At 36.8% G+C, this 115,343-nt stretch carries 81 protein-coding genes and 1 tRNA gene (2 of these 82 cut by a window edge); 40 read left to right on the top strand and 42 right to left on the bottom strand.

From position 1 onward, the window contains the following. Window positions 1-930, bottom strand: partial view of a DUF2207 domain-containing protein gene (locus tag L2586_RS00595; protein ID WP_235290813.1) — the 5' portion only. It extends 777 nt beyond the left edge of the window; only the first 930 of its 1,707 coding nucleotides appear in the window; its start codon is at window positions 928-930; the stop codon falls past the left edge of the window. A gap of 144 nt (window positions 931-1,074) precedes the next feature. Next, entirely contained in the window at window positions 1,075-1,983 is a 909-nt protein-coding gene (locus L2586_RS00590; protein WP_235290812.1) for a YihY/virulence factor BrkB family protein, read from the bottom strand. Window positions 1,984-2,051: 68 nt separating this feature from the next. Here L2586_RS00590 and L2586_RS00585 point away from each other — a divergent pair, with 68 nt between their 5' ends. From L2586_RS00585 to L2586_RS00570, 4 genes are all read left to right on the top strand, one after another. After that, window positions 2,052-2,780: an NIPSNAP family protein gene (locus L2586_RS00585; protein WP_235290811.1), complete on the top strand. Its 729-nt coding sequence runs from the start codon at window positions 2,052-2,054 to the stop codon at window positions 2,778-2,780. A 230-nt stretch (window positions 2,781-3,010) separates the two neighbouring features. Continuing rightward, a complete protein-coding gene (locus L2586_RS00580) occupies window positions 3,011-4,807 on the top strand; it encodes an eCIS core domain-containing protein (RefSeq protein ID WP_235290810.1) in 1,797 nt (598 codons plus the stop codon). A 48-nt stretch (window positions 4,808-4,855) separates the two neighbouring features. Continuing rightward, on the top strand, window positions 4,856-6,076 hold the full coding sequence (locus tag L2586_RS00575) for an acyl-CoA dehydrogenase family protein (RefSeq protein WP_235290809.1): 1,221 nt from the start codon (window positions 4,856-4,858) through the stop codon (window positions 6,074-6,076). 333 nt (window positions 6,077-6,409) lie between these two features. Next, window positions 6,410-7,609, top strand: coding sequence for an OmpA family protein (locus L2586_RS00570; protein ID WP_235290808.1), 1,200 nt, complete (start codon window positions 6,410-6,412; stop codon window positions 7,607-7,609). A 297-nt stretch (window positions 7,610-7,906) separates the two neighbouring features. Here the strand turns inward: L2586_RS00570 and L2586_RS00565 are convergent, their stop codons facing one another. Together L2586_RS00565 and L2586_RS00560 are read right to left on the bottom strand one after the other, a co-directional pair. Next, window positions 7,907-9,166, bottom strand: a complete 1,260-nt coding sequence (locus L2586_RS00565; RefSeq protein WP_235290807.1) for a 3-phosphoshikimate 1-carboxyvinyltransferase — start codon at window positions 9,164-9,166, stop codon at window positions 7,907-7,909. Between the two features lie 38 nt (window positions 9,167-9,204). Further along, entirely contained in the window at window positions 9,205-10,179 is a 975-nt protein-coding gene (locus tag L2586_RS00560) for a PhoH family protein (protein ID WP_235290806.1), read from the bottom strand. A gap of 219 nt (window positions 10,180-10,398) precedes the next feature. On the opposite strand from L2586_RS00560, the gene L2586_RS00555 reads away from it, so the two are divergent. The 8 genes from L2586_RS00555 (at window position 10,399) to L2586_RS00520 (ending at window position 19,786) form a co-directional block, all read left to right on the top strand. Beyond that, complete coding sequence (locus L2586_RS00555; protein WP_235290805.1) at window positions 10,399-11,172, top strand: SAM hydrolase/SAM-dependent halogenase family protein; 774 nt, start codon at window positions 10,399-10,401, stop codon at window positions 11,170-11,172. After that, a complete protein-coding gene (locus L2586_RS00550) occupies window positions 11,165-11,458 on the top strand; it encodes a putative quinol monooxygenase (protein ID WP_235290804.1) in 294 nt (97 codons plus the stop codon). The genes L2586_RS00555 and L2586_RS00550 overlap by 8 nt, the downstream gene beginning before the upstream one ends. A gap of 250 nt (window positions 11,459-11,708) precedes the next feature. Then, window positions 11,709-12,767 carry a 3-dehydroquinate synthase gene (aroB, locus tag L2586_RS00545; RefSeq protein ID WP_235290803.1) on the top strand — a complete coding sequence of 353 codons (1,059 nt, stop codon included), beginning with the start codon at window positions 11,709-11,711 and terminating at the stop codon, window positions 12,765-12,767. Window positions 12,768-12,827: 60 nt separating this feature from the next. Continuing rightward, on the top strand, window positions 12,828-15,320 hold the full coding sequence (locus L2586_RS00540; protein ID WP_235290802.1) for a transglycosylase domain-containing protein: 2,493 nt from the start codon (window positions 12,828-12,830) through the stop codon (window positions 15,318-15,320). Window positions 15,321-15,485: 165 nt separating this feature from the next. Continuing rightward, entirely contained in the window at window positions 15,486-17,015 is a 1,530-nt protein-coding gene (locus L2586_RS00535; RefSeq protein WP_235290801.1) for a GH3 family domain-containing protein, read from the top strand. 13 nt (window positions 17,016-17,028) lie between these two features. Continuing rightward, complete coding sequence (locus L2586_RS00530) at window positions 17,029-17,646, top strand: LysE family translocator (protein WP_235290800.1); 618 nt, start codon at window positions 17,029-17,031, stop codon at window positions 17,644-17,646. Between the two features lie 96 nt (window positions 17,647-17,742). Further along, on the top strand, window positions 17,743-18,363 hold the full coding sequence (locus L2586_RS00525; RefSeq protein WP_235290799.1) for a CatB-related O-acetyltransferase: 621 nt from the start codon (window positions 17,743-17,745) through the stop codon (window positions 18,361-18,363). A gap of 211 nt (window positions 18,364-18,574) precedes the next feature. Then, on the top strand, window positions 18,575-19,786 hold the full coding sequence (locus L2586_RS00520) for a cytochrome-c peroxidase (protein ID WP_235290798.1): 1,212 nt from the start codon (window positions 18,575-18,577) through the stop codon (window positions 19,784-19,786). A 981-nt stretch (window positions 19,787-20,767) separates the two neighbouring features. On the opposite strand, the gene L2586_RS00515 is transcribed toward L2586_RS00520, so the two are convergent. Continuing rightward, window positions 20,768-20,854 (bottom strand) — tRNA-Leu (locus L2586_RS00515). Window positions 20,855-20,898: 44 nt separating this feature from the next. Next, window positions 20,899-21,828 carry a ribose-phosphate pyrophosphokinase gene (locus L2586_RS00510; protein WP_235290797.1) on the bottom strand — a complete coding sequence of 310 codons (930 nt, stop codon included), beginning with the start codon at window positions 21,826-21,828 and terminating at the stop codon, window positions 20,899-20,901. A gap of 99 nt (window positions 21,829-21,927) precedes the next feature. On the opposite strand from L2586_RS00510, the gene L2586_RS00505 reads away from it, so the two are divergent. The 9 genes from L2586_RS00505 (at window position 21,928) to L2586_RS00465 (ending at window position 31,356) form a co-directional block, all read left to right on the top strand. After that, a complete protein-coding gene (locus tag L2586_RS00505; RefSeq protein WP_235290796.1) occupies window positions 21,928-23,190 on the top strand; it encodes a dipeptidase in 1,263 nt (420 codons plus the stop codon). A 149-nt stretch (window positions 23,191-23,339) separates the two neighbouring features. Then, window positions 23,340-24,335 (top strand): AAA family ATPase, encoded by a 996-nt coding sequence (locus L2586_RS00500; RefSeq protein ID WP_235290795.1) that lies wholly within the window; start codon window positions 23,340-23,342, stop codon window positions 24,333-24,335. A 3-nt stretch (window positions 24,336-24,338) separates the two neighbouring features. After that, on the top strand, window positions 24,339-25,205 hold the full coding sequence (locus L2586_RS00495) for a DUF58 domain-containing protein (RefSeq protein ID WP_348535547.1): 867 nt from the start codon (window positions 24,339-24,341) through the stop codon (window positions 25,203-25,205). 5 nt (window positions 25,206-25,210) lie between these two features. Next, window positions 25,211-26,251, top strand: a complete 1,041-nt coding sequence (locus L2586_RS00490; RefSeq protein WP_235290793.1) for a hypothetical protein — start codon at window positions 25,211-25,213, stop codon at window positions 26,249-26,251. Next, window positions 26,248-27,249: a vWA domain-containing protein gene (locus tag L2586_RS00485; RefSeq protein ID WP_235290792.1), complete on the top strand. Its 1,002-nt coding sequence runs from the start codon at window positions 26,248-26,250 to the stop codon at window positions 27,247-27,249. The genes L2586_RS00490 and L2586_RS00485 overlap by 4 nt, the downstream gene beginning before the upstream one ends. Before the next feature lie 193 nt (window positions 27,250-27,442). Beyond that, window positions 27,443-28,267, top strand: coding sequence for a VWA domain-containing protein (locus L2586_RS00480; RefSeq protein WP_235290791.1), 825 nt, complete (start codon window positions 27,443-27,445; stop codon window positions 28,265-28,267). A gap of 1 nt (window position 28,268) precedes the next feature. Beyond that, entirely contained in the window at window positions 28,269-29,036 is a 768-nt protein-coding gene (locus tag L2586_RS00475) for a tetratricopeptide repeat protein (RefSeq protein WP_235290790.1), read from the top strand. A gap of 77 nt (window positions 29,037-29,113) precedes the next feature. Further along, window positions 29,114-29,629 carry a BatD family protein gene (locus L2586_RS00470; RefSeq protein ID WP_235290789.1) on the top strand — a complete coding sequence of 172 codons (516 nt, stop codon included), beginning with the start codon at window positions 29,114-29,116 and terminating at the stop codon, window positions 29,627-29,629. Further along, complete coding sequence (locus L2586_RS00465) at window positions 29,626-31,356, top strand: BatD family protein (protein ID WP_235290788.1); 1,731 nt, start codon at window positions 29,626-29,628, stop codon at window positions 31,354-31,356. The genes L2586_RS00470 and L2586_RS00465 overlap by 4 nt, the downstream gene beginning before the upstream one ends. On the opposite strand, the gene L2586_RS00460 is transcribed toward L2586_RS00465, so the two are convergent. The 5 genes from L2586_RS00460 to L2586_RS00440 all read right to left on the bottom strand — a co-directional run bounded on the left by L2586_RS00460 (window position 31,353) and on the right by L2586_RS00440 (window position 37,642). After that, entirely contained in the window at window positions 31,353-32,585 is a 1,233-nt protein-coding gene (locus L2586_RS00460) for an MFS transporter (protein ID WP_235290787.1), read from the bottom strand. The genes L2586_RS00465 and L2586_RS00460 overlap by 4 nt on opposite strands. Further along, a complete protein-coding gene (locus L2586_RS00455; RefSeq protein WP_235290786.1) occupies window positions 32,566-33,684 on the bottom strand; it encodes an alkaline phosphatase in 1,119 nt (372 codons plus the stop codon). The genes L2586_RS00460 and L2586_RS00455 overlap by 20 nt, the downstream gene beginning before the upstream one ends. Before the next feature lie 79 nt (window positions 33,685-33,763). Next, entirely contained in the window at window positions 33,764-34,510 is a 747-nt protein-coding gene (locus L2586_RS00450; protein WP_235290785.1) for a DUF3575 domain-containing protein, read from the bottom strand. A 127-nt stretch (window positions 34,511-34,637) separates the two neighbouring features. Further along, entirely contained in the window at window positions 34,638-35,738 is a 1,101-nt protein-coding gene (dprA, locus tag L2586_RS00445) for a DNA-processing protein DprA (RefSeq protein ID WP_235290784.1), read from the bottom strand. Then, window positions 35,738-37,642, bottom strand: coding sequence for a hypothetical protein (locus L2586_RS00440; protein WP_235290783.1), 1,905 nt, complete (start codon window positions 37,640-37,642; stop codon window positions 35,738-35,740). Before L2586_RS00440 ends, dprA begins: the two co-directional genes overlap by 1 nt. Window positions 37,643-37,884: 242 nt before the next feature. On the opposite strand from L2586_RS00440, the gene L2586_RS00435 reads away from it, so the two are divergent. Further along, window positions 37,885-38,532, top strand: coding sequence for a hypothetical protein (locus L2586_RS00435; RefSeq protein ID WP_235290782.1), 648 nt, complete (start codon window positions 37,885-37,887; stop codon window positions 38,530-38,532). Window positions 38,533-38,623: 91 nt separating this feature from the next. Here L2586_RS00435 and L2586_RS00430 read toward each other — a convergent pair whose 3' ends face one another. Beyond that, entirely contained in the window at window positions 38,624-39,367 is a 744-nt protein-coding gene (locus tag L2586_RS00430) for a 3-keto-disaccharide hydrolase (protein WP_235290781.1), read from the bottom strand. 588 nt (window positions 39,368-39,955) lie between these two features. Between L2586_RS00430 and purL the strand changes: the two genes are divergently transcribed. Further along, the gene (gene purL / locus L2586_RS00425) at window positions 39,956-43,606 is read left to right on the top strand and encodes a phosphoribosylformylglycinamidine synthase (RefSeq protein WP_235290780.1); all 3,651 of its coding nucleotides are present in this window, start codon (window positions 39,956-39,958) and stop codon (window positions 43,604-43,606) included. A 105-nt stretch (window positions 43,607-43,711) separates the two neighbouring features. Next, window positions 43,712-44,566 carry a carboxylating nicotinate-nucleotide diphosphorylase gene (nadC, locus tag L2586_RS00420; RefSeq protein ID WP_235290779.1) on the top strand — a complete coding sequence of 285 codons (855 nt, stop codon included), beginning with the start codon at window positions 43,712-43,714 and terminating at the stop codon, window positions 44,564-44,566. A gap of 655 nt (window positions 44,567-45,221) precedes the next feature. On the opposite strand, the gene L2586_RS00415 is transcribed toward nadC, so the two are convergent. The 3 genes from L2586_RS00415 to dnaX all read right to left on the bottom strand — a co-directional run bounded on the left by L2586_RS00415 (window position 45,222) and on the right by dnaX (window position 49,010). Beyond that, entirely contained in the window at window positions 45,222-46,262 is a 1,041-nt protein-coding gene (locus L2586_RS00415) for a quinone-dependent dihydroorotate dehydrogenase (RefSeq protein ID WP_235290778.1), read from the bottom strand. Window positions 46,263-46,300: 38 nt separating this feature from the next. Then, the gene (locus L2586_RS00410; protein ID WP_235290777.1) at window positions 46,301-47,038 is read right to left on the bottom strand and encodes a Crp/Fnr family transcriptional regulator; all 738 of its coding nucleotides are present in this window, start codon (window positions 47,036-47,038) and stop codon (window positions 46,301-46,303) included. A gap of 271 nt (window positions 47,039-47,309) precedes the next feature. Then, on the bottom strand, window positions 47,310-49,010 hold the full coding sequence (dnaX, locus tag L2586_RS00405; protein WP_235290776.1) for a DNA polymerase III subunit gamma/tau: 1,701 nt from the start codon (window positions 49,008-49,010) through the stop codon (window positions 47,310-47,312). A gap of 144 nt (window positions 49,011-49,154) precedes the next feature. Here dnaX and L2586_RS00400 point away from each other — a divergent pair, with 144 nt between their 5' ends. Next, window positions 49,155-50,792, top strand: coding sequence for an NAD+ synthase (locus tag L2586_RS00400; RefSeq protein ID WP_235290775.1), 1,638 nt, complete (start codon window positions 49,155-49,157; stop codon window positions 50,790-50,792). Window positions 50,793-50,899: 107 nt separating this feature from the next. Here L2586_RS00400 and L2586_RS00395 read toward each other — a convergent pair whose 3' ends face one another. The 4 genes from L2586_RS00395 to L2586_RS00380 form a co-directional block, all read right to left on the bottom strand. Further along, on the bottom strand, window positions 50,900-52,165 hold the full coding sequence (locus L2586_RS00395) for a tetratricopeptide repeat protein (protein WP_235290774.1): 1,266 nt from the start codon (window positions 52,163-52,165) through the stop codon (window positions 50,900-50,902). Continuing rightward, window positions 52,162-53,454 (bottom strand): ATP-binding protein, encoded by a 1,293-nt coding sequence (locus L2586_RS00390; protein WP_235290773.1) that lies wholly within the window; start codon window positions 53,452-53,454, stop codon window positions 52,162-52,164. The genes L2586_RS00395 and L2586_RS00390 overlap by 4 nt, the downstream gene beginning before the upstream one ends. Before the next feature lie 141 nt (window positions 53,455-53,595). Then, window positions 53,596-54,942: an MATE family efflux transporter gene (locus L2586_RS00385; RefSeq protein WP_235290772.1), complete on the bottom strand. Its 1,347-nt coding sequence runs from the start codon at window positions 54,940-54,942 to the stop codon at window positions 53,596-53,598. A gap of 62 nt (window positions 54,943-55,004) precedes the next feature. Continuing rightward, entirely contained in the window at window positions 55,005-55,766 is a 762-nt protein-coding gene (locus L2586_RS00380) for a patatin-like phospholipase family protein (protein ID WP_235290771.1), read from the bottom strand. A 91-nt stretch (window positions 55,767-55,857) separates the two neighbouring features. Between L2586_RS00380 and L2586_RS00375 the strand changes: the two genes are divergently transcribed. Continuing rightward, window positions 55,858-59,031 carry a S41 family peptidase gene (locus tag L2586_RS00375; RefSeq protein WP_235290770.1) on the top strand — a complete coding sequence of 1,058 codons (3,174 nt, stop codon included), beginning with the start codon at window positions 55,858-55,860 and terminating at the stop codon, window positions 59,029-59,031. Here the strand turns inward: L2586_RS00375 and corA are convergent. The 6 genes from corA to L2586_RS00345 form a co-directional block, all read right to left on the bottom strand. Next, entirely contained in the window at window positions 59,028-60,080 is a 1,053-nt protein-coding gene (gene corA / locus L2586_RS00370; protein WP_235290769.1) for a magnesium/cobalt transporter CorA, read from the bottom strand. The two genes, L2586_RS00375 and corA, sit on opposite strands and share 4 nt — an antisense overlap. 3 nt (window positions 60,081-60,083) lie before the next feature. Continuing rightward, on the bottom strand, window positions 60,084-61,106 hold the full coding sequence (locus L2586_RS00365) for a helix-turn-helix domain-containing protein (protein ID WP_235290768.1): 1,023 nt from the start codon (window positions 61,104-61,106) through the stop codon (window positions 60,084-60,086). Window positions 61,107-61,238: 132 nt separating this feature from the next. Then, on the bottom strand, window positions 61,239-61,691 hold the full coding sequence (locus tag L2586_RS00360; protein ID WP_235290767.1) for a hypothetical protein: 453 nt from the start codon (window positions 61,689-61,691) through the stop codon (window positions 61,239-61,241). Window positions 61,692-61,693: 2 nt separating this feature from the next. Continuing rightward, a complete protein-coding gene (locus L2586_RS00355) occupies window positions 61,694-62,644 on the bottom strand; it encodes a mechanosensitive ion channel family protein (protein ID WP_235290766.1) in 951 nt (316 codons plus the stop codon). 136 nt (window positions 62,645-62,780) lie between these two features. Further along, a complete protein-coding gene (locus tag L2586_RS00350) occupies window positions 62,781-62,933 on the bottom strand; it encodes a lmo0937 family membrane protein (protein WP_235290765.1) in 153 nt (50 codons plus the stop codon). A 97-nt stretch (window positions 62,934-63,030) separates the two neighbouring features. Beyond that, window positions 63,031-63,195 carry a DUF1328 family protein gene (locus L2586_RS00345; protein WP_235290764.1) on the bottom strand — a complete coding sequence of 55 codons (165 nt, stop codon included), beginning with the start codon at window positions 63,193-63,195 and terminating at the stop codon, window positions 63,031-63,033. Window positions 63,196-64,342: 1,147 nt separating this feature from the next. Between L2586_RS00345 and L2586_RS00340 the strand changes: the two genes are divergently transcribed. After that, window positions 64,343-64,528 carry a hypothetical protein gene (locus tag L2586_RS00340; RefSeq protein WP_235290763.1) on the top strand — a complete coding sequence of 62 codons (186 nt, stop codon included), beginning with the start codon at window positions 64,343-64,345 and terminating at the stop codon, window positions 64,526-64,528. Here L2586_RS00340 and L2586_RS00335 read toward each other — a convergent pair. The 3 genes from L2586_RS00335 to L2586_RS00325 form a co-directional block, all read right to left on the bottom strand. Continuing rightward, window positions 64,525-65,031 (bottom strand): DUF3124 domain-containing protein, encoded by a 507-nt coding sequence (locus tag L2586_RS00335; RefSeq protein WP_235290762.1) that lies wholly within the window; start codon window positions 65,029-65,031, stop codon window positions 64,525-64,527. The two genes, L2586_RS00340 and L2586_RS00335, sit on opposite strands and share 4 nt — an antisense overlap. A gap of 257 nt (window positions 65,032-65,288) precedes the next feature. Further along, window positions 65,289-66,314, bottom strand: coding sequence for an SMP-30/gluconolactonase/LRE family protein (locus L2586_RS00330; RefSeq protein WP_235290761.1), 1,026 nt, complete (start codon window positions 66,312-66,314; stop codon window positions 65,289-65,291). A 63-nt stretch (window positions 66,315-66,377) separates the two neighbouring features. Next, window positions 66,378-68,111: a UvrD-helicase domain-containing protein gene (locus L2586_RS00325; protein ID WP_235290760.1), complete on the bottom strand. Its 1,734-nt coding sequence runs from the start codon at window positions 68,109-68,111 to the stop codon at window positions 66,378-66,380. 53 nt (window positions 68,112-68,164) lie between these two features. On the opposite strand from L2586_RS00325, the gene L2586_RS00320 reads away from it, so the two are divergent. Further along, complete coding sequence (locus tag L2586_RS00320) at window positions 68,165-68,461, top strand: heavy metal-binding domain-containing protein (protein ID WP_235290759.1); 297 nt, start codon at window positions 68,165-68,167, stop codon at window positions 68,459-68,461. Here L2586_RS00320 and L2586_RS00315 read toward each other — a convergent pair. From L2586_RS00315 to L2586_RS00305, 3 genes are all read right to left on the bottom strand, one after another. Further along, on the bottom strand, window positions 68,458-71,544 hold the full coding sequence (locus L2586_RS00315) for a M12 family metallo-peptidase (RefSeq protein ID WP_235290758.1): 3,087 nt from the start codon (window positions 71,542-71,544) through the stop codon (window positions 68,458-68,460). The genes L2586_RS00320 and L2586_RS00315 overlap by 4 nt on opposite strands. Before the next feature lie 229 nt (window positions 71,545-71,773). Further along, the gene (locus L2586_RS00310) at window positions 71,774-78,499 is read right to left on the bottom strand and encodes a T9SS type A sorting domain-containing protein (protein WP_235290757.1); all 6,726 of its coding nucleotides are present in this window, start codon (window positions 78,497-78,499) and stop codon (window positions 71,774-71,776) included. A gap of 117 nt (window positions 78,500-78,616) precedes the next feature. Then, window positions 78,617-84,073, bottom strand: coding sequence for a leucine-rich repeat domain-containing protein (locus L2586_RS00305; protein WP_235290756.1), 5,457 nt, complete (start codon window positions 84,071-84,073; stop codon window positions 78,617-78,619). A 374-nt stretch (window positions 84,074-84,447) separates the two neighbouring features. Between L2586_RS00305 and L2586_RS00300 the strand changes: the two genes are divergently transcribed. After that, window positions 84,448-86,445: a heavy metal translocating P-type ATPase gene (locus L2586_RS00300; protein ID WP_235290755.1), complete on the top strand. Its 1,998-nt coding sequence runs from the start codon at window positions 84,448-84,450 to the stop codon at window positions 86,443-86,445. A 16-nt stretch (window positions 86,446-86,461) separates the two neighbouring features. Here the strand turns inward: L2586_RS00300 and L2586_RS00295 are convergent, their stop codons facing one another. Continuing rightward, window positions 86,462-87,892: an amidohydrolase gene (locus tag L2586_RS00295; protein ID WP_235290754.1), complete on the bottom strand. Its 1,431-nt coding sequence runs from the start codon at window positions 87,890-87,892 to the stop codon at window positions 86,462-86,464. 446 nt (window positions 87,893-88,338) lie between these two features. On the opposite strand from L2586_RS00295, the gene L2586_RS00290 reads away from it, so the two are divergent. The 6 genes from L2586_RS00290 to L2586_RS00265 all read left to right on the top strand — a co-directional run bounded on the left by L2586_RS00290 (window position 88,339) and on the right by L2586_RS00265 (window position 92,980). After that, window positions 88,339-88,887, top strand: coding sequence for an RNA polymerase sigma factor (locus tag L2586_RS00290; protein WP_235290753.1), 549 nt, complete (start codon window positions 88,339-88,341; stop codon window positions 88,885-88,887). Beyond that, window positions 88,880-89,521, top strand: a complete 642-nt coding sequence (locus L2586_RS00285; RefSeq protein WP_235290752.1) for a hypothetical protein — start codon at window positions 88,880-88,882, stop codon at window positions 89,519-89,521. Before L2586_RS00290 ends, L2586_RS00285 begins: the two co-directional genes overlap by 8 nt. A gap of 4 nt (window positions 89,522-89,525) precedes the next feature. Further along, window positions 89,526-90,362, top strand: a complete 837-nt coding sequence (locus L2586_RS00280; protein ID WP_235290751.1) for a DUF4097 family beta strand repeat-containing protein — start codon at window positions 89,526-89,528, stop codon at window positions 90,360-90,362. A gap of 7 nt (window positions 90,363-90,369) precedes the next feature. Beyond that, window positions 90,370-91,182: a DUF4097 family beta strand repeat-containing protein gene (locus tag L2586_RS00275; protein ID WP_235290750.1), complete on the top strand. Its 813-nt coding sequence runs from the start codon at window positions 90,370-90,372 to the stop codon at window positions 91,180-91,182. Window positions 91,183-91,279: 97 nt separating this feature from the next. Continuing rightward, window positions 91,280-92,080: a phosphatase PAP2 family protein gene (locus tag L2586_RS00270; RefSeq protein ID WP_235290749.1), complete on the top strand. Its 801-nt coding sequence runs from the start codon at window positions 91,280-91,282 to the stop codon at window positions 92,078-92,080. Further along, the gene (locus L2586_RS00265; protein ID WP_235290748.1) at window positions 92,081-92,980 is read left to right on the top strand and encodes a helix-turn-helix domain-containing protein; all 900 of its coding nucleotides are present in this window, start codon (window positions 92,081-92,083) and stop codon (window positions 92,978-92,980) included. 338 nt (window positions 92,981-93,318) lie between these two features. On the opposite strand, the gene L2586_RS00260 is transcribed toward L2586_RS00265, so the two are convergent. After that, entirely contained in the window at window positions 93,319-93,522 is a 204-nt protein-coding gene (locus tag L2586_RS00260; protein ID WP_235290747.1) for a hypothetical protein, read from the bottom strand. 153 nt (window positions 93,523-93,675) lie between these two features. On the opposite strand from L2586_RS00260, the gene L2586_RS00255 reads away from it, so the two are divergent. Continuing rightward, window positions 93,676-94,113, top strand: a complete 438-nt coding sequence (locus L2586_RS00255; RefSeq protein ID WP_235290746.1) for an SRPBCC family protein — start codon at window positions 93,676-93,678, stop codon at window positions 94,111-94,113. Window positions 94,114-94,269: 156 nt separating this feature from the next. Next, window positions 94,270-95,700, top strand: a complete 1,431-nt coding sequence (locus tag L2586_RS00250; protein ID WP_235290745.1) for a clostripain-related cysteine peptidase — start codon at window positions 94,270-94,272, stop codon at window positions 95,698-95,700. A gap of 121 nt (window positions 95,701-95,821) precedes the next feature. Here L2586_RS00250 and L2586_RS00245 read toward each other — a convergent pair whose 3' ends face one another. The 3 genes from L2586_RS00245 to L2586_RS00235 all read right to left on the bottom strand — a co-directional run bounded on the left by L2586_RS00245 (window position 95,822) and on the right by L2586_RS00235 (window position 101,171). Next, a complete protein-coding gene (locus L2586_RS00245; protein WP_235290744.1) occupies window positions 95,822-97,918 on the bottom strand; it encodes a sulfatase-like hydrolase/transferase in 2,097 nt (698 codons plus the stop codon). 42 nt (window positions 97,919-97,960) lie between these two features. Continuing rightward, complete coding sequence (locus L2586_RS00240) at window positions 97,961-100,582, bottom strand: alkaline phosphatase D family protein (RefSeq protein WP_235290743.1); 2,622 nt, start codon at window positions 100,580-100,582, stop codon at window positions 97,961-97,963. A gap of 232 nt (window positions 100,583-100,814) precedes the next feature. Continuing rightward, complete coding sequence (locus L2586_RS00235; protein ID WP_235290742.1) at window positions 100,815-101,171, bottom strand: transposase; 357 nt, start codon at window positions 101,169-101,171, stop codon at window positions 100,815-100,817. Between the two features lie 502 nt (window positions 101,172-101,673). On the opposite strand from L2586_RS00235, the gene L2586_RS00230 reads away from it, so the two are divergent. After that, on the top strand, window positions 101,674-102,330 hold the full coding sequence (locus tag L2586_RS00230) for an SGNH/GDSL hydrolase family protein (protein ID WP_235290741.1): 657 nt from the start codon (window positions 101,674-101,676) through the stop codon (window positions 102,328-102,330). A 16-nt stretch (window positions 102,331-102,346) separates the two neighbouring features. Here L2586_RS00230 and L2586_RS00225 read toward each other — a convergent pair whose 3' ends face one another. From L2586_RS00225 to L2586_RS00215, 3 genes are read right to left on the bottom strand one after another with little or no spacing between them, the layout of a single operon-like run. Continuing rightward, window positions 102,347-104,137 (bottom strand): family 20 glycosylhydrolase, encoded by a 1,791-nt coding sequence (locus L2586_RS00225; protein WP_235290740.1) that lies wholly within the window; start codon window positions 104,135-104,137, stop codon window positions 102,347-102,349. A gap of 57 nt (window positions 104,138-104,194) precedes the next feature. Further along, window positions 104,195-106,507 carry a glycoside hydrolase family 95 protein gene (locus L2586_RS00220; RefSeq protein ID WP_235290739.1) on the bottom strand — a complete coding sequence of 771 codons (2,313 nt, stop codon included), beginning with the start codon at window positions 106,505-106,507 and terminating at the stop codon, window positions 104,195-104,197. Between the two features lie 31 nt (window positions 106,508-106,538). Further along, on the bottom strand, window positions 106,539-108,116 hold the full coding sequence (locus L2586_RS00215; RefSeq protein WP_235290738.1) for a sulfatase family protein: 1,578 nt from the start codon (window positions 108,114-108,116) through the stop codon (window positions 106,539-106,541). Between the two features lie 349 nt (window positions 108,117-108,465). On the opposite strand from L2586_RS00215, the gene L2586_RS00210 reads away from it, so the two are divergent. Then, a complete protein-coding gene (locus tag L2586_RS00210) occupies window positions 108,466-109,521 on the top strand; it encodes a bestrophin family protein (protein ID WP_235290737.1) in 1,056 nt (351 codons plus the stop codon). Between the two features lie 20 nt (window positions 109,522-109,541). Continuing rightward, window positions 109,542-110,516 (top strand): DUF4861 family protein, encoded by a 975-nt coding sequence (locus L2586_RS00205; protein ID WP_235290736.1) that lies wholly within the window; start codon window positions 109,542-109,544, stop codon window positions 110,514-110,516. Window positions 110,517-110,560: 44 nt separating this feature from the next. Here L2586_RS00205 and L2586_RS00200 read toward each other — a convergent pair whose 3' ends face one another. The 3 genes from L2586_RS00200 to L2586_RS00190 all read right to left on the bottom strand — a co-directional run. Beyond that, a complete protein-coding gene (locus tag L2586_RS00200; RefSeq protein WP_235290735.1) occupies window positions 110,561-112,009 on the bottom strand; it encodes a Gfo/Idh/MocA family oxidoreductase in 1,449 nt (482 codons plus the stop codon). 276 nt (window positions 112,010-112,285) lie between these two features. Then, complete coding sequence (locus tag L2586_RS00195; protein ID WP_235290734.1) at window positions 112,286-113,860, bottom strand: protein adenylyltransferase SelO; 1,575 nt, start codon at window positions 113,858-113,860, stop codon at window positions 112,286-112,288. 1,348 nt (window positions 113,861-115,208) lie between these two features. Beyond that, on the bottom strand, window positions 115,209-115,343 hold the final stretch of the coding sequence (locus tag L2586_RS00190; protein ID WP_235290733.1) for a PepSY-like domain-containing protein. Its footprint extends 327 nt past the window's final position; the window shows 135 of its 462 coding nt (coding positions 328-462); its start codon lies off the right edge, out of view — the gene reads right to left on this strand; the stop codon is at window positions 115,209-115,211.

Genomic DNA, 115,343 nt, shown 5'->3' with positions numbered 1-115,343 from the left:
GTCTTCGAGACCTCTCACTTTTATAAAACCTTCTGTCGCCCAATATGGAATTAGAGAAATCACATCTCTATCCTGAACTTTGTGGTCTATAAAGGCTCCTACATGTGCAGATGTCAGTCCTTTAGGCGGATAAAATTTCTGCTCTACAGGTCCTTCTTTGATATGAACCTTTCTGCGGTTACGCCACCATTGCCATATAAATCCGAACAACACCAAGGGAATTGCCAGATACCAAGGCTTATTCTTTGTCTTATCAATGCCGTAACTCTGAAAACTTTCTACATTTGGTAAATCGTTAAAATAGCCGAGAGGCAACCTTATTGCAATTGTTAACCCTTCATTTGCATTTAGCTTTCTAGGTAAAAATCCTGAGATTTCCCTTCCTCTGATATTGAAAACAGCACCAGCATCTGTTGAACCCGTTTCTCCAGTGAAAAGCTTGACATCATCTGATGAAAGACTCACATCTTTTGGTAACTCCACTCTAAAACTGACATTGTTTAACTCGGTGTCCCAAGAATTCCCGGTAAGATTCCAGTATATTTCTTGATGTTCAGCATATTCCACAATGGCATCTTCCACCGTATAACCAATATCATATTTCTGTGCACCACTTATGTAAACATCAGGATCACCTATTCTAATCCTCAAATTTCCACTCTCTTTAGTGATTCGCTTCTGATGCCCAGTCACTGATATTCTTGAAATGGGTGTCGTGTATTTCTTTTTATCATGCTTATAGATATACGGAATCGTCCTTATAATTCCTCGGCTTTGCTTTACAAAATTAGCATCAATGACCTCATTTACGCTCATCGCTCCATCTTCCGTCGCTTGAATATCTATCCGAAAACTATCGATAAAGTAGGTCTGGGCACTGACTCCTGTTGTAAAGAATAAGAAAAGTATTAGTTGTAAAAGCTGTTTCATTTTATTTTTATTTGTCGATATTACTAATGAACTTCTGTTCAATAAGATTCCATTAAGATAACTTTATCGATAAAGTTATCTCTTACTTCGATAACAATAAAATAAATGAGACTGTATTCGCCTAGGTAAAAATGATTTCAGAAATTATATTATGGAGTCAACTTCCTTAGTTTCTATAAATGTTGCGTGTTTGCTAGGCTGAATCAGATCTTCCCCGCGCTTAGAATAAACATAAGTGAAGTTCGCACCGAACAGAAGAATAATACTCGAATAATAAACCCATGTTAAAAACAACACCAAAGATCCTGCTGCACCATAGGCCGATCCCACATCAGAAAAACTTAAGTATATACCAAGTAAGTATTTCCCTAAGATAAATAACATGGCAGTGAAAAGACCACCGATTCTTACCTGTTTCCACTTTATTTCCGCATCCGGCAAAAATTTAAAAATAAGCGCAAACAAGAACGTCGTTATGAGCAGACTGATGGTAAAGTTGATCGTCTGAACAAAAACCATCCCCACATCTGAAAGAAGGTTAGAGAAGAAATTTTCAATTATCAGGACCAGGCTATCTACGACCAGTGTCACTAGCATTAAAAATCCTAAACTCACCACCATTGCAAAACTTAGGACTCTATTAACGATATACTTTATAATGGAAGATTCCGGCTTCGGTTTCAAGTTCCAGATATTGTTAAGCGCATTTTGAAGAGAAATAAAGACAGTTGTCGCACTAAAAATCAAGGTACTAATCCCGATCGTTTTCGCCCACCAAGTCTTTCCTAGATCACCTGCATTTTCCAGAATCATGTCGACCGTTTCCACGCTCGAAGGACCCATAAATCGGTTGAGTTGCTCTAGCAATTTTGCTTGTGCATTATCTGCTTGATAAGCCGTACCAAGCACTAATGATAATAGAAGCGTAATCGCTGGCAAGGAAACAAGAGTATAAAAAGCGATCGATGCACCATAAGTCATTGGGTCTTTTGTGAAGAAGCTTTGCCCAGTTTCTCGTAATAACATAAATGTTCTCTTAATTCTTGTTGCCATATCTTTTTATTACTTTACTTCTTTTATAATCCATTTGTTCTATTTTTCACTTATCAAAATGATCAATAATGAAGAATTTCTTAATCATCCTACTTTACTTTTCCTTTCAGTTGATATCATCTGCTCAGACGCAAGAATATTATCAGCTTAAGATTTTTCAATTTCAGGATGCGACTGAAATGGAAATGACGGACCAATTTTTAAGTGAAGTCTATATGCCCATGCTCAAAAAGAAAGGTTTTAAGAATATTGGTGTTTTCAAAAACAGTATAACGGAGAAAGATTCTATTCTGAAAACATACGTTTTAGTCCCGTCAAATGACATAATGTCCATCTATAACTCAGAACAAGAAATCTTAGATGCCTACCCAGATGAAAAGCACTATAATAGAGTTAATACCATTTTCTTAAAAGCTTTCAGCCATATGCCAATGTTAAAGCCAAGTCCATTGGATGGGCCTAGAAATGAACGAATCTATGAGTTACGAAGTTATGAGTCCGTCACGGAGAAATCCTATAAAAATAAGGTGGAAATGTTCAATGAAGGGGGCGAAGTAAAACTCTTCGTTGAGTTGGGTTTTAATGCGGTCTTCTACGCCGAAGTTATTGCTGGAGATGCGATGCCGAATCTAATGTACATGACTACACATCAAAATCAGGAAAGTAGAGATCAAAACTGGAAAGCTTTTGTGGATTCTCCAGTCTGGAATACATTAAAAGCAATGCCGAAATATCAGAAAAACGTATCTCACATTGATATCCACTTTCTTCATCCGACGGAATATTCAGATTATTAATCGGATTTTTTTCTTTTAGGTCAATGTTATTTAAGTCATTCAAGGAAAAGTATTTCGGATATAATTTTCTCAGCTTGGGATTTGCATTTTATGCGGATAAGCATTAAATTTAGAATATTAATTAACCTTTAAAAAAAAGCCAAAACCAAGTATTCTGTAAACACCCACTTATAGGATTCCGAAAAGACAACTTAAGTACAATTTACTCGTTTTTGTCCTGACCCCAAGAAATGGATAAAATACACGACTTTGTTGCTCAACCCAAAGCCTTTGGGAAAGCAAATGCTAATGAGAACATTAGTGCAGAAAATGCTGATGACAGAGTTAGCATGTCTCCTCCTACTTTCCAGTTAAGAGCCACCCCGGAAAATCCAGAAACGGAGGAAAAAGAGGAAAAAGTTTCCCCAGAACCAGCTTATCAATTAGCTGCTGAAGGAAGTGAACCACCTGCTGATGCTTCATCATCACCTCCTAACGAAGATAGTTCTCCATCCAAACCCAACAATACAGGACTACCAAATCAACTCAAATCAGGAATCGAAAATCTATCAGGTTTTTCATTAGATGATGTCAATGTTCATTACAACTCTTCGAAACCAGCCCAATTACAAGCACATGCCTATACACAAGGAACAGACATCCATGTTGCTGCAGGTCAAGAAAAACACTTACCTCATGAAGCATGGCATGTGGTACAACAGAAACAAGGCAGGGTTCAAGCGACTACTCAGATGAAGGGCATCGGTGTGAATGATGACGCTGGATTAGAGAAAGAGGCGGATGTGATGGGAGCGAAAGCGATGGAGATGAAGAATATTTCATCAAATCCCCTTAAAAATAAAAATTCTTTTTCATCCGATTCCTTTCAACCAATTCAGAGACGGATAGGGTTTGAAATTGAAACTGGGATTCCTGTATCATTACAAGACCCAAACCCACCAAATAACTATATGAACATTGGTAATAATTGGCTTGAAGCTCCATTTCCAGGCGGTAAATTAATGGTAGATCATTTACCTGGTCATGCAAATATTCCAAATGAACCATACAACGACTGGAGTATTATCGAGTTTGTTACAGATCCAATTGCGGACAATTTGTCAAATAATAATTTCAGAAACGTTGCAACAGGATGGGTTACAGACTTACAGAATTTAAGTGTTTATGCTCAAGCTAATCATGGCCCTATTCAAAATGCCCCAAATGTTGGACCTCCTGGTAGTGGCTTGAATATAAACATAGGGCAAATTCCTGGAGGTGTACCAATTCCTGCAAATTATTGGGATAGAGTTGGCCCTCAATCAACAATGGGAGTTAAATTGAAAAACATAGGAAACATTTTTCAAAATGAAACAGTTGCTACTGGTTATCTCGGTCATGTTAGGCATGATAGAGTAAGCCATGGCACACATCAAGCTCAACCAACTGCAAATTTGATTATGACAGATATACATGCTGCATACCCAAAAAGAGTACATACAATAAGGCAGGGTTACCAGGACTTAAAGGGATTGATTGTACTAATTTGTAATTATATTTTAGCTGGTAGTGTAAATCAAGGACGCGGAGGTTATAGGAAAAATCATACTTCCGTAATGTATAAATCGAAACTTTCATCTGTAAGAAATAATATCATTAATAAATCTTACCCAGCTTTTATACTAGACGATTCAAATGCAAAAAGAACTGCTGTTAGAAATATAATATTAAATCGATGTAATAGAACTGCTGCTGATGAAGTATTTCAAGGAATTACCTATAATAACAATAATATTCTCTCAGGTCATTGGATTGATTCTATATTAAATGGTGCTACAGATTGGGTGTTTGAAGCAATGAAAAACCCGTGGAGCGCAGAAATAGCTCCTGAAGACGTAAAAGGGTCAAGTGGTTTTGTAATGGAAATGCGTGATTCTGGTGATTTCAATATGTCCAATTTGGGTTTAAATGGATTAAATGACACAAACACCCTTGTAGATTACTTGGCTAGAATTTATATGAAAAACAAAGAATGGCGAAACAGATAAATTAAAAACTTTCTCCTTATCATTGCATAGACAAATAAAAAGAGAATCATGAGCCACAATGATACTAACAATTCAGATGTGAAAATATCCAGCCGAACCGACCACTACGAAGGTCACGACTACTATAACATTGACGAATTACTAACTGAAGATCACCTGCTAGCCAGAGATGCTGTTCGCGCATGGGTCAAACAAGAAGTTTCTCCCATCATCGAGCATTATTCTAATAAAGCAGCATGCCCTACACATCTTTTCAAGGGCCTTGCTGAAATAGGAGCTTTCGGCCCATCTATTCCTGCTAAATATGGCGGAGGAGGAATGGACGAAATCGCTTATGGCATCATCATGCAAGAACTAGAAAGAGGTGATTCGGGTGTAAGATCCATGGCATCTGTTCAAGGATCATTAGTGATGTTTCCGATCTACCGTTTCGGATCTGAAGAGCAACGCATGAAATATCTTCCGAAATTAGGAAGTGGAGAATTCATCGGCTGTTTCGGATTAACTGAACCTGATCATGGTTCTGATCCAAGTTCTATGGTTACTAATATCAAAGATGACGGAGATGCCTACATTCTTAATGGTGCCAAAATGTGGATCACAAATTCACCACTTGCGGATATCGCTGTGGTTTGGGCAAAAGACGAAGAAGGTATTATTAGAGGCTTAATCGTTGAAAAAGATATGCCCGGATTCTCTGCTCCAGAAATTCATGGAAAATGGTCATTGCGAGCATCTATCACTGGAGAATTGGTTTTCGATAATGTACGAGTACCGAAAGCTAATGTCCTTCCGAATGTAAAAGGTCTAAAAGGGCCACTTTCTTGCCTATCCAAAGCAAGGTATGGAATTGCATGGGGTGCTATCGGTGCAGCATTAGATTGTTATGATTCCGCTTTGAGGTATTCGAAAGAAAGAGTTCAATTCGGAAAACCAATTGGCGGATTCCAATTGACACAAAAGAAATTGGCTGAAATGATTACCGAAATCACTAAGGCTCAATTGCTAGCTTGGCGTTTAGGCAATTTAGCCAATAATGAAAAAGCAACACCTGCACAGATTTCAATGGCGAAGCGAAACAACGTCCATATGGCATTAGAAATCGCTAGAGAAGCCAGACAAATTCATGGTGGAATGGGAATTACTAATGAATATCCTGTTATGCGTCATATGATGAACTTGGAAACGGTACTCACTTATGAAGGTACACACGATATTCACTTACTGATAACGGGAATGGATGTTACTGGATTAAATGCATTTAGCTAATAAGATAAGTGAGTCCCTTACTTAATGATGGATCGATGAACCCGAAATACAATATTTTTAATTAAGATTAAACCATCAAGGTCTAGCTATATATTATTATTCAAATTTTGTATGGATCACCGGGCCATATGGAAACTTGATTCCAAATCACTTGGTCAAAGGGAAATTAATTTCAGATCGCTGGATAATAAGACAGAAGCAAAAAATCGATTATTTTGAAACAAATATTATCGTTAATGAATTCTTAAAGACATGTCAGAAGCAACTTTTTGAAGTTTCTAACGCTTTTATTATATGGAATCCTTAAATTGTCGATCTATAGAAACTTTTTTTATGAAAATTTTGACGGGAATTAGTTTTATATTTTGCCTTTTAGTCGGTTTTTCGGCTCAAGCACAAGAAGAAGTTATATATCTTAAGAATCCTTCTTTCGAGGGTTTACCAAGAGCAGGTGGTGCCGCATATTCTGGTATTTCAGCTGCAGGTTGGATCGATTGCGGACCATTTATGTTCCCTTCCGAAACGCCTCCTGATATTCACCCTGGAAATTTCTTTAGAGTTCAGAAACCAGCACAAGATGGTAAAACATACATTGGACTTGTTGCAAGAGAAAATGAAACTTGGGAATCTGTAAGTCAGTTGCTTTCTGCACCTTTAAAAGAAGGTCAATGTTATTCTATAAATCTTTTCCTTTCAAGGTCCGACAATTATGTTAATAAGCAAACGAATGATTCTTCAGATGAAGTAAAAAGTCAAGGAAATCCTTTAGTTCTTAGAATATATGGTGGGCTTAGACCGTGCGAGAAGAAACAGATTCTTGCTGAATCTCAATTAATTTCGCATACCGATTGGAGAAACTATGAATTCGAATTCGAAGCGAGCGATAACATTTACTATTTAACGTTAGAAGCATTCTATAAGACGCCAGTTCTCCTTCCATATAATGGTAACTTACTTATCGATAATATATCTGAAATTAAGCGAATTCCATGTCCGAATGAAGAACCTTTCGAAGTTGCAGAAACTCCTGTCAAACCGAAACCAAAGGTAGTTACTCCTAAGCCGAATCCAAAAGATGTCGTAGAACCGGAAGTAGCTAAGAATGACGTTCCAGAAGAAATTGTACCACGACCTAAGAAGCAAAAAATCATCACGCAAGAATTAAACAGTGAAACCATCGCCAAAGGGCAAACGATACAAATTAATAAGCTCTATTTCGCCGCCGACAGTTCGTCTATAAACAAGGATTCTTACAGCGCATTGAATGAAGTTTATGATTTCTTAGAAGAAAACCCCAATATTAGAATTGAAATTGGTGGCCATACAAATGGTATACCGCCATCTGCCTACTGCGATAAATTGTCAACCGAGAGAGCGAAGGAAATTGCTGAGTATATTATTAGAAAAGGGATAAGGCCAAGTCGACTTGAATATAAAGGTTATGGAAAACGCAAACCGATCGCCTCGAACGATACCAAAGAAGGACGTAAAAGAAATCAAAGAGTAGAGATTACTATTCTTAATGTGAATTGAGTCTTTTGTTCTAAGTCTTGAGTCCTAAGTCCTAAGTCCTAAGTCTTGAGTCTTGAGTCTGTTGTATCGACAATATAGGTTAAAACAGGACCTTGGATTTTAGTCCGAGAAAGAAAAAGAGTTTTCTGTTTCTAGTTTCTTGTTTTTTACTTCCTAAACAACAATCAAAATCGACTACTAAACTCCCACAGGACCTTGGATTTTAGTCCGAGAAAAAAAGAGTGAGATCGTAGATCGAGTGAATTAGAATTTGCTTCCTTAGCCATTAGTCTTGAGACATAAAACTCTTGACTTTTTTCAAATAATCTCTTCCACTTCAAATCCTAATTTTTTCAAATCTTCCCAATACGCTGGATAGGATTTCGAAACGACATCTGGTTCATTAACGATAATAGGAAACAACATCGCTAAAGGCCCGAATGCCATCGCCATCCTGTGATCTTTATAAGTATCAAAATCAGGCATCTGATCAGGAGAAGCTGCTTTTCCTTCTACCATATAAAACTCTTTCTTACTTACCTTGGCAAATTTAGGAGGCATCAAAGTAAAATAAACACCTACTTTCCCCAACTCTTTCTGTAAGGCAGCAATTCTATCCGTTTCTTTAATTTTCAATGTTTTTAAGCCAGAGAAGACTCCAGGTTTTCCAGTTCCAGCACAAGCTACTGCAACACTTTGCGCGATATCTGGTGCAAGTAAAAAATCATGATCAACCAGTTGCTTTTCTGCACCATCTTTTTTCAAATGAACTTGATTTCCTGAAAATTCAGAAGAAATCCCAAAAGCTTCCATAATTTCAGCAATGGATGAATCTCCTTGCAAGCTTTCTTCATTCAATCCTTCAAGTACGAGATCCACTTTGTCAGAAAATGCAGCCATAATATAATAGTAAGAAGCTGCTGACCAATCCGCCTCTATGGTAATATCCTTTGCCTTATATGGTTGAGGTTCTACCGTAATAACTTGACCTTCCCATGTATGCTTTACTCCGAAATATTCCATCATTTTCAAGGTCATTTCTAGATAAGGTCTAGAAACTAAGTCACCTACTAGTGTTATCTCTAACCCTTTAGGCAATGAAGGAGCGATCAATAAAAGCGAAGAAATAAATTGGCTAGAGATTCCGGCAGATACTTCTACCTTATGATTATAATCGTCCGGGTTTATCTCTCCGATTTTCAAAGGTGGGTAACCATCATTCTTAAGATACTCAATTTCTGCACCTACTTTTCGAAGTGCATCCACTAAAGGTCCGATAGGCCGCTCTTGCATTCTAATGCTTCCGGTCAAGGTCTGTTTTCCACTCTGCAGGCACAAGTAAGAACACAAGAATCTAAAAGTGGTACCGGCATGATGTGCATCTAATACGTCATCACTAGAATCTAATAACGTCTGCATTCCTACTACATCATCTGCAGTGGCACAATGATTTATCTGAAAGTCATCCGTACACAACGCTCTAATAATCAGCGCCCTATTACTTAAACTCTTCGATCCATCTAAAGAAATCGTTCCTTCGATGCTTCTGTTTGCCTTTGCTACCTTGAATTGCTTCATCATCAACCGTGTTATATGAATCGGCGAAAATAAGAAAGTTATTGGGCTTCGTCTGCATTTAGGCGCTCTGATTCTTTATCGTAGGCAATGATAATTTGCTTAACCAACCGGTGTCGAACCACATCATCTGCTGTCATGAATATCTTTCCGATACCATCTATAGGCGATAATATATCCAATGCTGTAATCAATCCTGATTTCATTCTCCTTGGTAAATCCACCTGTGACAAATCACCAGTTATAATACACTTAGCAGATGGCCCTAGTCGTGTCAGAAACATTTTCAACTGCATCGTTGTCGTATTCTGCGCTTCATCTAAAATAATAAATGCATTATCTAGTGTTCGCCCTCTCATGTATGCTAATGGAGCAATTTCAATAGTCCCATTCTGCATGAAAAAAGCAAGTTTTTCAGGCGGCAACATATCTTCTAGTGCATCATATAATGGACGTAAATACGGATCGATTTTTTCTTTCAGATCACCTGGCAAGAATCCTAAGCTTTCCCCTGCTTCTACAGCTGGACGAGTAAGGATGATCTTCTTTACCAATTTGTTCTTCAAGGCTTTTACAGCAAGTGCAACAGCGGTATAAGTCTTCCCAGTACCAGCTGGACCTATCGCAAAAATGATGTCATTCGTTTCCGAAAGATTCACCATTTTTTTCTGATTCTTGGTCTTCGCTTTTATCGGCTTGCCATTTCTACCATGGACAATGGTTGTATTTCCATTCCCATTCCCTAACTTATATTCCAGTGGATTATCACCTCCTAATAAATCTTGTAAAGTATGTGTCGTTAATTCCTTGTCTTCCTTAATCAACTTCACCATCATTTCCACCTTAGATTTAGCTTGATTAGCCTTGTGTGTATCACCGCTAATTTTGAGATTGCTACCCCTAGACGTGATGGTTAACTCTGGAAATGCGTTTTTTAATAAATTTAACTTGGAATTTCTATGCCCGTAAAGGTCTAAGGGATCTACTCCCTCGATGGTTAGAATAATTTCGCTCAAATTTTTATCTCCTAATTTTAATGTGTGAGTATTAAAGCGAGTTCGATTATTTTTTAAGTCTTCAGACCAATTACAAATAGTCGATCTCAGGTTATTATAACAACAAAAAACGAAAAAGATTTCAATAAGATAAATTTATCTAGAAAATTAACCTGCATTTCATTTTTAACATATTATGATTTATTTTAATATTATAATATCTTTGTCTAAATTGTTAACATGGCTATTGTTAGTATCATATCAGATTTCGGAACGAAAGATCACTACGTTGCGGTGCTTAAGGCTTGTTTGCTTAGGCGCAATGAGGCTGTTAATATTATCGATATCACTCATGAAATATTACCATTCGATATTGTTCAAGGTGCCTTCATCTTAAAAAATGCTTGGAATCAATTTCCAAAAGGTACCGTTCACATCGCTGCTATCAATCTTTTTTTCGCGGAAAGGAATGAATTTATCGCATTTGAAAGAGATGGGCATTACTTTGTCGGTCCTAATAATGGAATTTTTACTTTAATCTTCGATGATCTTTACGCAAGTGAAATCGTCCAAGTTCCTTACGACCCAGAAGAAAATTATCCTTTGCAAAACGCTCTAGCTAATGCAGCTTGCAAGTTGGTCAGCGATCCAGACTTAGATATGGTAGGAACTTCTCTATTGACATTAGAAAAGAAAATTTCAGTTGCTCCAGTTGTCAATGAATCTCAGATTAGAGCCACAGTTGTTCATATCGATGATTACGGAAACGTTATTGTCAATGTTCAAAAAGAGTTTTTCGAGAAAGTAATGCGAGATCGAGCATTCGGAATTTATTTTAAACCGAATGATCCTATTCGAGAAATTAGCATAGAATACAGTGATGTCCCAGTAGGTGATGTTCTTTGCTTCTTTAATTCAGCAAGTTATCTAGAAATTGCAATCAATAAAGGAAGTGCTGCCTCTTTGCTCGGCCTAAAAAAGGATGAAGCTATTCAAATCGATTTTTATGATTAATCGAATTGTTAGGTTAAGTTTTCACCCTGATAAAAAAGCAGATTTTATACAAGTTTTCGAAAAACATCAACAAGCAATGCCCCTATTGTTTCCTAGCTGTAAAAGTCTAAGGCTTCTTGAAGATCTTCATCACAATGATGTGTTCTTCACTTACAGTACATGGGATTCTGAAGATGTTTTAGAGGACTATCGCGCTTCAGCGTATTTTAAAGAAATCTGGGGAACAGTAAAGCCGTGGTTTAATGAGAGGGCGCAGGCGTGGAGCCTTGGAGAAATTCCAGTTTAGTTTTTTGCTTTTAGTTTTTAGTTTTTAGGAAAAAATGCTTCCCCATTTAGATTCCCGTAAAATCGATCTTATTTATTATTGGAAGTAAGTCAATCATTCTCAAATCAGGAATCAATTATCCAATCCACCTAGAAACTATATTTTTATAATTTATTCACACAAATCGTAATTCTAAAATCGCAAATCGTAAACCTCCCATCGTAAATCTTATTTTCCTACCTTTGCGACTCATTAGAAACGAGTAAGAATTATGCCCACCATCAAATGCGATAATTATAATGTTCATATCAATGACGACTGGAACAATTTTGGGGAATTCATAGGTTCCAGAGAATATTCTAAAATAGGAGTTCTCGTTGATGAAAACACCAAGTTGCATTGCTTACCGAAGTTCTTAGCAGGTGTTAAAGAATTAGAATATGTCCTCATCGAAATCACATCGGGGGAACAACAAAAAAACCTTGAAACTTGTCAGCATATCTGGAATACCATGCTGGACAATGGATTCGACAGGCACTCCTTATTGATCAATCTTGGTGGAGGAGTTATTGGTGATATGGGCGGATTCTGTGCCTGTACTTTTATGCGTGGCATGGATTTCATCCAAGTGCCTACTACCCTACTTTCACAAGTGGACGCCTCTGTCGGAGGTAAACTCGGGATCGATTTCCAAGACTATAAAAATTTGATCGGTGTCATCCAGAATCCGATTATGGTGTGGATAGATGACCATTTTCTAGAAACACTCGAATCTCGCCAAATCAGAAGTGGATATGCTGAAATAATAAAACATGCATTGATTCAAGATGCTGAGATGTGGGAAGAAATAAAGGAAATAACTAATCTTGAAAACATCGAATGGGGACCTATCATCGAGCGATCCGTGAAAATCAAACGAGATGTTGTTGTTCAAGATCAGCGTGAAGGTGGCTTAAGAAAAATTCTAAATTTTGGTCATACACTTGGCCACGCAATTGAATCAGAGAACTTGCATCAGCCAGATTTCTTACTCCATGGAGAGGCTATAGGAATCGGTATGATAACTGAAGCTTATATCTCTAAAGAACTGCTCGATCTTTGCGAAGAAGAATACATTGACATAAAAAATTATATACTTTCCATCTATCCGCACTATCCGAATCACTTAGTGAATGAAAAAAATATTCTAGAAAAATTGTTAAAAGATAAAAAGAACAGACGAGGATTGGTAAACTTTTCGTTATTGAAGAAGTTAGGAGAATGCACTTTTGATGTTAAACCTAACGAATCTACTATCATCAAATCTCTGGAGGATTACAAAACACTATAATATTATAGATATTTGTAATATATTTGCAATTAATTTTCTTGAAGTTAACTTATTTTTTCTATGTCAGAGAAAGGACCTAAAAAACAATTTCGTGCCTACGTCTTTTGGATGTGGTTATTAGCAATATCTGGCTTACTCGCTGTTGTAGCCCTGTTTGCACTTGTTTCTTATTCTGATTTACCAGAAATAGACGAACTCGAAAATCCGAAATTTGAATACGCAACTTTAGTTTACACCAGTGATAAAAAGGAACTTGGTCGATATTTCAAATACAATAGAGACTGGGTAACCTATGATGAATTAAATCCTAACATCATTAATGCATTAGTGGCTACAGAAGATATTCGCTTCTTCAGCCACAACGGGATCGATCCGCGAAGCTTTGCCAGAGCTGTGTTATATCTCGGTAAAAATGGAGGTGGAAGTACCATCACTCAACAATTAGCAAAACTATTTTTTACTAATTATTCAAGAAATTTCATAAAACGGGTTTACCAGAAATTACAAGAATGGATTATTTCTTTAGAACTTGAAAAGAGATATACTAAAGAGGAAATACTTGCCATGTATCTTAATAAATTCGAATTCATTTATGATTCTTACGGAATCAGTGCCGCTGCGAATACCTACTTCGGAAAAGATCAGAGCGAGTTAGAACCAGATGAAGCGGCGGTGTTAGTTGGTATGCTTAACAATCCAGTTTACTACAACCCAAAAATGCATCCTGACCGAGCTCAGCGAAAGAAAGTATTTGTCCTGAGCAGAATGAAGAAAGCGGGTTTTCTAAGTGCCGAAAACTACGATATAGAAAAAGCGAAGCCGATAGACCTTTCTAATTTTAAAAGACAAGAAGATTCTAAAGGCCTTGCCCCCCATTTTAGAGGTGAACTTACTAAATGGCTTAAAACAACATTAAGTCAACCAAGATATCAGAAACCAGGAGGAGGAAGTTATAACATCTACTTAGATGGACTTAAAGTATATACCACGATTGATTCGAAAATGCAAACTTACGCCGAGGCTGCCGCAAAGGATCACATGAAATCGTTACAGGAGAAATATTTCAAAGTTTGGGCAGGCAAAGATCCATGGACTTATGATGCCGACAGCAATCAGAAAAGAATCAGAAGAGAGTCACTGAATAGTTTGGTTCGAAATTCTGAGCGATTCAGATTGCTTAAAGAAAAGTACATGAATCAGATCTATGCTGAGATTGTAGAGGATTTTTCTGATGCTCGATTAAGAGATGCTGATGTGCTAAGAATGTTAAAGGCAGGTAGTGAAAAAGGATATTTAGCGACGTTAATGGATCGAGAAATTATAACGAAGAACCAGGCGGCTACTTATAATAAAATTATGAAATCTAAACATTGGCCTACTTTGAAAAGCCAATGGAGCAAGTTACAAGCACAAGCCAAAACTGACTTTAATAAAAAGTCAAACATGAAGGTCTTCGCTTATAACGCTGTCGGCGAAACGGATACCATTATGACTCCGATGGATTCGATAAAATACCATCAGATGCACATGCAAATTGGTATGCTCGCAGTAGATCCTGAATCAGGAGAAGTTAAAGCATGGGTCGGAGGTTCAGATCATAATTACTTCCAGTTTGACCACATTAATTCTAATCGTCAAGTTGGATCTACTTTTAAGCCATTTATCTATGGAACAGCTATTTTCCAGCAAGGAATGTCTCCTTGTTGGAAAGTGAAAGATGTCCAGTATAGTATTGCGCCAGGTGATAGTAAGTTTGGGCTATTGAAAAAATGGGAACCTAGCAATGCCAATGGAAAATTTTCAGGTGAAAATCTCACTTTATACGAAGGATTAAAGCAATCGAAAAACTCAGTTTCCGTATGGTTAATGAAGGAATTAGGCAATGTCGATGTAGTTAGAAACTTAGCATCTAATATGGGTGTACCGATAGATAAAATTCCAAGATCTCCTTCCATATGTCTAGGTGCTGCTGAATTATCCTTAATGGATATGACCGGCGCCTACACTACATTTGCGAATAATGGCGTATATAACAAACCGATCTTTGTAACTAAGATCGAAGATAAAAACGGACGTCTCATCTACAATGCTGTACCTGAACAACAGACTGCATTGCCTGAATCTTATAATTATGTGATGGTTGATATGCTCCGCTATGCTGCTTCCTTTATCCAAGGAAAATACAATTTCGAATCAGAAGTTGGTGGAAAGACAGGAACTACTAATAACTACGTTGATGGATGGTTTATGGGAATCACACCTGATCTTGTGGTAGGTACTTGGGTCGGTGGCGAAAACCCATGGATTCGATTTAGGAGCCTAGCTAATGGGCAAGGTGGAGTCATGGCTCGACCTGTATTCGTTGACTTTCTTCAGAAACTCGAAGCAGATCCAACAGTCGACTACGACAAGACGAAAAAATTCAAGAAGCCTGAAGGCGGCTTAAGCATAGAAATCGATTGCAAGGTTTATGACGAAATCGTACGTCAAAGCCAGAATGATGAAAAATTGAATCAATTCGAAGAAGGAGAATTCGAGGAAGAAGAATTCTAATGTTAATAATTTCTAGATTTTAAACACAAACAAGGAAATAGTTTGCTCCAATTGTCTGAATGAACTTCTGGTGACAACTTAAACTTGTCGACTCAGGGGTATCAATTATCCATTTTTATATTTATTTTCAATGAGTAGACTTAAGTTTAAATTAAAATAACTGCTATGAGCATTCCAGGCAAAATTGTCAACAGGAAGATTGGCCTTGTTAATTCGAAAAATGTTAACGAACAAAATCCTGTCCAATTTCAAAAAGCTACCCTTTTGAAATTGCTCAATACAGCGAAGAAAACGGAAATTGGTAAATATTATCACTTCGATAAAATTACTTCTTTTGATGAATTTCAAAATGCAGTTCCCATTCACGATTACAATAAAATGTACGATGAATGGTGGCATAAATCTTTAGCAGGAGAACAGAATATTGCATGGCCAGGAACGGTCCCATTCTTCGCACTCAGTTCTGGAACTTCAGGAGCACCAAGCAAGTACATACCCGTAACTAAAGATATGCAGAAGGCGATGCGCCAGTCCTCTTTGGGAATTCTTGCATCCGTGAATAAATTCAAAATGCCCATCTCTAAGCTGGTGAAACAGTGGCTTATGATCGGTGGAAGTGCTTCGTTAACGAAGTACAACAACAGTCTCGTCGGAGACCTCAGCGGTATCAATGGAAGAAAGCCTCCATTATGGATCAGAAGATTCAAGAAACCAGAACTAGCGACAACCATGCTTCCTACCTGGGAAGAAAGAGCAGAAATGATTGTTAAGAATGCAGAAAAATGGAACATTAGCGTTGTTTCTGGAATTCCATCTTGGGTCCAATTAATACTGGAAAAAATAGTAGACCACTATCAGATCGAAAACATAAGAGAATTATGGCCTGACCTTTCCCTATTTGTAACAGGTGGAATCAACCTCGAACCCTACAAAGAAAATTTAGAAAATATCATTGGTGGTTCGATGATGTATATCGACACGTACTTGGCATCAGAAGGTTTTTTCGCATTTCAGAATTGTCCAGAAAGGGATGATATGAGCCTACTATTTAATGCTGGGATATTTTATGAATTCATACCATTTAACGACGATAATTTTGACGAAGTCGGCATGGTGAAAGAAGGCACCAAAGCTTACACTATAGATGAAGTAGAAGAAGATATAGATTATGCAATGGTTATTTCTACATGCGCTGGTGCATGGCGATACCTAATAGGTGACAATGTGAAGTTTACGGATAAAACCTTAGGTAAAATTAAGATTACCGGAAGGACGCAACATTTCTTAAGCGTCTGTGGAGAGCATTTATCTGTAGAAAACATGAATGATGCGGTCTGCAATGTCAAGGAAAAATTAGATTTAGACTTGCGAGAATTCTCAGTGGGTGTTATTCCGAAAAATAATCATTTTGCCCACGAATGGTTTATTGGCTCCGATGCGACGATCGATAATGAAATGGTCGCACGGAATTTAGATAAGGAGTTGAAGCGATTAAATGATGATTACCAAGCAGAACGAGGCGCGATGTTACAACCACCTATCGTTCATATCATCCCGAATGATTGGTTCTATGAATGGACTAAGCTCAGAGGTAAAATGAACGGACAAAGTAAAGTATCCCGAGTTGTAAAAGGCAGCAATCAAGCTGAATGGCAGAAATTCGTGGAATCTAAACGGACCGCTCTTTTAATATAAATCACAAGACTGAATGAATATAATCCTCCAAGGACTATTACTAGGATTAAGTCTTAGCATCTTACTCGGGCCTGTCATTTTCCTATTTATCGATTCAACTATGGAAAATGGTTTCAAGGCTGGCCTTTCGGTTGCTTTCGGTGTATGGTGTAGTGATTTCTTATATATACTTTGCGCTATTTTCGGGTTTTCTTTATTGGTCAATGTTTTAAAGACGCCTTTGTTTCAGATGAGCGTAGGGATTATAGGCGGTCTAATCTTAGTTGGGATTGGAATTCATACTTTTATAAAAACTACTGCCTTACAACGTACAACTGAGAAATTGTTAATTAGGTCTCCTTGGAAACTATGGCTAAAAGGTTTTATGGTCAATTTATTTAATCCATTCTGCGCGTTGATTTGGTTCGGTTCTATTTCGACAATGATGGCACAAGAAATTTCTAGGCTTGATCTCACTTATTTTGTATCAGCTGTTCTGGGAATGCTTATCATTACAGATATCTTCAAAATATTACTAGCTGACAAGTTGGTCAATTTCATCTCCTCTGGAAAACAATTAATTCTTAAGAAGGCTTCTGGTCTAATCATCGCATTCCTTGGTATCTTGCTTGTGATTAGAGTATTGGTTTAATAAAATGTATATAGATGCTAAGCTTTATGCTGCCAACCGGGAGATCTTTTGGAATATCCGGAGTGATGACTTAAATTGGAACTGAAAAAGTTAACAATGGATATCCCTGATAAAAATTTAAAATTTCCTTTACCACATTATGACCGACTTTGCTTCTTGAAAAACGTCGTCAAAAATCCGAATATTATTATTGGCGATTATACCTATTATGACGATTTTGAGCATGTAGAAAATTTTGAAAAAAACGTAAAGTATCACTTCGATTTCACTGGCGACCAACTAATCATTGGAAAGTTTTGCATGATTGCATCAGATGTTACCTTCATTATGAATGGAGCCAATCATCTAAGTGATGCGATAACCTCCTACCCTTTTGCCATATTCGGAAAAGACTGGAGCAATGCAATGGAAGGAAAGACATATCCTACGAAGGGAAACACAACGGTAGGCAATGACGTGTGGATCGGATATGCTGCTACCATTATGCCTGGAGTTACGATAGGCGACGGTGCTATTATAGGGTCTAAATCAGTAGTAACGAAGGATGTAGCTCCTTATGAAATAGTAGGAGGTAATCCAGCTAAGCTAATACGGAAGCGATTTTCAGATGAAGAGATCCATAGACTTTTGAATTTAAAATGGTGGGACTGGCCAATTGAAAAAATAACTAAAAATGTTCAAAAGCTAACTGGGAAAAATCTAGAAGACATATCTTAAGAACTAGCATTCTCCTAGATAGAACTTCTTAAGAAGATGAATTTACTAGCCCTTTGCAGAGATCAAAATATGTAAAATCTAAATCCTAAAAATTTATCAAATAAATAAAGATAATTTTGTCTTTAATTTGATATAATTAAAACTTTTTCTATTACCTTGTGAAGGTAGATGGGTACTACCTTTTAATTAAAATAGAAATTTTTCATCCCTATTGAATTACCGGAATATCTTTCGTGCGCTATTTTTTCTTTGCATTGCTTGTATCACTACCCAATGTAATCATCAAGATATTCAGCCTACTGAAAAGAAGTCAGAGAAAGCTGCAAAGAAACGAAAGTTGCGTGCCTTAAATGTCCATTACCCGTTACCACAGACTGCAGCGGCACCTCGCGACAATCCACAGAGCATCGAAAAAGTAGAATTGGGCAGATTGTTATTTTATGATCCGATATTATCGGGAGACCTAGACGTTGCTTGTGCGACTTGCCATCATCCTAATAATGGATATGCAGAATACCGAGATTTATCTATCGGTGTAAATGGATCAGGCTTTGGAATTAATAGAACTTTTAATTCTCCTAACACGATTCCGTTTGTGAAACGAAATGCGCATACGATATTGAATACCGCATTCAATGGTTTGAATATAACAAACAATTACGATCCTGAAAATGCACCTATGTTTTGGGATAATCGAGTAAAAAGTTTAGAAGCTCAAGCCATAGAACCTATCCTTGCATTTGAAGAAATGAGAGGAACGAAATATGATGAGGAAGAGATCATTATTGAAGTGATTTCTAGACTGAAAAAGAATAAAACTTATGCTACGATATTCAAGCAAGTTTTCAGAGATGAAGAATCCATCACTAGGGAAAATATAGGTAAAGCACTTGCAGCTTTTGAAAGAACTTTGGTTACAACGAATTCTAGGTTTGATCAATTTATGCGCGGTGACAAGGATGCCATTTCGCTTTCTGAAAAAGAAGGTTTCGAGATTTTCAAAGAAGTTGGTTGTGGTAATTGCCATAACGGCGCTATGTTTTCAGATTTCAAATCTCATGTTCTTGGTGTTCCAGAAAATTTAAAATTGAGTGAATTTGATAAGGGAATAGAAGAGCGATATGCATTTAGAACTCCAAGTCTTAGGAACTTAAGATTTACTGCCCCTTATATGCATAACGGAATTTTCAATACGCTTGAAGAGGTGCTTGAATTTTATGAAGATATTGCAGATGGGAAAGAACGGCATGAAGAAATCAAAGCTAGCCATTATGATGAGTTCGTGAATGAATTACAGTTGACCAGCCGTGAAATCAATCCCATCATTTCATTTCTAAATTGTCTCAACGATGATGATTTTGATAAAAAAATACCTGAGTCAGTACCGAGTGGGTTACCAGTGGGTGGAGATATAGGACGCTAAGTAATTGAGTCTATATGTTTCCTATCTACGTCCTTGCGAAATCTGCGGAATACTTTTTGCCCTTCTCAGCAAACTAATGATCTGATGGTCTGACCTCCAGTTCAGGCTATCAAGATCATCGATTTCGTGATAACTTTTCATAGAAATCAAAAAACATTCATAGCCTCACTTTATGTGAGACCATGAGTTTTTCTTACTAACCACTATCCACTAACACCGAAACATTCAGCTTCGCAGTCCTAGACATCCCTTCAAGTTCTCCCCGCTGGCTACTCGCTAAAGCAAGACAGGTCCGAGTCTAAATATTTCCTATCTGCGTACTTTGCGAAATCTGCGGGATACTTTTGCCCTTTTCAGCAAACTAATGATCTGATGGTCTGACCTCCAGTTCAGGCTATCAAGATCATCGATTTCGTGATAACTTTTCATAGAAATCAAAAAACATTCATAGCCTCACTTTATGTGAGACCATGAGTTTTTTCACTATCAACTATCCACTAACACCGAAACATTCAGCTTCGCAGTCCTAGACATCCCTTCAAGTTCTCCCCGCTGGCTACTCGCTAAAGCAAGACAGGTCCAAGTCTAAATATTTCCTATCTGCGTCATTTGCGAAATCTACGGCAAACTTTTTTGCCCTTCTCAGCAAACCAATGATCTGATGGTCTGACCTCCAGATCAGGCTATCAAGATCATGGATTTAGTGATAACTTTTCATAGAAATCAAAAAACATTCATAGCCTCACTTTATGTGAGACCATGAGTTTTTCTCACTAACCACTATCCACTAACACCGAAACATTCAGCTTCGCAGTCCTAGACATCCCTTCAAGTTCTCCCCGCTGGCTACTCGCTAAAGCAAGACAGGTCCAAGTCTAAATATTTCCTATCTGCGTCCTTTGCGAAATCTGCGGGATACTCCTGTTTTTAGCTTTAATCCAAAAAAAGCTCTTCGAAATTAATCGAAAAGCTTCTTAGTATTGGTGCCCGGAAAGGGAGTCGAACCCTCACGCCCATACGGACACATGGCCCTCAACCATGCCTGTCTACCAATTCCAGCACCCGGGCCTAAATCGTCTGCAAATATATTCTATTTCCCTTAAGTAGGAAATTTAATCAACAAACAACGCAGCTATAGACCTGTACTCATGTGTATTCCTAATCGCCTTAGCAAACAACTGAGCACAACTCAATACTTTTATCTTATCTGTTTTCTTCTTTAGCGGCAATGTATCTGTTACAATTAACTGCTGCAATTGTGATTTCTCTATATTTTCATATGCTTTCCCAGAAAGAACCGCATGCGTACATAAAGCACGAACACTCTTAGCACCTTTCTCCATGAGCACATCCGCCGCCTTACAAAGTGTACCCGCTGTATCCGCCATATCATCTACTAAGATAACATCTGCACCCGTTACATTTCCGATGACGGTCATAGATGCTACTTCATTCGCCCTCCTACGCTCTTTATCACAAATCACTAAGTCCTTTTCAAAGTACTTCGCATAAGTTCTAGCACGTTTCACACCACCTACATCCGGAGATGCAAAAAGTACATTATCTAGTTTCTGCTTCTTCAGGTATGGAATAAAAATAGCCTCCGATCTTAAGTGATCCACAGGAATATCGAAAAATCCTTGAATCTGATCTGCATGTAAGTCCATCGTTATAACTCGATTAGCCCCAGCACTTTCTATTATATTCGCTATCATTTTTGCTGAGATCGGCACACGTGGCTTATCCTTCCTGTCTTGTCTCGCATAACCGAAATAAGGTATCACTGCTGTGATATAACCTGCCGATGCACGTTTCGCCGAATCGATTAACAACAATAATTCTAAAAGATTATCAGCGGGTGCAAATGTGGACTGTATAAAAAAGACAGACGCCCCTCTTACAGATTCCTCAATAATCGTTTGCATTTCTCCATCGCTAAACTTGTTAACGATTAGCTTCCCTAGTGGATATCCATAGAAATCTGCTATTGGTTCTGCAATATAACGGGAGTTTGTGCCCGAGAATAACTTTACTTCTTTCATAATATTATCATTCCAAGTGCGCAAATTTATAAATTATTACCTTAATCAAGGTAGACCAATGAAAGATTGATAAATTTACATAAATAAAATACCAAACTCATGCTAAGAATCATAATCTTATTAACCATTCCAGTTCTTATATCTTGCGCCACTAAATCAAAAGTTCCACTCAATAATGATGCTCCTCTATTAGAAGACGCCATGATTCAAAATGATGTAGATAAAAAAGCGAATATGCTTGCTCAAGAATACATCATCACGGACGGACATATTGACCTACCTTACAGATTAAAAGTTAAAAACTTCAAGCTAGATCGAGAATACATGGGCATCCCAGTTGAAACTGATGAAGGAGATTTTGACTTCGTCAGAGCTAAAAAAGGAGGTCTAAATGCACCATTCATGAGTATCTTCATTCCCTCTTCTTACCAAGATGGCCGAGCTAAATATCTAGCAGATACCTTAATCAACATGGTTACCGGCATCGCAGCAGAATTACCAGAATACTATGCAATCGCTACTTCTCCTGATGATGTCAGACAACATTTTAAAAAAGGAATCATTTCCTTACCAATGGGAATGGAAAATGGAGCACCTATAGAAGGCAAATTAGAAAATGTCCAATATTTTAAAGATCGTGGAATTTCCTATATCACTTTAACCCATGGAAAAGATAACCACATCTGTGATAGTAGTTATGATACGACTGGAACATATGGAGGCTTAAGCGAATTCGGATATACCTTAATAGAAGAAATGAACAAGGTTGGGATTATGGTAGATATTTCACACGTCTCCGACAATACTTTTTATCAAGTTATAGAAAAATCTAAAGTTCCTGTAATCGCATCCCACTCCTCCGCCAGAAAATACACTCCTGGATTTGAAAGAAACATGAGTGACGATATGATTAAAAAATTAGGAGAAAATGGTGGTGTAATTCAGATCAATTTTGGATCTACTTTTTTAGATGGGAAAGTTGCCGATGAAAGAAATAAAGCAAGAACCGACCTAACTAATATCCTAGAAGAAAAAGGACTGAGCTATAGGGATGATGCGGCAGAAGAAGTCATCGATGCCTATTATTCGAAAAATCCACTAGCTTTCTCAGATGTAGACATGGTGGCTAATCACATAGACAACGTTGTTAAACTAGCTGGAATAGATCATGTAGGCTTAGGTTCAGATTTTGATGGCGTAGGTGATTCATTGCCTACGGGACTGAAAGACGTCTCAGAATATCCCAATTTAATTGCAGAACTGTTAAGAAGAGGTTATTCCGATGAAGATATTGAAAAAATTTGTTCTAAAAACGTATTTAGAGTCTGGCAATCCGTTTTAGATTACGCTGAAAAGAATTAGTCGATTTTGGGACTAATTAAAAATTGATAAAATCTATCTATAAATTGGTTTAGTACTTAGAAAATACTAGTTTTCTTATCGAAAAAATTTTATCGTATTTAAACAATTTTTTAAACTTGCAAATTCTTTAATAAACAGAAAAAATAGATATGTCAGAAGTAGATATAGAGTTGCTGAATCAACAAATTCATCAAGCGAGTGCTTTCGTCGATGATATAAGAGCTGAAGCTTCAAAAGTAATCGTTGGCCAGATTAATATGGTCGATCGTCTTTTGATAGGGCTGCTCGCGAATGGGCATGTTTTATTAGAAGGTTTGCCTGGACTTGCGAAAACACTTTCTATCAAAACATTAGCTTCTGCTATTGATGCAAGTTTTAGTCGAATACAATTCACGCCGGATTTACTTCCATCGGATATTATCGGGACCATGATCTACAATCCTGCAAAAAGTGAATTTACGGTACGACAAGGACCTATATTTGCTAATTTCATCCTTGCTGATGAAATTAATCGAGCACCTGCAAAAGTTCAGAGTGCACTATTAGAAGCAATGCAGGAAAGACAAGTTACCATCGGAAGAGACACCTTTCCACTGAAAGAACCTTTCTTGGTATTGGCTACACAAAACCCAATAGACCAAGAAGGAACTTATCCTCTTCCTGAGGCACAAGTCGATCGATTCATGCTTAAAGTCAAGGTAGAATATCCTGATAAAGCAGAAGAAAAAGCGATTATAAGAAAGGTGATCAGTGGAGAAACTACCCAGAAAATATCACCGGTAATAGATCCAGGTCAAATTATCAAAGCTAGACAATTGGTTAAGCAAGTCTACATGGATGAGAAAATAGAAAACTATATCCTTGATATTGTTTTTGCTTCACGTAATCCAAAAGAATACGGACTTGATGAAATCGAAGGATTAATAAATTATGGAGGATCTCCAAGGGCGAGTATCAACTTAGCCGTTGCCTCTAAAGCGCTTGCATTTCTAAATAGAAGGGGATATGTTATTCCTGAAGATGTAAGAGAAATATGCCAGGATGTGCTGAGACACCGGATTGGATTAAGTTATGAGGCAGAAGCTGAAAACATCACGCAAGAAGATATCATTACGAAAATTTTAAATGCAGTTGAGGTCCCTTAATTTATGCGCGACGTCAAGGAAATATTAAAAAAAGTACGGAAAATTGAAATTAAGACCAAGCGTCTTAGTAAACATATTTTCTCGGGCGAATACCACTCCGCCTTTAAAGGACGTGGTATGTCTTTCAGTGAAGTTCGGGCCTATAATTACGGTGACGACGTACGTAATATTGACTGGAATGTGACTGCAAGAACCAATGAGCCACACGTAAAAGTTTTCGAAGAAGAACGAGAGCTCACCGTGATGCTCCTGATCGATGTTAGTAAATCTGCATTTTTCGGAACTGCAGATCAGTTCAAAAATGACTATATCACTGAACTTGCTGCTGTGATCGCTTTTTCTGCCATCAATAATAATGATAAGGTAGGAGCAATTTTGTTTACGGATCAAGTAGAATTATACATCCCACCGAAAAAAGGGAAGCAACACATTCTGAGGATTATCCGAGAATTAATCTACTTCGAACCTAAAAGCAACGGTACTGATTTAAAAGAACCGCTTCAATACCTCAACAATATCATCAAAAAGAAAAGCATCGCTTTCTTAATTTCTGATTTCATAACTGGTGACTACCTTGAAAGTCTAAGGATATCATCCAGGAAACATGACATTATTGGACTGCATGTTTATGATCGATATGAAAAAACTTTACCTAATGTAGGTTTGTTAGATTTAGTCGATGCGGAGACTGGAAAAAAATATGTCATAGATAGTTCTAGCAAAAAACTTAGAGAAAATTACGAATCGAGATTTGCAGAAAGGCAAGCTTTGTTTTACAAGAATTTCCAGCATTTAGGGCTGAAAACAACTAGTATAAGTACGGAAGACGATTATATTAAAGAAATGATTAAACTTTTTAAATCTTACTAAGGTCAATGGATTTGCGGATTACAGGGATATTATTAATTATGCTAACCAGTTTTCTCGGGACTTCCCAAGAACTCATGTACAATGCATTCATAGAAGATTCTATCGCAGTAGGTAATCAAGCTAATCTTGTCATCACTTTAGAACAAGCAGATGCAGAAAGCATTAGTCAAATTCAGATCGACGCACTTCAGAAAATGAGTTTTTATGGTGCGACTGCTAGCCAAAGCGATAGTATTGTTTCTGAAGACGCTGATATTAGTATCAATAGCTTTGGACTTTGGGAAGATAAAAATAAGGATGGAATACTAACGGATACGGAAATTAAATGGGACAAAGTCCAGAATGGTGATTCTGTATTGTACCGAAACACCATTAATATTTCCTTCTTCGATGTTGGAATTTATATTTTCGATGGCTTCCCATTCACCATTAACAATAGAACTGCGAAGACTAACCGTGCGTTAATGAAAGTGACCTTTAAGGAATATGACTTAGCGGTTATCGACTCTACTGGACTTGCTCCGATAAAAGATATTGCTAGAGAAAATCTCTCAATCAGAGATTTCCTCCCCATATTGCTTTACATCTTGATTCCTCTATTGTTATTCTACTTCTTATATAAATATTACAAAAAGCAAAAAGCAAGGGACCAAGTGGAAGTCGAAGAAGAAGTCATCTACATTCCACCTGATGTTCAAGCATTGACACAACTTAAAGATCTACGAGGCAAACAACTTTGGCAAAAGGGCGAAATCAAACAATACCAGAGTGAATTGAGCCATATCATCAGAGGATATTTAGAGGGAAGGTATAGCATCAAGGCATTAGAGAACACAACTAGTCAGATCATCCGATCTATAAATGATAAATCATTTACAAAGGAAGATCAAGAAAAGCTGAAGCGCATACTGCAAATTTCTGATTTAGTAAAATTTGCAAAAGCAAAACCTGAAGTCAATATTCATGAAGAGTTTATGAATGATGCGGTAGAATTCGTTCGACGTACAAAGAAACCTATTGTTCATGAAAATGAAGAGGAAGAATGATCGGTTTATTAAGAAACATCCATTTTGAATCTCCAGCATTCTTTCTATTGCTGGCGCTTATTCCATTCATGATATGGTGGACTTTTCAAAAGGAAAATCCCCCCAGGCTAAAGATATCTAGTGTCTCAGGACTTGATAGGCCGTTTTCTATCAGAACTTTTCTAATCCCATTTTTGCCATGGTTAAGAATAGCTGGGTTAACCTTTTTTATTGTCGCATTAGCGAGACCTCAACTAACCCTCAAGGAAGAAGAAGTGAAAGCCGAGGGAATAGATATTATGATGTCTATTGATTTGTCCACAAGTATGCTTACACGTGATTTCGAACCAGATCGACTAAGTGTTACGAAAGAAGTAGCGGCAGAATTTGTTAGAAAACGTGAATATGACAGAATAGGTCTTACGGTGTTTGCTGAAGAGAGTTTCACACAATGCCCCCTAACTACAGATCATAGAGTGGTTATTGATTTTCTTGAAAATTTACAATGTGGTTTGCTAGCTGATGGGACAGCCATCGGAATGGGATTAGCAACTGCCGTTAATCGACTTAAGGATAGTCCTTCATCAAGTAAGGTAATTATACTACTAACCGACGGAGTCAATAACTCAGGATACGTAACACCGACAACGGCAGCAGAAATTGCAAAAGAGTTTGGCATCAGAGTGTATACTATCGGCGTTGGATCTAATAAGAATGCATTAGGTCCGACCAGCATTCGTAGGGACGGAACCATCATCTTCGGAATGACTAGAGGAAGATTAGATGAGCAGTTACTAAGAAAAATAGCTGACATGACAGGTGGTCGATACTTTAGAGCATCAGACGAAGCAGCATTAAAAAACATATATGATCAAATAGATCAATTAGAGAAAACGGAAATTGAGGTCAATGTTTTCAAACGATATAGTGAAGAATTCCGTTTCTTCTTTGTTATTGGATTGATGTTGATCTTATTAGAAATAATATTAAGATTTACCATTTTAAGAACGATACCATAATTCTATGTTTAGATTTGAGGAAATAAATAATTTATATTTATTGATTGGTATTCCGATATTAATCTTCTTGTTCTATTTATCTTTTAGATGGAGGAACCAGAGGATTGATCGCTTAATATCCGCTAACCTCCAAGCTTCTACATTAGGACACATATCTAATATTCGAAGAAGAACAAAGCAACTTCTTTTATTATTGTCAATTTTATTCTTAGCAGTCGCATGGGCTAATCCACAATGGGGAAATAAAAAGGCTAAAGTCCTTTCCAAAAGTGCTGACATATTTGTGCTTTTAGATATTTCACAGTCCATGATGACCCAGGATGTCTCTCCTAATCGATTAGAAAGATCTAAACGTTTTGCAGAGAAAATGGTCACAGAACTAAGAGGCAATCGAATTGGGTTAGTGCTTTTTGCTGGTGAAGCATATTTACAGATGCCATTAACTAGCGATTATGCTGCTACTTCATTGTTCTTAAGAACCGCGAATACAGAATTAGCCGGAACTCAAGGAACAGCAATCGGAGAAGCTATCGCCTTAACTTCACGAGCTTTCCAAGAAGACAATCTGCACCATAAAACCATAATCATCATATCAGACGGTGAAGATCACGATGAACAAGCCTTATCTGAAGTCAAAGAAGCTTATGATCAAGGTATCGTAACGTATACCATAGGTGTCGGAACGGAGGAAGGAGATTACATACCTTATACAACTCCTAACGGTGTGAATGATTTTAAAAGAGATGAAGCGGGCAAATTAGTTAAATCTCAATTCAACCCAGACTTACTTAAAAATGTTGCAAATGAAGGTGGTGGAAAATACTACCCTATTTTGGCCAATCAGCAAATTATAGATGATCTTAAGATAGAGTTAGAGAAATTGGATAAAAGAGAAATTGAACAAAAATCTTTCACAGATTTCGCTAGCTATTTTCAATATTTTATATTTTTTGCAATAGCACTACTCTTCATTGAGTTTATATTAAGTGAGAAGAGAAAAAAAGCATCAATTGCTTGATATGAATAGATTTATTATTAAATATTGTAAGATGAACTTGAAATATAGCGGTTTATGTCTTTTCATATTATTTTCCATTTCCTTGAGTGGGCAATCTGCTCATAAGTTACTTCGGTCTGGTGACAAGGCTTATAAAGAAGGTGAATACAATCAAGCAGAAGAAGAATACCGTAAAGCATTAGAAGAGAAAAAAGCCTTCAAAGGCAATTACAATTTAGGAAATACAATCTATCAGCAAGAACGATACGAGGAAGCGATCGAGAAGTACCAATCCGCATTACAATCCGCAAAAACCGATCAGGAAAAAAACAATTCTTATTACAATCTTGGGAATGCCTATGCGAAAAAAGGTGATCTTAAAGAAGCTATTGAATCTTATAAAGAAGCATTGAAAATAGATCCCAATGATGAAGAAACTAAGAATAATCTCCAGCAAATGATTATTCAGAAACTGCAAGAACAACAGCAACAGCAACAACAACAGCAGGATCAAGAACAAGAAGAGCAAGACCAAGAGGAGCAGCAGGAACAACAAGAACAGCAACAACAAGAAAATCAAGAGCAACAGGAGCAACAAGAGCAGCAACAAGATGCTGGAGAACAAGATATCAACGAGGATAATCCTCAAGAGCAGGAAGTCGATCCTGATGATTTAAGCAAGGAAGATGCTGAAAAGCTACTTCAGATTATTGAGAATGAAGAGAAAAAAGTGCAAGAGAAGATGAGAAAACAAAGTGGAAATAAAAAGAAACCAAAAAAGGACTGGTAAGCTTTTCCACCTTTGATTAAATTTTTAAAATACGTAAAGAGAGAATCAAATTTAAAGAACCTAAAATTGACATTAAAATGAAAACATTACTGTTATTTACATTCCTAGCACTGACAGTTGGATTTTCTAATGTCCAAGCTCAGAACGAGGAAAACATTGACAAATATATCACCGCAATCGTCGCAAGTGATACCATTCTAGATGGGAATGCTTTCGAATTTAAAATTATCATCCGAAATCTACAAGGAGACTTTACTCCACCTACATTTTCTAACTTCGATATCGTAGGAGGACCGAATATGTCGACCAGCATGCAATATGTGAATGGTAATATGTTTAGAGAATCAACTTATACATACTTCCTCAAAGCACGAAATTTAGGAGAACAATATATCGAAGAGTCCTACTTAAAACTTGCTCAAGAAGATATGGAAACAGAGCCTATTTCTGTTTATATTTTAGATAATCCAGAGCAGATCAGAAAAGATTATAGAGTTTCTTCTAAGACAGAGAGTCCTCTGATCTTTCCTTTTGGAAAACAAGGCGAACCTGAATTAAAGAAAAAGCCGAAAAGAAAATTAAAGAAAATATGAGGATAGGGATATTGCTTCTTTTTACATTTTGGTTCAGTTTCTCTTTCGCTCAGAACAACTCTGTTTTCTACGCTAATGCTAGTTCATTAAAAGTATTAGAAGGCGACAATTTCAGGGTTGAATTCATCATGAACAACATCAAAGGCACTGATTTCAAGCCGCCCGTTTTCGATCATTTTAATATTATTTCTGGACCAAATCAGACTTCTTCTTACTCTAATGTGAATGGAAAGGTTAATCAGCAATTTATATACAGCTATAATCTTCAGACCCTTAAGACTGGGAAATTCACGATAAAAGCCGCTTACTGTAATTACAACGGAGATAGACTAGCCACCGCTCCATTTACCATCACTGTTGTTAAAAGGGACGAGGAAACACTCAAGGCTTCCGGCTTACCAACTGACAAAGATATTTTCGTCAGGCTAGAAGTACCAAGAGATTCCGTATATATTGGTGAAAAAGTAAGTATTTCTTACAAGCTTTATACAAGAAAAGAGGTTCGGTCCTATGACATTAAAAAGGAAGCGGACTATTCTGGCTTCTTTGTATTGCCCCAACATTCTCGAGATAAAAAAGCATCACAGGAACAAATAAATGGCCAAACCTACAATACACAGATCCTAGAGAAAAGAATGTTATTTCCACAGCAGACTGGAAAATTCGATATTCAAGGTGCCAATGTAACGCTAGGTCTTCCAGATCCAAATAGACGAGGATCTGGGTTCTTCTTTAATTCGAATCTGAAGTCATTTCCAGTGAAGACGAATGACCTCATGATCTCCGTTATAGGGCTACCATCAGGTGCTCCGACTAGTTTCTCAGGAGCTATCGGAACTTATCAGATGGAAGCTACATTAGACAAGACGAAGTTATCTACTGACGATGCTGCTACATTGACCATTACCGTTGCTGGAAATGGAGACCCGAAATATATTCTGCCGCCGTCTCAAGAACATTTAGAAGATTTTGAGATATATGACCCGAATATCATCGAGAAAGGGGAAAGGGAAATGTTCGGAGAGATTCAGACGATTAAGCAATTCGAATACCTGATTGTTCCTAAAAAAGCAGGTCGCCAGAGTTTTCAAGCCGAATTCTCTTACTTTGACCCTGGAAAAAACGAATACATCACCTTGAAATCGAAAGTGTTTCAGCTAATGGTGGAACAAGGCAGTGGAAGCGCAAACATTGTAATTGAAAAAGAAGAAGGAAACGACCGAAACTTAACAGGAATAATGCCTGCCTTGAAACTTTCGAAACATTCAAAAGGATTATTTGGCGGACCACTACATCTTTCGATTCTAGGCCTTTCTGTTCTAGGAATTGGGTTTATATTCTGGAAGAAGAAACAGCTAGACATTGAAGCAGGAATAGATCCTACCATTAAGAAAAGGAATAAGGCTCGCAAGATCGCAGAAGAAAGACTATCACAAGCGGAAGTCTTTATGAAGGACGAGAATCATCGATCATTCTATGAAGAAATTTCTAGGTCAATGTTAGGCTTTATAGCAGATAAATTAAATGTCCCAAATAGCGAGATCTCGAAGTCGAATGTAGCGTTAAAGCTAAGTGCTCAAGGAGTAGAGGATGAAAAAGTCGCTGAAGTTAGCGCGATATTATCCAATGCTGAGCTCGCTGTTTTTGCAGGTAAAAAAGATGGCGATCTAGAGGAAGTGTATATTAAAACTCGAGATCTAATTAGTCATTTATCCGAAAAAATCTAAGCTTTCCGATCTGCGCTGAATAACTTCATGTAGACTAGCCAAGCAATAATTACAAATAAACCACTAGCTATCAGTGGGAATATTGTTCCCATGGATGCAAGTATACCTCCAATAATAGCTGGAATTAGATTTCCTAGACTTTGCATCGATTGGTTAATTCCAAGTATTTCACCTTGCTGTTCAGGCCCTGCTTGCTCCGAGACTACAGTTGTTAAGTTAGGAGACGTTATACCTATACCTATAGCAATGATCGGATTAATCAAATAAAAGACCCACCCTACTGTAGGTAATAACAGAAGGCAGACTCCTAAAGCTACAATAGGCATCGACCTAAACAATAGAAATTTCGGCTTGTACTTGAAAGATAATTTCCGAACGATCAACCCTTGCGTAATGGCTAGCCAAATCCCAACCCAACCATACAAAAATCCGATTTCCTTTTCCGACCAGCCGAATTCTTCTATCAAGTAGACAGAGAAATACTGTGTATAAAAGGTAAATCCGATCGAAAACAAAAGGACTACAGAGAAGATTCCTCTTAAATTCGGAATCTTGAATGATTTCACAATATTAAAGACTCCAGCCAGCACATTGACTTTTCCTTGCTTTTTGACCTTAAGTGTTTCCTTGAAAATAAACTGAACTAATATGATATTTACCAATGTTAATCCGGCAGTAAATATAAACGGAACGGAATGATTAAACCAAGATACTACCGTATTATCCGCCATCACTCCTCCTATCGTAGGTCCTAGAATAAAACCAACCGCAAAGGCTAATCCGACTAAACCAAAATTTCTAGTCCTTGCATCATCAGTACTGATATCTGAAATGGCAGACATGACAATAGATATATTACCACCAGTAAACCCAGGTAGTAACCTGGCGAAAAATAAGAGTGGAAGACTCTTAATAACGATTGCGTAAGCAAACAAAGAATAACCTATCAAAGTACCAATTAAGGCTATCGTCAAAATCGGCTTCCTACCATACTTATCTGACAGTGTCCCCAGAATAGGTGCTCCCAAGAGCTGCATTCCAGGATAACAAGCCAATAATAAGCCATAGTATAGCGCAACAGACGATTCTGAAGTTCCAATTCCGAAAGCAGCACCATCAGCGTAGAAAACGGAAGGAAGAACAGGGATGATAATCCCTACTCCTAGTAAATCAATAAATACCGTTATAAATATGGTAAGTAATAGTAGATTACTTGTTTTCTTTTCCAAAGTCTTTTTTAAGTTGAAGTGCCGCCATCATTTTATCATAAATGGCAGTATTTTCATATATTCCAGCGAAACTTTCAGAACCTGGACCATATGCAAACACAGGAATCATTGTTCCCGTATGGTAATCACTTGTCCATGCAGGAATAATCTCATCATGTGTAGAACCATTCCCGATTGCTAGTCCTCCTGTTTCATGATCTGCGGTCAAGATGACTAATGTATTTCCATCTTTCTCAGCAAAATCTAAAGCTCGTTTGATTACTTGATCATATTCTAACATCTCTGAAATCAAATAAGGAAAGTTATTAGCATGTCCTGCCCAATCGATTTGAGATCCTTCTATCATTAGAAAAAATCCATTTCCTTTCGAAGTTTTAGACATGTAATCTATCGCAACTTCACTTGCCGGAATTAGATAATCTCTACCAGCTTCTTTGCTTAATGGTTCTTTATCCGCTGTGAAATATGCCCACTTATCACCCATTTTCGATACATCCAGATCTTGAAAATCCTGTTCGAAGTAGTCACTTACTTGGTATCCTAATGCTCTTAACTCTGTATATAGATTACGATCATCAATTGTTCTTCTATCGAAATAACTTTTTCCACCTCCTATTATTAAATCTGCTCCACAGTCAACCATGTCTGCAGCAATTTCCTCTTTATTTGCTCTTTTGCGGTTATGTGCTCCGAATGATCCTGGTGTTGCATGTACTATTGAACATGAAGCCACTAAGCCCGTTCTGAAACCTTGATCAGATGCATCTTCCAGAATAGTTTTTACTGGAATTGTATCATGATCTACTCCTATAGCTCCATTATATGATTTTACGCCGCAAGAAAAAGCGGTAGCACCAGCAGCAGAGTCTGTTACGAGGTTGTCATAAGAATAATTTTTGTGTAATCCAACAACAGGAAAGCGTTCGATATTGAGAAATTTGTTGTTAGAATATAATCCTGCTGAAATCTGCCCAAGTCCCATACCATCGCCGATTAGGAGAATAATATTCTTAGGCTTTTTCACTATTTTATCGCTTTGCAGATTACTAGTGCTTGTACAACTTATGGTAAGTATTAGAAGTGCTATAAAGTATTTCATTGGTAACATCGTTTATTTCCTGCTAAAATAGGATAGTTAGGAATATATCCGATGAAACCAATGAAATTTTATTGTAAAATTAAAATGCGTAACCTATAGAAAGCCCTGCTCTGAATCCAATAAATGCGAACGGCAAACTTGCTTTAATTTGATTTCCATTAATCGGTAAATCATCAATATCGGCATCACTGATCTCTAGTTGATTATCAGGATTTTCAGTATTGTACTCATCTCTGATATATCTTGCAACATCTTTAAGATCTAATCCGTCTTTTTCGAAATCGTATTTCAATTTAATTCTGTGTGCATCTCCACCTAATCCTAGGAAGTGCCAATCCAAAGAGAAATGCTCTCCAAAGATCCAGTGGTAACCAATCTGTAATCCACCACCGATGGTTGCAAGATCCAGACTTAACTCAGGACTCAATGGAACAACTTCATTCTGTGGATTTATATAGTTAAAACTTGTAACCGTTTTAGTTCCATACTTATGATATTTTAAATATGGTGCTAAATAAAAACCTTCAATTGTACCTGCTTTTGCCTTTCCAAAATAAAATCTAAATTCCGGAATTATTGCGAAACCAGAAATCTTAGGATCGGTAAATGAAAATGCATCTTCTACTATATCTGAAGAAATAGTGGTTGGAAATTTATAACTTCCAGTTATTTGAAAAGACATTCTATCTCCTACGGCTTGTTCAAATCTAAGATTCGGCGCAGTGACGAACAAGCCACCTAGGCCTAATTTAACTGCTGATTGCTGTGCTTCCATACTGATGATTCCCATAAGGCAACCAATCATGATCAATGTGATTTTTTTCATTATTTTATTTGATTTTGGTTTGATTCTCTAATATTATGAACGTTATTACTTTAGTGCAAGTATTTTCGACAATGTTAACAATTCCTTACGCTTATTTAACTTTCCTATAATAAAAACAACTTTTGTGCTAATTAAGTGCCATAAATCTACTTCCAGGAAGCGATTTTATTAGTCCTTTTAATTCCATGTCTAGCAAAAGTGCTGCCATTTCAGATTTGGATAATGCTATCGAATGACAGAGGCCATCTATGCCATCTATTCCGATCTTAATTGTTTCAAGTACTTTTTGCTCTTCCCTTGTTAGATCTAGAAAAAGTGAGCGTTGTACTTCCTTCTTGGTTTTAGGTTCCCAGCGCATCATTCTTATTAATTCATCAGCAGATTCTAATAAGTAGGCCTTATGATCTTTAATTAATTTATTACACCCTTTAGAAAATGGGTCATCGATTCTGCCAGGAATCGCAAATACATCCTTACTATAGTCATTTCCAAAATTAGCCGTAATCATCGAACCTCCACTCTCTTTAGATTCCACTACGATTAATGCATCAGAAAGCATTGCTATGATTCTATTTCTGGCTGGAAATCTATCTCTGTCAGGTTTGATACTTCGCACAAATTCTGTCAGAATTCCACCTTGCGCAACCATTTCTCTTGCCACGGACTTATGTGCACTTGGATAAATCGTATCTAGTCCATGTGCGACAACTCCTATCGTCGGAAGTTTAGATTTCAAAGCAGACTTATGGGCAGCAATATCAATTCCATAAGCCAAGCCACTTATAATCGTCGCATCGGTGGATCCAAGATCTTCAACCAATTTCTCACATATCCACTTTCCTTTTTCTGTAGGACTCCGCGTACCAACAATACTGACATGTTTTTCAGCATTTAATGAAACACTTCCCTTGTAGTAAAGACATATAGGTGCATCATCATAATGTTTTAATCGATCTGGATAATCATCATCAAGGAAGTAAAGTAATTGAATATTATTCTTCCGAATAAAATCTAATTCCTTCTTAGCACTTTCTATGGTGTCTACAGATCTGATTGTCTCTATGATTCCTTTAGATATACCAGTAACTTGCTTCAGCTCTGAATCTGCAGCATCGAAAACCGCTTCAGCACTTCCTAACTGATTAATGAGTTGCTTCGCGCGAACACTTCCCACATTTTTCACCATAGACAAGGCGACCCGATATACATCCGTTTCTGCCTTTGCCATTACCTGATAAGGTTATAATATTCTTGAGCCTTATTAGAATTACCAAGCTTTTCATAGGTTTCTGCCATTGCTCTAAGTATTCTAGCATTACTTGGATCTATATTTAACCCAAACTGTAACTGGTTCAATCCATCATTAAATTTATATTGCTGATCAATGAGAATGGTCTTTCCTGTGTTATAATAAAAGTCAAGCATTTTTTGTGTATTTGCTCTTCCTTTCAAATAATCATAATACTCTTGCATAAAGGTAATCCTAGGATTCGTTTTTATAATTTCTGTAAATCCTGCTAATAACTTATCTAGATCTCTGTCATAAGCATACTCTTCTGTTAAAACGCCAGATAACATTAGATTCGCATTATGATACTCTGGATAGAGTTCTTTAGACCTTCTTACATAATGTCCAGCTAACTCTAGTGCTCTTTTCTTAGCTTCTCCCTGCGGAAGTGCTTTATATTCATTAAAATATGCTGTACCCGTGAAACAATTTGCTCTTGCACTATTCTTAGAAACTTTAATAGCCGAAGCATTTAATGAAAGCGGACTTTTCCATGCTGGTATCCTAGTAAACGTTTTATATCCATAGGCTAATGAAATAATTCCGATGGCAACGATTCCGTACAGTGGTTTTATTTTCTCTGATAAACTAGGTAGAAAATCCAGCAAAACCCATGCAATCAAAATGCACATTCCGATACTTGCCATAAATATGAACCGCTCATTCATAAATGTTCCTATCGGAAAAAACAAATTAGACACGATAGAAAGCGTCATAATGTAGAATAGAATTGCAAAGGCTGGAATACTTCTTTTTTTAATTCCCCACAGTGCAAAAACTCCCATTGCTAGATACATCACCAACGATAAAATAGGTAGGAAATCGGTCCATTCCATCGTAGGAATGTGGAACGGATAATAATCATGAGTAAGTGGATGCGGAACGATCGATAGCTTAAGATAGATAATCAATGTGTAAAATATCGTTGCATATTTCTGAGCCACCGTCATATTCACAAAGGGGTTATTCATGATATCGGTCACCACGGTATCACTGACTAAATAACCAATCACTTGAATCCGTAGAATAATATATAATGCGAAAACCGCCAATAGTGGTAGAAATATCTTAAGGATTTTCTTGATGCTTCCATTCTGAAAGAAATAAATACTCATCGGAATGACTCCCAGAAAAGTTATCGTTGTTTCCTTTGCTAGCAATCCTAAGAAAAAACTAACACATGCTAAGATGAGATTTACGATCCCACCCTTTTCCATATACTTGAGTGCATAATACAATGTTGCCAATGAACCGATCAAGGCCATGATTTCATCTCTACCTTTTATATTGGCAACAGCTTCTGTGTGAAGTGGATGCAAAGTCCATAGTAATGCTGCACCGAATCCTAAGCCTAAGTACCATTTTGCCGTTGACTTTTGAACGAAAATAAGTGAAAGAACACGGAACAATAGTAACCCACATAATCCATACAACAAAGCATTAATAAAGTGACTTACCTGCCTATTATTTTCACCTAGAATACCTCTTTCTATTGCAAATGAAACAATGGACAAAGGCCTATATCGTGAACCTACCACAAGATCTTTCTGAGACTGGAAATAACCTTGAAAACTTTCCGTCGTTAAAATTTCCCATATGCCATCAAACCCCTTTTCGGTATATACATTTTTAGTGATTACGATCTGGTCATCTAGCACATATTCATAATTCAATGTTCTTAGGTAAAGACCCATTCCTAGTAAAAATATGATTGCCGCTCCAATCGCATTTCTTTTCCAAAAACCTTCTACAAAAAGTGTTTGCTCAAATGCTGGACTAGCATTTTTCACTACTTTCTTAGGTGCTTGTACCGCTTTCGCAACCTTTTTCTTCTTCTTAGCCATCTAGGATATTTTAGACAAAAATATAATTTGATTAGGTATCAAGCTAATAAACATAGATAAAACTGACATATGAATGTTAATGTCTTAAGATTTGCATTCAAGTTAAAGTTCTGCAATTCTTGTAAAAAATAACTACCTTTGAACTAGAACTAATTGACTATTAGTCGTATACAAAAATAAGTAACTGTTTGGCACCTAAGAAAAGTATAATATATAATCATCTGATTAAGATGATTTTTGCAATGATATTTTGCATTAATTTAAGTCCAGCCTATGGACAACTTAATTTGAAAATCGGGTACAATCTTGATTATAGTGCCTATTCAGGTAATAATGAAATTTTATCGAGTTACAATACTGCTAATCCTACTTTAGCAGATCCCTTTAAAGATTTGCATTTTTTCAACGGCCTTCAGCTTGGTTTGCGATTGCGAGGTGAATACGTGGGAATGGATTTCACTTGGGAAAGATCCTCCGCAAAGAAATTCGCTAATGGAATTGATGTAAATGAAGTTCTTGTTTCAAAAGAACTTGATTACACGGCAAATAAATTTGCATTAGGACTAGAAAGCTACAACAAATACTTCGGAATTGGGGCCAATGTTTACTGGGAAAAATTGAATATAGCTAGCCCAATTGAAAATTTTGAATCTTCGGTCCGTGTGTTTAACAATGATCGATTAGGAAATCGGGTATATCTGATTCTTGTCGCTCCTGGATCTGATAGATTATCCATTAGTCTTCAGCCATATATCTCTATTCCTTGGTCACATTATAATTTAGGAAGCCTAGCTCAAAATTTAGGTGTAAGCACGAAAAATGGTGCCATTCAAGAGAATCTGCACTTTGGTTTCAGCATCGTTTTTTATAACGGGCCACAGAATGACTAGCCCATAGCTTCTGCTATGCAGCTAATCTTATCTTTCCATGAAAACTTAATGATTACTTCTTTTTTAATAGTTCAGACGATTAAATGCTCGCTTAGAGCTTCTTAATCTTTATCTCTCTGAACCATATCGGGCTATCGTGATCTTGCAATCCGATATATCCAGTTTTATACTTTCCATAGTCTTTGACATTCTTCCACTTCCCTTTCATTTTTCTTTCTTGCCAATCTTCTGACCAAGGAACAAATTCAACCGTTTTCTGTCCATTTAAAAAATAAGTTGCCTTTTCTGGCGTGAATATTATTCTAGTGGTGTTCCACTCCCCTGCAGGTTTTACTTTTTTAATAGATTCATCTGCTGAGTACATGGCATAATCGGCACCCGTTTTTTGCCAGTCTGCAAGCTTAGCATTGTTAATTTCTTCCCATTTTAAGTCATCTAATAATTGATACTCTGGGCTAACTTCTGGTGGACCACCATATCCTTCTTTTAAATGATAAAAGACACCACTATTTCCTCCTTCAGGGATTTTCCATTCTAAATAGAGTTCGAAATTATCAAATTCTTCTTTCCCATAAATTAGATCTCCACCTCCTCTTTTATCGGCTTCTAATCTTTTTTCAGTATCAAATGTCAATTCTCCATCTTTAATCACCCACTGAGCTGAAAGCTCCTGGGAATTATAATTCCTCCATCCATCTAGAGAAGTTCCGTCAAATAAATATATCCATTCTGAATCAGCGGTATCTGACTTACCATCAACTTTGCTTGATAGGTCCGAGGTACTTTTGCAGGAAAAAATAAGGAATAGACTAAAAATAAATATGATGTGTCGCATGTATAAGTTTTTTTTAAAATTCGGTTTAAATATAAAGAAAAGACGCTCTTATTAAACCAAAACACTTAAAATCTTACAGCCTTATTTGAATTATATATAAAAAAGAACATTAAGAACCTACAATAGGCTTTTCAAAATTAAATGCAAAGCTGAAACAACCTAATCATAGGCTCCTATCCGTTGATTCTTATCTGAATTTCTAACATTTATCACTTTATTTTAAAAAAAATGAATTCCGGGGTAACATTATTTTCGGATTTGAATACATATAGCTATCACCGACACACGATGATAACCTAGCAAATTATAATGCCATAAAACCAAATGGGGTGCGGAAGAGATTCCGGCCTCATTTTTTTTTACCTGAAGATTTCAAAAATCCTTAAAGATCCATTACTCCTGCTATCCTTAGCAAAGACATGTTTTCAACAAATAAACATTTCAACTTAAATATTAACCAAGAAAGAGATGCATTCAAGTCATTTTTTGGTCAAGACAAGAATCCCCTTAAAATAACCCATCTTAAAAATTCCTTTCTCCAACAGAAAGATTAATTTTGCTTTTTGATCTATCATAAAACTATACTTGATGATTTTTTTCTTTGAGCGCACACCTGAAAAATTATACTTAGTCCAATCTGAGTCATTGATTAACCCCGAAGACCAGAAGAAATTAGAATGGTTATTCGGAAATGCTCGCCTTTTAGATGAAAAAGTCCTCAAGGGTGATTTTATTGGGCCTCGAGCTAACATGATCACTCCGTGGTCTACAAATGCTGTAGAAATCACACAAAACATGCTGATTGCTGGCATTCAGCGCATAGAATCATTTGAAAAAATGAATGATGATAATGCCAATTTTGATCCGATGTTATCTCAAAAATTCCACGAATTAAATCAAGAAGTTTTCGATGTAAATATCTCTCCAGAGCCTATTCAATACATCGAAGATATTGCAGCATACAATGATCAAGAAGGATTATCACTTAGCAGTGATGAAGTTTCCTATCTAGAAGATCTAGCTGCTCGATTAGATCGAAAATTAAGTGATTCAGAAGTTTTCGGTTTTTCTCAAGTTAATAGCGAGCATTGCCGACATAAAATATTTAATGGAACGTTTGTTATTGATGGCGAAGAAATGCCAAGTTCTCTTTTCAAATTGATAAAGAAAACGGCCAAAGAAAATCCAAACGAGATCGTCTCTGCTTATAAAGATAATGTTGCATTCGTCAATGGGCCTACCATTAATCAATTCGCACCTGCTAAACCAAACGAACCTTCTTTCTACGAATTGAAACCCTTCGAATCTGTTCTTTCAGTTAAAGCTGAAACACATAATTTCCCTACGACCGTAGAACCATTCAATGGTGCAGCTACTGGATCTGGTGGTGAAATAAGAGATCGATTGGCTGGTGGTAAAGGTTCTATTCCTTTAGCAGGAACCGCAGTTTACATGACTGCTTATTCTCGACTGAACGACGAACGACCTTGGGAAAAAGCAATGCCTGAAAGAAAATGGTTGTACCAAAGTCCGATCGAAATATTAATCAAAGCATCAAATGGTGCTTCTGATTTCGGTAATAAATTCGGACAACCCCTAATTGCTGGTTCGGTTTTCACTTTCGAACACGAAGAAAATGGAATTGCTCAAGCATACGATAAAGTGATCATGCAAGCTGGAGGAATTGGTTACGGAAAGAAAAGTCAAGCCTTAAAGGATACACCGAAGAAAGGTGACCAGATCGTTATTCTAGGAGGAGATAATTATAGAATAGGAATGGGTGGTGCAGCAGTTTCATCTGCGGACACAGGTGCTTTCGAAAGTGGAATAGAATTAAATGCCGTTCAGCGATCTAATCCTGAAATGCAAAAAAGAGCAGCGAACACCATTCGGGCATTAGTCGAAGCGAATGAGAATCCGATCGTGTCCATTCATGATCATGGAGCAGGAGGGCACTTGAATTGTTTATCTGAATTAGTAGAAGAGACTGGTGGTGAGATAACCATTGAGCATTTACCCATCGGTGATAAAACGCTTTCATTTAAAGAAATTATAGGAAATGAATCTCAAGAAAGAATGGGACTCGTCATTGGCGAAAAAGATCTAGGCTTATTAAAAGAGATTGCAGATAGAGAAAGATCACCGATGTATAATGTAGGTGTTGTCACTGGCGATGATCACTTTACCTTTAAGTCTGATAAGACTGGAGAGAAACCTATGGATCTAGAGCTATCTGACATGTTCGGAAGTTCACCGAAAACGATTATGAACGATCGAAAACTAGATCGTAAATATGAGGAAATCACTTATGATAAAGATAAGATCCATGATTATTTAAGCCAAGTATTAAAGCTTGAAGCGGTAGCTTGTAAGGACTGGCTAACGAACAAAGTGGATCGATGTGTCGGCGGAAAAGTAGCTAAGCAACAATGTGTAGGACCATTGCAACTCCCACTTAACAATGTAGGTGTAATGGCATTAGATTTCGAAGGAAAAGAAGGACTAGCTACTTCTATCGGTCACGCACCTGTTCAGACCTTAATCGATGCTGAAAAAGGTGCTCAAACAGCAATCCTAGAATCTCTATCGAACCTTGTCTGGGCACCGCTAGAAAAAGGTGTTAAATCTATTTCTCTTTCTGCGAATTGGATGTGGCCATGCAGAAATGAAGGCGAAGATGCTAGACTTTATGAAGCAGTCAAAGCCGTTTCTGACTATGCGATAGACTTAGGAATCAATATTCCTACAGGGAAAGATTCATTGTCTATGGCACAAAAGTATCCAGGCAAAACCATCACCGCTCCTGGAACAGTTATCATCTCTGCAGCTGGACAATGCAGCGACATCAATCGCATCGTAGAACCACTTCTGAAAATAAGTGATGCAGCGATATATTACCTTCCTCTTGCTGGAATGGATTTTGAATTAGGTGGAAGTTCTCTCGGGCAGGTATTGAATAAAATTGGAACACAAATACCGAACATCGTAAGTGGACAACAATTAGCTAATATATTCGATACGATTCAAGAGGCGATTAAGTCAGATTTGATTTTGGCTGGGCATGATGTGTCATCTGGAGGATTAATTACGACTTTACTTGAAATGTGTTTTTCTACGAATAAGGTAGGAGCAAGTATCGATCTATGGTCACTAGAGGCAGATGATATGGTGAAAGCTCTCTTTTCAGAGCAACCTGCTTTAGTCATACAGGCGGAGAAAGGATTTGAAAAGCTACTACAAAAAGAAAATATACTTTTTTATAATATAGGTCAATGTATTAAAAGCCAGAATGTTACGGTTAATAATCTAACCTTCGACATTGCGAAATACAGAGATGAATGGTATGAGACTTCTTACCTTTTAGATCAAAATCAGACTGCTGGAAATTTAGCGAAAGCAAGAATTGACAATTATAAAGAACAAGCATTAAACTATACTTTTCCAAGTGGATTCACAGGATCTATTCCTTCTCACAAAAACATTGACCAAAAACCTATTGCTGCCATTCTAAGGGAGAAAGGTAGTAATTCAGAGCGGGAAATGGCCAATGCCTTGTTTCAAGCTGGATTTCAAGTTAGAGATGTGCATATGACAGATCTAATTACTGGAAGAGAAACGCTCGAAGATGTTCAGTTTTTAGGAGCAGTCGGTGGGTTTTCGAATAGTGATGTACTCGGGTCCGCTAAAGGATGGGCAGGTGCATTTCTTTATAATCCAAAAGCGAAAAAAGCACTCGAAAACTTTTTCAAAAGAGAAGATACCTTGTCCGTTGGAATTTGTAACGGTTGCCAATTATTCTTAGAGCTTGACTTGATCAATCCGGAACATACTCAGTTAGCCAAGATGGATTATAATGACTCACGCAAACACGAAAGTGCATTTACTTCCGTTACGATCCAGAAAAACAAGTCCGTGATGTTGTCGAACCTAGAAGGATGTACTTTAGGTGTATGGATTTCACATGGTGAAGGTAAGTTTAACTTACCGATGAATGAAGCAGATTACGACATCGTTGCTAAATATGGCTATGATGCATATCCTTCGAATCCTAATGGTAGTGCTTATAATACGGCTATGATTTGTAGCGCTGATGGAAGACATCTTGCGACCATGCCACACATAGAAAGATCATTTTATCCTTGGAACTGGGCATATTATGATGACAATAGAAATGATGAAGTTTCACCTTGGGCACTTGCATTTGTAAATGCATATGAATATATTAAGGAAAATGCATAGTTCAGAAACGTCTGGTGGTGGCAAAAACATTAGCTACAATCTAGGCAATTCATTTAATATTTAATTGTAATTACGTACATTGAGCGTAAATGAAAACCTCTAAAAATGGAAGAATTAGACCAACAGCTATTGGCTAAATTTATAGTAGAAGCACTAGCTGAGGATGTAGGAGACGGAGATCATACTTCATTAGCATGTATTCCATCAGGAAATCGTAATACTGCAGAATTAATTGTAAAGGATGTAGGTGTCTTAGCAGGCGTGGAAATAGCGAAAAGAATTTTCAATTATGTAGATCCAGATAGCACCGTTACGGTATTTATCGAAGACGGGACAGATGTAGATGTGAAAGATGTCGCTTTCGAAGTAGAATGCAATTCTAGAGCTCTATTAAAAGCAGAGCGATTGGTCCTTAATACCATGCAACGTATGAGTGGGATCGCTACCTTGAGTAGTAGATTCGCCGTAGAGGTTGAAGATATGCCAGTAAAAATTCTGGATACTCGAAAAACAACACCACTTCTAAGATTCTTAGAAAAATATGCCGTTCGAATCGGTGGATGCTATAATTACCGTGATGGATTGTACGACTGGATCATGATAAAAGACAATCATATAGACGCATGTGGAAGCATTACAGCTGCTGTAGAACACGTTAATACTTACTTAAAGGAAAACGAGCTAGAGTTAGGTATTACGGTAGAAGTAAGAAATTTAGTGGAGTTACATGAAGTTCTAAATGTTGGAAACATTACCAGAATCATGTTAGATAATTTTGAACTACCATTATTAGAAGAAGCAGTAAAAGTGATCGATGGCCGATTTCAGGTAGAAGCATCAGGTGGGGTAACATTACAGACTGTTCGAAAGATTGCTGAAACAGGTGTTCATTATATCTCTTCAGGAGCGCTAACCCATTCAGCTGGTTCATTAGACCTTTCATTGAAAATTAAAAAGTAGAAAGAAAAATATAACATAAATAAAGAACCCGATGTGCTTGTAAAAGGACATCGGGTTTTTTTCTACTCCGAAAGTTCGTTTAATTCTATATGACACTTAAAAAACATACGAATTTCTAAACCATATTTCGGGCTAACTTAATTTGGCTGAATTAAGTACCTATACTGAAGGCATCAGGAGGGGTATGTCGAAATGAGGAAACTGAAGAGTATGACTAAAAAAACCATAGCAATCCAAAACCTCATGTCTTTGTAAAAAAGATCCTTATCCTTCTGCAACATCTTAAATATAATAATTGGTTATTAAAATTATCTGTACAACCACCTAAAAGGCAAAAACGGTGCCATCAGAATTAATTGTAATATGTCTTACATCCTAAAAAATGACGGTATCTAGACATTACTTTTACATTACAAAAGTCCACTTTCATTACCCTTACGAAACGAGTACTTTTTATATTACGAATTATCGTCACTTGAGAAAAATAATTATATCAAAGCTAAAGGAAAGGGTTAGTAAGAAATGACTACATCACAACTTTTGCCGTTTTTCCCTTTCCAGGAGGAAAGGTTCAATGTATCCAGTTACATAATTTTTAACGCCACATTTATTACCACCTAGGCGGACTGATGAAGCTATAGTGAAATTGACCTAATTATATAGATGCCTCGCTGATCGCTTTATTGATTTTCCTAACCATTGCTGGGCCTTCATATATTAAACCTGAATAAACCTGAACTAGACTTGCGCCTGCTTCTAATTTTTCAATGGCATCTTTAGGAGTCTGTATTCCTCCAACTCCGATGATCGGAATTTTTCCTTGAGTCTTTTCACTGATATACCTTATGATATCAGTAGACCTATTTTTTAGCGGCTTACCACTTAGACCTCCATTTCCTATTTCATCTATCCTTTGCTGAGAGGTTTTTAATTTCGATTTGTCTATGGTTGTGTTATTGACAATCAGCCCATCGAGTTTTGTCGTCTCTGCAATTTCAATGATATCATCCAGTTGGGAGTCTGTTAAATCTGGGGCAATCTTAAGAAGTAGTGGTTTTCTATTCGGCTTTGCATCATTCAGAGCTTGTAGCGTTGTTATTAATGCGGTCAATGGGGCTTTCTCTTGCAGTTCTCTAAGTCCTGGAGTGTTCGGTGAGCTAACATTGACCACGAAGTAATCTACAAAATCAAACAACGCGATAAATGAAATGACATAGTCATCTGTAGCATTCTCATTCGGGGTCACTTTATTCTTTCCAATGTTTCCTCCAATGATAAAATTCGAAGAGCTATTTTTCCGAAGTCGTTCGACTAATGCTTCTACACCTTCGTTGTTAAAACCCATTCTGTTAATCAGCGCTTCATCTTCAGGAAGCCTAAAGAGTCTTGGTTTCGGATTTCCATCTTGGCCTTTAGGAGTAACGGTACCAATTTCTATAAAGCCAAAACCCAGATGAGACATAGCATTAAAATACTTACCATCTTTATCAAATCCAGCAGCTAGACCAACAGGATTCTTGAATTTCAGTCCAAAAACTTCACGAGTAAGATTTGACTCTTTCGATTCATACAGCGATTTAAAAATGGACTTGCCACCTGGTATGGCTAGCGCAAATTTCAGTAACTTAACGGTAAGGTGGTGTGCTTTTTCAGGATCTAACTTGAATAGCAGAGGTTTCAATAATATTTTGTACACGCTGATGAATTTCCAGCAAAAATAGAAAACCTAGATCACTAGCTTGTCATTTCACTACGCAATTTTTCCATATCTCTGATTAACAGTCTTTTTCTGTTAAATGTTAACAGGTTTTTAGTTCTTAATTCATTCAGAACTGTGGTTACTGTTTGTCGAGAAGTTGCAGTAAGATTAGCAATTTCTTGGTGTGTAATAAATTTTCGAACAACTCTCTCGAATCCGACTCTCTCTCCTTTCTTGTTAGCAAGATCTAGCAAAAATTCGATGATTCTTGTTCTTGAATCTTTAAATACTAGTGATTCCAATCGTTGTTCCATTTCTAAAACTCTAGAACCCATGATTTTCATCATAAACATACTTAAAGAAGAATGATCCCTAATAAGTGATGTCATTTCGCTACTGCTAATCGCACAAACGGTGGTTTCTTCCATTGCAAATGCAAAATCTCTTCTCGTATCCTCCCCTACTAACGATAATTCTCCGAAAACTTCACCTTTATTAAGAATGGCTTTTGTAATTTCTTTACCTGAATCACTATAGTTCCCAATTTTCACTCGCCCTTTAGTCATAAAAAAAATCTTATCTGAGCTCTGATCTGGCAAGTAAATGTACTCTCCTTTTTTGAAAACTTTTTGATCGTGTTCTTCTAGAGCGTTACCTAATTTTTCAGGACAAAAAATCCCTGTAACGTCTATATTTTCTAAATACCAAATTGAATTGTCCATAACTAAAGTCCTGTTCGTCTGTTGTCTTCTTTGTATTAACGTATCTACCATGCGAATTGTTTGAAAAATTTAAATAGGTTAAAATGAAAATGCTCTTTTACACCATCAAGGTATTTGGTAAAGGCTTAAATAAAGTCGATCCATTGCTATGAATTTCTAATTCGATTAGCACTTTAATGTAAAAACAAAGTCCCTTATTTCTTTATAGGTTTCTTAATGCAAACCTTCTGAAATTGACGATGCTTTAACGAGATCTACTTAATAGTCCACTAACAGTCATGTATGTGACGATTAAGAAAATCACTTCCCCTAAAAAAAATATTTATTCACTATCTGGTTTCAGGTCAAATTTCTTAACCAAATCTGCAACCAAAGGATTGATTTGAACTAATTTTTCAAATTTATCGTGTGCTCCAAGAATTTTTGGTTTTTCGATTCTGTTGAAATCCGGGAATTGATCGATATCTACGACGACGTTAATAGCTAGATCATTCACATTAAAATTCACCCTAATCCGCTCTATCAATGCCACTTCTTGCAATACGGTTTCCCTAGCAATCTGCGATGGGACAACTGCGTATACCGAATGATCTTTAAAACTGACGATTGAATTTTTCAGACTGGATGCAGTCGCTTGAGATTCTACATTGTCAATGTAGTCTTTCCAAAGCGCTGTAAGATTCTCATCTGTCATTTCCTCACCAGCATCTGCATTTCTTGCTTCTTCCTCAGCAACTTGCTTTACTAATTCCTCTAGTGAATTAATTCTAGGAAGCTTTTTGAGAGGTGTCGCTTTTTTAGCGGGAACAGAAACGGTTTTCTGAACTTCTTTCTCAGTAGGAATTTTCTGAGTATAAGATTGTGGAGCAGCTGTTTTATTCGCTGTTCTTAGTTCTAATTTAGGTTGTTCTGCAGCTAATTTCGAAAGGTCTATCGCTCTATTGATCTTAGCCATTTTGCACAATGCAATTTCCGTATGCAAATTTTTATTCTTCGCTTTCGGGAAATTGATATCACATTGATTAGCGATGTTCATCGCAGTAAGTAAGAAATCAGCACTAAGCAATTTCGCTTGTGTGATGTATTTTGTTTTTAACTGATCACTTAAGTCTAAGAGTGACATCGTAGATTCTTCCTTAGCTACTAATAGGTTTCTAAAGTGTCCTGCTAATCCATTAATGAAATGATCAGGATCAAACCCTCTTCTAATGATATCACTAAACTGTAGCAAAATCGAACCTATATCCTCCGTCATCAGAGCGTCGACGACATTAAAGAATACATCGTAGTCAAGAATATTCAAGCTTTCTACCACTTGCTTATAGGAAATAGTATCTCCTGTACTTGCAATTCTATCAAAAATAGATAAAGCGTCTCTCATTGCTCCATCAGCCTTCTGAGCGATGATGTGCAAACCCTCTACTTCATATTCCCTTCCTTCTGCCTCAGCAATTATTTTTAATTGAGCGACCATGTCAGAAGTTTGGATTCTTTTAAAATCGAAAACCTGACATCGGGATAGAATAGTAGGAATTATCTTGTGTTTCTCTGTCGTCGCTAATATAAATATTGCATATGGTGGCGGCTCTTCTAATGTTTTCAGAAATGCATTAAATGCACTGGTAGATAACATGTGAACCTCATCAATGATGAATATTTTGTATTGACCTTGCTGTGGTTGAAATCTTACTTGCTCGATTAATGTTCGAATATTCTCAACACTATTGTTCGAAGCCGCATCTAATTCAATGATGTTAAAAGAGGCATTGTCATTAAAAGCCTTACAAGATGAACACTCATTACATGCGGTATGAGCGTTCGGCTTATTTTCACAATTAAGGACTTTCGCCATGATCCTAGCGCAGGAAGTTTTCCCGACACCACGAGGACCACAGAATAAAAAAGCATGCGCAATTTTATCTGAGTCTAATGCCTTTTGTAAAGTCGAAGAGACGTGGGACTGCCCTAGTACTTCATCGAATTGTTGAGGTCTGTATTTTCTAGCGGAAACAATGTAACTCATAGATGGCGAAGATAAAGTTTAGAGTACAAAGTTTTTAGTTTTTAGATTTTTGTTTTTTGTTTTGTCTTAATACTTTATCCGAATTACTTTCTGTACAAGACTTAAAAGTAAAATAATTACTTTTGAATTCTAATTAATGAAAATATGAAAATTACACTGGCACAATTGAATTTCCACATTGGGAATTTCGAAGGGAATGTAGGCAAGATGTTAAAAGCAATCGACCAAGCAAAAATCGATGGAAGCGATATCATCTGTTTTCCAGAACTATCAGTAACTGGATATCCGCCAAGAGATTTTCTAGAATTTGATGATTTCATAGTCCAAGTGGAACATGCAGTGGATCAATTAAGAGAGGCGAGTGAAGGAATTGCTGTTATCGTAGGCGCACCCTCTCGAAATCCAGTGATAGAAGGAAAAGACCTATTTAATTCGGCTTACTTTCTATATGACAAAAAAGTAAAACACATTTACAATAAAGCACTTCTTCCTACCTATGACATCTTTGATGAATACAGGTATTTCGAGCCTGCTTCTAATTTTGACTTGATAGAATTCAAGGGGAAAAAGATTGCGCTGACTATCTGTGAAGATATCTGGAACATTGGCAATGAAAATCCTTTGTATACAGTTTGCCCGATGGATGAGATGATCGGAAAGAAACCAGACTTCATGATCAATATTTCAGCTTCCCCATTCAGTTATGATCATGCAGAAGAACGCATCCATGTTCTGAAAGCGAATGTAGAACGCTATGGTCTTCCGATTTTCTATGTTAACCAGATCGGAGCACAGACAGAAGTTATCTTCGATGGTGGATCTGTTGTGATGTCTCCTTCAGGCAATGTCTATGAGGAGCTGCCATATTTTGTAGAAAGTATCAAGTCCTATGAACTAGAAGATGTCATCGCAGATAAGCAAAATATTCTTCAGGAGAAGAATAAAATCCAAGAAATACACGATGCAATCATACTGGGAATTAAAGACTATTTTGGAAAACTAGGATTTACAAAAGCAATTCTGGGATTATCGGGTGGCATCGATTCTGCAGTTAGTTGCGCACTTGCTGTGAAAGCTCTCGGAAAAGAAAATGTGAGAGGTGTCTTAATGCCTTCTGAGTTTAGTTCTGGTCACTCTGTGGATGATGCGCGAGCACTTGCTGAAAACTTGGGAATTAGGTATGATATTATTCCGATCAAAGATCCATATGAAACATTTCTAAAACTACTGAATCCATTATTCGACGGCAAGCCGTTCAATGTTGCAGAAGAGAATATTCAAGCAAGATGTCGTGGACTACTACTTATGGCATTGTCTAATAAGCATGGGAATATCTTATTAAATACAAGTAATAAAAGTGAAAATGCCGTAGGATATGGAACACTATATGGCGACTTAGCTGGTGGCTTATCTGTGATCGGTGATGTGTATAAAACGGATGTCTTTCTTCTAAGTGAATACATTAATAAAGATGAAGAGGTTATTCCGAGAAACACGATTACAAAACCGCCATCTGCCGAACTTCGACCGAATCAAAAAGACTCTGACAGTCTTCCTGATTATGATATCCTTGATGAGATCTTAACCTTATACATTGAAAATCAAATGGGCCCCAAAGAGATCATTGCGAAAGGCCATGATGAAAAATTGGTTCGAAGGATACTAAGATTAGTGAATATTAATGAATTCAAAAGATATCAAACTGCACCTGCATTAAGAGTATCATCGAAAGCATTCGGGATGGGACGGAGAATGCCGATCGTAGGAAAGTATTTGGCGTAATTCCTTATTAGGTTTGAAGTCGGAAAGTCTTGAAGTCCTTAGTCTTTAGTCTTATGACTTATGACTTAAGACTAAAGACTAAAGACTAAGGACTTAAGACTAAAGGCCTAAGATCGAATCCTCGACCCAGCCTTGATCATCATCCCATTCAAAAACCATTGGTATATAAAAATTCCTCCGAAGGCAATGATCATTACAATTTCATTATCCGTTATCAACTTAACAAAAAAGCCTAGCAATCCTGCGATCAATATAACTATAGTGAAATAAACCGTTTTCTTTTTATTCTCCTTCGTCGGTGGAGAATACATCGTGCCCAGTGGTATCATCAATGCAACAAAAAACAACGCAAACAAACTCAAACTTTCGGGTGCTGCAATTAAACTAATCAAGAAGAATACAATTGCAAGTAATAAAGACAGCCCTACTAGTTTCGCACTTCTCTTGTCGTACTTGTCCAGCAGCAACTTCCCATATTTGTTCGTCAATAAGTATAAATTCATCAACGGCTGTATAATCCAAGTACTTAGAAATATTGCTACAATGATGTATACAATCGGCATTAAAAAAGTAGCTAGCTCTGGATTCTTATCCGCTGTCCGTTGCAGGAACCTCAAGAGCAAGTATGCTCCGATCATAATTCCCCACATCTGACTAGAACTCAATCGAGACATCAGCAATTGGTACTTATAAAACATTTTATACGGCCAGAATTTAGACTTCAGCGCTTCTTTTAACCCATATTGCGCTAGGTCATTATTCGGATTCTTGGCAAGAGCATCTTTGAATCGCTCTAGTGCCTCGTTAACTTTTCCTTCGTTCAGCAGCTGTTGTCCATGATTAGCAATCGTCCAATCGTTATTCGGATCATGCTGTAATGCTTCATTTATACTGACATTAGCATCTTGCTTTCTACCTAGAATTCCAGAAGCACTTGTTCGCAGATTCAAGGCTTGCAGATTCTCTGGATCTATGGCTAGGGACTTGTCCGCAAAGAATAAAGCCTTATCATAATTTCTTTGGTTAAATTTTATAGTCGCCATTAAATTATAGAATTCCGGTTCTTCTGGATTTCTTGCGATTAACAATTCAACTTTTTCTTCCGCTTTATCTAAGAAATTACCTGCTATATCTATCCTAGCTGACAACGCTAGATACTCAGGATCTTCAGGGTTCTCACTTATTAACTGTTCTAGTATTGGCCTTGCTTCTTCTAATTTGTTCTGCGTGAAATAAACTACACAAAGCATATATTGACCTCTTTCATTAGCTGGATACTGCTGCAAAAATTGGATCAATAAAGTTTCCGCCTCAGCAAATCGCTGCTGCGAAAATAATAGTTCAAGCCTAGCTGTTAATTGACCTTCCGTCATTTAAGATATTTAAGTATGTCGTTATATAGACCAGATTGATTTGCGAATAATGCATAATTCTTTGCTGTCGTAAACCAATCCACAGTAGATGGCTTGTGATTCTTCGCCGCAGCAACTAAATCTTTAGTACTAATCGGCTCAGGAATCCCCGTTTCCATTGCTTTTTCAAGCTTCGACTCTATGGCAATATCTATCATCGCATCGATATCTGCACCAGAATAATCTTTCGTATGCTTAATCACTGCTTTGTAATCGATCTTCTCTACAGGTTTTTCCTTCAATTTCAATTTCAGAATTTCGATTTTACTTTCATCGTCTGGTGGCGGAACAAAAATAATCCGATCGAATCTTCCTGGTCTTCTAAATGCAGAATCCAAGTGCCAAGGTGTATTCGTCGCCCCAATAATTAAAATGCCATCATTATTTGCTTCCAGACCATCTAATTCTGCCAGAAATTGGTTGATAATATTCTTCCCAGCTGACTGCCGCAAATCAGAACGTTTCGCCCCTAGTGCATCTATCTCATCAATAAACATCACACATGGCGTATGTGCTCTTGCGATTTCGAAAATATCATGTAAGTTTTTCTCCGAATTCCCAATGAACATATCCAGAATATCATTCAGAGAAACATTGATAAAATTAGCATCTATTTCTCCTGCAGTTGCCTTTGCAATAAATGTTTTCCCACACCCTGGAGGTCCATAAAGCAATAATCCTCCGCCTACTTTTTTCCCATATTGAGCATATAACTCTTTATGTTCTAGAGGCTTTATAATTTTTAGGTCAATTTCTTTCTTCACTTTTGCCATTCCACCTACATCTGCAAATCCCATTTTAGGCTTTTGCAAAAAGTGGCTATCAGTATACTCATCCTCTAAGTAATCCAGTTTCATTCTGAAAGCGTCATCTAATTCATCGTCGAATAAATCAGGATCATAATCCAAGACCTCTTCGTAGATTTCTTTCGCTTTTGCCATATCTTTCTCACTAAAGTATGCTTTAGCAAGGACCAACTTACTCTTCGGACTTAACTGGCCTTTATCTTGTAATTCCTCACATAAAATAATGCAAGCTGATAGTTTATTTGTAGCGTAGTAGTGCTGAGCTAACAAGTTTTTAGCTTCTTTATTATTCGGATCATGCTTTAGTAATTCATTCAACTGACCAGAAAGTAATTCTGTATATTCTTTATTATCCTTAATCTTTCTAATCAAGAGTAATCGAATATAGGTGTTCTCAGGACTTGCTTTGACTGCTTGTAGCAGTTCATCTATCTCTTCTTTCATTCTCTAATTTTAAATCATAACAATCTAAATCTAATTTAAATTGACCAAGAAGGCAAATTTCGATAAACTAATTGACTTTCTATATGAATTGTGACCAAAATTAACACCAAATAACGAGTAAAAACTTGATTACCATTCTACTTAAGTAGGAATCTTCCTCATCTGCTTCCTTAGATAAAAATAGGTAATTGATGCCGCACCGATATCCGCAATAGGGAATGAATACCATATTCCATTGACCCCAAAAATAGGAGGTAGAATCAAAATTAATGGTATTAAGAAAAATCCTTGTTTGGTCAATGTTAGCAGTAAGGCAGGCAGTGCTTTCCCGATGGCTTGAAAATATGCACTACCGATTAAGCCTAGCGCAATCAAAGGTGTTGCGAGAAAAGCAATCCTAAGTGCAGGAATAGCAATTTCTATTAATTCTTGATCTGTAGTAAATATTTTAACGATCGATGGCGCAAAAATCATGATACAGGTGAAAATGATCACGGCAATAATCGATGCTGTTTTGATAGAAATATTGACGGTTTCTTTTAATCTGCCCCAAAACTTCGCACCATAATTATAACCCGCAATAGGCATGAATCCTTGAGTAATTCCTATGACAGGAAAGTTAGCAAACATCATCATCCTATTCAGAATTCCATATGCCGATAAAGCAAGTGCACCTCCTGTATTAAATAACGCATTGTTCAATATAATTGCTAAAACACTTATCGTCCCTTGACGTGCTAAAGTAACTGAACCGATGGCTGAAATCTCTTTGATGATACCCCAGTTAGGTGCTAAGCTTCTTATACTTAGATTCAATTCCGATTTCCCAAATAGGAAAAACCACAACGTAAATATGGCACTAGCTATATAACCGATTACCGTCGCCCAAGCTGCACCTGCCATTCCCCATTCGTAATATCCAATAAATAATGGATCCAGTATCAGGTTCATTACTGCTGGTACGATCATCGTCACCATGGCCACTTTGGGAAACCCTTCCGCCCGTATGACGTTATTAGCCATCATGGCCCATGATAAAAAGGGTACACCAAATAGCACGATATGAAAATATTCTTTAGCTGGCTGCAAAACTTCTCCCTTTCCTCCGAAAGCATTAAGAATCTCCTCTTCGAATACAAACCCAACCACCATAAAAGTGATCGCTAAAACCAGTGTTAATAACACTTGATTTCCGAAAGTGGTCAATGCCTTTTTGTTCTCATCATTCCCTAAGGCCCTTGACAAAACGGAAGACCCACCAATCCCAACTGCCATTCCGAAACTTGAAATCAGAAAGGTGATCGGGAAAACAACCGTCACACCTGCTATTCCATTAGATCCCACCCATCTCCCTACGAAAATGGTATCTACAATACCGTAGATCGACATAATCAAAATACCAATAGAGGCAGGAATAGCTTGCTGACGTAATAAATTTATAATAGGTTCCGTCCCAAATGAAGTGGACTTATTCGGCTTAATACTCAAATGTTATTGTTTAGTGAAATATGCTTAAATAGAAGGATTGATCGTTAAAAAAGTTGTTAGAATTAGTCGATTATTAGATCAGCATGTAATTCCTTTAGACAAAAGTCATAACCTATTTTGCAAATCTCGTCCATTTTCTTTTGATCGAAATATCCATAATCTTGCAGCGGATGCTCTAGCGTCTGATCTGTAAGCGAAAATTTCAATTTCGAAGCAGCATACATTAGAAGTTCATTTGATCGTGATGTTATTTTGAGTTTAGAGTTGACATCTTTTCTTTCTACAGGTCTAGTGCATCCCAGAAAACTTCCGATAATATGATCGCACTTGCCTACCAATTGTTCCACTGGGAAGTTGTCCAGAACACCACCATCTACATGTAAGTATCCATTAATCTCTATGGGCGCGAAAACGAAAGGTATAGCACAAGACGCAAGTAACGGTGTATAAAGATCACCAGAACTAAAATACTCAGCCTCCCCTTTTTCCAAATTTGTAGTCGCGATGACAAGCGGAATATTTAACTCCTCAAAAGTCTCAGGTATAAAATCTCTAAAAATAGATTTATACTTTTCCGTATCAAAGATCCCTGGCTTTAAAGGGTTAAAAGAATTGTATCGAAATAATGGCGTATTTCTAAAGAATTCCATAATCTCGTCAGAAGTCTTTCCCGCTGCATAAAAAGCACCGATCATTGCTCCTGCACTTGCGCCTGAAATAATATCAGGCGTTTTTCCGATTTCTTTTAATCTTTCCAGAAATCCCACATGAGCCGAACCTCTTACACTTCCGCCAGATAACACTACTCCAAGAGAATATTTCATTGCTTAGAAATTAATTTATAGTGCAAATATAGGAATGATACATTATAAATGTCAACCTCCCTTGTTATCTTTAAGCAAACAACCAATTACAATGAATTTTATTTACGCGCTGATTCTTACTCAATTCTTCTTTGCTGAAAACCAAGAAATATACCGATATCCTACATTAAGTCCCGATGGAAGTGAAATTGCATTCACTTACCAAGGCGATATTTGGACTGCATCTTCTTCAGGAGGAAAGGCAACAAGACTGACCATTCATGAAGCTTATGACTCCAGACCACAATGGAGCCCCAATGGCAAAAAGCTACTTTTCAGTTCTCTAAGAAATGGAAATAATGACCTCTATTCCATCGATACGAATGGAAAAAATCTACAGCGTCATACCTATCATTCTGCAAGTGATGTGGATGGAAACTGGATCGATAATAAGCAGATCAGTTTCTCTTCTAGAAGAAACTTTGTAGCAGTCGAACGAGAATATGAATTTCACAAACTTGATACAGAAGGTGGAACGCCAGAAAGATACATGAATTCTCTAGGTTCTGATGGGAATTTCAGCACGAATCATGACTTAATGGCCTATGTCCGAGGAGGATGTAGAATAGAAAGAGAAACATATAAAGGTCCTGCAAACAGAGACATCTGGGTATATGATCCTGAAGATGGTAATTATATTCAGATCACTGATTTCGATGGACAAGATGTTCTACCTGAGTGGGGAGCTCAGAAAGACCTTTTCTATCTCAGCGCAAAAAATGGAAAGTACAATATTTACAAAACCATTCTTGATGACGATAACAAACCGGGCGAGAGCACCGCAATAACCAGTTTTACAGATCAAGGCATACGTAATTATGATGTTGCAGCGAATGGAAAATCTCTTATTTACGTCAAAGGAATAGACATTTACACATACGATATTGCATCTGGCAATACTAAAAAGATTGTCTTCGATGTACCTGCGGATTATCGTTTTGATCCCATCAAACATGAATCTTTTACTTCGGGAATCTCTGATTATGCCATTTCTCCCGATGAAAAGTACATTGCCTTTTCCGCAAAGGGGGATTTATTTTTTACTGAAAATGATAAAGAAAAAAGTCTAACCATTAATCCGCTTTCCCAATCAAGCAGAGAAACACAAGTCGATTGGTTAAATGATGAAACCGCACTTTTCCTCTCAGATAGAAATGGAACCTTTAATCTATTCAAAATATCATCCATAGATACTAGCGAAAAAGCAATTTTCTGGAGTTTCAAATGGAAAATCGAACCTGTTTATGAAAGTAGTGATGAAGTATTATCTTTCACGCTTTCTCCGGATAGAAAGAAGGTGAGCATCCTGTCAGAACCAGGAAAACTAATGATCGCTGATATCGATTCTACGGGGAATCTTTCGAACCAGAATATCCTGCACTATTCATGGGCTGCAACAGAAGATCTCGCTTGGAGTCCAGATAGCGAATGGATCGCCTTCTCCAGACCTGATCTCGATTTTAATGAAGAAATATTTATTCAGAAAGCGGATGGAAGTACGGAGCCTATTAATGTAAGCATGCATCCTCGTGGTGATTATTCACCAGTGTGGAGCAGTGATGGTTCTAAACTTGGATTTTTATCAATTAGAAATAACGGTGATGCGGACATATGGTTTGCTTGGTTATCGAATAAAGACTGGGAAAAAACCAATAATGATTGGGAACAACTTCCTGAAAGTTCTAAAAAAGAAAAGAAGGATTCTATAATGAAAGTCCACATTGACATCGAAAACATTCACGAAAGATTAGTTCAAGTAACAAGCTTAGCTGGTAATGAGGGAGATTTAATGATAGATGGGGAAGGTGATCTCTTCTTGTTTTCTACAAATAATAGCGGAAGACAAGGTAGCGGTGGAAAGTCGGAATACATGAAAGTAAAATGGGATGGAGATGACTTAAGCACACTTTTAAAAGATGGACGAGTTTCTAATGTGCAATTGGACAAAAAAGGAAAGGACATCTATTTTACAAAAAGTGGTGGGCTGAACACTGCCAATATTGCATCAGGAAAAGATGAAAAAAGACCATTTAAAGCTAAGATGGATATCAACACAATGGAGTATAGAGCCCAAGTTTTCGATGAAGCTTGGAGAACCATCAATGATCGATTCTATGATCCAAAATTTCATGGGCAAAATTGGGATGCATTAAGAGCGAAATATGAACCATGGGCAATGGCCGCATCTACTCATAATGACTTCCAGATGTTATTTAACGAAATGCTTGGCCAAGTTAATGCGAGTCACATGGGACTTCGCGGTTCAGGTCCGGAAGAAACCCAAAGAGAAACAACTGGCCTTATAGGAGTAGAACTAGAAAATGTACCGAATGGAGTTAAAATTACTGCTATCGTTCCAGATTCACCAGCGGATAGAGAAGATAGCAAACTTAATGTAGGCGATATCATTATCAGCGTTAATAATAATTCCATTTCTGAAACCGAAAGCAGAAACTTTTATGCTCTTGTAAACCAGACAGCTAATGACAGAATTCTGCTAGAAGTAGTTTCTTCGAATGGCACACCTCGTGATGTGATTATACGACCAGTTTCTTCGTTAAGTACTCAGCGATATGAAGCATGGATCAATGAACGAAAACGATTAACTGAGAAATACTCGAACGGAAAATTAGGTTACATTCATATAAGGGGAATGAACTGGCCAAGTTTTGAAAGATTCGAACGGGAATTAATGGCCAGTGGATATGGAAAAGAAGGTATCGTAATCGATGTTCGATATAATGGTGGTGGATGGACTACAGATATGGTGATGGCTGTGCTTAATGTTCGCCAACACTCTTATACAGTACCACGAGGAGCAACTGATGACTTATCAAGAGACCACCAAGATTACAAGAATAATTATCCTTTCGGGGAAAGATTGCCACTCTCAGCACTTACAAAACCAAGTGTCGCACTGTGTAATGAGGCAAGTTATTCTAATGCTGAAATATTTTCTCACGCCTACAAAACGCTAGGCCATGGCAAACTAGTAGGGCAACCAACTTTCGGGGCCGTTATCTCCACAGGAGGCCGAGGTTTAATGGATGGTTCATTTGTCAGAGTTCCTTTCAGAGCTTGGTATGTTAAAGCAACTGGTGAGAATATGGAATGGGGACCAGCGGTACCAGATTATTTGGTAGAAAACAACCCTGAAAGTGAATTCAAGAATGAAGATGAACAACTAAAGAAAGCTGTAGATGTATTATTAGATCAGATCCGTTAGAACCATTTTCTGGATTTAAAAAAATAGATCATCGAAAGTGCGATTAAAACCATAATTCCAATGAGGATATAGTATCCATTTTGAGCTCTTAGTTCTGGAATATTTACGAAATTCATTCCGTATAATCCTGCCAGAAATGACAACGGGACAAATATCGCTGTAATGATCGTTAAGACCTGCATAACCTTATTCATTTGTAGACTGACTTCAGAAATGTATAGGTCTTGAAGCCCAGATAGTATGTCTCTGAGTGAGTCTGCATTATCTATGATCTGGATGGTATGGTCATACACATCTTTTATGAAGGTCAATGTTTTAGAGTCGATCAATTTGGAATCTGACCTTGAAAACAGATTAACTGCTTCCCGTAAAGGCGCTATAGACTTTCTAATTTTCAGAATATTCTTTTTCAGCTTATATATTGATAATTTATCAACATCATCAGATTGCAAACTTATAGATTCCTCTAATTCTTCTACTTGCTCCTCGACAGCATCAAGTACACTAAAATAATTGTCAACGATATAATCGACTATGATATAGGCCAAGTAATCAGCTCCTTTCGCAACTACCCTCCCCTTCTTGTTGATAATTCTTTCCCTGATGACTTTAAAAATATCATCTTCATTTTCTTGAAAAGTAATAATGAATTTATTTCCAAAATAGATCGAAACGGTCTCCTTTTCTACAGTGGATTTTTCACTATTAAATTCTAAGGATTTCAAAGAAATAAAGTGCCCATCCAAATATTCCACATAAGTTGGACGCTGGTGAATATCTACTGCATCTTCTATAACTAAAGGGTGAATTTTAAACGAACTTACTATTTTCTGCATTAGGTCATTATCGTGCAACCCTCTAATATCATACCACTGAATATATTCATCGATAGGCGGATAAATGGTAATTTCTCCATTATTCAAAGCTGACTCAGCTCGGTAACCATTCTGATTATATTCTAAGTAATTTATGCTGACTTGCGTTCCTGTAACATTACCTGTATATACAATAGTCCCTGGAATAGAACCTATATTTCTTTTTTTAGCCATCTACTATTTTCTAGATCTGATATTATATTCACTAGGTAATATACCGAACTCTTTTTTAAATAATTGGCTAAAGTGGCCTTTATTTGTGTACCCTAGATGATCTGCAATTTCACTAATTGTCATATCTCCTTCTTCTATTAACTGCTGTGCGACATGTAGCTTAGCCGTGATGATAAACTGTCTAACTGACTTATTAAATAGTAATTGAAAGCCTTTTTGAAGCTTGTTGGTATTGATTCCTAATTTCCTCGAAAGCACCTTCACAGTAGGTGTTTCCCGAATATTTTTTAAAATATAATTCTTGGCTTCATTGATCAATTTTATATTATTCTTCGTAAAAACATATCCACTATTATTTGGATTATGCTCTATTCGAAAGGTTTTAATCAAAGATGTTATCAGTTTCGTTGCGTAGGACTCCATGTGCAACTTTCGCTCTAGTCCAGACTGCTTATTATTGAATAGGTTAGTGATCGCATTTAACGAAGAGGGGTCTGAAGAAGTCGCATAATAGAAAGGCTTTTCTCCTGTGGTATCTCGGAACATCTCTGCTAGTGGTTCTGGTATTGTGTCCAGATCACATTCTATTTTTTGCAGGAACAGATAGCGAACGACGTTAACCTGAACCATCTTCACATTCTTATGATTAGGCATCAAAATAGAATAAGTGCTATCGCCTTCTGGGGCATATATCAATGCTTCATTTTCAGTGATCGTTTGCTTGAAACCGCTCAAATTATTTATCACTTCTACGCTTCCCTCCTTGACATATAAAAACGAAATAGGATGCCTTCTTCCCATATCGTATAAAATATCAATTTCGTGATTGAAGTTCACGTCGAACATCTGCAAACTCATCCCTGAATCAAAATTGATCCCTTTCAGATTTCCACTTCCGAAAGAATTTTCAATTTCAACTGTGAATTCTTTGCAATCTTCATGCAAACTCCCGTCAAAATGTTTTGAAAAGGATTCAAAACGATCTTGGTATTTATATGAGTCAACTACTACTGTAAAGGGCTTCATTTCTAATTATTTTACAATTTTTTCCATATTGAAAATCCTGTTCTTGGATTCTTAAAAGCATTCTGGGGTTTGCAAATTGTCAAATCATGTTGTATCTAATCCGCCCTTTAAAAAGACATTCTTCTATTAGTCTTAAACTACAATCGGATTAAATTGTTTGGTTTTGTACGATCTACCTAATTGCTCAGTGATGTCTTCATAGATTTTTAATATCTTTTCTAATTTACCTAGCAGTTCATTTGGCATACCTTCATCCACGACCGCATTCCTTACGAATTTCATTTGTTCTACTTCAGTGTCTTTAATTGCTGAGAATAAATTAGTAAGGTCTCTAGGTGCTCTGTTTTTAATACCAACGATATGCAATTTTTGAGCTGGAGCTGGAGATTCACTAATGCCTTCTCCAGTACTAGGAATTAAACCAAGTATTTTGTTCTTTGCATTAATAAGTGAGTTAATAAACTCGCGATACTTACTATCCTCTATATGATCAGAATTCATTCTTTCTAAGACACTCACGTCTTCTTTGAGAATTCCTTCTAATTTAGGAAATACCGTTGTGCTTGTTATTTTAGGTCTTTTCATCATTAATTATTTTTACTAGTTTCTAAAATGTTGTTTTCTTTCATCTCTTGGTTCTTCTTCATCGATAACATTTTGCTCATTGGCACACCACCTTTAATTCCGAAATCCAATGTTCTAATCGGGAATGGAATCATAATATCATTAGCATCGAAAATCTTCTTAATTGCTTTTATTCCATTACTTTTTGCCAATGTGTATTCTTTCTGTGTTGTAGCCTCTATCCAGTATCGCACGGTAAAATTGATCGAACTATCACCGAATTCTGTGAACATCACTTCTACTGGTTTATGCTCCATCAAATTATCAAGCGATGAAATGGCTTTAAGTGTCAATTCTTCTACTTTATCTAAATCATCTCCATAACTTACTCCACAATCTAGATCTATACGTCGCTCTCCTGAAGAAGTATAGTTTTCTAAGGGATTCTGAATCACATCTTTATTAGGGATCACCACATCGTGTCCATCTGGCGTCCTTATTTTAGTAGCACGTAGATCTATATCTTTAATTGTACCGAAATGATCGTTCGACTCTATAATGTCGCCGATGGCATATAATTTCCGGACAGACATAAAAACTCCTGAGAAAAGATTATTCATCGGATCCTGAAGTGCAAGACCTACAGCTAAACCTAAAACTCCAGCAGTTGCTAAAATTTTATTGATCGTTCCACTTAGATTAAATATGCTCAGAATAATAAACAATACGATCACCGTGAAAATTACGGAAGTCAAATTGGAAACTAAATTTACAATCGTCTTATTAGTTGTAAATTTCTTCGTCGTCTTAACGGTCAATTTTCTGACGTACTTAGATAAAAAATACGCTAGAAATGCTACCAGAACAGCAATAATGATGTTTGGTATATTTAGAATAATGGCATCGAACCACCCTCCTAGTTTCTCAATTAATAACTTATATGATTCTGCTAATTTCTTTGAAAACTCTTCCATCTTTTTAATTATCTCTGTTTAATAATCATATCCTATTTTGTGAACAATTGTTCGTTAGAAGATTATTTATATTCCAAAAAAAAAGAGGTTAAATGCCTCGCACTTAACCTCTTTCTAGTTATTTAACTTTATATATCTATACCTTAGAAACCAATCTAAGAATTATTGCAATGACTAGGAATACTAGTAATATGTGAATTAAATTTCCTACGGCTGCACCGAAGCCAATGAATCCGAATAACCATCCTACTAATAATACAACGATTATAATATTTAATATGCTTTTCATAATTTTGATTTTGTTATAGTGAATAAATGTGATTTGATGATTCAAATCCTCTTAACATCGTGTGTAGATTCCGCGAATTTCTAATTTCTAAATGCGTCTATACTTTACGAACTAAGCTCATCACTAGTGAGATTACAAATAGTACAATGAATATGTAGAAAATGATTTTTGCAATTCCAGCTGCTGCTCCTGCGATTCCTCCGAAGCCTAATAAAGCTGCTATTAATGCGATTACTATAAAAGAGATTACCCAACGTAACATAATTTTGAATTTTAGTGATTTAATATTGTTCTGTCACTAACGTTACTTTGTTAACTCAAAAAATGTTCGAATAGGGTGTGAATTTAATTCACTTCCATTGCTTCTTCACGATGGATGTTATGATAGAAAGGAGAAAAAGGAGTGCGATTAGGATAAATAGAAATTTTGCGAAACCGCTTACTGGACCAGCTATCTTACTAAAGGCAATTATTCCAGTCATCGAAGTAATTATTGTAAATGATGTGATCCACTTTAGCATGCTATTGGTATTAATTTATGTGTGTTATATTCGTTTAATTGTGACTCGGTTATTTGATAAAGTCACATTTATAAAACTCATTTTCTGAGCTTTGGTATACTAAATGATTTTATCTAAATCTTTATTATGTGCATTTTTAAAATTTAATGGGCAAAAATCAGATCTCCATTAAATTTCTATTCTAGTATCTATGACACACAATAAATGTGCCTTCACCAACTTAGTATCTAAAACCTCCATTTTATTAACAACTTTAACACATCATCATGAAAAAAATATTGGCTTCTAATTCCTTAACATGCCATAAAACAAGGCTATAGCTGATTTCATATTCGTGCGGACATTTCGTTAAATTCTGCATATAATCATTCTAGATTTAAGCTCTTCCAGTAAAATGCTAACAAATATTTAATAAGATATCCTCAATACTTTAAGTACGATTATACTTCCACTTTGGGTTTTCTCTTAGCCGGAATTTATCATATATATTAATACTTAAGGGTTGCTTAGAGGCCGAATTAGGAGATAAGGCATTAAAACACACTTCGCCCAGAAAAAGACGTCACATTGAAAATCAATGTCTTGTTTAAATTCCATATCCATTACTAGTGCAATTGTCTTCATAGAACGTGATGGTGCCTTTTAGATGCGATTTTTTCCTATAAAGTGTATGTTTTTCATTTAGTCAGAACGTTAATTTCAAAACTTGTAAACAAAAAGCTATAATTTTTATTATGCTTGATATCAAAATGAGTATTACTCGAAAACGAATTCACTTTAATCGGAAGAACATTACCCCTTTTTATTAAATAAACAAAGAAGTACCTTTAATTAAAATAGCCGCCAACAACTTTAAATCTTTTTAATTATTAACAAAATCTTTGCGAAATGGAAAATACAATCTTGGAGGAAGTTGATGTAAAAAGGAAGAAAACGATCACGATTATTGCCAACAAATTAAATGATCTAGACATAGACATGATTGTTGAACAAATGGAACTACTAATGGAGAGATTTGATCAAGCTTTTCTAACCGGAAATTGTAGAAAAATTAAAAAGACATCAAGAAGTTAGTTCTTGATAGAAATGCCCTCTGTTATGAATGACAGACCATGTTGTCCACTTCGACCGATCATAACAGCCTGAAACAATGGTTTTGTATCTTTGCTTGCGCCCCATGCAACTATAAAGTTTGCACCGACGCCTCCTGTATTATCATCTCTATCGATGACATAATCAATGGACTGCATAGGTTCGAGAACTAATGTCCGATCTATATATGATTTCACCATTTCACCCTTGGTGTCATAATAATCGATAACATTAATATAGGTTGTGTCTGTGAGACTTGTAGAACGAATACTAAGCGTGGCCGTTAATAAGGTTGACTTGAGTCGAGACTCACTATAAATATCTGAATAAATAGGAATATAGACGGTGTCTTGGTATGCTTGCTCTGAAGTATCTGTAAACGCTAGGTGGCTCTGAATTATATCTTCTCCTTTCTTATTTACATTAGGATTAGGAGTGCCACAACTAACTATACTCAATACCGTGATTAATAATAAGAGCCGCATATTGGATTTAAAGTTGAAGATATGAAAAAACCTGATTGTTAAATAACAATCAGGCTTTCAATCAAAATTATGCTTCGACAGCATTATAATTTTGTTAGTTAATGTTTTCTATCTTTTGATAACATTCATCATACTGCATTTTCACCGAAATGTTCGATTATAGAGGTGTTACCACCCACTTCTTCTAGCTTCAGCAGTCTATTTCGATGGGACTAAGCTTAAACATTGACCGTTAAAAAGAGATTAATTTCCAGTCGTTATTTGTTCAATTTGATTCTTAGCAAATAAGCATCTGACGTCATATACAAATAGTTTTCTTGTGCATCAAAGGCGCAATTAGAAGTCGATTCTCCTGTCACTATCGTCCCTAGATGTTTCCCTTCAGGTGTAAGCACTAAGACGCCACCTGGCCCTGTTGTAAAAACATAATCGTCTGACCTCACCTTAATCCCATCTGGCACACCTTTTAATCCTTTATTTAACAAATGTGATGTATTAAAGAAAACCTTTCTATCCTTAAAACTCCCATCTGTATCCAAGTTAAATTTTGTGATATGAGCAGAACTAAAATCTGAATTAGTTACGTAGATACTTTTTTCATCAACGGAAAACGCTATTCCGTTCGGTCGAGATAATGCTTTACTCAGCAGAGTTAATTCTCCCTTACCATCTACCTTGTACACACCTTGGAAAGGAATTTCTTTCAGCGGATCTTTCATATTCCCAACTAATCCATAAGGTGGATCAGTAAAATAAATTTCACCATTAGACTTAATTGCTAAATCATTAGGGCTGTTAAATTTTTCGCCTTTGTATAAATCCACTAAAGAAGTAAAATTAGGTTCTGGAGAATCTAAGTCAGCATTCATCATCGCGATTCTTCGATCTCCATGTTGACATAAAATGAGTTTCCCATTCTGGTCTAAAGCTAAACCATTAGAACCTGGCTCTCCGCCCCTTTCTTTCTCACCTGTGTAACCAGCAGGTTTCAGATAAGCAGAAATGCCTTCTCCTTCTTTCCACTTAAATATGGCATTCTGAGGAACATCAGAGAAAATAAGATATTGGCCTTCATCGATCCACAATGGTCCTTCTGACCAGACAAAACCCTTACCTAGAACTTCTATATTCGTTCCAGGATGAATGACATTATCCATTTCTGGGTCTAGTCGAATAATTTCACCAAGTGTACCCGTAGCATTATAATCTACTTCTTGGCAATACGAACCGTTAGAAATGAAAAACATTAAACTCCAAACAGTTAAAAATTTAAAAATCTGCATCTATAATTTATTTTCTGTTCTAAAGTTAATTGGAATTTTGACAAATTATCCGCTTTCCTTGATTCAATAATAACCATAAGTCTCCTCAAGTCTTAATTTCTTAATTCGGTAAACGACAGAGCCTTGCGATCGCTTCAAGTGGCTTGCCATTTCTGGAACAGAAAGTCCATCACAAAACATGTCGGTTAATTCTTCATCGTCAAAGTCAGACCATTTCTGATTCGAAGCGCCAGGTCTCTTAATAGAAACAGCGTCGTTTTTATCAACGCTTTTGGCCATCTTATGAACGGTCTCTGGCTGCGTAACGATAATATGTTTCGTGCTTTTAAAATCTTCAGGAACCAGCGTTTCTGGAATGTACAGTTTATTTTTCGTCCTTGTAATTGCTACATAAAGTAGGTTAATTTCCTCTTTTAACTTATCGGGATCAGCTTCTTTCTCTTCGATTAATTTTTCTAACCTTTCTTCACTCAAGAAGTCATTAACGATTTCCACCGTATCATATTCCATTCCTTTCGAGCGGTGAACGGTAGAAAATATAAGGTCAGCTTTCTCCTTATCGTTACCATCTATATGCAATTCCTTAATTCTATTCAGTATTCCTGGGATCCTATTTCCATACTCTTTGATTATTTCTATCATCAGGGTAAGATCAACCTCTTCCGTCTTTTCTACATATTCCTCTAAGTCTTCTAAGGTGTTCATCTTTTTAATCATTTCATCTCTGATTAAATGCTTCTTCCCGTTGTACAAATTTAATACATCATACAATGATGCGCCTTCTTCTGCATAAGTATAAGAGTGAATGCTTCCTTCGAAATAGATAGATTTCAGGCTAGATCTATTAGAAACAATATCGATCGCTTTCAGCAGTAATCCTAGGTTTGTCCTTGCCAAGATCGCTTTGGTTTTCCGATCGTCAGATGTTCCTTTTCCTACCATCTTCATATCTGGAATGCTTTCTAAGTGGTCTTTCCAGTAGATGACATCTACGGCAAGATCTGCGATTTCCTGACTAAATCGAAAACTACTACTTAACTGGAAAGTTTTAAAGTTGGCTTTCTCCAGAGAATTCACTGCATATCTCCATCCATATATTTGCTGATGTGTATCACCTACGATTACTTTCACTGCGTTTTGATTCAGAAAAACATCGAGCATCGTAGGAGAAGCATCTTGCCCCTCGTCGAAGAGAATGTAATCATAAGGAAGATTCGGTCTGGACAATTGGAATTTCTTCAGATAAAAATCATGTGTGATTTCAATTAGCCCTCTATCCATTTTGGCTAGGAAAAGGCGGGTTTGGTTTTCAATGATTTTATAAAAGGAAGTGACGAATACCTTAGCTTTAGTATCTGTAATGGTTTCCAAGTAGTTAAGTTGCTGTACTTTCTGGGCATTGCTATTACAGAAGTATGCGGTGAATTTCTTAACATGATTCGCTATGACATATTCACCATGCTTTTCTTTTCCACCTGGAATTCCTAGTATCTCAGCAATCTCATAGGTTTTATATCCCTTACTATTAATTTTGTACCCATGGCGATGGACCACTGCTCTATAGGCTAGTGAATGCGCGGTTTCAACTCTAACATTCTGAACACCCGCTTCTATAAATCGCTTACTAGCTTCTATTTTCACCGATTTATTAAAAGCTAAATAAAGAATTTTACTATCTGAAGGTCTTGTTCTAGCGTACTCAATTATCGTCGTTGTCTTCCCAGAACCCGCAACGGCATTAATCTTAATGTCCCCTCTTGATTTCAGTATCGCTTTCTGCTCTTTAGTAAACTTCATGAAGCAAAATTGGCAATAAAATTTTAAATTGCAGGATAAACAAAAATAAATAGATGAAGTCCTTAAAAATTATTCCATTATTCGTCGTTGCCATATTCTTTTCGCTTGCTATTTCATCGTGTGGAGGGAAACATACTCATCAAGAAAAAAAAGATGGTGTGGAAATAAATAAGGAAGGTCCAGAATATACTTCAGCTTATGTATGCCCTATGCATTGCGAAGGAAGTGGTAGTGATGGACCAGGCAAATGTCCAGTTTGCGGAATGGATTATGTGGAGAATAAAGATAAAGGACATGACCATGATGGTCACGATCATGATGGCCACGACCACGACGGCCATAACCACTAGTTTCCGCCTTCATTCCAAGATCGACCACCTATTTTTATGTTTCCAGTATTATTTAGCTGAGAACCCTCTAATAGGTGGACTTCTTTATTTTTAAATATTCCAATAACATTTAGCGTTCCTGTATTATTGATAATATTCTCATTCTTAAGGCCAACATTTCCGTTGACAGGATTATTCGTATCGATAGTTAGGTAACCATTATTGTTAATGATTCCTCCTGCTTTATTGTAGATACCATTGATTCCTGATTTGTATATGGTAAGTGAAGTGCCGCTATTGATATTAATAACTCCTACATTTTCTATCCCATTCTTCGTAGAGTCCAAATTTGCAAAATTAGAGTAACCATTAATATTTAGCGTCCCATGATTTAGAACGAAGCCATTTTTAACATACATGCTAAACTTTGAACTCAAATTTAATTCAGATTCCGGACCAATGCATATGGATTTAAAATATTGGTCCGTATAAGCTTCTGTAGCCATATCCCTAATCGTTACTGCTGGACCTTCCATCCCGATCTCCGTATCTTCACATGCTTGCGGCACATGACCCAAGCTCCAATTTGTATGATCGTCCCAGTTTCCATCAGAAGTCGGCCCGATCCACTTATTAGGTCCACTGTCTAATCCTTCATCTACATCACCATCGCAATCGTTATCTAAACCATCACATAATTCTGGCGCACCATTGTAGATTGTATTATCGTAATCTTCACAGTCATCTATTTCGAAGCAAAAACCGTCTTTATCAAAATCGAAACCACTATATGAAGAAGGCTTACCGTAGAAATCACCTCCGAAAGCAAGGTCATCATTCCCCTCCACAATTAATTCCCCATTATATAAAAATCTAGTGTATACTCCAGGAAAACAGCCGATTATTTCATTATTACTTAGATCTAAAACTTGTAATTTTGTAGAATAGGTAAATTCCGGAAGATTGCCAGAAAAAGCATTATTTCCAGCGGATATATTTATAAGTTTCGCTCCTGTGATAATACTTGTTGGAAATACTCCAGAAAAATTATTATTTGAAAGATCAAGAAAAGATAAATTAGCGGTATTAATAGCTGCTTCTGAAATTTCTCCTGAAATCAGGTTAATAGATAAATCCAGCGATGTCAATTCATTCAGATTCGTAAAATTATTACCTAAACCACCTATAAGGTTATTATCAGATAAATCAATGCTAATTATTTCTTCATTAAGGTTACACTCGATACCATACCATCCGCAATAATTACAATTATTTCCAGCAAAGCCATCTTGCCATCCTGTATTATTCGTCCAGTTCTCACCATCCGTAGATGCATAAAGATCTAACAAATCTTCCACGATATCATCGCAAGGTAATTCATCCGAATAAACACAAATTCCAAATGTTCCCTCATTATCATTAGCCTCTACAACTCGAATAAGTAATTCTTGGTTAGCAAGCGCAAGATCGTCAATTGTTATTTTCGCATGATTTCCATCTCCACTATTGTCATCACACCACACCTGAGATAATGATCCACAACTTCCTGAATAAATCTGCATAACCATATCGCTGAGTCCTCCTGAAATAGATTTTGTTTCTATGTCCAATTTACCATTCTCTGGAATGAGAACAGAAAACCATACATCTTTAACCGGAAAATTGCTACTACAAGAATTGCCTTGACTTAATCCAGAGTTCGTCGCATTCAGATTATTAAACTCCAGAATAGTACAACTTCGAACTGGTATTAATTCACTTGCATTTACGCATCTATTGTTTCCAGGTGAAAGTCCGGAACAATCTTCATCTCCACCACAAGTTGACGAAGCATAATTGGTATAAATTCTTTCTCTTACTAATGGATGAAACCCCAAATTCAAATTGATCGATGCTCCTCCTACCACATGGCAATAAGACATAATTGTTGCTGAAGAACCGGGAAGAATCACGTTGTCTTTATCATAGCAACTGCCTATTAATTCCGGCTTGTTTTGATTATCATAATACTTATTTCCACAATCATCTATTTGTGTATTATTTCCATTCCAAGCGCAATCGTGTGTATGTTGAGATCCGAAATTATGACCTATTTCGTGTGCAATTACATTGATATTCCAGGTATATGTTCCGTAGGAAGTTCCTCCTGATGTGAGGTTTCCACTAACACCCATATTATAGCTAGGACTACATAATACATTGAGATATGCAATCCCTCCACCTACACCTCTTCCGCTAAGAAGATGTGCTAGGTTCCCATTAAATCCTTGGTTGTTCATGCTATCTCTAAATGCTGTTAACATAGGAGACGTGCTGCCGTGAATTCTATAAGGATCACTTCCCGAAGTAGTGTAAATTTTGATTCCTGAAACCTTTATTGGAATTCCAGAATCTTCATAAAACAAAGCTACTTGTGCCATTATGGCTAAAGCCCAGTTTTCTGTGGCAGTGACATCGGAACTATTCTCTGTGTACGACTTATAATCAATTTCTAAGTAAATTTCCACACAGCCTAATGCACCACTTCTACTCACTTCTTCTTGAATTCCTTTAACACCAAGATCTATTTCTGTATCTGTCTGACATGCAATAAATGTTGGGTTATTAATTTCACTACTATAAATTCCAGAATAAGTATCCTTTAGTTCATTTACTTTTTTGACCTCATAAGTCCCATCTTGATCATATACAATTAGGTGAATTTCATTATTGAATACAGACATTCCGACCATACTATTTTCATCACCTTTTACCTTCCCTCTATAGAATTCTTGATTTCTTGCTTCAGACTTGATCTCTCCATCTTGCGTCAATAGTGTATAACTGTTAGCAAGTAATTGCACCTGATCTAATTCGAGTACTTTATCTCCTGAAAGTGTCGGTAGGTTAAGTGTTAACTTATTGCTGTTGTTTCTTGAGGACTGACTAAGTTGATCGATATCTAAGATGTAATGCATTACTCTTTTCGCAAAAGTTTTTGCCTTGGAATCATTTCTTAGTGTGATTTCAGTTAATGGACTCAGTTTGTCTTGAGCATTTGTAGTCGTAATATTTACACAAAAAATGAATGTAAGAAGGAAGGCAAATCTTAGAAGTGAATGCATACTTTGTTTTTTATTCCGTTGGTCTAGACATATGACACGAAATAAGCATAGAGCAGCTATGCCATTCCTTAAAATGTTAAGAAATACAAAATCATGAAGACATTAACAATCTACCATCTTATGGAAACCAATACAATTCTTGGTCTCAGGCAACCTTTCAGGCGGAAAACCAAGAGCTTACTTAACTTAAACCTTTTGAAAATTTAAGACTGAGCGTATTCAGTCCTAATCAATTAATTATCAATATATTCTTCTGATAAACCTTATCCTTGTGTAACAGCACCAAAGAGTATATTCCCGTCTGCAATGAAGGAAGTTTGACTTTTTGGTGATATGATGATTTTCCGTTTAATGGAATAGCGCCAATTCTTGATCCAAACATATCAAACAACAACAATTTGATGCCACCAGGTTTGCTAAGCGATACTTCCACATTAAAGTTTCCATCATTCGGATTAGGACTTACCGACCAAAACTCTAGGCCGTAGTCTAGTATTTCTGCTTCCTCTTCAATGGATAAACTATCCTTGAAAATACGAATCGTTTTCTCTATTTTTAATAGGCAGCCCTCATTGTCTACAGCATAGACAATAGAAAATGCTCCTGTATCTTTAAATGTTAATTTTTGGGTTAGTGAATCCATCACCTCTGTTTCAACCATACTGGTATCAAATTCCCAATGATATATTTCAGGCATCGGATCTGAAATATTTATCATGAATATTTCTTCACCTAGTAACCCATTCGAACTTAAGAGAAAATCAGCGCCCATTTCGGATGCAAAAGCTTCTTCAACTAAGAAATCACTTCCCGTATGACAACCGTCATCATTAGATGCAATGACTTGATAATGTCCTGTTTCTGTAATTTCAAATTGATTCCCTTCTGCTATAAATTCATCCTCTTTGAATAATTGATAGTGGTAAGCATTATCCAAATCCGTATATAATAGCGTATCGCTGTCACAAATAAAACTATCCTGAAATTCCGCTGTAACAGCCGTTAAATCTAACTGTTCGATTTCAAACCCTATTTGCTCTACACAGCCATCCTTATCTGATACGGTAACAGAATAAGAGCCTGCATCTAATGATGAAGCGATACTATCAGAACTCCCATTTGACCACGTATAAATATAAGGTCCACTTCCACTTACAACATTCGCTTTAGCAACTGCATCACCTGAATCTATACATGTCAGTTCTTTTTCAATTGTTACAAAACTTTCTAATCCTGCAGTATTTTCGATTTCAATGATGTCAGTAAAATTATTAACACATTCACTTCCAACTGGCGAAATCAAGAGCTCATAACGACCATCTTCTAAATCTGTAAAGTAGTTACCTTCACTCCAGTTCACTCCTCCATCAATACTATATTCCATATCCAATTCTGAATTTTTCATCAGAACAAGAATACTCCCTTTCCGCTCTACACAATCATTAGATTGGGTAACATAAAGATCTTGTATTTCTGGAATACCGTCATTCTCTAATGTAATTTCAAAAGTATTCTTACGTGTACATGTTAAGCTAGGATCAGCTAGCAAGATGGAATAATTTCCCGCACCTAATTCATTGAAAATTGGACTTTCTTGCCAATCATCACCACCATTTTTACTATATAAATAATTCTCCGGTTGAGGAACGTCGACTTCGATAACTCCATCTTCGACTCCACATTCAGATGGTTCCGTTTTATAAATGTCTAGCGAAGTTGGGAAAGTTACTACTTCAGTCGTGAAGCGTGCATTTTGGGTACAACCGCTAGCATCTGTTATAACTAATTCAAAATCAGCAGATTGATTTACACTAATTTGACGTGAAGTATCCCCAGTATTCCATAAATATGAGTAACCATCCGGCCCCGACAAGATCATGGATTCGCCACTACAAATTGTCTCTTCCCCCTCTATCTCGAAATTTGCAACAGAAGAAAATTGAATATCTAGCTTAATGATACTATCACATGAAAAGCTTAAATTCTTAACGTACTCATATTGTCCACTTTCATCTATAGCTCGTCCATAAAAGTTATAAGATTCACCTTCGCATAACGTCTGCCATATTATTCTTTCCCCATCGCAAGCCTCTACTTGAATACTTAAATAAAGTATAGAAGAACATCCTGCCTCATTACCTATTTCAATTAAATAGGTGCCACTCTCATCATATAATTTGCCTTCTATATTTATACTTTGACCTGGGTTAATTTTGTGTTCCATAAAAATGGTATCGCCCTCTATAAAACTAATATGATAGCTTTCCGTTTCTCCACAATTTTCAATCAGATAATCACCCTCTTCTTCGATTAATAATTCACCTACTTCTAAGCTCGTCCCTTTGCATAAGAATAATTCCTTAATTATGCCTTCCCCAATATTTCGGACTACATTCACATATTCAACAAATTCACAAGTTCCGATTTCTTCTCCGAGATAAAATTGACCTGAATAATCGAACCACTTTCCTAAATATTCGACTGAATCTCCTTCACAAAGCATTAATGTTTTGTTCAGTTTTATCAAAGAAGTTTCTTCGACTACCAACTCATATTTTTGCGTACAAAATCCATCAAAATATTTACCATTATACGTCCCTACACTATACTCATTCCCTTCGAAAGTTGCTGTTTCTCCAGCACAAACGTTCATATTAAAGTAGTCTATTTCATTATCATACCATTCAATATTTAACTTCACTATGGAATCACAGCCATAGCTCGTTTTTCTTCGAATCCTATAATTACCAGGTTCTGTATAAAGGAAAAAATCAAAGTATACAGATTCTCCATGGCAAAGAAAAGTATCAATAATTGTTTCTTTAGCAGTTTCGTAAATTAACCGAGAGTTCAAGATGGAATCACAACCTTGAGAGGATTGAATAATTTCCGTATACAATCCAGGTTCGCTTTCGTACTTACCATTTACCCAGAACAGTTCACCTTCGCACTTATGTACTTCTCGATATCCTTCTACTGGATCAAGAACTGTTAATTCTAGGGTCGTTGGTGTTTTACAACCGCCGATAATAATTTCATCGAAATAGCTTCCCGATTGATATATGTTCTTAACACCGAAGGTATAAAACTGATTCTTGCATATGGTTCTATAAATTGTGGTGTCAGTTCCCGTAAGCAAGCCTAGATTCAGAAAAATAGTAGAATCACAGCCACGTTGTGTTAAGGTATCAAATTGGTAAATCCCTTGGGAATAGTAGACACTTCCCTTGAAAGCATATTCACCTTCATCACAAATAAAGTCATAGAGGGTGGTGTCTTTCGGCGCAGAATATTCGACATTAATATAAAGTGTGGAATCACAACCTTGCGCATTCATGAAGCTTTGTTCGTAAACATTCGGAACCGTATAATCTACATTATTTACAGTTGTAGTTTCTCCTGGGCAGATATACCTATAGATCGATTGTTCAGTATCTGGATGTTCTAAGATCGATATGAAGAACGTGGAATCACAACCCACTGCATTTGTGAATGTTTGGCTAAATTCTCCGCCATATTCATAGATAACATCATTAATTTTAATGGAATCCCCTTCACAAATTTCATAATTTGCAGAAGAAGACGTTGGTGAAAGTTCTTTTATTGAAACTGTTATTGTGGAGTCGCAGCCTGCCATATTTTCTATTTTCTGAGAATAGACTCCACCAGCTGTGAAAGCCTGACCATTGACATATGTAGTAGAACCCGTGCACACTGTTGTATCTACTTGCCCGAAAGTATGAGGATGAACGATAACCGAAACCGTTAAAACCGAATCACAGCCAATAGATGAAGTAAAATACTGCTCTGTGGTTCTAGTGGCATCAAAAAACTCACCATTGATAGTTGTTGATCCTCCCTCGCATAGTTCTTCATGATATTCTGCTCGAATCTCCTCTACAATTTCGACGATGATGGTTAAAGTTGAATCACAGCCAGCAGCATTTGTTAGGTCCTGCGTAAATGTCCCTTCGACATCATAAAAAATACCATTCACGTCTCTCGGCTGGTCTTTACAAACCTGTAAGTCCATTGTCTCAAAAGTAAGTTCATGAACCGTTAAGTCAATTGTGATTATTGAATCACATCCAACTGCATTAGGGATTGTCTGGAAATGAATACCATCCGTATATAAATTCTCCCCATTTTCTGACCATGGATCACCGTCGCATGTCTCCCTGACATTATAGCTTTCAGATGGCGAAAACTCATTGATGATAATGGTCAATGTTGAATCACAACCGTTTCTATTCTCTAAGTCCTGGATGTAAGTTCCTCCAGCAAATATTTTCTCATTATTATAGGTCAATGTATCACCTGTACACAAATGATTATTAATCGTTTCGAATGTATGTTCGTATTTTTCAATGTAGATGTAAACTAGCGAATCGCAACCACTACTAGTTGTGTATGATTGAACATCGTAAGTTGTTTCATCATAAGTTACACCACCGATATTTATGGATTCATTGCCGCATAAAGTTTTTCGAAAATCAGTTTTGATGGTGTCACTTTCTATTAATGTTAAGTATAAAAAGGAATCGCACCCTACAGCGTTGGTTAAATACTGTAAATCAAATCCTGGACCATCATAAGTTTCTCCATTTATAGTTAATTCTTGATTAGGACAAATTTGAACATCTAAATATTTAGTTGATGTATTTAATTTTGTAAGCTTTATTAATAATAATGAATCACAGCCGGAAGCGTTAACCAATGTTTGTGGATACCACCCTGTTTTATTATACAGCGTTCCATTAATGGTAGGTGGATCATTCGAACAAAAATCTAATATTAATGTACTATCTGAAGTAAAACCAGAATTCACATGAATATTAAGTATAGAATCGCATCCAGAAGCATTTGTTAAAATTTGTACGCTTCCGTCATACACTGACTTTCCATTCACATAAACTGGCTGATTGTCACATCTTTGTACGGTAATATCTTCTATGCTCGTTGTGCCGCCAGGAACTTCTAGTTCGATTATATAATTACATCCATTATTATCTACTGTGTCAATTGTAAATGAGCCAGGTGTATTATAATAATGCATTGCATCATAGTTAACTTGAACACCATTACACATCTGGACAGTATCTCTAACAATGTATGGTGCAGTTTCATTAACGGTTAGTTCTAAATTAGAAAGACATCCATTTTCATTAAAGTAAGGGATATTATGAACTCCAGCTGTGTAGGTAGAATCGAAAATTTCAACAGATTGTCCATTACAGATAGAATGTGTTTCGAAAGTACTGCTACTTGGTAACTGATTAACGGTAATGTGTAAAATCGAGTCACAACCATTCTGAGCTTGATAAGTTCGGGTATCACTTTCACTATAATCAATGCCATCATGTTCTACCGTTTCACCTTCGCATGCTTCGAGTGTTATGCTTGAACTAAATGTTTCTAATTCATCAACATATATTGTCAGAATTGAATCACATCCATTTTGTGCATCATAAGTCCTATAAAATGTTCCTTTCCCATAATCTTCTCCATCGTGTGGAACTGTTCCTCCTGGACAAACACTATAGTAAACCTCATTTGAATAGGTATTTAAAATATTGACATTTATAGTTAATAATGAATCACAACCGTTTTGATTAATAACATTTTGTGTAAATGTTCCCGCAGAATTATAGCTTTCACCATGAATAGACTGTGATGAACCATTACATATCTCTAGGTTATAGGTATTTCGAGGTCTTAATACTTCAGTGACTGATACATTTAAAGTATATGAACATCCTTGAGGTGTCGTCTGCGCAACTTGAAAAACTCCAGCAGAATCAAATGTTCTTCCAGCTACTTCCACGCTTTCCCCTTCACAGAAACTTGCACTTGTATTTTGATTTGGTTCGATATACTCTTGGATCGTTATAGACCCAGTACGTGTGCACCCTTTGTCGTTTGTTACTGTAACACTGTATGTGCCTGGGCAGGATTTTACCACCGAATACCCTTGGGCTCTATTCTGTGGTCCATCGCATCCAACAGACCATTCATAGCTAGCATAACCACTTTCCGCGGTTATAGTAAATGTTTGTCCTATACAAGTGGAAGAAGGAGCACTTAGATTCAATTGTTCATCGCAGACCTCCCCCGCACAGAATTCTATAAAGGTAGGATCATCAAAGGTGCAATTTTCATCTAGAAAGACATTGTTCTGAATATCACAATGCACATTATAAGAAGTTGGAATACAACCTGAAATTCTATTATCACTTAAGTCTAAAAATTGTAACCTATTATAACTGCTAACAAATCCTGGAAAACTCCCTGTAAAGTCATTGCTTGAAAGATTTAAATGTTTCAACAGAACCATATTTCCTATTGAATTAGGAACCGATCCTGTCATCTCATTTTGAGAAAAATCAAAGTACTCTAACGCTGGTAAATCAATTATTTCTGGCAATACGTAAGTAAGTCCATTATCAGATAAATCTAGATGCTTAAGATTAGTGGCTTTGACATAAATATTATTGTAATTACTACTGAGATGATTCGAGGATAAATCTAAATATTCAAGCGCTGAGATATAGTCTAGTTCAGAAGAAGCAAAGAAACTAAAATCATTCCCAGACAAATCGAGTTTCTTTAATTTCACAAACTCCACAGCTCTCACATCAAAAACACCGGAAACGTTATTATTAGGTAGGTTGATTTCTATAACATTTCCATTTTCACAGACTACTCCATACCATGAGCAAATATCACACTTTAGCCATGGTTTATTATTCGCAAGCGTGTTAACCCATTGCTCGCCATTTGTTACTTCAAAGAAGCGTTTCAGGAAAGTATAATCGGGATGCTCCAATGTTTCATCACATCCCGCTGGATCATCAGCTCTAAAGGTGGGATTGTGGACATTGTTATCAGATATCAAAAGAAAGGACACCGCAAACAATGTAATCCAGCCTAATCTGAAAGGCACAATTAATTGCATAAATTAAAATAATCTCAGGTTAAAAGTAAAAGCGGCGTTAAGATTATAAATTACGCATTTTCTAGCTCAAATGAAATAGCTGAGACTGTTAAAATCAAAGAATTGACCACTACCTTACTATTTAACAATTAGTATGTTTTTCGAAAATTGTTTCCCGAAAGCGGATAAAACTACCGTATAAATTCCCGTTCCCGCTCCCGCCAAATTGAACGATTCTAAATATTTTCGCTTACCTCTGATGGTTCTATTTTCAATGAGCCCGCCATAAATATCATAGACTGCTAATCTAATGGGCACTTTACCTGTACCCACATTTATTTCGACATTAAACTGGCCATTATTCGGATTTTCAAATACTTTCCAGGACCCGAAACGATCTATATCAAAAGCTGTTTCAGGCTCTTCGTAAGTTCCTAAATGACTAGAATCTGGATAAACAACAATTGTTTTGTCAAAACGTGCTAAGCACCCATTCACTTCTGTAAGAATAGAAATTTCATAATCCCCACTACCCTCGAATGTGAAACCACTTGAGAAAGGATCGATCGTATTTACCTTTATTCCTGATGAATCATACATCCATTCAAAATTATCAGGCATCGGATCAGAAACATTGACCGCTATAACTTCTACTCCTTTCACTGCTTCAGTACTCAATAAGAAGTCAATACCTAAAGCTGATAGGTCGATTTCGTTCACTTCTATAAATTTATCAGCAACACACGAAGACCCGTTTTCGATCACTATTTGATAGGTTCCAGTTTCAGATATTTCAGGATATCTCCCTTCATAATAGACTTCGCTTTCTTTGAACAAAATATAATTAAAAGAAGTATCCATCTCATAAACTAGCGTTTCATTTGTACAGATAATCGTATCTTGGAATGCAGACAATACATCTTCAATATCTGGTGCGTCGAGTTGTATTTCAAGTACTTGCTCACAATTATTAGCATCTGTAATTGTTATCTCATGATTTCCCACAGACAAATTATTCTGAATTAGACTCGAGCCTCCGTTCGACCATGTAATATTAAACGGTGCCTCTCCTTGTAAAATCTGAACACTGGCCATACCATCCGAAGCTGCCGCACAACTCACGTTTTCATCAACCTGGATTTCGGCCGATAAGTTACCAATGTTCTCTAATTCAATAGGCGAGGATAAATTATTAATGCAAAGTGATCCTTCTTCTCCCAATAGCACTTGATAAACTCCAGATTCCAAGTTTTCGAATAATCCTTGCTCAGACCAATTCGCTCCATTGTCAATGCTATACTGATAATTCTCGAATGCATCTGCAGGAATAATTTCTATACTTCCCAGTTGATTATTGCAATCATTAATCGGAGTGATATTGATTTCTTTTATCTGTGGTACACCATCACTTTCTATAACAACAGGTGTTTCTAAAGCCTTTTTGCATCTTTCAAGCAAGTCACTTAAGACGATGTTATAACTACCATTTGAAAGTTGGGTGAATGTATTCGATTCTTGAAAAGTTGCTCCCCCATCGATGCTGTATAAATAGTTTTCAGTCATTTCGATGTCAATGGATATTTCTCCGTCCACCGCCTCGCAAGTAGATGGATCCTCTACTATTATTCCAAGAGCTTCCGATGGAAATCGTACCTCCTCAACTACAATTTCTGCAGTAGTCGCGCAGTTATTTTCATTATAAATAGTCAACTCATACTTTCCCCCGTCGGAAATGATGATACTAGAGGTTTCTGCACCATTGTTCCATAAATAACGATATCCCTCCGGTCCTGAAAGTGTGGTTTCACTTCCTGCACATAAAAAGGTCTCACCGATAATACTAAAATCCACCTCAGGAACAAAGGTTGCGTCTAATTGAATGATACTATCACAACCTATTTCTAATGGTTTATGATATTCATAGATCCCACTTGATGAGATGTTCTGATCATAAAATTGAATAGATTCACCTGCGCAAAGCGTCCGATACTCCGTTCGAATGCCTTCACACTTTTCCACAAGTAATATTAGTTCGATAATGGTAGAACATCCATATTCACTACCAACCGTTATTTCATAAACTCCAGAATCAGTATACACAACATCACCAAACTCAAAACCTTCACCCTCTTGAATCGTTTCTTCTATTGTTATTTTTTCACCTGATACAAACAAGATAGATACAAATTTATCCGTACAACCTTCATTGGTTGAAACCGGATAGATTCCTGATGTTTCGATTATTTCTCCTCCTAACTCAAAATTACTTCCAGCACAAAAAACCTGTGGTATAATTAGAGATGAACTACTCTTTTCTAATACGATCAGATCCTCCAGAATTTCACAATCATTCACGTCTTCATCCAGATGATATAGTCCCCCTTGATCATAAATTTCATCCATGAATTGCAATTGACTTCCAGAACACAGGAATAATACTTCATCATATCTCAATTTATTCACTTCTGATATGACCAGATTAAAATGCTGCAGGCAGTTGCCGTCATCATAAGTACCAGCATGCTCCCCTACTCCATAACTATCGCCAAAGAATTCAGTTGTATTCCCTTCACATACCTCAGCATAAAAGGTATCCGTTTCAGATTCGTATAGGTCAATGTTTAAATAGGTCAAACTATCGCAACCATAAGAAGTCTTTCGAGGGATTTCTATTGTTCCTGGGGAATCATAGAATTGATTGTCAAAATACAATGTCGATCCTTCACAAATAAAAGTATCTATTGTAACCACTTTGTTTTCTGTCACAAAAAGGTGCATTGTTACAATAGAATCACAGCCGCTTTTGGTGTTTAACGTAACACTTAATGAAGTGTCAGCATCATAGAAATATCCATAAAAATATTGAACATTACCCTCACAAATAAACTGGTCATACTCGTAGCTAACGGGTTCTATTACTTCTAAATTCAAGGTAGTTAAAGACTTGCATCCATTGATTACTATACTGTCCATTACTGTAATGGAATGAACATAAAGCTCGCCAGCAAATTCGTATGGACTTCCTTCACAGGTTGTCGCATTAATCGTCTGATCTTCGCCTGATATAATATTCAGGTTCAAATTAATGATAGAATCACAACCGAATTGGTTGGTTAATGTTACGACATACTGGCCAGATGTATTAAATGATTCTGTACCAATTTCAAAGGATTCTTCGCTGCATATGAATTCATTTAGATTCGTAATCTCAGATGGAAGTAATGTAATCGAAATATTTAAAAAGGAATCACATTCCACGGCATTCGTAAGCGCTCTATTAAAAGTCCCACCTTCTTTGTAATAATTTCCAGCTATGAGAACGGAATCCCCCTCACATATGGTTGCTTCGACCATTCCAGTGCTCGTTTCTTTTTCTGTTACTATGATGGTTAACACAGAATCGCAACCCTCATTATTCGTTAGTGTTCTGATATAAGTATCTGCAACATCGAAAAATTCATTATTAATTTCAACTTGACTATTTGAGCAGAAAGAACCGGTGATTGTCTCATATGAGTTTGACTTTTCAGATATGTCAATGTTGATGATTGAGTCACAATTAAACTCACTTGTTAACTCCAGTGTAGTTAGACCCACTGACAATTCCATCCCCTCAAAATTATAGGTACCTCCTTCACAAACCTCATAAGCTAAATTCGTTTCGTATGTTGGATATTCACTAATGGTTATTGATATTACAGAATCACATCCAGCTTGGTTATCTATGGTTTGTATCGATTCTCCAACACCGAAATCTTGTCCGTTTATAGTCGTCATAGTGCCTGGGCATATCGTTTCTGCATAAGTGCCGGTTGTTCCTTCTTTCTGAGTGATGGTAACATTTACGATAGAATCACATGATCCAGGGCTTGGAATAAGTTGTTGAAAGAAACCAATCTCATCGAACACTTCACCATTTATTTCAACTGTTTTTCCAGGACAGATTTCAGCTGATTCAGCTCCAGGGTCAGTGGAAGTGACATGGATAAAGATGGAATCTGTTTTGGTACAACCACGTGAGTTGGTTACAGTGAGATAAAAATATTTCGAGGTTGTGACAGTTGTAGTAAGTGTTTTAGAGGTTTGGTTCGGTTCTGACCATTGGTAATTTGAGTAGTTTGATCCAGGTTGCATCGAGACTGTTTCACCTTCACATACAGAAAGGTTAGAAGCTGACATATTTAGGGTGTTGTTGCATGGTTCACCAGCACAAAATTCAGCGAAAGTTGGGTTTTCGAAGTTGCAGTATGAACTTATTAAAGGCGAAGTAATACTACATAGGTTTTGATATGAGGCAGGATAACAACCTTCTAAATAATTATCATTTATGTACATAGCTTGAATAGACAGCATGTCGCCTAATGATTCTGGATATTCACCAGTAAAACTGTTTACGTGCAAGTATAAAAGTTTCAATTTCTCTAAAGTTCCAATTACATCAGGAATTCTGCCATAGAGTTGATTACGACTAAAATTCAACCCTTCCAAATTAGATAAATTAGCAATTGCAGAAGACATCGAATCAACTAAATTATTATTGTTAATTTCTATAGTCTTAAGTGAACTTAAACTATATATATCAGTAGGAATTTTACCTGTAAAATTATTACGTCCTAATTTTAAAATTTGAAGATTAACTAAGTTTGAAAGATTATTTGGTAACGTATCGGATAAATTGTTATTACTTAAATCTAGAATTTTGATATTTATAAGATTATTTACATTTCTGTCTATTCCACCAGTTATATGATTTCCTCTTAAATCAAGATTTTCAAGATTTTCAAGATTAAAAAGCTCAATAGGAAGGCTTCCTTCTAAATTTGAATTTTGAATCTGTAATTCAATTAAACTTTCTGCATTTTCAATTTCCGGTGGTATAAATCCACCAATTTGCGTGTTATTAATATGCAACTCTTTTAAGTTACTCAGCTTACCTATATCGGGAGACAAAATTCCAGCTATTGAGTTTCCAGAAATATGTATTTCTTCTAAACTTTTAATATCATATAATGAACTTGGAATTTCACCTGAAAGATTGTTAATTTGAACCCAAAAAAATTCGAGTTGTGATGATGTTTGAAAATTATTCGGAATATTTCCAGTAAAATCGTTAAAACTTAGGTTTAATTTTTTCAGATTTAATAAATTAAAAACAACTTCAGGAAAGTTTCCGGTAAAATCATTTCCCCCTAAATCTAATTCATAGATAATTTTTGCATTGGATAATTCTAAAGGAATATCGCCTGATATTTCATTATCTCTTAATCTTAGAATTTTTAGTGAATCAAGGTCTCCGATTTCAATAGGTAAATTTCCTTTTAAATCATTTCGTGGAAGCTGAACTAAATGTACTCTGTCATTAGAAAGACAACTCACCCCATACCAGCCACACACATCACAATCCTCTCCCCAACCTGTACTATTATTCCAGTTAGGGCCATCTGTAGCATTATACAATGCCATAAGTGGTGCATAATCCGGATGATCTGGCATATCACAAGGAGGTGCTGATGCCGCTGGTCCATCAGTAGTAATCAGTAGAATAGAACTTAAAACTGCAAGAAATGCATATTTAAGTTTAAAAAATATCCGCATAGCGTTTTAAGCCTTAATTCACAACAAATCAAAGGTTCCACGCTCATTAATTTCCAGGTAGCAAAGAACATCCTATTGCAATAGCCTTCACTGATCATCAATTTATATATTTTTTCTTTCAATGGAAAGTAGCCGACTATTTTTATGTCTCTAATCTTGCACATTTAACATTTGAGAAATATTTCCAACCTTCCCCACTTACTTAAAATTCCAATTTGAAATTGGCTTAGATTACTAGTTGACACACCAGATATAAATGAAAATATATAAGTAAAAACGCAACTTATTAGATTGATTTTTTCTAGTTTGTGTATCGAGCGATTCCTTTTAAACATTATTGAAATTTTTACACGTTTAAATTAACAATCCATTTTATGCCAAAGAAGTTAAATTCGAAACACGATCACGATCATAAAAACAAAGAGCATAAACATGATCACGCACATGGCATATTTGGAGAGAAAACAGAGTTGATATTTGCCATCTTATCTGGTACTTTTCTGGGTCTTGGATTTTTTCTCCATTATTTAAAAATCATCCCTCTTAATATAACCATAGGCTTTTATTTATTCTCATACTTTTTTGGTGGGTTCTATACTACTAAGGAAGCGTATGAAGCCATCACCGAAGGGAAATTCGAAATTGACTTCTTGATGCTTTTTGCTGCTATTGGTGCAGCAATTCTAGGAGAATGGGCGGAAGGCGCATTACTTTTATTCCTCTTTAGTCTTGGACATTCCTTAGAACATTATGCAATGAATCGGGCCAGAAAATCTATAACTGCATTGTCAGATTTAGCTCCACCGACCGCTATAAGACTAGAAGGCGAAAAGCAAGTAGAAATACCCATCGAAGAATTGGAACTAGGAGATATCATTCTGGTAAAACCAAATAATAAAATAGCTGCAGATGGCGTAGTCATCAAAGGAGAATCTCAAGTAAATCAAGCATCTATTACTGGTGAAAGTGTTCCTGTTCAGAAACTAGCTACTAACCATATTTCTACCACATTTGACAAACTAAAAAGTGAAAACAGGGTCTTTTCTGGGACGATTAATGGCGCACAGCCACTTGAAATAAAAGTTCTCAAAAAAGCAAGTGACAGTACGCTATCTCGGATTGTTACCATGGTGAATGAAGCAGAAAGTCAAAAATCACCTACGCAGCATTTCACAGACAAATTTGAAAAATATTTCGTTCCTTTTGTTTTAATTCTTGTTGGAATTTTAATGCTCGCTTTCCTAGTCATAGATGAAACATTTAAACAAAGTTTTTACAGAGCAATGGCTGTTTTAGTTTCGGCGTCTCCTTGCGCGCTCGCTATTTCTACGCCAAGTGCAGTTCTTTCAGGAGTAGCAAGAGCTGCTAGAAGTGGTATTCTGATTAAAGGTGGAGGACCTTTGGAAAAACTAGGAGACATTACGGTTATAGCATTTGACAAGACGGGTACTTTAACAGAAGGAAAGCCCAAATTGACCCAAGTAATTGCCCTAAATGATAAGGACCGAACACTCCTTCTCGAAACCGCAGCTGCAGTCGAAGCACTAAGCGATCACCCGCTAGCTGAGGCCATTACCATTGGGAGTATTAAATTATTGAATACTGATCAATTTCCCAAAGCCGAAAACTTAAAGGCAATCACTGCTAGAGGTGTCAAGGCGATGATTAATAAAGAGGAAGTATTTATAGGTAATCGACTTTTAATGAAAGAAGTATCGAACCAAGAAGTCCCTTCTAAAATTGACCAAATAATGAGTGAATTAGAAGAAAATGGAGAGACTTCTATGATCGTTAGAAGAGGTGATAAATATTTAGGCATCGTGGCCGTTATGGACATTGCAAGACCTGATGCAATTAAAACATTGAGTGCGCTTAAAGGCATGGGCATTAAGAAAATGGTGATGCTAACTGGTGATCATCAAAGCGTCGCCAATGCTGTTGCATCAAAAATAGGGATAACTGATCCTCGTGGAAATCTCCTTCCAGAAGACAAGGTCGAAGAAATCAAAAAATTAATCGCATCTAAAGAAATCGTAGCTATGATAGGAGATGGAGTCAATGATGCTCCTGCTCTTGCAACAGCGAATATAGGTATTGCAATGGGAGCTGCAGGTTCGCCAATAGCTTTAGAAACTGCGGACATCGCACTGATGGCTGATCGAATCGACAAGTTGCCATTTGCCATCAAGCTCAGTAGAAGAACGAAAAGCATCATCAAGCAGAATCTTTGGATAAGTTTAGGAATGGTCGCTATTTTAATACCGCTTACCATTACAGGAATCGCCTCTATCGGACCAGCGGTAGTTGGACATGAAGGCTCTACACTTGTTGTTGTTCTAAATGCCTTAAGATTGCTAGCAGTAAAAGAATAATCTTAAATCATTTTTGTCAGTTATCTCCCACTGGTGGTGGACCATCTGGAATGATCCCTTTGTATTCGTAATCGCCCTTTTTCTCTTTAAATTCATCTTGAATCTTTGTAATCAACGCTGGATTCTCAAACAAATCTACCGCCGTCATTCCCAAGGTTTTAGCAGCATATGCCATTCCTTTATGACCGATAGACATTCCACCACAAGCAACTACTGCCCAAGAATGCCAAGGAGTACCTTTAGGAGCTGTAGTCGCTCTCATTCTTACCACTGGAACTACCCATGAAACATCACCCACATCTGTTGACCCACCTCTAGGATGTTCTAGGGTTTCTTCAAGTGGAGTAATGATAGACTCAATTCCAACTTCTTCTTTATTTGTTGCCTTTTGAATTCCTTTCGCGAATTCCTGTTCATTTTCTGTGTATTCAATCGCTCCCAAATATTCCATATTCTTCTGCATCGCTTCAGATCCAACACGATTCACCAATATTTCATGAACACCCGAAATCAAGGTGATTTTATAATCAGTTTTCGTCATTAATGCTGCTCCTTTTGCAATGTCTTCCATGTGCTTCCACACTTTTTCCATGCCTTCTCTCCTTGTATCTCTAACTCTTGTCCATATCCTCGCATAATCTGGGACTACATTGACCACTTTACCGGCGTCTTGAATATGGTAGTGAATCCTTACGGTTGGCTCTACATGCTCTCTGAAATAATTAATTCCTGTTGTATATAATTCTAGCGCATCCGAAGCAGAGCGTCCGTTCCATGGATCAGCCGATGCGTGTGCCGCTTGGCCATAAAATTCAACCATAAAATCTACTAAAGCTAGACCTTTCTGAACCTCTGTCTTAGTTTCTCCTGAAGGGTGCCAATCTAATACTACATCCACGTCATCAAATGCTCCAGCTCTAATCATCCACAATTTCCCAAAGTACTTTTCCTCCGCTGGTGTACCATAAAATCTGATAGTTCCTTTCAGTTCTCCAGAAGCGATCATGTTTTTAATAGAAGTTGCTGCACCTAAAGATGCCACACCGAATAAATTATGCCCACATCCATGACCTGGCATTCCTTCGTTTAATGGATCTTTATACGGAACCGTTTTTTGAGAAAGTCCAGGCAGTGCATCGAATTCTCCCAAGATTCCAATCACGGGTTTTCCAGAACCATATTCTGCCACAAAAGCGGTAGGCATATCTCCTATGTTCTTTGTGATCTTGAACCCTTGTTTTTCTGCATAGGCAATTAACGCCGCAGCTGATTGATTTTCTTGAAAGGCTTCTTCTTCGAAAGACCATATTTTATCACTCAATGAAGTTAAGTCACGAAAGTTCGAATCCACGAAATCTAGCACTTTTTGTTTCTGCGGATTCTCATGCTGAGCAGTTATGGAAAATTGACCTAGACACACGAGTAAGAGTAGTAAAGTATATTTCATTACGAATTTATTTAGGATTGAAAAATAATGAAAATTTTCGGGATAACGAGATTATTATGCTTTCACACGTCTTCTAATGCGCTTATTTCTAACCAGTTTGCCAACAACACATTTTATGCATTCTGCAATTATTTTCTATGCAGAATGAAATTATTTTTTATGTATTCTGTATATATTTAACAAGAATGAAGTAGATCTCTTATTTACAGAAAATTTAGACACTTACATTACTGAAATAAAATCTAGCACAATCATAAGAAATGATTTCTTCAAAAACTTATTAAAATTTGAACGAGTTTATTCCGATAAGATAACTGCTAAAACATTAATTTACGCAGGTATGAAGGATCAGAAGCACTCAGATTTTGTTGTAAAATCATGGCAAAATTTAGATTAAATCCTGAAATCTGTAACCTTTTAAGAAAAACCAAGTCAACCTCTGTGAAATGGATTTACTAACCGACGAATCATTGATCAATAAAGTGCAAAACGGGCAATTAGATGCCTGCGGACTACTTTATATGAGGTATAAAAAACCGCTTTTTAATTACTTCTATAACAACATCTATGATGTTACTAAAAGTGAAGATATGGTCCAGACCGTATTCGAAAAAGTGATTAAGTATAAAAAGAACTTCAAAGGGACAGGATCCTTCAGAAGTTGGTTATTCACTATCGCACGGAATACCTACATCGATGATTTTAATGCTAGAAAGAAAAACAGATCTGTAGACATTATGGATCACGATTTCGCACATGAAGAACACGGCGAAAATCAAATGTTAGATCAAGAGGAATCAAACCTGCTTCAGAAAGCACTTAGAATGCTTGACGACGAAAAACGGGAATTGATCAGTATGATCAAACTTAATGAAATGAAGTACCAACAAGTTGCTGACCTCTATGGCCTTTCGTTGTCAAATGTCAAAACGAAGGTTTTCAGAATCATGCAAGAATTAAAAGAAAACGCACATAAACTGCAAGCAAATGGATAAGCTAAATAAAGATCAAGAAGCGGAGTTAAATGAGTGGATAAATACTGGTGAGATCGATAAATTCTTAGTAGATAAAGAACCAACGGAAAGGATGGATGCTAAGTTCTATCAGATGCTAGAGGAGAATCGTCCGTTAGAAAAGAAACAATGGTCATTTACTTGGTTATATAAGATTGCTTTACCGATGTTGCTGCTGGTGCTAACCTTTTATGTGGGTCAACAATTTGGTTCTTCGGAATTAGAAAAAATTGACCAAAAAGATTTTGCCACACAACTACTAAGTACTGAAAATGTAGGCGACAAAATCAGCTTAGTATCCAATACAAAAATTGAAGAAAATAGTGACCAGAAAGTAATCGAAGCTTTAATGTTTTCACTCAGCAATGACGAAAGCGTGAATGTGAGATTGGCTTGTATTAATACCTTATATGATTACGCATATTTGCCTAAAGTGAGAACCGGACTCATCCAAGCAATCAGTAATCAGCAATCACCAGTTGTGCTTGCAAACCTAGCTGAAGCAATAAATGCCAGCGGGAAAAAATTATCAAAAGAGGAATTTATGGAATTAATCAATAAGGACTTACCTCCACCGATTAAGAAGTCCATAGATGACAGCTTAATTAAAATTTAAAAAAATGAGAATAGTAATACTTTTAATGCTTTGGTCTTCGGTGATCTACGGCCAAGTTGAATTTGATAAAACATATGATTCCGAGGGAGTTAATCATGTTGTAATTGACAATCTAAAAGGGGATATCATTGTAAAGGCAGGAAGTAGCGATCAAATAATAATCAAAGCTACAAGTACGACAACGAACAGGATAGCGGAAATGGAACTCAAAGAATATCGAACGGAAAATGTTCTAGCAGTTTATCTGCACAATCCTTGTAAAAAGGGTTTTACTCGCTTTGATCCAGAAAAACCATTTCGGTTTATCCAAACAGAAAACAATTGCCAATGGGGTGGGAAATTTGATGAGCAGGAAATTCCTAAGCTGACATTAGAGATAGAAATTCCTACTGATATGAATGTTTACGTTTCCACCATTATAGAAGGTGACATCGATGTTCGTGGAATCTCAGGAGTCGTCTATGCTTCTAATGTCAATGGAAGTATTAAAATGCATGAAGTTTCGAAGGTGAAAAATGGAACAACAGTTAATGGAAACATTGACATCAATTACCGAAATAAACCAAGCATTACAGGACGGTTTTCCACGATAAATGGGGAGATCAATCTTAATATGCCAAAGAATTCAAGTTTAACTACAAATTTCAAGAGCTTCCAAGGGGAATTATATACAGACTTTGATGCTGTTCAATTATCAGGAAATATAAAGAATCAAGAAACATTAAATCCTGGAGAAATGGTAAAAGTTGGTGAATATGCAGAAGCACAAATTGGCACAGGAGAAATAAACCTATTCATTGAAACATTCAATGGGAACGCCTATTTAAAACAAATAAAATAAAAGAGATATGAAATATATAATAATAGCAGCCTTAATAATGACTTCGCTCTATGCTTTTGGTCAACAGAAAGAAGTCACTGTTCCTTTCTCAAACGCTAATGGTGACAAAATGCTCGATGTTGAAGTTTTCAGTGCGGACATTAAAATAATCGGAAGTTCTAGAACAGATGTGTTAATCAAATATAGTGTAGAAAAACAAGAGGATCATGATGACTCTGAACAAGATGACAAAAGTAAGGGAATGAAGAAAATAGGAGGATCTAATTTTCAATTTGAGATCGGAGAAAAGAATAATAAAGTGCGAATTTTCACGCAGAATTTCATGAACAATGTACTGATAATGGAAATCGAAGTTCCATCGGGAATAGATATAAACATTTCAAAGCAGATCGGACAAAATATTTACATTGAAAATATTCAAGGTGCTGTGAATGTTGAAAACAATATAGGAAGTGTAACAATGAAAGGAATCAGTGGTTCAGTGAATGCAAGTTCTAGCACTGGTGATATAATTGTTGGATTCGAGACCGTGAATGCTGAAGATGCGATGAGTTTCAACACCATTACCGGAAACATCGACCTGACCTTACCGAAGAATTTCAAATCTGATTTGAAAATGAGAACAGAGTGGGGTGATATTTATAGCGATTTACCAATCGAAACAGTGACAAAAGAAGCGTCAGAAACAAAATCAACTTCCAAAAATGGTGAAATGCGAGTCATTTCGAATAGCTGGACTTATGGTACTTTGAATGGTGGCGGAAGTGAAATGACTTTAAAAACTCAGATGGGGAGTATTTATTTGAGGGCGAAAGAGTAGATATGAAAACAAGGACTGTAGAAGAAATGCCTCATTCAGTTTAAACCTGAATTATAGAAATCACATATAAAACTGAATTCTTTTCTATCTTTCGGCCATGAAGTGCTTTATATTCTTAATCCTATTTTTTCTTTTCTTTTCGGTCAATGGGCAGAAAACCTATGAGATTAGCACGAAGAAGGAAACGATCATTATAGGCGGTTCAAGCTTAATGTTAGCAGGAAGTTTTTATATAGATAGTCGAAGACCAAATCTTTTATTACCTAGTGCAAGTCTACCACTACCCAAAATTAATCGCTTTGATCGTCGCACTTTAGATAATTATTCCTTAGCGGCAAAGAATTTAAGTGATGTGTTGCTATATGCTGGAACAGCATTCCCACTTACCCTTCTAGCTTCTTCTAAACTAAAAGGGAATCAACTAGAATACTTATTCATGTATGCAGAAACTGCTGCGCTTAACGGATCGCTGACCTTCTTGATGAAATCAGCGACCGATCGAAGGAGACCTTATTATTATAATAATGAAGTGCCAGACGAAGAACGGCTTCACCTCGATGCACGAAAGAGCTTCTTTTCGGGGCACGCCTCTCATACCGCAGCACTTTCTTTTTTCACCGCTCGAGTATATAATGATCTTTACCCTGATAGTCGGTGGAGATATTGGGTATGGTCAGGAGCTATTGCTTTGCCGGCCGTAACTGGATACTTAAGAGTTCAAGCGGGACGACATTATCCTTCAGATGTAATAACCGGCTATATGGTGGGAGCAGGAATAGGTTTATTGGTTCCAGCAATTCATAAGGTAAAATTGAATTCGGAGGTTTATCAATTTGAAAGCACTGCAAATGGAATTGCGCTTGTAGTCAACTTAAACAGCAATAAGTTAAGGTATTAAATGAAGCCACAAAACCCAAATTGGAAAATAACCGAATCTCAACAATGGACATTTAATGAGATCTTGATGGGACGTGCGGTTTCTTCTTTCACTGGGAAAAACAATACTTTTCACACCAGCAATAATCGAGACACCGTTCGACTTCATTTAGGAATTCGTGGTGATTACAATTTCACTTTCAAGCAACTTGATCAAAAATACAATCTCATCGGCGGCCACCATAACATTATGTATTCTAACGGTATGGATCTAGCCATTGAAAACAAATCGCTAGAGATAGAAACATTTGGAGTAGATTTTCCGAAGGAAGTTTTTGTGGAGTTAGGTAAAGATGGCGATGATTTGCTAAAACATTTTTGTGATCAAGTCCTGTCTGGAAAAAGCATGATTATTTCTGAAAAGTGGGGAAGCATTAATGTACCGATCCAAAACATCATCAACGAAATCACCCTTAATCCTTATCAAGGGAAACTCCAGCAGATTTTCTTATTTGCTAAGACACTAGAGCTACTGGTTTTGTGTGTTGCCGATTATAAAAACAAGATGAGTGAGTCATTTGTATATCTCAAAACCATTCAAGATAAGGAAGCCATTATTGCTGCAAGAGACTTCATCAACCAGCGACTTACAGACCCACCTAATCTATCAGAAATTGCTAGAGCAGTTGGCATTAATGAATTTAAACTCAAGTATGGATTCAAGGAGATGTTTGGGATTACGCTTTTCGGCTATCTAACAGAAAACAGGTTAAGTCTCGCTACCCAATTCCTAAAAGATTCTTCGAAACCAATAGCCTTGATTGCCGAAGAACTTGGTTATTCATCACCTCAGCATTTCAGTAATCAGTATAAGGGGAAAATCGGGAAAAGTCCGAGTGAAGTAAGGTTAGGGTCGAAGTAGTAAATATTTTTTTATGTATTATAGATTTTACTTCCTACTTTAAATTGACATTGAAAATGGCCAACTTCTTTTCAATTATTATAATTATTTTTAAAGGTTTATTAAAAAATATCACGAGCGTATTCCCAAATCCAAAATAAATGTTGTTAAAGAAGATAGTCATTTGCTAACAATGTGAGATCCCCTGAAGTTTAATCTTTTTAGCCAAAGAGATTTTCTAAAAGTTCTGCTTTAGATATTCTGTGATGAGACGCAATTTGATTTAATATTGAGGACAGCGTGCCTAAGTGGTTTCAGTTTTTTGATCAATATTTTTCCCGTTACATTCCTTGATATTTTCATACTGAAAACACTTCCTCTTTTACAACATGCAGTCGAATAATTTTAGGACCATCAACATCAAAATGGCATTGAACCGATTCCTTTACATTATTTCGTAACTCTTCCATTGTCTCACCGTCTGTCACAATGGAGTAACCTAATGCAGTTGCAATAAAGCCACCTTCCTCACTTTCTTTAACAATAAATATTATTTCCTCCATAGATAATAAAGTTAACAATTTCAATTTCTTTTTAAATCCTTTCAGCTTAACATATTCTACTTAGACATCACAATACGCGTCCTTCTCCCGATTCCATAAGTCATTCTCCTTATTCTATAACTTTGCTATTCCACTTTGTCTTATCTTTGTTTTATGACAGATATAATAAATGAGATAACAATTAACGCTTCCCTAGATAAGGTCTGGGATTTATTGGTCAATCCAAAATTGACCCCAGAATACATGTACACTTGTGCCATCGAAACTGATTTCGCGGAAAGCAGCCCTGTCTTATGGCGAGGCATTCACGATCAAGTGGTCTATGTTTCCGGCTTCATGACTAGCTTTTCTCCTAAGACGAAAATGGTCTATACCGTTATCGATCCCAATGCTGATTACGCACAAACGCCAGAAAATCATCTAACCGTGGTCTATGAATTAAGTGAAAGTGATTCTTCTACGATTCTTAAAGTAACTCAATCGGGATATGAAACCGCAGCAAACGGAAAAGAACGATATGATGAAGCATTAGCTGGTGGAGGCTGGGCAGGAATTTTGGAAAAGATTAAAGAGATGGCGGAAAGCATTTAGAAAAAATCTTCCATTCTAGATTAAACAAAAAATAATCAACGTATTTCTTAGTTGCTACAACGCAATTCATAGTTAAATTCCGTTATTACCGTAGAGAATTAATTTTAAGGAGAAACAGCGATTAATATCCTGTATTCGACAATTAAGTATATCGGTATGTATTTCAGAAAAACAACTAATTTAATTTGCCTAATCTTATTTACACAAATTCTATTAAATGCACAAGAAATAAATGGTTGGACGATCATGCATTACGCTGTAGGATCTAATTCATCTGAAGTAGATTTGTTAAATGACATGAATGAAATGAGGATTGGTAAAACTTCCGAAGGTTACGAGGTTATTACATTAATAGATCGCACGCCAGGATTTTCAGAAGATTCAACTGTACTAGGAGAAAATTTTACGGACACACGATTGTATAGATTTAACAATGAAAATTTTGAAAGATTAAATGGTCATGAATTTTTACCTCAAATAAGAATTAATCAATCTCATGATTTAGAAATGGGCGATGCTGCCGTGCTGAAAAATTTCATTCAATATTGTAAGCATTATTTTCCAGCAAAACATTACATGTTAGTATTGAGATCTCATGGCAATGGTGTCGGTATGTGTCCTGATGCAGAATCTGGAATCAATGACAAGTTGTATCCAGGTGAACTAAGAGATGTCTTAAGTGGAAACGAATCAGTTGACATTCTTGGTTTAGATGTTTGTTCAATGGCAGGTCTCGAAAACTTCTATGAATGGAGACCCAATAATGAAGACCAATTTTCAGCCGATTATATTATCGCCTCTGCCCCATTATCTGCAGCTTGGGCTTACGACCAGATATTTAACAGATTACAAGTTGATAATAATAAAAACATTGACCTCGATAATAACTACTTCAGTCCAGGACCTGAAAGAACAATGAATCCTTATCATATGAATGCTTTAGAATTTTCTAAAATAATTCTAGAGGAAATATACGATAATCAAGCTTGGGCATCTTGGGGACTATTTGACAATTCCCAGATAGATCACATAAAAAGAAAAATAGATGAACTTAGCAGACTCTTACCCAATGAAGAAGACGATGTGATTTTAGATATTATACAAAACACATTGGGATATTATCATAATACAAATAACAATCTAGAAATAGCTCAACTTACTTCTCCATACATAGATGCTTATCACTTTTATGAATTGATTGCACAAAACATAAATATAAACAACGCAAGTAGGCAGTTAGCCTCAGAAGTTTGTGAAGCGATAGATCAATTTGTAATCTATTCTTATTGTGGACGAGGATTTCTACCAAACACTGAAGTTTTTCAAGATGGGAAAAACGGTGTTTATCAGATTATTCCTATTGGAAATAAAGTTTTTTCTCAAACAAACAGATCATTTTGGTCTCATACAACTTGGTTTCATCCCGATGATAAATCAAATGAACAAAACTCATATGGGCTTTACGATTGGTGCAAAGATGGAGCAAGCAGAGGAAATAATAAAATTGAAAACTTCTTTGAATATTTAGATTATTTATTTGACAAGGATTCATCAGCAACAGGTGGAGTTAATAAATATCGTTATTAATGAATTCAAAAAGGATTAGAATTTTGTCAATCCTTGATTTTCAGGTAACAAATTTTAACAATGCTATCAAATTCCCAAAATAAATCCATTGGGAAGAACCTTATATTTTCTTATTTATTCATCAATGAAATAACACACTTCCAGAAATTTCAGCCTTTTCGAAATTCGGACCTTGCCACTGCAAGTCAATCGGAGCCTTTGCCTTGCCACTATTCTGCACATAAATCTTAATCGGATGAACGCCTTTCTCTAATAATATTTCCGCTGATATTTCATCATTGGCTTCGTAATTATAATCCGCATCAATGATCGTTGCATCGTGAATTTTCATCAATGCCTTCTCTTTCGCACTTAAGGTAAATACATACTCCCCTCCTTCTGGCACTTCTATAAATCCTTCTATTAATAATAAATTCCCTGCTTTTTTGTCCAATTTAAAATCGTTGATACTTTTAACCATTCCCGTACTTTCCTCTTTCATCGAAACCATCTCTGGCAACCAAGGAAAGTTACCAGCGAAAGACTTATATAGCAATCCTTTCTTTTTTTTAACATTGACCGCAGGAACCACAGCACTATCATACGGTCTTGCTGCTGAAGTATCTGGTCTGCGAATCTGCAACACTCTATCTTTCATCCAACCATTCAATGCCTGCATCTCTTCATCTTGCTGTGCCAGATCCTTACTTTGCTGAGGATCATTTACAATATCATAAATCTCAAAATCATCATCCACATTGCCGATATTATACCTTAATCCGATCAAGTCACCTTTTCGAATCATTTGCATTTCCTTTCTAACTCTATTTCTATTCTTAGGTGAAAACTCCTCATATTTAGGTGTTTTCCCATTGTTTTGATACTCTACATATACTAGACTTTCTCGCTGTTTTCCAGATCCAGTCAGTGATGGAAGCAATGAAACGCCATCTATAATAGCAGGTCCAGGAATTCCAGCCGCATCAGTGAAGGTCGGCAACCAATCATAAGAAATACTCGGCATATCAACCACACTATTCGCCTTTATTTTCTTAGGCCATCTCACAATTAGCGGCACTCTGACTCCTCCCTCTAATACATCTCTTTTTATCCCATCAAATTCACCGAAACTATTAAAGAAATCTGGTCTATAGCTTACGTACCCCTTCGGTAAGTAAGACTCTTTAGATGGACCATTATCCGAACTAAACACAATCATCGTGTTGTCATCGATATCTAGATCTTTAAGCAGTTGGATAATATCGCCCACACCGTCATCGATTCTTCGCACACCCGTCGCATAACGCTTATACGTATCCGGCCAAGGCACTTCAGCTGTCGTTTCATCTCGATCATCATCATAAGTTGCGCGTGCATATTCATCATGAACGTAGGAATCCACTTCCCCTGAAGCGGTATTGATCATTTCTCCTTCTTTGCCGATCCATTGAACGCCGCCATTAAGTCCACCACCTTTCGGATAGGCTTGCGTCGGTAATTCTAAGACGGCATGAGGTGTATCATAAGCCAGAAACATAAAAAACGGCTTTTCATCTTCTTTTACTTGATCTGTGATCCATTTCTTCGCAATGGCCGTCCATAAATCACCCGTAAAACATTTGTTTAACCCCGAAGTAATTTCTCGTTCATTTTCATAAACGGACTTTGCTCCTCTATATACTCCTTCATGTGGATAATGCTCATGTCCATCTTTGTGCCTCATATAACCGTAGAAATAATCGAAGCCTCTTTTGTTAGGATGACCTGGCCATGCATCTCCATCCTTAGACCACCTTTTATCTCCTTGCAAGCCCCACTTCCCAATAGCCGCTGTGTTATAACCCGCCTTTTGCAACACATTCGCCATCGTATGATTATCGGCTAAAGCCTTATCAAACTGGTTATTTCTAACATTGGCATGGCCCTGGCTTAACCCCGTCAATAGTGATGCTCGAGAAGGTGCACACACTGGTGCTGCAGAATAATGGTTCGAGAGAATTGCGCCCTCCTGTGCCATTCGATCCAATTGTGGTGTAGATGTCCATGGCTCGGATTTAACACCTAATCTTTTCCGTTCATTTTGGTATAAGACTCCGATATCTCCCACTCCTAAGTCATCCGTGAATATGAATATAATATTAGGTTTTTCTTCTAGGTCAATGTTAGAATTTTGGCAGAACACAGACGTTCCACTTAATAAAAACGTAGCTAGAAGGCAAAGACTTAAAAGTTTTTTCATCTTGTATTATTAGATGGTTAATATTGAATAAATATATGCTGGTTATGCTGTTAAATCAATTTTCAATTTTTTCTTTTGTTTTGCCGAAGCCTTGACCTTAAGCTTTTTACTTACATTAGAATTCTCAGCAAGCTCAAGTACAATTGAATACTTTCCTTTCTCAAAAACCCTTGGTTGGTAGTTTTGTGAAGGCATCTTCATCACATAAAGCAAAGTCCCATCTTGTTTGTAAACTTTTAAAACTGGCAGTGATTTAGAATTAACTGATATTTCTGGAAGTAAGATAGTCGCTTTACTAAGGTAGTTATCTTCTTGGGTAACCGTTATCGGCCAATCCGGATATTGACCTTCATCACTCAACGGATCTTGAAAGCGCTGAAAACATTCCGATTTTATAGTCCGCTCTTTTTTATTAAATGTGACCATCCCATAACCATTCGATCGATTGTATAGAATGGCAGGTTCTTTATGCTGATTGAATGGATTCGTTACGCCATGCACCGTAATTTTATTCCCAAAACCATCTACGTGATCGCCTACATATGCTGGGCTTTCTATACTGTGGTTACTGTAATCTACTTCAGGCCAGAAACGTCTTGGCCATACGTTATTAAGCGATGGTCCAGTAAATGCATATCCACTGTCTCCAAAATCATCAACACCATACTGAACAAACGTCCCCAAGTGTTGATCTCCAGCAATATGAAAAGACATCGCTTTTCTAATTATTTCAATTGTTTTATCTCGCTTTTCTTGCGGCCATCCGTTAGAATCCATATCCACCGTCGGTGCATCTCCTGTAATATATTCTCCTCGCTCCGGTATATGTAATTTTGGAACTACAGAATCATTTTCCGCATCTTTCGGTAAGGTCGCAATGGTTGCAAAATTTGTTTGCGAAAGAACGGCCTTCATTTGGACATTATCAGACCAATCTAGCACCCAATTTTCAAGAAACTTTTCCTGTCGCTTTCCTAGCAATTCAGCATCAATATTTCTATGTGCTTTTATATCGAAAGATTTATTCATCAAGAAGCCATTAAAAACTTCCGCTTCTTCAGGCAATACCGTTTTGGGTGCCGTTTTGAACTTTCGATCCTCCAAGATTGCAAAGCTAACACCTCCATAATTCCATTGCGTATAATATACGCTTATCCCTTGTTCCACTGGCGTCGGATCATAGGCATCTGGTAAATGTCCCGTCTGTGTAAACTGAAGTACATTAACCCAGTCCGCATCCATTTTGTAACCGCCACTATCCTGTGCAGGTGACCCGAAACCTAAGGAGGTATCAGCATGTCCACCGCCTGCACCCCAAAGATTTCCATGGTAAACATCGTGATCATCTGTAATAACTGCGCATGGTTTATTTCTGAAAATCTCCCGATAAGACCAACCAAACATCATCCATTTCCTCAGAAAATCTAAGCATCGCTTGTCAAATTCTCCTGTAAACTGAACGCCATATCCTCCAGTACTTTCATAAAATTGATCTCCTAGAAAAACACAAAGATCATAGTCCATTTTGCTTAATCCTTCATGAATATCCGCATCTGGAAAACCATAGTGTGCATTACAATTCAAAACAGCCACTTTTACTTCGTCATCATCAACCGGCTCCTTTGCAATCGTGCCTTCATAAAAGTATTGAACAACACCATCTTTCCTAGGCAACTCTGCCCCAACTCTAAAAGGTACTTCTTCTTCGTCAGCCCAATCAGGCACTTCGAAAAGTACTACTCTTCCAGCATGGTTTATTTTAGTTTCTTCTTGCGTTTTCCATTGTCCATTTCTTTTGAACTCCAGCCGAACGACATGATCAGGCAATTTCTCAAATGGAGCAAGTTGAGCTTTAAGTTTTAATTTGCCTTTGTGCAAAGTATACTGTGTGAAGCAAATCGGGCCGAAAATCTGATGCTCATTTTCATGGAGTTTTTCTGACTTGATGGACCAATCTTCAAACGCGCATGAAGGGTTATCTTCTACTTTTCGAGATTTCCCAAAATCAGATAATAGGGCGAAATTGCCTGCAAGCATATCAGCCTCTACAAGCTCAGTAGTGTCAAAAATAGGCTTAGCAAATCCTGGAACCGAGATCCCAATAAGGAGTTCTTGCTGTCCATTATTACTTGGTTGTGCTTTTGTTGAAATAGTAAAAGTCTCAGGAACTTTAGCTAATCCTGTATCAATCAGCGATTCCCCAATCTTCAACTTACCATCCATTTTCAACCCTATTTTCAGTCCTTTTCCAAAAACGGAAGCTGACCGATAATCATCAAAATTTCCTTTTGCGCCAAGGATCATTCCGACACATCCATCTGTGAATTCTTTGCTCCCACTATTCAGAACATGAACGGTTACGCTCGTTTCTACGACTGATTTCCCATCCGAATTCTGAATGGTCAACAAATGCAAATTTCTATTATCTCCTGTGATATTACACAGTAATTTTCCATCCTTTATTTCCCAATCCTGCAATCTGTTTCCCCAATATTCTGGACCTGCCCAGCTCATATCGTTCCACAAATTCCACTTACTTTCGAACTCGACTTGAACTGATTCTCCGAATACTCTTTCAAGGTATTTAGGAATTCCGTAACTCGATATCGTCATTGGAATTACCGATCCTAGTGTAATCGTTTTAATATAATCTCTGCGTTTCATGATTCCTTCTAATTAGCTTGCTTTAACAACGCTGCTAAAGTAGCGAAAACTTACTTGCTTTCTCCTAACGTATTCGAGACTTTAGTCTCGTCCAAAACAAAGTATGTGATGCTTTAGCTTTGTTTTAAATTATATCAGTACCTACTTGCTCACGAATTAAACATAATGTTTTGATGCTTTAGCTTCGTCCTAGAAAACGCTACTAAAGTAGCGAAAACTTAATTTGCTAAAGTTATATGCTGTACAAAAAAGGTTTCTTCCTATACTTAATACCTAACCCTGCTTTTATAGGATTTTGTAAAATGTAATCTTTGATTCGTTCATATTCTCCTTCTTTGTTAAATCTTACATAATGATCAAAGGACTCCTTTGCCCATAATTTGCCAGAACGACCTAGATATTTATTAATCTGAAATGCACTTCCTCCTTTTATAAGTTGCATCCAATTTCCAACATCAACAAAATTATCAGGAACATGCTCAATCAGTTCATCATTTGATATTTGATTTGATGTATCCAATAGCATATGAACATGGTTAGGCATTATGCTAATAGCATGCACGTTATAATATCTACTATGGTATTCCATGATCTTATTATAGATGATTTCTGCAACAGATGTATTTTACATGTAACACATTCCATATGGATTTTTATCCAGCTGATGCTCGAAATTTCCAAACATTTCTTTTTTAAGATTGTATATCAAAATCTCTTGCCTCTACTTGTCTATATATTTTTCTTTAATTTTATTTGCAGAACATATGTACTCTTCTTTAATCTGATCTATGTTATGCTGAGGTAGACTATCAGCGAGTCGAAAAGTGATAAAAAATGTCGCACTTAAAGGATATATGTGTGGCAGATAAGACATTATGATTACTAGTTTTCGGGAACATGGACGCTACTAAAGTAGGAAAACTTGTGCATAATTAAAACTAATTATTCCACACTTATTTTACCCCATTGTATTCGATGCTTTAGCTTCGTTCTAAGTACGCTACTAAAGTAGCGAAAACTTACTTGCTTTTTTCTATCTTCGAAAACAATTAGTATCTGATTAAAGAATGCCCATAAACTCATCAATAAAAATGAAAAAAAATCTAGTAATAGTTTTCATAATAACATGTTTTCTAGCTTTTAAACCTAATGAAAAACAAAAGCATATTCTCATTATCGGCGACTCCATTTCCATAGGCTATACTCCATTTGTGGCGAAATACTTAGCAGATAAAGCAACTGTAGTTCATAATAAAGGAAATGCCCAGCACACTGGAACAGGGTTAGAAAAGGTGGAAGAATGGCTAGGCACTCAGAAATGGGATATTATCCAGTTTAACTGGGGATTATGGGATTTATGTTACCGCCATCCAGATTCAAAAGTCCAAGGAAAAAGAGACAAAATCAATGGGGACATCACCTACGATGTGGATCAATATGCTGCCAATCTCGATTCTTTAGTCACCATCATTAAGCGAAAATCTAAAGCAAAATTAATATTTGTAACGACATCTTTTGTTCCAGAAGCAGAACAGGGCAGATTCACAGAAGATGCTATTAAATATAACGATGCTGCGAAAGTGGTGATGAAAAAGCATGGGGTCATAGTGAATGACATTTACGAATCATCTATCGCCATTCATAAAGATTATGGAACGGCATTAGACAACGTTCATTACGAAAAAGACGGCTATGTACAATTAGGCGAATTAGTGGCGAAATTTTTAGAAAAGGAAATGGAAGATTAAAAAAAATAGTCCTTACCTATCTCAATCTTATCTCCGTTATTTTTCCTAGCAATTTTCCATCCTTATTGAAAAGTCCAGCTTTCAGAAGTGATCTTATATTGGCAGTAACCATTCCTGTACAGAGATCCGAATTCAAGTCAGGATCTTTACCGTTTAAAGTATATCTGATTTCATTCCCGTCCGTTTCTGTTTCCATAAGCACTCGAACATTTCCATGCAATTCATCTATCGCGTAAGATGCATATACACTGTACATGCTTTTCGAATAGTTTACGCCATTGCGTTCTAATCTTAGAAAATGCCTTGGAAGGTTCTTCTGAAATCGCTGCCAATCTTTATTTTCTGGTCTACTCCAAGCTAATTCTGACTGAGCAATCGTCCGTGGATACAGCATATATTCTGCGTGACTTTCTGTCGGTGTGAATTCCGCCCAAAGACACATCTCCGTCCCAAGAACCAATTCCTGCTCTTTCATACTTAAGCCTGATGGCATCGGTTCAGAATTGTAAACTTTAGAAAGTGGCAACACCACCCTCGGGCCTTCTGGTTCTAAAATAGAAGGTCCTTGAACTTGGCTGATATAAACATCTTCGTAAGAAGTCATGATCGTCGGATATCCTCCGCGCGGGGCATCTAACTCTGGAGTGAATCTATTTCTCCTCCATGCCATAATCGTCGCACCTTTTGCTCCTTTTCCACTAAGTATTTCATCCCAGCCGATCATCTTTTTCCCATGATCATTGACAATGGAATTCATCCTTCCCATGAAATAACTTTGCAGTTCTTCGTAATCGTTCAATTTTTCATCGGCCATCATCTTACTACAATGTGGACATTTTTTCCAGTTGGACTTATTGCATTCATCTCCACCTAAGTGGATATATTGAGTCGGAAATAGTGCTGCAATTTCAGCTACCACATCCGTCAAGAATTCATAAGTTGTTTCTTTACTTGGACAAAGTGCATTATCAGGTGCTTTTCCACCGACTGCTACTTCGAATTCTTGATCATCGAGGCAGGACAACATTGGATAGGAAGCCACTAAAGCTTTACTATGTCCAGGAACATCGATCTCTGGAATGACTTCTACATTTCTAATTCTTGCGTATTCCAACACTTCTCGAATATCGTCTTGGGTATAAAAACCACCTACCGTTTTAGGCTCATCGGCTGTTGCCGCATCCCTACTCCACCAAGCAATTCCAGTGCGATCTGCCCGCCATGCTCCCTTTTCTGTTAACAACGCATACTTCTTTATTTCTACTCGCCATCCTTGATCATCGGTTAAGTGCCAATGAAATTTATTCAATTTGTATGCAGCTATCACATCGATCTGCTTCATGATAAATTCCTTAGATTGAAAATGCCGTGAAACATCTATCATCAATCCTCTCCAATCAAATCTGGGACTATCTTCAATCCTAACAGCTGGTATTTCGAACGCGGTTCCGTTATTGACTGGCATCAATTGTCTTAAGGTCTGGAATCCATAAAATAATCCAGCATAAGAATTAGAGGTAACTTTAATTTCCTTAGGAGAAACATCTAAGGTATAAGCACCGTCTTGTGTGAATCCATCCTTTACGATTACGAAGATAATCTGCGCTCCTTTCTTTTTTTCGGTCAATATTTGAACCGAAACACCAAGATCAGCTTTCACTTTTTCGTTGATGTAAGGTTTCAAGTCTGATTCAAATTCTTTAGGCAAATAGATCTGCGTCTTTTCTGAAAAAGAAAATGCTCCTTCCTTGAAAGTAATTTTTTCAGGAATAGGAATTAGATTTAAAGTGTCATTGGCTTTAGCCATTGAAACCAATAAAATGAATAGACAGAGTAACGTAGACTTAATCATCATAACTTTTTATCACTTCATTTCTTTCAATGAACCATTGAATTGATAGGTTTCTCCCTTCTTTGTTTCTATAATCGTAATGTTATCACCATATGCCAATCGACAAGTCCCTCCCTTTTTAGAAAGCACTTCTAAATTCTCTAAAATACCATCTTTCCACTTGAACGATAACTCGAATCCTCCTCGTGCACAAAGGCCTGATACTTCGCCTTCAGGAAGTGCATCAGGTAACGCTGGCAATAATTCGATTCCTTCTAAATGACTCTGAACCAACATTTCTAAAATCCCTGAAGTTCCCCCGAAATTTCCATCTATCTGAAATGGTGGATGAGCATCAAATAGATTAGGGTAAGAGCCACCTTTATTTTTACGTAAAGGTTCTTCTGCAGGGCTAAGTAGTCCATGCAATATTTTGTAGGCATGATTTCCGTCTCTAAATCGTGCCCAAAAATTGACCTTCCAAGCTAAACTCCATCCCGTCCCATTATCTCCTCGAAATTCAAGAGACTGCTTAGCAGCTTTCATTAAATCTGGCGTATCGAAAAGGTTGATTTCATTACCCGGATAGACTGCCCACAAATGAGAAACATGTCTGTGATGAACATCAGGATCATCTTTGTCTTCGAGCCATTCTTGCAGTTGACCATGTTGACCAATTTGGTTCGGAGCAATTTCCGGTATCAAGGCATTCAGTTTCATCACTAATTCTTCATCCTCACCTAAGACCTTCGCAGCCTCAATAGTATTTCTAAAAAGTGCTCTGATAATCTGATGATCCATCGTAGGACCAGCAACCAAGCCGCCTATTTCAGGAGAATTCGAAGGAGAACTTATTAAGTATCCTGTATTCGGATCTTTATAGAGGAAATCAGTAAAGAAGATCGCCGCATCTCTCATCAATGGATACCTGTCTTTTAGAAACTGTTCGTCCATAGTGAAGAGGTAATGCTCCCAGATGTGCGTACTTAACCAAGCGCCACCTGTCACCCATATTCCGTGGTGAGAAGCATTCACTGGAGCAGCTCCACGCCACAAGTCCACATTGTGATGAGCTACCCAACCATCGGCATCGTAATGCTCCTTAGCAACTACGCTCCCACTTTCAGATAATTCGCTGATAAACTTAAAAAGAGGCTCATGACACTCACTAAGATTAGTGATTTCTACTGGCCAATAATTCATTTCTAAATTGATATTAGTCGTATATCCACTTAACCATGGTGGTACCATTTTATCATTCCAGATGCCCTGGAGATTAGAAGGATTCGTTCCTGGTCTACTCGTAGAAATGGTGAGGTATCGGGCGAACTGAATATAAAGTGCCAACAATTCTGGATCATCTGGATTCTTCCAAAAGTCATAAATTCGCTGATCTGTCGTTTTTGCAGATTGACCATTATCACCGAAATCAACACTGAATCGATTATACAATTCCTGGTAATCTTCTAAATGATTCGTTTTGATTTGTTCATACGATTCCCCCTCAATTTCCGCCAAATAATCCTCTACCAATTCGGCAGGATTTCCGCTAACATCTCTAAAATTGATGTAGTTCGTCGCTGCTGTAAGATAGATTGTTGCACTACTTGCATTTGCAATGCTAAGCACTCCGTCTTTTTCTGTCAGCGAACCATCTGTTTCTACTTTAAGTCTCGCGGCACCATGAAGAGCACCATCTTTGACCGCTATTTCTAAGCTTTGTTGATTATCGTTCGAGGTCAATTTTTTCTCCTCATGTTCTGCATCCATATTGACTTCAAAACTGAGTGATCCTTTTTTGTCTGCTTCTAATCTAACAACCATCACTTGATCTGGGTGACTTACAAAAACGTCTCTGGTAAAATTAACGCCTTTAGCGGTGTAGCTCACTTTAGAAATGGCACTACTTAGATCTAGTGATCTTCTATAGTTGGTAAATTCTTCATGATTTTCAAAATTCAGATAGAGATCCCCAAATGGCTGATAAGGCAATTGCTTTAAAGGCTCGCTCATAAAATGGTCTTGCGCTAATTTATGTGCTGCTTTACTATTGCCATCTGTTAATAACTGTCTAATTTCACCTAGGTAATTCTTAGCGCCTTGATGAGCATAGTCATGTGGTTCTCCAGCCCAAAGTGTTTCTTCATTGAACTGAATGTGCTCTTGTGCAACACCTCCATAAATCATCCCACCTAGTCGACCATTCCCTACAGGCAATGCTTCTGTCCACACTTTTGCAGCAGTATCATAATTGAGACTCGCTTCTTGCTGACCTAAACCTGCGAAATTAAATACGATTATAAAAAAAAGCACAAAGCCCAATTTCATTCCTTTGAATTTCTTCATGAATTTTTTATTTGCATTATTCCCTAATACCTTAATCATTCCAGTGTGCCTCGATAATCTGAGCCATTTCTTCATTCCCTTCATCCAAATCTTTTAACATCTTCCTTTGGTTCATAATCTCAACTTTCATTTCTGCAATGACATCCTTGTATTCAGGATCATTGTATGCATTATGCCCTTCTTTCGGATCTTTTTCAAGGTCAAAGAACTCCCAAAATTTAGTCGGCATTTCCTCAGGTGTGTATTTATTCACCGCAAGTCCATTTCCATAATAAAAAGCTAATTTGTAACGCTCACCTCTAATTCCGAAATGACCAGGACGATCCCTAGAATGATCCCAATATCTGTAGTAACCATATTTCCTCCAATCATCAGGTGTATTCCCTTTCAGATTTTCTCTAAAGCTAACACCTTGCATTTCTGCTGGATAATCAATCCCAGCGTAATCCGCGAATAATGCCGAGAAATCAGCATTTTCTATCAAATCTTTATTTCTTGTGCCTGCTGGAATTTCTTTCGGATATCTGATCACGAAAGGCATATGAATAGACTCTTCATAGATAAGACGCTTATCGAACCATCCATGCTCTCCTAGGAAGTAACCTTGGTCAGCCGTGTAAATCACAATGGTATTTTCCGCTAGTCCTGATTCGTCTAGGTAGTCTAATAATTTACCAATATTATCATCGATCGCCGCGCCACAACGCATGAAATCCTTAACGAATTTTTGATACGTTTTCATCCTTGCTTCATCATCAGCTAGACCATCAACAACAAATGGAAGTTCTGGATAGTCCATATAATCCCGACGTTTCTCAGGGTTCGCAGTTGCATCTAGATATCTCTTTTTCAAGTTATCGATAGATTGACCTTTAAAAACTCGACCATTCGTTTCAGCACTATTATCGTAAAAAGACTCTGGTGTCGGGATATCGATATCTCTATATAAATCACTAAATCTTTCAGGATAATCAAATGGTTCATGAGTAGCCTTGAAATGACACATCGCCATAAATGGTTTAGTTGTATCTCGGTTATCGATCCAGTCGATTGCCATATCTGCAATTACATCTGTGCTAAATCCTTTATACGGCTTTCCTCCTTTGCCGTAATCTTGCCAGTTCTCTTTTGTTTTTAGAATCGGATCCCAATATCTACCTTGACCTGGAAGGACACAATAGTAATCAAATCCACCTGGTTCTTGCTTCAAGTGCCACTTCCCAATGACAGACGTCTGATAACCTCCGCCACCCATCACCTTGGCAATATTAATGTGGTCTGGAGACAATCCAGCTCCTAAAGTTATTACGCCATTTATGTGACTGTATTGACCAGTAAGAATGGTTGCCCTACTCGGTGTACAAATCGAGTTCGAAACCAGACAATTTTCAAGCACACAACCTTCAGAAGCTAGCCTTTTGATATTCTTATTATGTACGTATTCTTCTAGAAGGCCACCATATATTCCCCAGGCTTGTGAGGTGTGGTCATCCGACATGATAAATAAGATATTCGGTCTTTCTGCAACTTCTTCAGTCTTTTCAGCACAGCCGTAAACCGTTATTACCAATAATATTGCTCCAAAGAGCTTTCCTAATAAATTCTTCATTTTGTATTCTTTTCCTAAGCTTAGATATGATAGGTCACAATTTAATAAAATTGTTTAAAGATTATAGGTTAGGCCTAATAGTTAAAAGGATATAGTTTTTTAGAACTAGAAAAATTCACTTAATAATTAGAAGAATACCACCTTCCATCAAGAAGAAATGAATATTCATATCAAAAAAGCATAGTGGTGCTGACAACAAAGCAGTAAGCCAAATTTGATAAAAATGGCTTTCCTCATCATATTTAATCAATGTAAATTCTAGAAAAGGGACTATTTCAAATAAAATATTTTATTTTAACAATGCCAATTAGGATTCAGATGACCAATACCTATACCTAAAAAACACCTCATGCATATTAAGAAAACATATTCCGCTTTCGAAATGATTATGTGGACAAGATTCGAAACATTTTTCTTTCTAGTTCTCATTTCTATTTTTGTTTCCATTTATTATTTCTTTGGATTAGAATGGCTAAGAATTCCTTGGACACCACTAGCACTAATAGGTACAGCAGTAGCATTCGTAATTGGTTTTCAAAATAATGCTGCTTATGGTCGAATCTGGGAGGCAAGAAAAATATGGGGAGGAATCGTTAATACATCTCGAACACTTGGGATGTATCTTCAGGATATGGTTACTAATGAGTATAGTCAATCTCCAGTTGATGATAAAGATCTAAAATTTGAAATAAAAAACATAACCTATCGACATATTGCATGGATGACAGTCCTGAGACATAGCATGAGAATGCCTAAACCGTGGGAAACCACCTACAATCATAAAACGAATAAGGAATGGGATACTAAACCGCCAGAAAGAGAATCAAACTTACAAGATGATTTAAAACCTTACCTATCCAAGGAAGATCTCGATTATATTGCAGACAAAAACAATAAACAAACTGCCTTGATATATCTGCAATCTCATCATTTAAGAGAACTCAAAGAAAAAGGAATCTTGTGGGAGTTTTCATTTTTAGAATTAGAAGGTTTGCTCCAAGAGTTGCTCTCTTTACAAGGAAAAAGTGAAAGGATTAAAAACTTTCCATATCCACGCCAATTCGCCACATTAAACTACTATTTCATGTGGATTTTTGTACTGATGCTTCCACTCGCTCTTATTCCTCAATTCGCTGAGATAGGATCAGAAATAGCTTCAGACCATGAATGGTTGGGCAGTGTTTTTGTATGGTTTTGCATCCCATTTTATGTATTGGTTGCATGGATCTTTCATACTATGGAACGGATAGGAAGAACTGGTGAGAATCCTTTCGAAGGTACACCGAACGACGTCCCAATTTCCACTATCGCTCGAGGAATTGAAATAGATCTTCGCCAGAATATGGGAGAATCATTAGAAAATATTCCGGAGCAATTTCCGGTAAAATATCATACACAATTTTAAACTTGACAAACATTTAAATAATGAAAAATAGCATTATAAAATATTTTATCTGTTCTCTATTCGCTTATACTTTAGTCATCAGCTGCAACCCAAAATTAGGCAGTCAGCAGTTAACTAAAACGAACACTGCAAAACATACCAAAGCCATTGTTAAGGTTCAAAATTTTGACTTTGACAAAAACAACATCAATAAGATCTCGGGACCCTACGTTCATAAAAAATCACTCGATGTACCTCATGATCTAGTAGGTCAAAATAAATGGTTCATGTTCGAAGGCCCCGTACTAGAAAATGATAAGATTGCCTACCGCTACTATGCTGACGAAAGACATCGCTTTGACATTTTCGCGAAGAAAGTGCCTGATTTAGTTATGGACACAGTTTCGTGGGATTATCACAACATTATGGATTGGGGAGCTGATGTCTTAAAGGTTGGCAACTCACTAGGTATCGGGAGTCCTGGCATTTATTATAAGGACACAATATATACGCTTTCAGACTGGTCTGCTAAAAAAATAGAAGTGATCGAAGATGGAGATGACAAGTCAACCATTCGAACCACCTTTTTAGACTTAAAAATAGAGGACCATAGCTTCACTATTATTCAAGACTGGAGTATAGAAACTGGAAATTTCTACTGTGACATTGACCTAAAAGTAGAAAATGGAGCGTTACCTGAAGGGATGCATTTCGCAACTGGTATCGTAAAACACTTGCCGAATGTAACTGTCGGTCAAGTAGGGAATCAATTGTACGCATATACCTACGGCAAGCAATCTTATCACAATCACGATATGGGAATGGCGGTAATGGCGAGTTCTGCTTACGAACCTAGTGAGATAACTAACGACCTCACCCATTTGTATATATTTGGGAATAGTGCAAAAGGTGTAAAATATAGATTTATGTCACAGTGGTCATTAGGAATAGACGGACCAAAATCAGCGATGGATTTCCAAACTGCTGTAGAAAAAGCATGCATGACTATAGAATAGCCATGCATGTTTTAATCTTATAAAAATTTAACCTTAATTTATTCTTAGAGCTTATAGAATTCTTCCCATCCTTTTCTTGGAGGAGTTCCAACAAGCATTCTATTTGCTAAGTCGTTATTTGTAATTTGCTTTGTCTTTCTATCAAATTCTAAGTTGGTACTTAATCGTTGAGCTAGTACACCAAGTGTAAACACCTGACTAAGTGGTCCACCTATTTCGAAAGAAGAACGACATTCCTCTTCTCCTTTACAAGCTTTCAGGAAGTTCTCAAAGTGATCTGATGGACTTTCTGGGTATTTCACCAATTTCACATCTCTATAATTTCCTTTTTGGTCTGGAACAAGATCTAAAGTACTACTATGAGATCCACCTTTGAAAGTCAAATCTTTACCATAGATAATTTTTCCAGGACTTAACTTTTTCACTTCTAATTTTCCATCACTCGGAGGTGGAATATTAGGATCTAATGCATTCGCTGTATAACCATCTGGTAAAGGTGGTAGGTTATCAATTCCATCGTACCAAGTAATATCTACTGGTGGCATATTTCCACGCTCCGGGAATTTGAATTCTAAAGTAGTAGAGAACGGGAAGAAGAAGGAATTATGTCCATCTAGTCTATGTGCTTTAATTTCAGTAGGCAATCCAAGGTCTAAGAACTGGTGTGCCGTATCTAATAAGTGTGCTCCCCAATCGCCTAGTGCTCCCATTCCGAAATCATACCAGCATCTCCACTGTCCATGATGATAGTCTTTATTGTAATCATGATGTTCCGCAGCTGAAAGCCATGTATCCCAGTCTAAAGTTGCTGGCTTAGCTTCTTTTGCAGGAAATTTCGTTATACTATTATCGAATCCATGCCATCTACGCTTACTATTCATATGGGCAGTGATAGCGGTAACATCTTTTATGATTCCAGCATCTTTCCATGCTTTGAATTGAAAGTAATTTGCTCCTGAATGCCCTTGATTACCCATCTGAGTCTGAACATTGTACTTCTTAGCACCTTTCATCATCAGCTCAACCTCGTTAAATGTTCGAGCCATCGGCTTTTCAACATATACATGCTTTCCAAGAGACATGGCTAACATCGTAATCGGAAAGTGAGAAAAATCTGGTGTTCCTACACTGACCGCTTCTATTTTATCGCCCATTTTGTCGAACATGTCCCTGAAATCTTTATATCTAGGCACATTAGGAAACATAGAAATTACCTCTTGGGTATGTTTCGCTTCCATATCTACATCACATAACGCAACTACATTCGCTAATCCAGTTTTATATAATGCTTTTGCTATATCTCCTCCTCTATGTCCTATCCCGATGAAAGCAATATTTACTTTTTCACTTGGTAAATATGTTTTCTTAAATGATTGACTCTCTTCGTGCCATATATTCTTCCCTGCAAATATTGACGATGATGGAATAATACTAATTCCACCAGCCGCTGCAAGGCTTGTTTTTAGAAATTTCCGCCTCTTATTATTTTCCATATTGTTTTTTGCTATTCATGTTTAAATGTTAATAATATTGTTATTCTATGAAGTCCATTATTTTCTTTTGAAATTCACAAAAATGTAAGCTTTATTCTTGAAATTTCATGGCAAAGCAATGATTAATTGCCAATTTAACAATCTTCACAAATTATTCAATACAAAATCACAGATAAAAGGATATTTTAATTCAAAAAATACAAAATTTGATGTAATCTTGTCACTTCTCTCTAAAATTTCCACATATTAATATTCAATATAACAAAACTGCATCTCCTAGGAAGAACAGGAAAGCATAGAACATCCCACTTTATTCCTAGCCCATTCGGGACGTTTTGCAAACCACTTTTCATGTTCTACTTGCTCAGCGTAAGGTTGTTTTAAAAGTTCGAATAGTTCACTCACTTTAGAATAGTCTCCTTCATCTGCAGCATCGATGGCTAGCTGCGCCATATAATTCCTGAGGACATATTTCGGATTCACTTTATTCATTTCCTTCTTTCGCTCTTCCGCAGTCATATTTTCCTTAGTCAATCTTACTTTATATGCTTCGAACCAATCTTGCCAGGCGGAAGCGACAATTTCTTTTTTCCCACTAATATCATAAAATGCATCCTTGATAAAATCTAGATATTTTCCTTTTAGGTCAATTTCTAACTCGACTTCAAAATCTGAAAGTTTTCTAAAAAAAATGGTCATATCTGTTTCCGTGAAAGTCAACATCTTTTCTAGATCGTCGATGAGTTGCTGATCATTAGTATCTTCTTCGAAAAGACCAATTTTACCTTTCATCATCTGGAGGTAATTCGGCGTAAAAATAGTCGCATAAGAATTCAAGATGTCTTCTAATGGTGCAGCGTCTTCTATCAATGGATATAGCGCATTACCTAGCTGCATTAGATTCCAATAAGCTACATTGGGCTGGTATCCATACCGATATCTTCTTCCTTGACGATCCGTAGTATTAGGAGTCCAGCCTGGATCATAACCCTCTAGCCATCCATAAGGACCATAATCTATTGTTAATCCCAATATCGACATATTGTCCGTGTTCATAACACCATGTACGAAGCCAACTCGTTGCCAATCGATTACCATATTAGCAGTGCGCTCCAATACTGTTTTATAAAATTCAAGATATGCTTCTTTCCCTTTAGATTTAATTTCTGGAAAGAAATGTCGAATCGTATATTCCGTCAATGTTCTCAGGTGTTTGACTTCCTGATTCGCTGAAAAATGTTGAAAATTCCCGAATCGAATAAAGCTTGGAGCAACTCTACAGACCACAGCACCTTTCTCAAGTGCAGGATTCCCATCGTAGAGCATGTCTCTCATGACATTATCACCAGTTAACATTAGAGAGAGTGACCTCGTCGTCGGCACACCTAAATGGAACATCGCTTCACTGCATAAGTGTTCGCGAATAGAGGATCGAAGAACAGCAAGGCCATCAGCAGTTCTGCTATATGGCGTTTCGCCCGAACCTTTTAATTGCATCGTCCATCTATTTCCATTGTGGACCACTTCTCCTAAATTGATTGCACGTCCATCACCCAATTGTCCTGCCCAATTCCCAAACTGGTGACCAGCGTATGCCATGGCATATGGATTGGCGTCTTTGATCAATTTACTTCCTGAGAAAATATCAAGGAATTCTTGTGAATTAAGTTCCGCTTCCGAGATACCTAACAGGTCACCTACTTCAGGGCTTACGTGAATTAAAGTTGGATGTGAAGGAATTCTCGGTTTTACGATTGAAAAGGCAGATTTAGGAACTTGTCTTCTTGAATTTTCAAGGATCGGATCTGCAGGCAATTCTTTATTAAAGGTGTCTTTTAAATTCAATTTCATTAATGTAACATTTGGGAATCTAACATGAAAAGAGCTAAAAAGATTATAAAGTTAATGTGTTATTCAGTTTATGGTAGGTATTCAATTATTACTTTCTTAAAAATTGCAAATACAAGATACTAGCAGATTCATATTCTAATACGGATGATTATGCTTGATGTGAAATGGTAAGATTGATACGCTATTTTTCTCGGGTTAAAACCCAAGCTCCATTCATAGTTTAAGATGGTCAAGTTTCAAAAATAAAACAGCGTACTAAAAATCTAGATATTAGTCCTAGAGGGACGATACCTTTGTAGTAACCAACAAATCAAGTTAGCTATAAGCGCCAGAGGTGCGACACCTTATAGTTTTAGGTTGATTAGGTAAAAAACAATTTCACTTGTCTTTTTTTAAAACAAAAACTAAAATAACCCACAGATCTAAGAGATTTTCGCAGATTTTAAAAAATTGGCTTTCTTTTTCTCGGGTTAAAACCCAGGCTCCTATGTATCACTTCCGAGAAGAAATCTTGGTTTTCATAATTCCACAGGACCTCGTAATTTATTGCGAGACGTTTGCTTTCTCGGGTTAAAACCCAAGCTCCATTCATAGTTTAAGATGGTCAAGTTTCAGAAATAAAACAGCGTGCTAAAAATTTAGATATTAGTCCCAGAGGGACGCTACCTTTGTAGCAACCAACAAATCAAGTTAGTTTTAAGCGCCAGAGGTGCGACACCTTATAGTTTTAGGTTGATTAGGTAAAAAACAATTTCACTTGTCTTTTTTTAAAACAAAAACTAAAATAGCCCACAGATCTAAGAGATTTTCGCAGATTTTAAAAAACGGCTTTCTTTTTCTCGGGTTAAAACCCAAGCTCCATTGCATCTCATCCGAGAAGAAATCTTGATTTTTATAATTCCACAGGACCTCTTATTATAGTGTGAGACGTTTGCTTTCTCGGGTTAAAACCCAAGCTCCATTCATAGTTTAAGATGGTCAAGTTTCAGAAATAAAACAGCGTGCTAAAAATTTAGATATTAGTCCCAGAGGGACGCTACCTTTGTAGTAACCAACAAATCACGTTAGTTTTAAGCGCCAGAGGTGCGACACCTTATAGTTTTAGGTTGATTAGCTAAAAAACAATTTCACTTGTCTTTTTTAAAAACAAAAACTAAAATAGCCCGCAGATCTAAGAGATTTTCGCAGATTTTAAAAAACGGCTTTCTTTTTCTCGAGTTAAAGCCCAAGCTCCATAATGTTTTTGGATGGTTTGGTTAAAAAGGGCAATAAGAAAATACCCATAAAAGAAAAGAGGCCCGACTGCTATCACAATCGAACCTCTCTTCAACTTTTCATTCTGCTCAAATTATTTCAAGCCGTTTTTATTTTCATCTCTCATTTTCTTATTGATGACTTTTCCATCCATATCTGCTTTTAGCTTGTATTCTTTACCATCTACCTCAACTTCAATTCTATAGAATTTCCCTTTTGGCGTTTCGAT

It is taken from the genome of Portibacter lacus (assembly GCF_021533215.1).
Classification (GTDB): domain Bacteria; phylum Bacteroidota; class Bacteroidia; order Chitinophagales; family Saprospiraceae; genus Portibacter; species Portibacter lacus.
This window is presented reverse-complemented; position numbering and strand designations above follow the sequence as displayed.

Bases quoted from the DNA above. Each gene is read 5' to 3' on its own strand.
- L2586_RS00590 (WP_235290812.1), bottom strand. From the start codon at position 1,983: ATGGCAACAAGAATTAAGAGAACATTTATGTTATTACGAGAAACTGGG.
- L2586_RS00585 (WP_235290811.1), top strand. From the start codon at position 2,052: ATGAAGAATTTCTTAATCATCCTACTTTACTTTTCCTTTCAGTTGATA.
- L2586_RS00580 (WP_235290810.1), top strand. From the start codon at position 3,011: ATGGATAAAATACACGACTTTGTTGCTCAACCCAAAGCCTTTGGGAAA.
- L2586_RS00575 (WP_235290809.1), top strand. From the start codon at position 4,856: ATGAGCCACAATGATACTAACAATTCAGATGTGAAAATATCCAGCCGA.
- L2586_RS00570 (WP_235290808.1), top strand. From the start codon at position 6,410: ATGAAAATTTTGACGGGAATTAGTTTTATATTTTGCCTTTTAGTCGGT.
- L2586_RS00565 (WP_235290807.1), bottom strand. From the start codon at position 9,166: ATGAAGCAATTCAAGGTAGCAAAGGCAAACAGAAGCATCGAAGGAACG.
- L2586_RS00555 (WP_235290805.1), top strand. From the start codon at position 10,399: ATGGCTATTGTTAGTATCATATCAGATTTCGGAACGAAAGATCACTAC.
- L2586_RS00550 (WP_235290804.1), top strand. From the start codon at position 11,165: ATGATTAATCGAATTGTTAGGTTAAGTTTTCACCCTGATAAAAAAGCA.
- aroB (WP_235290803.1), top strand. From the start codon at position 11,709: ATGCCCACCATCAAATGCGATAATTATAATGTTCATATCAATGACGAC.
- L2586_RS00540 (WP_235290802.1), top strand. From the start codon at position 12,828: ATGTCAGAGAAAGGACCTAAAAAACAATTTCGTGCCTACGTCTTTTGG.
- L2586_RS00535 (WP_235290801.1), top strand. From the start codon at position 15,486: ATGAGCATTCCAGGCAAAATTGTCAACAGGAAGATTGGCCTTGTTAAT.
- L2586_RS00530 (WP_235290800.1), top strand. From the start codon at position 17,029: ATGAATATAATCCTCCAAGGACTATTACTAGGATTAAGTCTTAGCATC.
- L2586_RS00525 (WP_235290799.1), top strand. From the start codon at position 17,743: ATGGATATCCCTGATAAAAATTTAAAATTTCCTTTACCACATTATGAC.
- L2586_RS00510 (WP_235290797.1), bottom strand. From the start codon at position 21,828: ATGAAAGAAGTAAAGTTATTCTCGGGCACAAACTCCCGTTATATTGCA.
- L2586_RS00505 (WP_235290796.1), top strand. From the start codon at position 21,928: ATGCTAAGAATCATAATCTTATTAACCATTCCAGTTCTTATATCTTGC.
- L2586_RS00500 (WP_235290795.1), top strand. From the start codon at position 23,340: ATGTCAGAAGTAGATATAGAGTTGCTGAATCAACAAATTCATCAAGCG.
- L2586_RS00495 (WP_348535547.1), top strand. From the start codon at position 24,339: ATGCGCGACGTCAAGGAAATATTAAAAAAAGTACGGAAAATTGAAATT.
- L2586_RS00490 (WP_235290793.1), top strand. From the start codon at position 25,211: ATGGATTTGCGGATTACAGGGATATTATTAATTATGCTAACCAGTTTT.
- L2586_RS00485 (WP_235290792.1), top strand. From the start codon at position 26,248: ATGATCGGTTTATTAAGAAACATCCATTTTGAATCTCCAGCATTCTTT.
- L2586_RS00475 (WP_235290790.1), top strand. From the start codon at position 28,269: ATGAATAGATTTATTATTAAATATTGTAAGATGAACTTGAAATATAGC.
- L2586_RS00470 (WP_235290789.1), top strand. From the start codon at position 29,114: ATGAAAACATTACTGTTATTTACATTCCTAGCACTGACAGTTGGATTT.
- L2586_RS00465 (WP_235290788.1), top strand. From the start codon at position 29,626: ATGAGGATAGGGATATTGCTTCTTTTTACATTTTGGTTCAGTTTCTCT.
- L2586_RS00455 (WP_235290786.1), bottom strand. From the start codon at position 33,684: ATGAAATACTTTATAGCACTTCTAATACTTACCATAAGTTGTACAAGC.
- L2586_RS00450 (WP_235290785.1), bottom strand. From the start codon at position 34,510: ATGAAAAAAATCACATTGATCATGATTGGTTGCCTTATGGGAATCATC.
- dprA (WP_235290784.1), bottom strand. From the start codon at position 35,738: ATGGCAAAGGCAGAAACGGATGTATATCGGGTCGCCTTGTCTATGGTG.
- L2586_RS00440 (WP_235290783.1), bottom strand. From the start codon at position 37,642: ATGGCTAAGAAGAAGAAAAAGGTTGCGAAAGCGGTACAAGCACCTAAG.
- L2586_RS00435 (WP_235290782.1), top strand. From the start codon at position 37,885: ATGATATTTTGCATTAATTTAAGTCCAGCCTATGGACAACTTAATTTG.
- L2586_RS00430 (WP_235290781.1), bottom strand. From the start codon at position 39,367: ATGCGACACATCATATTTATTTTTAGTCTATTCCTTATTTTTTCCTGC.
- purL (WP_235290780.1), top strand. From the start codon at position 39,956: ATGATTTTTTTCTTTGAGCGCACACCTGAAAAATTATACTTAGTCCAA.
- nadC (WP_235290779.1), top strand. From the start codon at position 43,712: ATGGAAGAATTAGACCAACAGCTATTGGCTAAATTTATAGTAGAAGCA.
- L2586_RS00410 (WP_235290777.1), bottom strand. From the start codon at position 47,038: ATGGTAGATACGTTAATACAAAGAAGACAACAGACGAACAGGACTTTA.
- dnaX (WP_235290776.1), bottom strand. From the start codon at position 49,010: ATGAGTTACATTGTTTCCGCTAGAAAATACAGACCTCAACAATTCGAT.
- L2586_RS00400 (WP_235290775.1), top strand. From the start codon at position 49,155: ATGAAAATTACACTGGCACAATTGAATTTCCACATTGGGAATTTCGAA.
- L2586_RS00395 (WP_235290774.1), bottom strand. From the start codon at position 52,165: ATGACGGAAGGTCAATTAACAGCTAGGCTTGAACTATTATTTTCGCAG.
- L2586_RS00390 (WP_235290773.1), bottom strand. From the start codon at position 53,454: ATGAAAGAAGAGATAGATGAACTGCTACAAGCAGTCAAAGCAAGTCCT.
- L2586_RS00380 (WP_235290771.1), bottom strand. From the start codon at position 55,766: ATGAAATATTCTCTTGGAGTAGTGTTATCTGGCGGAAGTGTAAGAGGT.
- L2586_RS00375 (WP_235290770.1), top strand. From the start codon at position 55,858: ATGAATTTTATTTACGCGCTGATTCTTACTCAATTCTTCTTTGCTGAA.
- corA (WP_235290769.1), bottom strand. From the start codon at position 60,080: ATGGCTAAAAAAAGAAATATAGGTTCTATTCCAGGGACTATTGTATAT.
- L2586_RS00365 (WP_235290768.1), bottom strand. From the start codon at position 61,106: ATGAAGCCCTTTACAGTAGTAGTTGACTCATATAAATACCAAGATCGT.
- L2586_RS00360 (WP_235290767.1), bottom strand. From the start codon at position 61,691: ATGAAAAGACCTAAAATAACAAGCACAACGGTATTTCCTAAATTAGAA.
- L2586_RS00355 (WP_235290766.1), bottom strand. From the start codon at position 62,644: ATGGAAGAGTTTTCAAAGAAATTAGCAGAATCATATAAGTTATTAATT.
- L2586_RS00350 (WP_235290765.1), bottom strand. From the start codon at position 62,933: ATGAAAAGCATATTAAATATTATAATCGTTGTATTATTAGTAGGATGG.
- L2586_RS00345 (WP_235290764.1), bottom strand. From the start codon at position 63,195: ATGTTACGTTGGGTAATCTCTTTTATAGTAATCGCATTAATAGCAGCT.
- L2586_RS00340 (WP_235290763.1), top strand. From the start codon at position 64,343: ATGGAAAATACAATCTTGGAGGAAGTTGATGTAAAAAGGAAGAAAACG.
- L2586_RS00335 (WP_235290762.1), bottom strand. From the start codon at position 65,031: ATGCGGCTCTTATTATTAATCACGGTATTGAGTATAGTTAGTTGTGGC.
- L2586_RS00330 (WP_235290761.1), bottom strand. From the start codon at position 66,314: ATGCAGATTTTTAAATTTTTAACTGTTTGGAGTTTAATGTTTTTCATT.
- L2586_RS00325 (WP_235290760.1), bottom strand. From the start codon at position 68,111: ATGAAGTTTACTAAAGAGCAGAAAGCGATACTGAAATCAAGAGGGGAC.
- L2586_RS00320 (WP_235290759.1), top strand. From the start codon at position 68,165: ATGAAGTCCTTAAAAATTATTCCATTATTCGTCGTTGCCATATTCTTT.
- L2586_RS00315 (WP_235290758.1), bottom strand. From the start codon at position 71,544: ATGCATTCACTTCTAAGATTTGCCTTCCTTCTTACATTCATTTTTTGT.
- L2586_RS00310 (WP_235290757.1), bottom strand. From the start codon at position 78,499: ATGCAATTAATTGTGCCTTTCAGATTAGGCTGGATTACATTGTTTGCG.
- L2586_RS00305 (WP_235290756.1), bottom strand. From the start codon at position 84,073: ATGCGGATATTTTTTAAACTTAAATATGCATTTCTTGCAGTTTTAAGT.
- L2586_RS00300 (WP_235290755.1), top strand. From the start codon at position 84,448: ATGCCAAAGAAGTTAAATTCGAAACACGATCACGATCATAAAAACAAA.
- L2586_RS00295 (WP_235290754.1), bottom strand. From the start codon at position 87,892: ATGAAATATACTTTACTACTCTTACTCGTGTGTCTAGGTCAATTTTCC.
- L2586_RS00290 (WP_235290753.1), top strand. From the start codon at position 88,339: ATGGATTTACTAACCGACGAATCATTGATCAATAAAGTGCAAAACGGG.
- L2586_RS00285 (WP_235290752.1), top strand. From the start codon at position 88,880: ATGGATAAGCTAAATAAAGATCAAGAAGCGGAGTTAAATGAGTGGATA.
- L2586_RS00280 (WP_235290751.1), top strand. From the start codon at position 89,526: ATGAGAATAGTAATACTTTTAATGCTTTGGTCTTCGGTGATCTACGGC.
- L2586_RS00275 (WP_235290750.1), top strand. From the start codon at position 90,370: ATGAAATATATAATAATAGCAGCCTTAATAATGACTTCGCTCTATGCT.
- L2586_RS00270 (WP_235290749.1), top strand. From the start codon at position 91,280: ATGAAGTGCTTTATATTCTTAATCCTATTTTTTCTTTTCTTTTCGGTC.
- L2586_RS00265 (WP_235290748.1), top strand. From the start codon at position 92,081: ATGAAGCCACAAAACCCAAATTGGAAAATAACCGAATCTCAACAATGG.
- L2586_RS00260 (WP_235290747.1), bottom strand. From the start codon at position 93,522: ATGGAGGAAATAATATTTATTGTTAAAGAAAGTGAGGAAGGTGGCTTT.
- L2586_RS00255 (WP_235290746.1), top strand. From the start codon at position 93,676: ATGACAGATATAATAAATGAGATAACAATTAACGCTTCCCTAGATAAG.
- L2586_RS00250 (WP_235290745.1), top strand. From the start codon at position 94,270: ATGTATTTCAGAAAAACAACTAATTTAATTTGCCTAATCTTATTTACA.
- L2586_RS00245 (WP_235290744.1), bottom strand. From the start codon at position 97,918: ATGAAAAAACTTTTAAGTCTTTGCCTTCTAGCTACGTTTTTATTAAGT.
- L2586_RS00240 (WP_235290743.1), bottom strand. From the start codon at position 100,582: ATGAAACGCAGAGATTATATTAAAACGATTACACTAGGATCGGTAATT.
- L2586_RS00235 (WP_235290742.1), bottom strand. From the start codon at position 101,171: ATGGAATACCATAGTAGATATTATAACGTGCATGCTATTAGCATAATG.
- L2586_RS00230 (WP_235290741.1), top strand. From the start codon at position 101,674: ATGAAAAAAAATCTAGTAATAGTTTTCATAATAACATGTTTTCTAGCT.
- L2586_RS00225 (WP_235290740.1), bottom strand. From the start codon at position 104,137: ATGGCTAAAGCCAATGACACTTTAAATCTAATTCCTATTCCTGAAAAA.
- L2586_RS00220 (WP_235290739.1), bottom strand. From the start codon at position 106,507: ATGAAGAAATTCAAAGGAATGAAATTGGGCTTTGTGCTTTTTTTTATA.
- L2586_RS00215 (WP_235290738.1), bottom strand. From the start codon at position 108,116: ATGAAGAATTTATTAGGAAAGCTCTTTGGAGCAATATTATTGGTAATA.
- L2586_RS00210 (WP_235290737.1), top strand. From the start codon at position 108,466: ATGCATATTAAGAAAACATATTCCGCTTTCGAAATGATTATGTGGACA.
- L2586_RS00205 (WP_235290736.1), top strand. From the start codon at position 109,542: ATGAAAAATAGCATTATAAAATATTTTATCTGTTCTCTATTCGCTTAT.
- L2586_RS00200 (WP_235290735.1), bottom strand. From the start codon at position 112,009: ATGGAAAATAATAAGAGGCGGAAATTTCTAAAAACAAGCCTTGCAGCG.
- L2586_RS00195 (WP_235290734.1), bottom strand. From the start codon at position 113,860: ATGAAATTGAATTTAAAAGACACCTTTAATAAAGAATTGCCTGCAGAT.